This window comes from Vibrio sp. R10-SF1-ISO8 (assembly GCF_059833805.1).
This window is the reverse complement of record NZ_JCBDHL010000008.1, coordinates 230,686-346,028: the sequence shown is the minus strand read 5'-3', so window position 1 is coordinate 346,028 and position 115,343 is coordinate 230,686. Positions and strand designations below refer to the sequence as shown.

The window sequence follows — 115,343 nt, the reverse complement described above, 5'->3', positions numbered from 1 at the left end:
AATCCACAACTTATATAGTGATATTAGAAATAGTTATCTGAAAAGTAATTTCACACCAACAAAATCTCATTCGTCACAGATCACATTTCCTACTACACTCACGCCTTAATTTTATGTGATCAGCCTAACTTTTTGGCCATTTATTGAGAATTCACCATGCTGCTAAGTGTTTTATATATTATCGGTATTACTGCGGAAGCAATGACGGGTGCTTTGAGTGCAGGCAGACGCAAAATGGATTGGTTTGGTGTCATGCTTGTTGCCAGTGCAACGGCAATTGGTGGCGGTACAGTTCGCGACATTCTACTGGGTCACTACCCACTTGGTTGGGTTAAAAATCCAGAGTTTCTTGCCATTACCTGTGTGGCAGGCGTACTGACTACAGGTTTAGCAAAGTGGGTCCTTAAACTAAAAGGCTTATTCATTCGATTAGATGCCTTGGGTCTTATTGTATTTAGTATTATCGGTACCAAAGTTGCGATAGGAATGGGTCACCATGCGCTGATTTGTATGGTCTCAGCATTAGTTACCGGTGTCTTCGGTGGCTTATTGCGAGATTTAATCTGTCGTCAAACACCGTTGGTACTGCATGAAGAACTGTATGCCTCGGTAGCACTTATCGCATCGGGAATGTACCTACTTCAGCTAGAGTTTGGTGTTAATGATGTGACAGCAACGATTTCGACTCTGATAGTCGGTTACTTGCTGCGTATGGCAGCGGTTCGCTTCAAGTGGAGACTGCCGTCATTCCATCTCGAAACCGAAGGTTCACTGCACTAATCTCGCATTCGCCCTGTTTTACAGGGCGTTTTTATATCGACTCATCTCTTTACCCACCGCTTACATAGCCACGAACTTTCAAATTGCCGTACACAAGTGGTTAGTTATCAGTAAGTTAATCCTGTGACCTTTTGCACAATCCTAGCGAGCCATTTATCTTACCCTTATCGCCAACAAGGAAAGTTCAGGCATTGGTCCAACCAAGATCTTTCCTTTTTACTCCTACTACAATTAATAAGCAAAAGGTCTAACAATGAAAAATAGACTAGGTCTTACTCTCTCTGTACTTACACTCTCCCTATCCGGATGTAGCTCTTTGTCCACACCGGACGCGTCTCAACAGTTGTCTGCTTTGCTAGATGAATATGGCTCCGAATATAAGTCACTGGACAGCTCGCAATTTGGCATTGTTAACGATCAAATGGCCAACGCGAAACAAACGCTTGATAGGCTCTACCTGAGTAAACTACTCGAAATTGACCGTAGTGCTTTATCGAATGAAGAGAAGGTTTACTACGACACATTTCGCTTCGATCGAACCACTGCAATCCGTGGCGCTAGCTTTGCCAATGCTCGCTTTGGCAACCTAGATGTACCCGTTACCCACTTCTATAACTACATTCAATGGAACGCCGAAGAAGCAGGCGCTGCGATCGATACCGATGACGATGAATCGAAAACATATCACGATCAACTCGAAACGCTTCAAGAGTACACGTCTTGGGTAAACAACCTACGCAGCCAATACAAGCAAGGCCAGCTAGAAGGCATACAGTTGCCTGCAATTCTTGCTGAAAGGCTTTACCAAAGCAGCGTCGATGCAATTAGCTATGATGATTTCTCTATCCTCAAAGTCGGTTTGAAAGATCTCAAGACTCAATCTCAATACAGCCCTAAATTTGTCCACCAGTACGAAAAAGAAGTGGGTAAAGCGCAGCTCGCGACGCAAAAGCTACTCGCTTACCTTCACGGTCAGTACACCAAAGCCGCGCGGGGCGATGGACAGCTTACTGATACAAACATCGGTTGGGGAGACTTACCCAACGGACAAAGCTGGTATCAGTGGCATTTAGATAGAAACAGTACCACTGGAAAATCCGCTGCAGAATTACATCGATTAGGAGAACAACTGGTAGAAGATGCCAAAGCTGAAATGATTCGGGTTGCGGAGCTTGTCGTTAAGAAACGGGGCACAATCGTCGAAGCTGACTATCGGAACCCAATCACAGGTAAAGTTGAAAAACACACCTTTGAGCTTGCCAATGATTCAGGAAAAATTAGTCTTGATGAGTTTTTTAAATACCTCAATAGCGAACAATTTTTCTATGGGCGAGATGGACATTCGATTGGTAACAAGCAGTACAGTGAAGTATGCAGCCAAGCTTCAACTCCCACGGCGTGTGAAAGCGCATTAACGGATTACTACCTGTTCAAAGTCAACGCCAATGATGTCGTACAAGGTTATTTCAAACCGATTAAAACCGACTACTCGATTGAGCCAACCGCGGCAGAAGACGAGCTATACGCTGGTGTCGCCTCCTATGATGACAATGTCTTCACCCTTAACACGAACCCGGATTACAGTTTGCAGAAATGGAATGTTTCCACGCTATTGCTTCATGAAGCCGCGCCAGGGCACCATTTCCAAAATGCTTATGCGCTTGAATACCCACCAGCAAACAAACCCGCCTATATGGAGGATGTTTGGTACACCGCTTACGGCGAAGGTTGGGCACTTTACACCGAATGGCTAGGATTAGAAATGGGCATCTACGGTGAGTTGGATAACCATGGCAAACCGAGCTTTAGCAACGGGACAGGAATGTGTACCACTAACGCCGATTACAGCCAACTACAAGGAGGTATCTATAAGGATGAACAAGAGTGTAACGCCCTTCAATACTTTGGCAGCTTAAATGAAGCACAGTTGCGTAATATGCGCTTAGCTATTGATACAGGCATTCACAGCCAAGGATGGAGCATTCAACAAGCGCGTGACTATATGAAAGCTAACTCGGCGCTTGGGGACGGAGATATCGAATCGGAAAGCTTCCGCTATGCTGCCTATGTAGGCCAAGCTGTTTCTTACAAATCAGGTTACTTGGTGATCAAAGAAATGCTGGCTAAAGCACAAAGTGAGCTAGGTGATCAATTCAGCTATGCCGAGTTTCATGATCAGCTACTGCGCTATGGGCAGCAACCTATGGAGGTGGTACGCGAAAACATCAACAATTGGATAGCGTCAAAAAAATAGAGATAGAAAATGGGCTTGGTATTACCAAGCCCATGCTATTTAGTTAATCGCTTCTATTATTGCGATGTCTCTCTCAAGAGCCTGTTTTTCATAATCTGAAGCTGAGGCAAATTTGTTTTGACGCATTTTCACCGCTTCTTTCGCTGCTTGGTCATTGGCAAACTTAAGCCCTTTGACATTGATTGAAGCAATGTTGGTGTATCTACCATCTTCACTACTTGGTACAGAGATCTTACCTTTATTAATAAGAGTTTTAACCACTTCTCGTTCTTTGTTGTAACTATCATCCATACCCACTAGCTGCCAACGCTTTTGCGGCTTGCTTTGGTAGTGGCCTTTCTTCTGTTCGGTCAAATAGCGGATGGTTAAGTTGCGAATCGTACCTTGTTCTTCACCATACACCGCTTTCGAATCAGACAACACTTTAAAGTCACGACCTTCAAGCACTCCACCTTGCTTAGTCAAATGGCCCATACGATAGCTATTCATACCTAGGCGAATCGCCGTATCATCTTTAACAAGGGTTCCATCTGCGAACTTAAGATCTGTGATTCGTCGACCTTTCGGTTGGGTTAAATCGATCTTATAGGTGACACCTGCAAAAAAGTCGTTCGTCGAGTATTTTGATGCGCGACGTTCTGGGTCAAAGCTGTAAGTCACATCACCGGGCTTCACCGAATTAAAGTACCCTGCTGACCACTCCATGTAAGTTTTAAGGTCTTTACCCGTCATCTCATAAACGGTAATTTCGCCACCTGCATACTGATAGTTGTAGGCGATGTCTTTAGCCTTAATTGTCCCAACATTAAGCTGCGCTTTATCGTTGTCAATTTGTAGAGCAATCACATTTGCTTTCGGTGAGTAATAGAAGCTCGCTTCTTGGTACAAGGCACTTATCCCCGTATCTTGCACGTGAACCTGCGGAATTCCGCGAATTTCATTTTCAGGGACTAGGTCAACACCTTTTAGCTCAGCGATTGGACGGTTAGCCATCTCTCTTAAGCGCTTGTGGTATGGCTGATACAACTCTTCCATTTTTTCGTCCGAGACAATGCCATCGATCTTATAAGTAAAGCTGTCTTTGTTGACTAAGGTGTATTGTCCATCGCGTTCTTCAAATTGAAGATCGACACGCGAAAGTGCACGTCCATACTTATCTGGCTCTGTAACAATAACGCCATTGACGACAACCTTATCAATGCGTGTATGCATATGGCCTGCGACAATAGCATCTAGCTCTGGGTTGATATTGGCAATATCTGTCACACCCGTATCAGCAATGTCATTTTCATTATCAATCCCCATGTGCGCAACGAGCACTAGCGCATCAACTTGATCATCCAGCTTTTTAATGATCTTTTTCACTTCGAGGCTAGGGTTAGTAAATGTCATACCATCTAAACGGTTAGTACCTTTGGCAAACACTTCCGTCATTGGAGTATCCATGCCAATCACACCAATTTTTATGCCGCCACGCTCGATAATTGTGTAGCCTGGTAGGAATCGGTTACCGTCTGGGCGCTTAATGTTGCCAGCTAAACTTTGACCTTTAAACTGCTTAAGAGAACGATTGAGCACACTGACGCCAAAATCAAATTCATGGTTACCCAAGACCCAAACGTCATAATCCATCTCATTGAAGCCAAGCATCATAGGATCAATCGGTTCATCTTTGAATGTCTCGACAAAGTTACCTTGAATCGTATCGCCTGCATCAACCAAGATGACATTAGACTCTTGCTGACGAATGTCCTTAACTTTTGTCGCAATTTGGCTAAGGCTTCCACGCATGTTGAGTTTATCCGCGGCGTAATCCCATGGCATAAAATGACCATGAATATCAGATGTACCTAAGATGGTAACCTGATGAATGTCTCCATCAGCGGCGAATGTAGGAAAAGAGAGGAAAAAAGGGATTGCACAAGATAACAGCTTCTTGTTCATTTTTTATTCACCTAGTTGTTAATAAACCAGGCGGATACTAGTATAAAGACGGACATATATGTGTGATCTCTGTCATCACAACAGATAACTTGACCTTACTATTACAAATAAAATTGTGACATAAATCACAGTCAGACTTTAGCATTTAGCCAACCAATAGATAGCCCTCACATTTATTGACACACATACTAAACGGCCTCCATAAATGGAGGCCGTTTTCAAATCTTTGGTTGATTAAATCTTTGGTGTTTCTGTCATCACACCTTGATTTTGACCGCGATGACGAAGCAAATGATCCAATACCACAATCGCTAACATGGCTTCAGCAATAGGTACTGCGCGAATACCCACACATGGGTCATGACGACCTTTAGTGATCAGTTGCGTTGGCTCACCCTGTTTAGTGATGGTTTCACCTGGCACAGTAATACTTGAAGTCGGCTTTAGCGCAATATTCGCCACGATATCTTGACCCGTAGAAATACCGCCTAAGATGCCACCAGCGTGGTTGCTGGCAAAACCGTCTGGAGTTAGCTCATCTCTGTGCTCGCTGCCCTTTTGGTTTACAACATCGAATCCGTCACCAATCTCGACACCTTTCACCGCATTGATGCTCATTAGTGCATGGGCAATGTCTGCATCTAAACGGTCAAATACTGGCTCACCAAGACCAACAGGAACATTGGTCGCAACCACTTGAAGCTTGGCACCAATAGAGTCACCTTGCTTTTTCAGATCACGAATAAGTTGATCAAATGCGTCTACCTTGTCAGCATCTGGGCAGAAGAATGCATTGTTTTCAATCTCGTCCCAATCCACTTTCTCAATTGAAACATCACCCATTTGAGAAAGATAAGCACGGATTTCAACGCCAAATTCTTGCTGAAGGTATTTCTTAGCAATTGACCCTGCTGCAACACGCATTGCCGTTTCACGTGCAGAAGAACGACCACCACCTCGGTAATCACGCACTCCATACTTTTGATGGTAGGTGTAATCCGCGTGGCCCGGACGGAATTTGTCTTTAATTTCTGAATAGTCTTTCGAGCGTTGATCGGTATTTTCAATCAACAGACCAATTGAAGTACCCGTTGTTTTACCTTCAAATACGCCAGATAGAATCTTTACTTCATCCGGTTCGCGGCGTTGAGTGGTATAACGAGAAGTGCCTGGGCGACGGCGATCCAAATCAACTTGAATATCCGCTTCAGTGATTTCTAAACCCGGAGGACATCCGTCGACGATACATCCTAGTGCGATACCGTGACTTTCCCCGAACGTGGTGACTCGGAAATGTTGTCCGATACTGTTTCCTGCCATTACTTCCTCAATCTTATGTGCCCGTAAAGTGGGCTTTACACTTCAATTCTTCGTAAATTCATAGTCGCTTTATTACGGTTTGATGTAAACCCCTAAAAAGGATCTATTTTGCTTTTTAACCCGCAATAAAAAACGCCAAGCATAATCTGCTTGGCGTTTTGTTAAAATCATCAAATAGAACAACTAATCTTTGTAGATAGAAAACTCTGCTGCGTGTTCTAACATCTGTTCACGAGTAAGCATAAACACACCGTGACCGCCGTTTTCGAACTCTATCCATGTAAATGGAATATGTGGGTATTGCTCCATCATATGCACCATAGAGTTGCCTACCTCACAGATAAGAATGCCGTTGTCGGTGAGGTAATCTGGCGCGTTCGCTAAAATGCGACGTACAAGCTTCAGACCATCTGTACCCGCCGCCAAGCCTAGCTCTGGCTCATGAGTGAACTCGTCTGGTAGGCTATTCATGTCTTCTTCATCCACATAAGGTGGGTTAGACACAATTAGGTTGTACTTCTCTTTAGGCAGATCACGGAATAGGTCAGAACGGATTGGGAAAACTTGTTGCTCCATACCATGATCTTGAACGTTCTGCTCAGCAACTTGTAAAGCATCGGTTGAAATATCAATCGCATCCACTTCCGCTTCAGGGAAAGCGTGCGCACAAGCAATAGCAATACAACCACTGCCGGTACAAAGATCCATAATGCGTGTTGGTTCTTCAACTAACCAAGGCTGGAACTCAGCTTGAATCATCTCACCAATCGGAGAACGTGGCACTAATACACGCTCATCAACAAAGAATTCTAACCCGCAGAACCAAGCGCGGTTGGTTAGGTAAGCCGTTGGAGTGCGTTCGTTAATGCGCTTTACTACACGCTCAACAATACGCATACGCTCGCTAGTTGTAAGACGAGAATTCAGTACATGCGGAGGCACATCAATTGGCAAGTACAGTGTTGGTAGAATCAGCTGTACCGCTTCATCCCAAGCGTTATCAGTGCCATGACCGTAAAAAAGGTTCGCAGCGTTGAAACGACTGACAGTCCAACGAATCATATCTTGAAGCGTGTGAAGTTCTGAAACCGCTTCTTCTACAAAAATCTTATCCAAAATTGCCTCCGAAAAGCGCTACAATACTGCTAATTGCATTTATATATTTACTAATTAGTCCCATGAGCAAAAAAGACACCGATATGGATGACGACTTCGCCCTTTTTAGGGATGCAGTACAAGGCGTAAAAAAGTTGTCACAGGATACCATAGTCCAGCAGCCAAAAAAAAATACTAAGCAAAAAGAAATTACTCGAACAGCCCGTGAAGCAAGCGATACAGAGTTTTACTTCTCAGATGAGTTTGTTCCGCTTCTCAATGAAGATGGTCCAACACGTTATGCGCGTGATGATGTTTCCCAGTACGAAGTAAAACGCCTGCGCCGTGGTGTGTATGTACCCGATGTGTTTTTGGATATGCACGGCATGACGCAGCAAGAAGCAAAACGCGAACTTGGTGCGATGATCGCCTATTGCATCAAGAATGAAATCTCTTGTGCTTGTGTGCAGCATGGCATCGGTAAACATATCCTTAAGCAAAAAGCCCCACTATGGCTTGCTCAGCACCCTGACGTGATGGCTTTCCACCAAGCACCGTTAGAATTTGGCGGCGATGGCGCACTGTTGGTGTTGCTTTCAATTCCGGAGAAATAACGAGATACGAGATACGAGATACGAGATACGAGATACGAGATACGAGATACGAGATACGAGATACGAGATACGAGATACGAGATAATTGTATCTCTTTGAGAACAACTCACGTCAACGACTTCTGATAGACTACTAGCATACCCATCTCGCAGGGCGAAGCCCGATCTCGATTCTCGTAGCGTAGCATTCTCAAAGGCGTAGCCCGTTCCTATTTCCTATACTCCGGTGGAATCGGCAGCTCTGACGCTTTGAGGTTCGGTCTTTGACCGCCGCGTTTGCGGTATTGTTTCAACTGGAATACGTAGGCAAGGATCTGCGCGACAGCGGTAAATAACCCGTCAGGGATCTCTTGCTCTAATTCTGTTGAATGATACAGCGCACGGGCTAATGGCGGAGCGGGAACAACATAGATATCGTGCTCGCGAGCAATCTCACGAATTTTAAGTGCCATATGGTCAGTTCCTTTCGCCACCACAATTGGAGCACGATCAGTGTCTTGCTTATAGCGCAACGCAACGGAAAAGTGCTCTGGGTTGGTTACGATAACATCGGCTTGTGGCACTTCAGACATCATTCTGCGCTGCGCAGCCTCTCGTTGTAGCTGGCGAATACGGCCCTTGACTTCCGGTTTACCTTCGGTCTCTTTGTATTCGTCTTTGACTTCTTGCTTTGTCATTTTTAGTTGATTGGCGTGTTGCCAAATCTGAAATGGAATATCAATTGCCGCGACAATTAACAAGGTACAGCTAATCAGCAAGATGAAGTCGAGCAATATATCCAGCGAGTGAAAAATGTTCTGCGGATAAACGTCCAAGCTCAATTGAAATAGGTCTTCCTTGGCAGCACTGATCAAATAGAACGCCATGCCAGACACCAAAGCTACTTTGAGGATGGACTTAATCAGCTCAACCCAGCTTTGCAAACCGACCATACGCTTTAAGCCGCTTAACGGATTCATCTTCGACCATTTAGGCATTGCGGCTTCCGCAGAAAAGCTAACTCCGCCAACCCCGGCAGCCCCTATCAAAGCCGCTAGAAATAGAGTGACTAGAATAAGCAACAAAGGTAGGAGCAAACTACCTAATGAGCCCAAAGCAATATCAAACAGCTTAACTTGGTCAAAAATCTCTTCTCGTGAAAGAGTAAACATCCTGCCCATAGAACCAAATAGCGCGCGTGCAAGCCCCTCCCCAAACCACATGAGGGAGATGGCTCCTACGACCAATACAGATACCGACGCTAACTCTTTTGACCTTGCAACCTGCCCTTTTTCACGAGCCTGCTGCAAGCGTCTGGGCGTGGCGTCTTCTGTGCGTTCTTGACCGTCTGACTCTGCCATTCAGCCTCCTAGGGTCTGTTGACCTTTTGCGGTTAAATTTTGTTCGAGATAAAAGCGTTTTAATCGCGGCGAGAGGTTTGCCGCCTAGTCATTCTAAGCAAAACTCCTCTCAACAAAGAGTAAAACGCTTTTAGCCGAACCCTTCGGGCAGCGTTTGTGGCTCCCTTCTGCTGCGTTATCGGCTTATCAGGTAGAGCAACTACAATTCAAAGCCTCTGCCTTGCAGAAAGAACCCACAAACTGCTGCATAAATCAGCTCAAAAGGTCAACAGACCCTAGCAGTTCAGCCTGATGAACGAGCAAACTTGCTGTTCACCCTGTAACCAGATTAGCTCATAGTGGTTGAAGAGCCCGGCAATAATGTACCAACACAGTAACAAACCGACCATAAGCGCAAAAGCAAAGCCTAATGAGAAAATGTTCAACTGCGGCGCAGCACGCGTCATAACACCAAACGACAAGTTGATCGTTAGTAGTGCGATAATGCCTGATAGCGACATACTCAACGCCGCTTTAAACATAATGCCTAACCACAAGGCTAACTCTCTAAAATCGACCGTGGTTAGTGAGCCAGTGCCAATTGGCAGTGACTTGAAGCTCATAACGACCAACATGATCATCTTTAAATGGCCATCGGTTGCTAAGAAGAACATGGTCGCTAGAAACATAAATAGCTGACCAAGTAAGGGGGTGTTCTGGCCGTTGGCAGGGTCAACCATTGACGCAAAACCTAAGCTCGACTGCATACCTAAGATCTGACCGAGGATAACGAAAATCTGGATCATAAATTGGGTCACGGTGCCCATCGCAACACCGATAATAATCTGCTCTAGCAAGGTCATGAAACCGGCAAAAGAGAGCAGTTCAATATTATCCGGCACCGCCGGGATCGCAGGCATAACCGCAAAGGTAATCGCTAACCCCAAATAAAGACGAACACGAGTAGAAACAAAACGAGCGCCCGTTACCGACATCACCATTAGCATGGCTGCAATTCGGGTATAAGGCCAAAAATAGTTGGCTATCCAGTCTAAAACAACGCTCGTTGGGTATTCCATAACGCTACCTAGTAGAGAACCTGAGGCAGTCGCTCAATCATGCTAAAGAAAAACTCCATCAGCATTTGGGTCATCCAGTGAGCAAACAACATCAGCGCGAGTAGCGTAACAATCAAACGGGGTAAGAAACTTAAGGTTTGTTCGTTGATCGAGGTCGCCGCTTGGAAAATAGCAACCACTAAACCAATCAGCAGACTGGGAATAATGATCGCACACACCATGATGAGTACCATCCAAAGTGCTTCACGAAACAGCTCAACGAACATTTCAGGAGTCATACTCTTTCTCCCGTCACAAGGCGAAACTGCCGGCCAAGGTCGACAAAATTAGGTTCCAGCCATCTACTAAGACAAACAACATCAATTTAAATGGAAGTGATACGATCATAGGAGAAAGCATCATCATACCCATCGCCATCAATACCGATGCCACCACCAAGTCGATAATCAAAAAGGGCAAAAACAGCATAAAGCCTATCTGGAAAGCCGTTTTAAGCTCTGAAGTAATAAAGGCAGGGATTAACACCGCCATCGAAACATCTTCCGGATTTGTTGCCGTCGAACCTGAAATATTGACGAAGGTTTCTAAGTCTTTGACACGCGTTTGCTTGAGCATAAAGTCTTTCATTGGCACTTGAGCCACATCAAATGCCTCGCGAGCAGTTATCTGCTCATTGATGTATGGCTGAATCGCGTCATCGTTAATTTTGTTTAGCACTGGCGACATGATGAAAAAGGTGAGGAAGATAGCAATACCAATAATGACTTGGTTGGATGGCGTTTGTTGCAAACCCATCGCCTGGCGGAGGATAGACATAACAACGACAATTCGCGTGAATGATGTCATCAAAATAACCATGGCTGGCAAGAAACCAAGCATGGTCATCAACGCGAGAATTTGTAGGTTGATGGAGTAGTCTTCACCACCGTCAGCATTGGTGGTCATAGTAAAGGCTGGAATGCCCCCCCCTGTCGTCGTGCCTGCGGCTATCGTGCGTGACGCCCCTTGCTCCTTTTCCATCGCAGTGACTGTCACTGAATCAGATGGAGCAACATTAGCAGGCACAGGAGTTTCTAGCTCCTGCTGGGCAAGAGTGAGCGTAGAAAACAGTGTCAGAACAAACGCTAAGACAATCAGTGTTAGGTTATTAGCTTTAATCATTCTTCTTTAATAGCTGAGTCAGTTGATTGGAAAAAGGACTCGTAGCCATCTCCTCCTGAGACAAAGGTTTCTCCAGTTTCGAGATTAACTGTATCGACTGCGCGGTGACACCAACCAAAAACTGCTCCTCTCCAGCTTGAACAATCACGATACGCTCTTTATGACCAACCGCAATTTGTCGCACAACACTTAAGCCTTTATGATTAACGAGTGCAGGAACTCGCATACGCTTGAGTAACCACGCCAAAAATAAAATAAAGACTATAACGAATAAGAGCGACCCAAAGGTGGTCGCCCAATCTAACTGACTACCTGGCGCAGTCGAGGTAGCCATGGCAGAAGGAGAAAGCAGTAGAAACGAGTAAAGTAAGCACTCGTTAACCTTTAAAGACATACTTATCCTTACACTATCGAAGTTTCTTAATACGCTCAGTTTGACTAATAACGTCTGTAAGACGGATACCAAACTTATCGTTAACAACAACCACTTCTCCGTGAGCAATCAAGGTACCGTTAACTAATACATCCAGTGACTCACCCGCTAAACGCTCTAATTCAACAACAGAGCCTTGGTTTAGCTGCAGCAAGTTACGGATACTGATCTGCGAACGGCCAACTTCCATCGAGATAGTGACCGGAATGTCTAAGATAGTATCTAGCTTACGGCGCTCATCTTCTGAGATTGGTGACGAAGTATCTTGTAGTTCGTCGAGCTGAGCGTTCATTACCTCATCGACGTCTACCTCAGGTGCATCTGGATCTTCTCCTAATGCCGCCGCCCATTCGTCCGCCAGTTTTTGGTCGTCACTCGGTTCCATATTTGTTACCTATTCACTCTCTTAATCTTCGATTTCGCCTTCGTCTTCTTCTAATTCAGAAATGACGTCTTTACCTAAGAAGGCGATATCCGTTTTAACCACATCTGGTCGTTTAATTTCTTCTGAAACTTGAATGGCTAGCTTGTCCCCAGAGCGCCCCATCTTGACACGATAGGTTGGTAACTCTTCGACAAACATCACCGCATGCTCAGGCATATCAACTGGGATGATATCTCCAGGTTGAAGCTCCATAAGGTCTCGTAGCGAGATGTCTTGTTCTAGCAAGTCTACGCGGAAGTTAACCGGAACATCCATAATCTCTTCACGCAGAGCTGTGCTCCAACGAACATCAGTTTCCATCTTGTCTGATTGAACACCCGCATCTAACAGTTCGCGAATCGGTTCAACCATGGAATACGGCATCACCACGTGGAAGTCACCGCCTCCGCCATCCACTTCAATATGGAAGGAGCTCACGACAATCACTTCCGTCGGGCTGACGATGTTCGCCATGCTCGGGTTCACTTCAGAATCAAGATACTCAAACTCAACCCCCATTACTGGCGACCAAGCTTCTTTATAGTCTTCGAAGACTATTTTCAGCAGCAATTGAACAATTCGACGCTCGGTTGGCGTAAATTCACGACCTTCGATACGAGCATGGAAACGACCATCGCCACCAAAAAAGTTCTCTACCAAGATAAACACCAAACGTGCTTCCATGGTGATCAGCGCGGTGCCCTTGAGCGGCCTGAAGCGAACCATGTTCAAACTAGTCGGTACATACAACGTATTTTGGTATTCACCAAACTTCATCATCTGTACGCCATTAATAGAGACTTCAGCCGTTTTTCGTAGCATGTTGAACAAGCTGATTCGCATATGGCGGGCGAAACGTTCATTGATCAACTCTAGCGTTGGCATTCGACCACGAACAATGCGGTCTTGTGATGAGAAGTCGAAGTCTACCGCACTGGCATCCGAGGCAACTTCTTCCTCTTCGGCCTCATCAACGTCATCTACACCGTGTAAGAGAGCATCAATCTCATCTTGGCTTAATAGATCAGTCACTCGTCACCTATTGCATTACAAAGTCAGTAAACAGCACACGTTCAATCACAGGCTGCCCTACTGCTCTATTCAAACTGGCTTTAATGTCATCAGTCGCTTTATCGCGTAGTTCAACTCGACCATTCACCGTACGTAACTGGTCTACAGTGGCAGAAGCAAACGTACTTAATAGCGAACTTTCAATCAGTGGAGAATGGTAACGGGCAAGGTTCTCGTTCTCACTACCACGCACCATGAGCTGAACTTTAATCTGAACTAGGCGATCTTTCTTATCACCCGTAACATTAAACAGAAATGGTTGAGGAATATTGACGTAAGCCACTGGGTCTGTTGGCGCAGCAATTTCTTGTTGCATTGCTTCTTGTCCCTCTGTTGGCTCATCTGAGCCCATTAAGAAGAAAGCAGCTCCGCCACCACCTGCAAGCAAAACGACTACTGCAATAATGATGATAAGTAGTTTACTTTTTCCTTTGGGTGCTTCCGTTTCGAGTTCTTCGTCTGCCATAACTTAACGTTCTCTATTCTTTTGTTTTTAACAGTTTAAGCGTAATAACTAATTCCATCACGCTTTGCTGCGACATTCAAATCAAGATTGATGTCTGGTTCAAGGTTTTCTTCTCCTGAGAAGCCCTGATTGCTGTTACCTTGACCATTATTTCCTTGTCCATTGTCGGCGTAGCGTCTTTGCTGCTGACCGGACGCTTGTTGCTGAACAGAACTGTCTCCTAATTGTACACCCTGTTGAGCAAGCATTTCGCGTAATCTCGGCATTGATTGTTCAATCACATCGCGGGCTTGTTGGTTGGCAACCGTAAAGTGCACCGTCGCGGCATCACCATTCATATGCATACGTATCTGCATTCGACCAAGCTCTGGTGGGTCGAGACGAATATCGATGTTTTTCAGGTTCTTCGACATCATCATCTGCACGCGCTCAGCAACTTGCTCTCCAGCAAGCTCTCGATTTAATTGCAATGGCGCTTGAGCGGCTTGTTCAGCTCTAACCTGACCTAAAGCCCCCGGGCCTTGCTGGCCTGAAGCCTGCGCCAATTGCTGAGCGAAACCTGTATTGGATTCAGCGCCTTGCTGGGCCCCATCTTTGCTGGCCGCCATTTGCCCAAGCGTACCCGCCGCTTTTGCCCCCATAACCGCTTTAAGAAAGGCTTGGTCTTGAACCATAGCTGCATTTGGTGACGCTGCCATTTGCTGTATTTGAGCCGCGGCTAAGTCAGTCGGCATGGTTGGGACAACAGTTTGCTGCTGCGCAGAATGTGCAAGCTGTGCTTGAGATTGCTGGTTAACAATGGCTTGATGTACCGACTGAGCGACTGGCGCTTGCTGAGCCTTAGGCATAGCGTCCGTTTTAATGGCGACGTCTTCTTTCGCTTGGCCTTCTGCCGAAGCAGCCCAAGGGATAGCGCCAGCGGCTACTGCCGCGGCTGCGATACTAGGATCAATGTCTTTTTCAGTTTGATTATCGCCTGCCGCTGCTAATGATTGCACTCCGCTCGGAGCCTGCACCGCGACAGTGCTGGCGGCATCAGGCGCTTTTTCGGCACTAGACGCTGCAGCTACCGCTGCTCCCCCCAATACCGTAGCTCCTGCGGCCAAGGCGGCCCCTTCAACAACAGCTGAGTCCGAAGCTTCTGATTGTTCTAAATCGGAATTCGCCTGCACTTTTGTTTCACTACTCGCAACATGTTCAGCGTGTAAGTGTTCACTATCAACTTGGGGTTTAATTGGTTGGTCTGCAGCTTTAACAACGTCATCTTGATTAAGTACCGTTGCCCCTGTCACCGAAGTCGGTACCTTTTCGCTTGGCTGTTGTTGATCTAACTTACCGTTTTTCTGCTCTGAAGGTTGTTGGACAAAGCGCTCTGCAGACGCTGGAACCTCAACCTCTTCACCCTCGGCAGATTTTACGACAACGGTCTCATGCTGCTGCGACGTCATCGCTTTCTTGGTTTCAGGATCAGTATTCTGTGCCTTTGGACTTAAGTTAGTCGGCTGAACTTGATCATCATCGACATTATTGCTCACCGCTTTAGCAGCGCCCAGTGCCGCCTCTTCATTGCCTTGCGCAGCTTTGTCGGTAACAACCTGCTGAGTAGAATCATCTTGTGGCAACGGTTTGCCGTCTTTTGGTTGAAGAGCCTTATTTGAGTGATCAAGTCTCTGCAAGACTTCATCATTGTCTGAAACGATTTTTTCCGCGGATTGGGAACTGGCTTGAGCGACTTCCTTATCGGAAACTACTGACTTTGCAGTCTCGCTGACCTCACCTTCAGCCGAAGACTTCTCTGACTTGATAGACGGGCTCTCTTCCGAATCCAAAAGCTCATCAGCACTTTGGCTCTCGGTTGCTGCGACCTTGACACTTTTAACTTCAGCATCACTCTCTACGCTCGCCTCTTCACCTTCTGCGCTCGTTGTCGCTTGGCTCTTGTCAACTTTGCCCTCTGACTCACCTTCCCCCTTAATGAGTGCAGCAAGTTTGGAGAAAAAACCACCTGACTCTGAAGATTCAGAGGTCGCGTCACCACCTTCTGTTGTGGCGTTAGTCACTTTAGGACTTTCAGATACCGACGATAGATTGATATTCATACCAGGTTCACTCTTAATTGCTCAGCGCCAGTCAGACTCTAGGCGGCAAGGTGCCAATAGGATTGCGTTAATTTAAAGATTTACTGCAAGAAGCACGCCATATAAAGCAGCACATTGACGTTCAGCTAAGCTTATGAGGTTAATTCAAACTTCTGCGGGAAAACTGAAGGGTCGCAAATTCATCCATCTGTTTTTGTTCTCGAATGTTTTGCTGACGTTCTTTTTCCGCCTGTTTCTTCTCTATCATCCATTCGTAGGAGCGTCTTTGTTTACGACTCTCCAACCAGTTCTGCTCACACCCTTCTACTTGGCCTTTAAAGTGCGATTCTGCTTGCTTCTGCTTAGCCAAAGTTTCATCGAGCGTGGTTAAGAAGCGATTAAGGTGGGAATATTGACTGGCTGTGAGACCTTGTTGACCACGATCAACGAGCTGCTGGCAATAATCAAGACGGTATTTTTCGATTTGTTCAAGCTGCTGATAATACCCTTCTAGCTCAGAACGAGCTTGGCCCAACGCCAAAACTGCTTGGTTTTCTCGCTCTTTTGCCTGTTCTAAAAGAAATTCCAGTGCGTTATCCATCGCTTATTACTCGCCTTGTAACAGCCCGCGAAGCATGTTGAGACACATGTCGTATGGCACCGTCTCTTTCATCGTCTGCTGCAAATATCCGTCCAACTTAGGTTTAAGCGTAAACGCACCGTCTATTGCAGGGTCCGTCCCCGGCTTATAAGCTCCAATTGAAACAAGATCTTGATTCTTACGGCACACAGACAGAACCTGACGTACTGCTTTAGACATCAACACATGCTCCTCAGAAGTGATCTGAGGCATAACACGACTGACTGATTTCTCAACATCAATCGCTGGATAATGTCCGGCATCCGCCATTTCACGAGACAGTACTACGTGACCATCAAGAATAGCACGCGACGCATCAGCAATTGGGTCCTGTAAGTCATCACCTTCAGTAAGAACAGTAAAAAACGCAGTGATAGAGCCTTGTTCAGGACTACCATTACCCGCTCGTTCAACCAAAGCAGGTAACTTAGCAAACACTGAAGGCGGATAACCTTTGGTTGCTGGGGGCTCACCGACAGAAAGTGCTATTTCACGCTGAGCTTGGGCAAAGCGGGTCAAAGAATCCATCAAGAGTAGGACATCGAGTCCTTGATCACGGAAATACTCAGCGATGGTTAACGCGGTCTGACACCCTTTTAATCGCATCAGTGGTGAAGAGTCGGCAGGCGCGGCGACCACGACAGAACGCTGACGGCCATCAACACCCAAAATTTCTTCAATAAACTCTTTAACCTCACGGCCACGTTCACCAATCAAGCCGACAACAACAACTTGCGCAGTTGTACCTCGGGTCATCATACCCAAGGTGACCGATTTACCAACACCAGAGCCCGCAAATAGGCCAATACGTTGGCCTTTGCCTACGGTCAACAATCCATTGATGGCTTTAATGCCGACATCAAGTGGTTCAGAGATAGGTTTACGGGCAAGAGGGTTAATTGGGTCCGCGTTAAAGGAAGCGCGTTTTTCGGTATAGATCGGGCCAAGACCATCAAGTGGGTTGCCCACACCATCAATAACTCGTCCAAGTAATTCCATACCCACAGGTAAGCCAGATTCACTGGTTAACGGCGTGACTTTCGCACCAGGTAGGACACCTGTGATTTGTTCACTAGGCATTAGGTATAAGCTTTCACCGGAAAAGCCGACGACTTCCGCTTCCATCTCACCATGCATGGTTTCAACTCTACATAAACTGCCGATGGGCGCTCGACATCCTGTTGCTTCGAGAGTTAACCCGACAACGCGGACTAATTTACCCGCAGCGACAGGTCGGCATGTGAGCCCTTGAGTTTTGTATTGTGAAAGACGATCGGCGAGAGCTAGCACTACTCACCACCCTGGTGGCGATTCACTCCACAAAAGCTTTGAATAACGCTACGGATACGATCTTCCATACGGTAGTTGACACTCGACTCCCCAGCTTCAATCTGAACATCACCACGATTTAGCGCTGGCTCAGCCATCAGTGTCCAGTTGCGGAATTCGAGTTCTTCAGCACCGTATGAAGTGCGAATAATTTCAACATCATCAGGATGAAGTTTCAGAGTGATCGCGTGCCCCGAGATCGGAAGCGACTCTACCGATTGCTTAATGGTATCTAGGATAACTTGAGGATTGGTTTGTACCTCAACATGAACGACTTCCTTGACTAAAGTCAGTACCATGTCGACGAGTTGTTTCTCGACTTGAGCATTCATTAACTCAAGTGGTTGAGCAAATTGGTTAGCCAGATTCACAAACGTCTGAACCTGCTGCTGAATAAACTCTTGTCCAGCAGCAACACCCTCGATCTTACCGGCTTCTAGGCCCTCTTGATGACCCTCTTGTGTACCTTGCTCTTTGCCTTTTTCGTACCCTTGCTTGAAGCCAGCCTCTTGCCCCTGATGAAGCCCTTCCTGATAAGCCTGCTGTTTAATCAGCTCAATTTCTTCTTCAGTGAGCTCTTTCGGCGCTTCTTCTGCTACAGGTTCAGCGATAGGCATCCAGCTCGGATCGTAATTCATCGCCGTTTCTTTGGCCTGCTTATGAGTTTGCGAGGTGTAATCAGGCATACCCCATCGCTCTGGTTTTTCTACCAGCTCATCGTTATCCAGACGTAAAAAACCGCGTTTCCTTTCCAAAGACATAGATACCTTGTTCAGTTAAATTATAGGAACTCGTCCGCACCGCCACCCAGCATGATCTCGCCAGAATCAGCCATGCGTCGTGCAATTGCCAATACTTCTTTCTGCGCTGCTTCCACATCAGATACCTTGATTGGTGGCATTGCCTCAAGGTCATCGCGCATCATCTCAGCGGCACGTTTAGACATATTCTTGAAGATCTTCTCGCGTAGAGGCTCATCGGCACCTTTAAGTGCTCGCTGTAGCGCATCTTGCGGAACATCACGCAGCAATTTCTGGATGCCTTGGTCGTCCACTTCGATAAGGTTCTCGAATACGAACATAAGATCTTGAATCTGTGTTGCCATGTCTTCGTCTTGATCGCGAATTTGCTCCATCAAGATACCTTCGACATTGTTGTCCATGTAGTTCATGATCTCTGCCGCAGCCTTCAGGCCGCCAATTTTGGCTGCTTGAGCACCTGCTTGACCTGCGAACTGTTTCTCCATGATTTCGTTCAGTTCAGCCAGTGCCGAAGGCTGAACTTCTTCTAGGTTGGCAATACGCATCATTAGATCTAAGCGGTCCCGCTCAGCGAACTGATTAAGGATCTCAGCTGACTGATCAGGCTCTAAATATGAGAGTACAATGGTTTGAATCTGCGGGTGTTCGTTGATGATGATGCTCGCTACCTGACGAGGGTCCATCCATTTCAGCGAATCGAGACCTTTCGAACCTGTACCCAATAAGATTTGGTCAACTAGGTTGTTGGCTTTATCTTCACCCAGTGCGGCGACTAGCGCATTGCGCATAAAGTCTTCGCTGCCCATACCAATGTTGGTGTATTTCTGAATATCTTCTAAAAAGGCACGGTGAACAGCACCGACCTTTTCTTGGCTTAAGTCCGCAGCGCGCGCCATCGCGCTACCTACTCGCTGAACTTGTTTCGGTTCTAAATGGCGAATAATACCCGCAGCGTCTTCCTCATTAAGGCTGAGTAAAAGAATCGCCGCGCGCTCTTCGCCCGGGATGGTTGATATATCCACGGTGTTTTCTACTACCTCACCGCCCTCTTCCTGTGGAACTATTTCGTTAGGCATCCTGCATCCAATTCTTCACTACTTGTGCTGCCAGCTCAGGTTCATTAGCAACCAGTGCACGCACTGCTTTCAGCACATCTTCATCTTTGTGTAGGTTAGGCAAGTCAATACTTGAGCCAAACTCAAACAACTCACCACCGTCTAGGTCGCCACCAATTAGGCTGGTTTCACCATCAGCACCAATTGGTAGTCCATCTGGTCCGTAAAGTTGATCTTCATCTTCATCCGACGCAGGGTTGAGGAGTTTTTTCAATGCTGGGCGGACAAGTACCAAGACCACAACAATGATGACCAATGCACTTGCGAACCAACGAATCCAGTCATTGAAGTTAGGGTGTTCCCAAATAGGCACGTCCGCCAAGACTTCAACTTCAGGCTCTGCAAACTGCATACTCAGTACATTAAGTAAGTCACCACGTGCTTCACTAAACCCTACGGTACCAATCAATAGCTGCTTAATAGAGTTTAGTTCAGCGTCAGAAATTGGTTGATAACTGGTCTCTCCGGTATCCGGATTAACAACCGCACGATTCTTAACAGCTACCGCGACAGTTTGACGATTTACCACTCCTGTTTGACGACGTTCGTGGCTGATCGTGGTATCAAGTTCAAAGTTACGCGTCGCCTCTTTATGTACAGAGCCTTGACCTAAGGTCGTGCCATCTTTCATCTGCGCCACATCTTGTGGAATAGACGCGTCTGCAGGAGGCTGGTTGCTTAGCGCACCAGGTACACCTGCAACGACGTTACCGTTGTTGTAATCCTCTAACGTGTATTCGCTTCGTGTTGAAGGTGTATTAGGGTCAAAACGCTTACTGGTTTGTTCAACCGCGCTAAAGTCGAGTTCAATATCCACTTGAGCGGTATAGTTACCAAAACCTAAGATTGGGATGAGCACTGAGTCAATTTTTTCACGCAGCGCTTGTTCTTGCTTACGCTCTAATTCATGCTCTTTGCGACGCGCTGCTGATGCTGGGTCTTGGGAACCTGAGCTAAGCAAGCGACCATGCTGATCAGTGACGGTAATGCGGTTAGGTTTCATTCCTGGTACCGCACTAGCCACCATATCAACGACTGAATCCACTTCTTCTTGTTTGAGGTTAGCGCCCATATTGAGCGTTAGAAATACTGATGCGGATGCTTCTTGGTTATGGCGAACGAATACACTCTGTTTTGGCAACGCAAGCAGGACACGCGCTTTGCGAACTTGCTTCATCTCTTCTATCGCTTTAGACAGTTGACGTTCACGACTTAGCTTGAGACGTTCTTGTTCTAGACGCTGAGATACACCAAAGCCCATATCTTGCAGAAGAATTTCATCGCCAGCTTGTTTCTCTTGATTAAGACCAGCACGAACCATATCAAGCTTAAGCGAATTGAAATTACTTGCAGGAACCAAAATGGTATTGCCTTCAAGTTTGTAATCGAGCTTTTGTTGATCGAGATAATCTAAGACAGGAATCAATTCTTCTGTTTCATAGATGCCCAAAGGACGCATCTCTGGTTCTCTAACCCAGAAGAACAGCATAACAATCAGAGCAACACAGATAGATATAGAAAGAACCAGTACTACCTGACGAAGTAAATCGAGATCACCCACCGCCATATCAAACTTGGAGCTGGATTTTTCGTCCAAATCAGGGTTTTGAACTTGCGTATCAAGATCCGAGGTAGCCACCATTGCGCTTTCGCCAGCACCTTCAGTCACGGTTAGATCGGTTGATGAATTTTGCTCTGACACAGACTTTACCTAACTTTAAACTGGCATATTCATCAATTCTTTGTACGACTCAACAAGCTTGTTTCGTACTTGAATTGTGGCTTCGAAAGCAACGCTAGATTTGTTTCTAGCAATCATTACGTCAGAGAGTGAAACATCAGCATCACCACGATCAAATCGCATTTGAAGGTCGCTAGACGTCTTTGAGAGGCTATTAACGTTGTTGATAGCATTATTGAGCAGTTGACCAAAATCCGCACCTACTGTTTGTCCAGTAGCCGCTGGTTTGGTGCCACTAGCCTCAAACATCATCGCTTGCATTTCGCTTTGAAAACCGTCAACTCTCATCAAAACCTCAGTAGTCAACTCTTTGACTTAAATTAGTGCTTGTGTACTGACACTGCAATCATCGTGCCACGTCAGTACTAGAAGAAAAATAACACCTTAGTTTGGTATTTCAATCCCGGCATCACGCATTTTTGCTAATTTGTAACGCAGAGTACGTGGGCTAATCCCCAGCTTCTCCGCCATTTCTTTACGTCGGCCATTACACTCTTCCAAGGTATCGAGAATAATGGCGTATTCTTGATCGCGCAGTTCGCCACCCAACCCGCTGCCAGATGTCAGGTTGCTACTTTGCTCTGCAACTGGCTTAACGTTAGGAACAATGCAATCACCGCTTTCTACCGCGACTTGCAAACTAGATGCATCTTGCCAATCAAGTCCTTCAAGTAGAATGTGCTCTGAATCAATCTGACCACTTTCACTTAAGATTAACGCTCTCTGTACCACGTTATCCAACTCACGTACGTTACCCGGCCATGTGTAAGAAAGAAGCTTGTTGATGGCATTCGCTGTTATGCTAGGGACTGGCATTCCCAACTTCTGGCAGTGACGCTCCACAAGGTGTTTGGCTAGCGGTTCAATGTCACCGACGCGCTCGCAAAGTGCGGGCCAAGCAATTGGGAAAACATTTAAGCGGTAGTACAAGTCTTCACGGAAATTGCCTTCTTGAACGTATAACTTTAAGTCGCGGTTACTGGTCGCGAGAACACGAACATCAAGCTTGATGCTCTTTCGGCTCCCTAATCGTTCGACTTCACGCTCTTGCAGAACACGCAAAAGCTTCGCTTGCAGGCTCAGATCCATTTCGCTGATTTCATCCAGTAGGATGGTTCCGCCTTGCGCCTGTTCAAACTTACCCGGACACGCTTGAACCGCACCGGTAAACGCTCCTTTTTCATAGCCGAACAGTGTCGCTTCTAGCATGTTGTCAGGTATCGCCGCACAGTTAATCGCAACAAATGGACCATCTTTCCGATTCGAAGCGTTGTGAATGTAGCGTGACATGACTTCTTTACCAGATCCGCTTGGACCTAATACCATTACGCTGGCATCCGTTTTTGCAACTTTGTCGGCAAGCGCTAACAATTTAATGCTTTTTTCGTCAGCGACAACGGCGTCACCATTATCATCAGATTTAACTGGCGCGTAACGACTGACCATATTTAGCAGAACTTCTGGTGCAAAAGGCTTCGCCATATAGTCAATGGCGCCATCTTTCATCGCGGAAACTGCATCTTCAATGTTGGCATAAGCCGTCATTAGAAGTACCGGCAGATTTGGCCAGTGCTGTTTGATGTTTCTAAGCAACGCCAAGCCGCCCATACCAGCCATTTGCACGTCTGACACAACAATATCTACGCTGTTTGTCTTAAGCTTCACTAAGGCGTCTTCCGCGCTGTCCGCCTCAAGCCATTCATAACCAGCCAGAGCCAAAGTGTCGACTAAGGCTTCGCGTAGACCTTCATCATCTTCTACGATCAGTACTTTGCTTTGAGCCATTATTCTTCTCCAGTCATAGCTTGTTGATCAGGGTGAGGGTGACGTTCAAGCGGAATACACACGGTAAAGCATGCGCCGTCACCTTGCTCTGAAATGAGTTCCAACCTTCCATCGTGAGCACGACACACCATCTGCACTACCGCAAGACCGAGTCCAGTCCCTTGCGAGCGAGTGGTGAAGAAAGGTTCCATAATTTTGTTTTGCAGTTCGGCGGGAACGCCAGGACCGCTATCTTGTACGGAGATTTTTAATTCGCCGTTAACAGGTCTAAAAAACACGTCTACTTGGGATTGCTTACCTGCGATTTGAATCGCATTCATTACCAAATTACTTAACGCCGACGCAATAGCATTTGCATTGCCAAGCAACTGGGTTTGCTCTTGCTCAACTTCCAAACAGTAATCGATCTGATTGTTTTTCAGAGCGGTTTCAACCATAGGAGAAAACTCTGCTATCAAATCTGCCACTGTGAACGGCTTAACAACCTTATTGTCACCACCTTTAGCAAACAACAACATGTCATTGACTTGCTTTTCAAGGTCGTGAAGGCGATCCATCAGCTTGGTTTGAAACCTGTCTTTTGTCGCGGGCGGTAAATTGGGTGCACCTAAGTTTGAGGCATATAACATTGCGCTTGAAAGTGGTGTTCGAACTTGGTGCGCCAGTGAAGCCACCATGCGACCAAGAGAAGAGAGACGTTGCAAATCACTAATCCGTGATTGTAAGAGACGTGTCTCAGTCAAATCGGTAATCAGAATCAACTGTCCAGTCTTTGAGGCAGAAATAGCCAAACGAACTTTACGACCATTGCGAAGCGAAATCTCGTGGCCATCGTCCTCCCTTGGTGCGAAAGCTTGCTGAATAACCTCAAACCACTTTTCACCTACTAAGGGGACTTCCAATAAGCGCAAAGCTTCTGGATTGGCTTCCTGCACGACACCTTGAGTATCTAGCAATATAACACCAGCAGGCATGACATCGAGTACCTGCTGATAGCGTTCTACTTGTTGCTCTAGTGTGCCTAGTGGCATCGGATTATCGACCGACGGGGTTAACTGCATGACGTATTTCTGCCTTAAAAACTACAATAGCCTGACATGCAAAAGACACGCCAAGCTATTTGTTTTATATTTCAATTACTTAACCTAAGGTCAGTAAATTGACAGTCAGATTTTACGTCAAACTAGCGCTGTAAATTGTACTTACGCATCTTCTCAACCAAAGTCGTTCGGCGCATACCCAGCATGTCTGCAGCTCTTGCGACAATACCACCTTGCGCCTCTAAAGCTTGGTTAATCATGTTGACCTCAAGATCCGCCAGCATCTCTTTAAGATTGACACCTTCAGGTGGAAGACTTTGCGGAGCATTTTCATGCTCTTGGAAAATATCATTAGACTCTAAGCTGAAATCTTCAGAGAAGATATCTTGCAGCGCATCGCGTTCTTGCTCTTCGACAGATTCAAGGTTGTTGTACTCTGGCTGGAACTCCGGAATATCACTATAGCGATACTTGGTCGGTAGATGATTCACATCAACCAAGCTGTTTGGATACAGGATGATCATTCGCTCTACAAGGTTAGCAAGCTCACGAACGTTACCAGGCCATTCATGCTCCATCAATGAGTTGATTGAACGCGGCGTAAAGCAGATAGGCTGAGCACCTTCTGATTCCATACGAGTCATTAATTCCTGAAGCAACAAAGGTATATCATCTTTGCGATCGCGCAGTGCAGGCATCTCGATTGGGAACACATTGAGACGATAATAGAGATCTTCGCGGAAAGACTCTTCATCAATCATTGTTTCCAGGTTGCGGTGCGTTGCTGCAATAACACGAACATTGACTCGGATAGTGGTATTGCCACCGACACGCTCAAAACAACGCTCTTGAAGCACTCGAAGCAATTTAACCTGCATAGGCATTGGCATATCGCCAATTTCATCTAGAAACAGCGTACCACCTTCAGCAAGTTCAAAGCGGCCTTTACGTGACGTAATCGCTCCTGTAAACGCCCCTTTCTCATGACCAAACAACTCACTTTCAAGGAGGTCAGGAGGGATCGCCCCACAATTAATTGGCACAAATGGACCATTGCGACGAGCTGAATGATAGTGAATGTTGCGAGCGACGACTTCTTTACCTGTGCCAGACTCCCCCAAAATCAACACATTTGCTTCTGTTCCAGAAACCTGCTCAATAAGATGGCGGACTTCTTTTATGCCGTGGCTTTGGCCAACAAGGCTACGGAACAAAGTGTTTTTACGAGAAGAGGAAAGAACATTTACACCTTTACGGCCTAAAAAGTCTTTACAGTGGCGCAGCGCTTCACTTAATTGCGGATAATTTAATGGATACTCCAGCTCACCAACATAGTTTGTTAGCTCTTCAACTGGATAAGAATGCTTTCCGGCAATAAGTAAAGGAATATGATTAGCCTGGGATAATTTATCGCTCAGCTTGGAAGGTAATTTATTATTATTTAGAGAACCAAGAATACAACCGGCCCACACTCGAGACCAATCTAGGTCATCAAGCTGATCAGAAGTGATCGCCTCACACTGTTCTCCAACAAATTCTAAAATATTACTGAGATTGACTCGTGCTTGCGCATCATCTTCAATCACAAGTAGTTTTGCTAAACCTTGCATAGGTGAGAATGTTTGCCTTTATTTTGAAACGTTGTGGCTGGGTTAAAAATCTAAACGTCACTTGTAACTATAGTTCAGAAACCGTGTTAGACAATTTAGAAATTTCAGCAACAAAAAAAAGCCACTAGGCTAGTTAGTGGCTTCTATTCTATTTGATAAAAAAAATAAGGCAACCAAGCAATTACTTGATGTGATGTTAGCCCAAAAGCTCAATAAGCATAATAAGCATAATATTTCAATGCATACTTAATTATGTCTGAAATTTCCTAAAAACTTAGTTCAGTTTATAAACCAACATCTGATGCTGTTAGATTGTGATATTCAGTCGGGATCTGATCCCACGCAGACTTAATTTCACGGATAATCTCAATCACATCATCAATGGGTTGTGGATTATTCTGATGATTAGCTTCTGTAATCTGAGTAATCATAAATTCGTACAACTGATCTAGGTTTTGAGCGATGTCGCCACCGTCATCCATAGACAGGCAGCTACGCAAGCTGATTATGATATCTAGAGCCTTACCCAAACGTTCGCCCTTGGCAGGAATGTTTCCCGCCTGCATTGCCGCCTTACCTTGAATCAAACGTTCAATAGCGCCAGCCATCAGCATTTGAACAATTTTATGCGGGGAGGCCGCACTGAGCTGGCTATCAACCGATACCTTCTTGTAAGCCTGTAGTGAACCACGCATAACAACCCTCTTTCTTCTATAAAAACTTTTGATACTGCTGAACTGAACGTTTGCCATGACGAAACTTTTGCAACGCCTGTCCGAGTTCAGAAGTTTTCTTTTGCATTAATTCTACAACAGTTTGGGTTCTTTTGACCGCATCATGCCACTGCTGTAGTTGTGCAAGTTCTGGATGTGTTTCTATTACATCTAACAAACTTTGCAATAACTGTTCCCTTATATCGACCAACTGAACAATTTCTTCAGCATTTATTTCCTCCGATGCAAGGGTTTCAGAAATTTTTTGATCTAATTCACATAAATCAGCTAGTTGGCCGAGAAATTGACTATCCAAGCGCATTCATCATACCTGCTAACTGAGAGTGCATTTTGCTTGTCGCATCTTGCATTGCCGTAAATTTGGCGTGTGTACGTTTCTCTAGATTATCCATACGGCGATCCAATGCCGCTTGATCATCCTGTAAGCGATAAGTCCGCTCAGTCATGCTCTTCTCTCGATTGCGTATCGAGCCCGTTACACCAGTCAAACCTTGAATTGCGTCTTCCACTTTTTTAGCAAAACCTTGGTTCCCGCCAAAAAAGTCCTCAAGCTTGTTGAAGTTATTGTTCAACTGGCGATCAAGCATGTCATAGTTGATCTCTAATGTGCCTTGACGGGTAGTAGTAATACCAAACTCCGTCAATGTTTTTAGATCCTCTGGCGCAGGCTCTACCCGAGAAGAAAATACCGACTTAAGACGAGAATCCGCACTTCGAACAATACTATCACCGGCCAGTGGGCCTGCGGCACCAGTTCTTGGGTCTACACCACCAAGCTCCTGAGAAGTTTGATAGAACTGGTTGTAAGCTGCGACAAACTGCTCAATGTCATTACGCACACCTTGACGGTCATACTCAATATCAATCTCTGAAGCGGGCTTACCTACTGGTGTACGCCCTTTTAGAGTTAAGTCAACGCCGTCAATGGCATCTTCAATAATATTGTTATTACTTGAAAGCTGAGCAACACCATCGAGTAGAACTTTAGCATCTTGCGCTGACTGTACTTCTGTCATCCCTCGGTAAGTATCAAATGATTGTTGCGCCGCTGCTAAATCAGCTTGAGCTTGGTCGATGCGCTCTAGGTACTCACGTTCTTCTTTTGGAAGCTTAGCCCGCTCCATCTCTTTGGCTTGTTCAGGTGTCAGCTCTCCTGTCGCCACACGTTGAGCAAGCAGCGCTTTTTCATCCGCGACTTTCTGCTCAATTCGCGCTTGCTCTGCATCTAGCTTAGCTTGCGCTTCTTTTGGCGTAACATAAGAATCCGTTAAAGTTCCAGAAGCACTGTTAGACCAACCTGGCACATCTGGCGCTTTTTCACGCGCTTTATCATCGAGCTGAGGCTCAGGTTCCCAGTAAGAACTGAGCAAGGTCCCCGACGCCGTTTCTGTCCATCCGGGAATGCGCTCTTCGGGTTTGATGTACTTGTTTGCTTCTATCCCCGCCTGTGCAGCGGCCGCAGTTGCACTTTTTGACAACTCATTGTCAGCCGTTGCGTCTTTCGCAGCGTTAGGATCAGCTTGAATTGCCGCTTGCTTTGAAGTCGCCGCGATCTCATCATCGACAGCTTTTGCCGCATCGATGTTATTTTGAGCAATTTTATCGGCAATTTTTTGCTCCTCTGGAGTCAAAGGGGCAAGCAAATCTTGAGCGGCAGCACGAGCGCGTTCTAGATCTTTAACTCGTTGCTCAAGAGTTTTGTATTCGAGAAGTTTAAGCGGGTCGCCAGCTTTCGCTTCAGCGCGCATTGAAATGTCATTATCTTGCCCAGAAACGTTGGATGCGACGATAAGACGAGGGCCTTGTGTGTCATTAATGACCGCAGCACGAACCCCTGGATTAGATTTACTTCCATTAATACCGCGTACGATATCAACTAATTTTGAGTTTTCTTGCACATCAATCGAGAACTTTTTGTCCCCCATTGAAATCTGCAGCTTACCCGGGCCAAATTTTGCGTCCTCCGGCAATACATCTGACGCAATTTTGTGGCTTTGGGCAAGCTGCAACACATCGATAGCATATCGACCAGCGATAGCTTCAGTGGTTGCTGTCGCGGATACTACAGCTTCATCCGTTGATTCGACTGTTCTTGCGGCGAAAGCTTTCTCCTGACGAAAGCTCGCCATCAAGTTTTTCATCGTATCCAGCGACTCTCTGAGTCGACCATAGGCACTGATACTAGAATCAATTTGGGTCCGCTCATTGTCGATTCGTTGCTGCTTAGGTACGCGCTCCGAATCTACAATTTTGCTGACCATGGAATTGATATCCATGCCAGAATTCATGCCTATAGGGCCAAAACTCATTTACTCACCTCAAGTACGATTACACCGTCTGGTTCACAATCCCCGATGAATATCGGGCGGTTTGCTCCCTTAGGCGACGTAAGATAACTAGCATTTCCTCATCGGGTATCTGACGAATAATATCACCAGTATCCGCTTCATATATCGTTACAACATCTCGACCAGATTCTTCGTCTACACGAAATGATAAGCCTTTATTGATCGACGAGATGAAATCATTCATCTGTTGAACAATCCTTTCACGCTCTGCCCTATTTAGCTTTTCACGCTCTTTCGAGGCTTCTATCGCTTTTTCAACAGACTGAGTCGCTTTTTCGCTCATCTCCCTAGTAGAGACCTGTTCCTTTTCAGAGGAAACTTGCTGTACATCGTGTTTTGAAGCAAGTTTAGTGCCACTATCTGAGCCATAAGGCTGGATGTTCGATGTGTAGGATGGTATTTCCATAACGATCTCCCTTCCACCTTAGCAGGTTACAACATTCTGTTGCACCAATAAGCTCCTATCGAACCTATCGATTAACCTAATAAGCTAAGAGCTGCCGACGGAGACTGCTTGGCTTGCGCTAGAACAGATGTACTTGCTTGCTGAAGAATCTGCGACTTAGTCATTTGCGTAGTTTCTTTTGCATAGTCAGTATCAACGATCCGGCTTCTAGACGCATTAACGTTCTCGTTAATGTTATCTAGGTTACTGATAGCATGGCCAAAACGGTTTTGGAAAGCACCCAGTTCAGCACGCTGACTGTCTACCGTTTTCAATGCGCCGTCAATAACAGATACCGCTAGCTGAGAACCGGCGACTGTTGAAACGTCGACGTCGGCTACAGTACGATTTTGCCCTGCACCAAAGCCAATTTCACCACCAAGTCCTCCACCAATCGTGACATCTGTTGCGACTTTATTGGAAGCTGCGAAAAGTTGAAGCTTACCTTCCTCACCCACTGAAGCCTTCACATCTTCACTTTGACCATTAATATACGTTGCAAGCTGCTCGATATCGTCGCCAGCTTTTGCATTTATGGTGAGTGTTTTTGCCTCTCCATGTACATCAGTATAGTCTAGAGTAAGGTCAGTTGTACCTGCAGAAACAGTCCAATCTGACGCTTTTCCTGCTTGAGCAATATACGCTTTACCACCCATTCCTACAGTATCAGAACGCATGTTGCCCATAGAAAGCTGAACAGCCTCCCCTGAGCTCGCTCCAATTTGGAATGACTGAGTACCGAACGTGCCGTTAAGCAATTTGTTACCACCAAATGAAGTGGTTTCTGCAATACGGTTAAGCTCGTCATTCAGTGCGGTAACTTCTTCTTGAATCGCAATACGTTCCGAACGTGAGTTCGAGCCGTTAGAGGATTGCAATGATAGATCGCGCATACGCTGCAAGATGTTGGTGGTTTCGTTCATCGCACCTTCAGCGGTTTGAGCAATCGAAATACCATCATTCGCATTTTTTACAGCCATGTCTAAGCCACGGCTTTGCGCATTCAAGCGGTTTGAGATTTGAAGGCCAGCAGCATCATCACGGGCACTGTTGATTTTGTAACCCGAAGATAGACGCTCCATCGATTTCTGCATACCATCAGTCGCACCATTAAGGTAGCGCTGAGCAGTCATCGCAGACACGTTCGTGTTTACGTTAATTGCCATATTTGATCTCCTTAGGCATTAGGGCGATGTGTATCAGCGTCTCTCACCTCGCTTCAACACATCTCATTTCTCTCAATCCTTTAACGGCGAGCTAAAAAATACCTTTAGAAGAAAATTAGCGAACTTTTTTAGTTTTTTCCGTATTCCGTAAGAATTGCTTTAGAGATCAAAAAGTTAACATAAACAAAAAAATCCAGCCGGAGCTGGATTTTTGTGATTAAGATTGGGTTTATCCCAGTAGGCTCAATGCTGAGTTTGGCGCTTGCTTCGCTTGAGCAAGCACTGAACTAGATGCTTGAGAAAGAATTTGCGACTTAGTTAGTGCTGTCGTTTCTTTCGCAAAGTCAGTGTCTTTGATTCGGCTGTTAGATGCATTCACATTTTCGTTAATGTTATCTAAGTTGCTGATAGCATGTGAGAAGCGGTTTTGAAAAGCACCTAGCTCTGCACGGTGGCTATCAACATATTTCAGTGCCGCGTCAACGATAGCGACAGATTCTTGTGCGCCACCCACACTCGTTACGTCAATCGTATCAACCGTTACCGCTGTGCCAGCACCCATGCTCAACTCGCCAGCTAGACCACCACCAAACGATACTGCACCTTGAACTTTATCTGTTCCAGCGAACACTTGTAGACGACCTTCTTCGTCAACAGAAGCTGTCACTTGGTCAGTTTGACCGTTGATGTAAGTTGCAAGCTCCTCAATATCATCGCCTTCTTTGGCATTGATGTTGATTGTTTGCGGCTGCCCCGCGTTATCAGTAAGAGTGATCGTTAGGTCGTTAGCACCTGCTTGAACAGTCCAATCTTTATCTTTAGAGTTTGCAGCTTGGTAAGCAGTACCACCCATACCAACGTTGTCAGAACGCATATCGTTCAGAGTTAGCATTACTGCTTCACCGTTGTCCGCACCAATTTGGAATGATTTTGTCGCGTAAGTTCCGTTTAGTAGCTTGTTACCACCAAACGAAGTCGTTTCCGCAATACGGTTTAGTTCATCGTTTAACGCTGTTACTTCTTCTTGAATCGCAACACGCTCAGATTTAGAGTTTGAGCCGTTTGCAGACTGTAGCGATAGGTCACGCATACGCTGTAGAATGTTAGTGGTTTCGTTCATCGCACCTTCAGCAGTTTGCGCGATAGAGATACCATCGTTCGCGTTACGTACAGCAACATCAAGACCACGGCTTTGTACGTTTAAGCGGTTCGAGATTTGAAGGCCCGCTGCGTCGTCTTTTGCACTGTTGATCTTAAAACCAGATGACAAACGCTCCATTGAAGTTTGTTGAGCATTAGTCGCGCTATTTAGGTAACGCTGAGCTGTCATTGCTGATACGTTAGTGTTTACATTTACTGCCATGGTGATTTCTCCATTTGATTTTCCGATGTAACCGGTTTCCGACGTCTCGGAAAACCAAAGTCGTTTTCTCTTAAAGTTACTTTTATTAACGGCGTGAATCAGAAAACCTTGAGTATTTTTTTGAGTTTTTTTTGAAAAAAGTTCATTTCGAAGGGAAAACGTGACTAATAGGAAAAAACTGCCAATAAAGTTATTTTTTCGCTAAAGCTTTAGAATCGACTGTCGATAACATTCTCTTTTTTGAGAATCATCCCAACAAAGTTAAAGCAAGATTAGGCTGTTGCTTTGCCTGCGCCAAAATAGAGGTGCTCACTTGCTGCAAGATCTGCTGTTTAACCATCTGTGTGGTTTCTTTGGCATAGTCAGTATCTTTAATACGACTGTTCGATGCCGACAAATTCTCATTAACATTAGAGAGATTATTAATCGCATGATTAAAACGATTCTGCATCGCACCTAACTCGGCCCTATGGCTATCGACATACTTCAGTGCCGTATCAATGATAGAAACCGCTCTTTGAGCACCACCGACCTGAGAAATATCTATATTATCAACCGCTTCATAGCCACCGAGGTTCATATTAAGTTGATTTGCTAAACCGCCAGAAAATGAAATCGTTCCTGAGGTTTTATCACCAGCCATAAAGATTTGTAACTGGCCGTCTTCATTAACAGAGGCTGATACTTCATCTGTTTGACCATTGATATAGGTCGCAAGCTCTTCAATATCATCACCAGCTTTCGCTTCGATATTGATCGTTTCTTGCTGACCTAGAGCATTGGTGTATTGCATCACTAACTGATTGTTACCCTGCGCAACTTGCCAATTACTGTCAGCTTGACCAGCTGCAATATAGCTAAAACCACCCATGTCTAAACTGTCGGAGCGCATGTTTTTTAGCGAAACTTGCACCGCTTCACCAGAGCTTGCACCAATCTGAAAAGAAGAAGAGGCAAACGAACCATTGAGCAATTTTCGACCACCAAAAGAGGTGGTTTCAGCAATTCTATTCAATTCATCGTTTAAAGCCGCCATTTCCTCTTGTAATGCAACTCGTTCCGCATGGCTGTTTGAACCATTGGCAGATTGAAGCGAAAGATCTCGCATCCGTTGCAGTAAGTTGGTGGTTTCATTCATCGCCCCTTCTGCCGTCTGCATAATGGAGATGCCGTCATTGGCATTGCGCATAGCGACATCTAAACCACGCATCTGGGATTCAAGGCGATTGGAAATCTGCAGCCCGGCAGCATCATCTTTGGCGCTGTTAATACGATACCCTGAAGAGAGTCTCTCCAGCGATTGATTCAGCATATCTGTCGCATTGGTCAAGTGACGCTGCGCAGTCATTGCTGATACATTGGTATTAACAGTAATGGTCATAAAGTGCTGTAATCCTTCTTCGGGTTACTCACTTTATCGGCAAAAACAAAGTTTCTTTAATGAAAAAATGTAAAAAACCGAACTCTAAGGTTCGGTTTTAAATCTTTGAAGTATCGAGAGTTGTATCGTTTTACTCAAGCGTTAAGCCCGCTAGCATTTCACTAGAAGGAGCAAAGAAATAGGCGCCTGTGACTGCCTTAGTAAAACGAAGCAGTTGGTCTGTCTTACCATCCGTCACGCCATACATGCTTTCGAGCATCGCTTTAAAGTTATGAAGAGTATTACAATAAGCAATGAACAACAGTCCATGCTCACCAGAGACGCTACCATAAGGCAAGCTATGGCGTACAATTTTTAAGCCTTTGCCCTCTTCCTTAATATCAACGCGTCCAACGTGCGACGCTGTGGGTACGTCATCAAGTTCAATCGAATCTGGCTTGGTACGGCCAATCACTTTTTCTTGCGCCGAAACATTCAAGCGGTTCCAAGAAGGTAAGTTGTGGATGAAACGTTGCACCATCACATAACTGCCACCAACAAAATCACCTTGTGGAATGATAGCCACTTCTTCACGTTGAGCGTCTTTCGGGTTTTCTGTCCCATCGACAAAATCCGTCATATCACGAGAATCTAAATAGCGATAGCCGTATGTTTCATCAATGACGGCAACATCTTCAGACACTAGCGCAAAGAACTTACGCAACAGGTAAAAATGCAGGTCATGACGGTTCGAGTGACAGTGAATCAATACATCAACATCAGAACTAGGCGCCACTACATCACCTTCACCGAGCTGCGGGAAGTCGATAAGCTCTGCTGGCATAGCCACATCAAGCTTGCTCCAAAATGCCTTAGTAAACGCGATAGACAGCGTTAACTCTGCACCAGGTTGCTGCTTATTGAGTTCTTCAACTAAAGCCGGTAGAGCTTGAAGCTGCTCCAACACTTTGGTTTCGTTTTGATTGACCTTAAGCAAGGTGTATTGCGCGAAAGGACCTGCTTCAGGAAGAATTGCACTTTGAGGGTATGACATTTTTAATTCCTCACTCGATTTTTTTGCTCAGTGTATTTCGTTATTAATTTTGTATATTGATGGCGATCATCACTGGGGAAGTTTACTGTGTCGGAACTTTCCGAAAGCTATCTCTGACACTACGACTCTTAGCGAAGTAAATAATCAACCATAATAGCAACAACATCACAGCGCCATTTGTCCAGCTAAATGCGCCATGGACTAGATAGACATGATACAGAGTTTGAGATAGCTGAGCGGCTGCGGTCACAAGCGTAATCCCTCTGCCGTATGCCACTATGTGATTTATCCATGCTCGCTCTGGGCTGCGCAGACTCACCATCCACATTAATAGGATACTCGGAATCCCCATCGCTAGCCCGAGATAAAGCATATTGTGATCAGGGTAAACTATCGAAAGAATTTTACTGCCACTCTCGCGGCTAGCACCGGCAACCACAAACACGACCCAAGCTTTGGCTAAGAACAGCCACGCTAACCAAACCAGTTTCGGTGCTCTTAAAAAACCATGTTTATCATATTGCTCTAACGCGTAACGCACTGCTATGTCACTGCTTGAATTCAATTAGACTCCACTCTATACCAATTAGCATATTTTGCTATCAGTTATTGCAAATTAGAGTGATAGATAATAGCGAATAGCCACAACGAGATTATTGCTGATGCTTGGTTCGGACTCGTTTAAAAGAAACGACAAAAAAGAGCAGAAGAAGTAAAGCCGGCGCTAACCAAAGTAGTGCATTGCTAGTGCTAAAGGTAGGCTTATAGAGAACAAATTCACCATATCTAGCCGTCATAAAATCAATCACTTGCTGCTCACTTTGTCCTTGGTTGATTTTACTAAACACAATCAAGCGTAGGTCTTTCGCGATCGGAGAGTTTGACTCAACTAAATTTTGATTCTGGCACTGTGGGCAACGTAACGATTTTGCCAATTCAATCGCTACCTTTTGCTTATGCGGCGAATCAAATTGGAATAGCTCGACTTGAACATTTTGTTCTGTCGTAGCCGCTGCAAAGATATCTTGGTTTGCGCTCGCAAGGCTTAGTGGCGCTAACATCGAAAGCGATAACAACAGGTATTGCACAAAAGCCAACCTTAAGCTCATGAGTTCGCCCCACCAGCAAAGAAGTCAGCAAAATGCTTGTCCCATACTTTTTGATTCAATACGCCAAGATGCTTGTAAACAATGGCCCCACTGTGATCGACGAGATAAGTTTCTGGTGTTCCCACCACTCCAAGATCAAGAGAGAGAACGCCCTTGGGGTCGAACATGACATCACTATAGGGATTGCCAAGCTGTCCAAGGTAATTCACCGCACCAGAGCGTTGATCACGGTAATTTAATCCAATGATAGGAATGCCGAGTTTCGCAAGCTGATTGAGGTACGCATGTTCTTTACGACATATTCCACACCATGACGCCCAGACATTAACCAGCTGATATTCATGCCGAAAAAGTTGTCTGCTCAGCGCCTGTTCCTGCTTCACAAGCAGCTCAATCGATTGTGCTGGAAACTGCCTGACTACAGGTTGAGAGGCTGGCCCAAACTGCTGTGTGTTAAGCCCTGCAACAAGAAAGCCAATAAAGCCCAATAAAACCACAATAAAGAGGGTAATTTTATGCTTGCTTGATAAAGCCATGAGCCACTTCCTTTGGTCGACGAGAGAGAAAAGGTAACACAGCGCCGAGCATAGCGACTAGCGCCCCGCCCCAAATCCAACTGATATACGCCTTATATTGGATCTTGACCGCATAAGAATCGGCATCAACTTTACTACCTAGCGTCACATAGTAGTCACCATGCCAAAATGGTTGGATTGCAGGCTCACTCATATTCATCACCCGAACTGGATAATGACGACGCTCTGGTATCAGAGTAAAGCTTCGCTGTTCTGAGGAGAATCTCAACTCCGCCTGTTCTGCTGTATAGTTAGGGCCGATAACCCAATAAGTATCAAGGTACTCAACTTGCCACTCGCCAAATTCTAAAGAGCTGCCCGCTGCCATTTTATGGTTCACTTCGAAAGAGTGTTCTGCATTCATTACTGCACCAATACTGCTTATCGCCAGACCAATGTGAGCAAGCACCATAAAGGTTAGCTTTTGCTGCTTCACTACCAACAGTAGATGACTGATTATCACCCAGGCCCCTAGCCCCCAAACCACAGAGACAGCTGGCGAGAACCACATATCTTGCAGCCAATACACCACCGCGCCGGTAAGCAAAGAGGTGAGAAACATCAAAATGATCTGCTGTTTAGAATAGTGACTGCCTTTATTCCACTTGAGCAATGGAACTAACCCCATACCTATGAGAGCAAGCAGAACTAAAGGTAAGAACAAGGTATTAAAATAAGGAGCGCCAACCGATACCGAGCCTAACCCTACAAGTTCATACACCATAGGATAGAAAGTCCCGAGAAAAACAGTAAACGCCGCCACTGCCAGCATTCCTACAGATGCGATGGCAAGATAGCTGCGCCCAAAGAGCGATTGAACATGTTTGCTCTTGATAGCCTCGCCTCGCTCAAACAGCAAGGCAAATGAGGCAATCAAGGTCACGGCAAGAATGGCTAGCAGGGCAATTCCTTTGCCAGGGTCAACGGCAAAAGCGTGAACGGATGTCAGTACGCCAGAGCGCACTATAAAGGTTCCTAGGATACTCAGGCTAAAGGTAACCAACGCCAGCACCAGAGCGGTTTTTCGCTGCTGCTGATAGCGACTAGCCGCAAGTAAAGCGTGCAGTAATGCGGTCCCAGTTAACCACGGCAGAAGTGACGCATTTTCAACAGGATCCCAGAACCACCAGCCTCCCCAGCCTAGTTCATTATAGGCCCACCATGAACCCACCAAAATGCCCAGCGTCAAAAATGCCCACGCAGATATTGCCCAAGGTGCCGCGAGCTTTACCCAGTCATCAACGAACGTTCCTTGCATCAGCGCAGCGAGTGCAAATGCCAACACGGTAGAAAAACCGATATACCCCAAATAGAGCAGCGGTGGGTGGAAGATCAATCCGATATCTTGCAGCATTGGATTGAGGTCTCGACCTTGCTCTAACCAAATTTCAGCATAAGAGAATGGATTGGAAGTGATTAGGGTGAACCAGGCAAACGCAGCGATAAACAACTGCATTACCCACAGCACGTCATCGAGGTATTTTTTAGAAGTCTGTTGGATAAAAGAGATACATGCCGACCAGATGGCTAAGGTGAAAACCCAAAATAGCATCGACCCTTCGTGACCTCCCCACACCGCGGCAATTTTGAAGAAATCAGGTAACGCCGTGTTCGAGTGGGAGGCGATATAGTGAAACTGGAACTGATCAGTAACAAATAGGTAGCCAAGAAGGACAAGGCTCAACGACGCCACAACGCCATTAAGCCTTGCTAACAATGATAAAGAGAGAGCGGCACTTCGCTGTTGCCATTTATTCCATGCATAAGCAGCCGAGATAAGCGAACTTGAAACGGCGACCCAGACTAATGCAAAGTGTCCTAGCTCTCCGACCATACTTACACTACCGTCATCTGGCCTGCGTAGAGGATAAAGGTCCGTAGCATAAGCACACCGACTAGGCTGAGTGTGGTCACCATGAAGATATACCCACCATTATGGCGTGTCTCTTTTGGCGCAACCGCATTGAGAGTCAATGGTAAAAGCATGCCGATTAACACCACCCCAAACCAGAACCAGTTCGACCAAAAACCGCCACCGATCGCGTTCCAAGCAGCGACTTCATTCTGACCACCACTAAAAATAAGCCCGGTGAAGAAGGTGACTAGCACAAATAGTTCAAACAACACTACAGGTCGCTCGAAACTATGCACCCAAGAAACACTTGGACTTGTCGCTGACTCTTTGAACACTAAAATGCCAAACATCAAACAAGCAGCCGCTCCAGATGAAAGGCTGGAGAACAAGAACAAAATCGGCAACACTGGATTGTTCAGCATTGGGTATGTTTTCAATGCTGAAAGTAGGAAGCCAGTATAAGCAGCAAGAACAACCGCAAGGAAACCTAAAAACAGTTCAATAGCATTGTTGTATTTACCTGATTTAATCAAGAATCCATCGACAAAATCGAGCAACTTACTAGGCAGTTTACCTTCAGCGAAACCGATGATTTGATGACGGAACAAAATACCAATCCAGATAAACAAGACGATCATGTAGACCTGGAATAGGATAACCCCCATCGACATCACGGAGTTCATATTGAAGTAGATCATGATCTTCCAAAACTCCAAAGGTTTGGTCAGGTGGAAAATCAAGATCGTTAGACCGGAGATGATACCAAATGGCGCTAGCCATGCCATTGCCTTCAAGATACCGTTGTTAGCCGGATCCCCTTCAATCACTTTGCGCCTTAGATAAAGCGCAATCATTACCGCCCCTGCAGACATACCCGCTAAGAACAGGTAAACCGCAATAATCCAATCCCACACCAGAGAGTCAAAGTGGAATGCACTTTCGAAACCAGTCATGATTAAACCTCCCCTTTCTGATGAGGCACTTTGTACAATTTAGGCTTAGTGCCTAAGTGTGCCTTGTCTCGATAAACGACTTCACTGTTTAACACTTGGTTAATTTCGCTATTTGGATCGTTGAGATCACCAAATATCAGTGCCTTAGTTGGGCAAGACTCAACACAAGCAGGTAATTTGCCCTGAGCAAGGTTGGTATCGCGGCAGAAGTTACATTTATCAGCCGAGTGATCTTCAGGGTTAAAGAAACGCACTTGATACGGACAAGCGGCTAAACAATAACCACAACCGACACATTTCTCTTTATGGACATCAACAATACCTGTTTTCTCATCTTTGTACGCCGCACCTGTTGGGCACACATAAACACAAGGAGGGTTTTCACAATGTTGGCAAGATTTGCGAGTAAAACGGTAATCAACATTCGGAAATTCGCCTTGTGGTTCACTGCGTATAATTTCGAGACGTGATACGCCTTCAGGAACCTTGTTCACATCACGACAAGCATCAGTACAAGCGGTACAACCGATACAGGCAGTTTCATCATGAACCATCCCGTAAAGTTTGTTACCATCTTGTTCAACATTAGCGAGTGTTTTTCGACTACTGATAACAGCGGTTCCCGCCACACCCGTAGTGAAGATAACCGCGCCTGCGCCAGTTAAGAAGTTTCGTCTTGAGCAACTCATACTACTTCTCCTCTTCTTTTAGCTGGGTGATATCCGAGTGACAGTCCACGCACATCTTGATTTTGTCCTTACGTTCTAGACTAAGAATTTTTGATTTCTTCTCAGCGTGAACATTGTGGCAATTTGAACAGGTAAGATTTTTGGCATGCACGTCATGCGTCCAGCTTGCTTTATGTAATCGCTCTGAAGTATGACAGTTGGTACACTGGCTATTTGCATCAAGTATTCCCTGATGCGGCATTTGCACCTTATCACTTCCCATCTGCGATTGAGCTGGCGCGTACTTAGTCACTACTGGCGCCCCTTCACGATGGTCAGGCCCGATGTTTCCGTGACAGGTGGTACAGTTCAGCGTTTTGCCAATCTGCTCAAATTTCTCAGTGGTGTGCGTTTGATGGATGGTCTGCTGCGAATCCTTATGACATTGGATACACTTATAATCCTTGTCACGGATAAGCGTGACTTCATGACGTGCGGATTTGTCTTCAGACTGCACTGTTGAAGTATCGGCTACGGCATGAAGAGAATAACCATAGAGGCAAAATGCTAGAAGAGATTTAAGCATTATGACTATGGCCAACTTTATATTGCCCATATTATCCTTTCCTTATTCCGTACTAATTCGTAAAACAATCAACAAATTAAAAATACGGTTAAAAATTAAAATCCTTCAATGCGCACAAAGCACATCAAATGAGATCAATTCTTATTTTGGAAAAGCCACAACGCTAATAAATTATATATTACAACTCCTACACTAAAGGGGTAGGCAAAACTGTTCAAAATTCGATCTTTATCACCATATACCTTTCATGGTTAATGCCCTAAGTCATTGATGATAATAAGTTTCATTTTACTCTTCTCAACACAGCCAGTACCCCTTTAGGGTTATATAAGAGTGAGTTTGAGCTGGATCACTAGCTAAAATTGATCTTGAACAATTAAGTACTATTACTAAGTTATTTATTTTATTTCTATTTATTACAATATATTTCAGCTCTCCAATTCTTAGTTTGGAATATAGCCAGTTCACAACGCTGCTAATAAAAAACAGAATACGGAGATAGCACTGTGAATAAATTGCATTGGATACCAAAATCCGCTGCAGCATTAGCAATTGTGGCCACTTCACTGATGAGTGTCACAAGCTTTGCTGCATCCGAAGAAAAAGGCTTAATTGATCCTCGCAACGATGCGTATGAGCAACAACACCCTGATCAATACCACTCTTGGAAAGCCACCTCAGAAAGCGAACATATCGAAGACGCACTTGCAGAAGATCCAAATATGGTGATTTTGTGGGCTGGCTATGGTTTCGCTAAAGATTACAACAAGGCTCGTGGCCACTTTTACGCGGTGGATGACGTACGCCAAACATTGCGTACCGGTGCGCCGCAAGATGAAACTTCCGGCCCAATGCCAATGGCATGTTGGAGCTGTAAAAGCCCTGACGTTGGTCGCGTGATCGATGAACGTGGTGAAGACGGCTACTTTAAAGGCAAATGGGCTCGTTTAGGTGACCAAATTAACAACCCTATTGGTTGTGCAGACTGTCACGATACACGTAGTGAAGCCTTCAAGAATGGTGAGCCAGCACTTGCGTTGGCAAAACCTTATGTTGAACGCGCATTTCAGGCGATAGACAAACCTTTTGAACAACAATCTCGCCTTGACCAACAAGCCTCTGTATGTGGTCAGTGCCACGTAGAGTACTACTTCACAGGTCCAAACAAGTCGGTCAAATTCCCATGGGATATGGGCACCACCGTCGATGATATGGAAGAGTACTACGATGCACTTGGCTTTAAAGATTGGACTCACAAAGTTTCTAAAGCGCCGATGTTAAAAGCGCAACACCCAGGTTACGAAACATGGCGTGATGGTATTCATGGCAAAAACAAAGTAGCGTGTGTTGATTGTCATATGCCGAAAGTGACCAAAGAAGATGGCACTGTCTATACCGATCATAAAGTTGGTAACCCATTTGATCGCTTCGAAGACACTTGTGCAAATTGTCATACGCAATCAAAAGATCAGCTACGTGACATTGTTTCTACTCGCAAAGCTCAAGTGCTCAACATGAAGCTGACAGCTGAGAAGCAAATTGTTGCCGCTCACTTCGAAGCAGGCGCAGCTTGGAAAGCAGGAGCCACGGAAGAAGAAATGAAAGATATTCTTCAAGATATCCGCCACGCTCAATGGCGTTGGGACTACGCTATCGCTTCACACGGCGTACATATGCACGCTCCAGAAGTTGCGCTTGAAGTATTAGGTACTGCGGTTGACCGCGCTGCAGATGCTCGTACTAAGATTGTTCGCCTACTCGCGAAGAAAGGCATTACAGAGCCAGTTGAACTGCCAGATATTTCAACTAAAGCCGCAGCTCAAAAAGCATTGGGTATGGATATGGACAAGATGAACTCGGATAAAGAGAACTTCTTAAAAACTGTGGTTCCAGAGTGGAAGAAAGCCGCTGAAAAACGCGAAGCCAGTTACGAACAGTAAGTAAGGCACGCTCTCATAGACAAAGCCAGCATTTGCTGGCTTTGTTATTTAGTGGAGAAACGAATTTTAGGTTGATAGAAATCAGCTACACACGATTAAGCGTAATGTCCGACACGTAACCATTCCCAAGTTCAGAAAGCGCACTGTATATCATCGAGGCAGCATCCTCTGCAGACATGAAGCTATCAGTAATCAGTTCTTTGCCGCTTGTTGTCCAAAACTCCGTTGCCATCCCTCCGGGATATACGGCAACAATTTTCATTGGCTGACCTTTTAATTCGATGCGGACTGATTCGATAAGCCCTTTAACGGCCCACTTCACTGCGCAATACGTTGATTCTTGAGCTTTAGGTTGTTGCGCCGCAGTAGACATAATCATAACTAGCGTAACTGGTTGCGCTTTGTAGCGTTTTACTGACTCACGCACAACATTGATGGCTGAGCTGAGATTATTCTTAATTAGCGCATCTATCTGTTCAGGATTCTGCTCTTCTAACAGCCCAAAGTAGCCACTTCCGGCGCAATGAATGATCTTAGTTGGCACTTCATCCAATTGCTCAAACAAAGACTCGACACCATCGTGGTCGGCGAGATCGCAAGCTTGATATCTCGCTCGTTCAGACAATCGACGTTGTACATCTAACAGCTTACTCTCGCTTCGACCCGTCAAATGCACGCGATGATTCTGAGCATCGTAAAGCTCAGCCAGTGCCGCGCCAAGGCCACTACTCGCACCAGTGATTAGTACCATTATTTATCCTTCTAAATTGTCTCAGTCGCAGCTTAGCCCTTATTCAAAGCTTTGGCTTGGTTTAAAGATCGGATCACGCTTTCACGATCCAACTCAGGCTGATTAGAGTCCAGCATACGCGTCCAAGTATCAATCGCTTCTTGGTAGCGGAAACTAATAAAATGATCACTAGCGATCAAGGTTAAGGCGGTGAGGTTATTGGGTTCTATGCGCAATGCCTGTTCAAGTAGAGAAGAGACTTCTGGTGTCATTCTCTGCTTATGCACATAGTAAAGAGCTGTGGCTTTCGCAGATAATTGATTAGCGGACGGCGGTTGGCTTAAACGTACTGCATAGTCAAAACAAGTCAAAGCAGAGGAAAAATCTTGATTGTTGAGATAGCCATGTCCGAGTTGAAACCAAAGCTCAGCTTGATTTGGATCTTGTTTGAGCTGATCTTGCAAAGACAACATCCACTCTTGATGAGTTTGCTGCGGCTCAAGCTCAGCAATGGGTGCAGGTGGTTCACCTTGAAGCCAAATATATACAGGTACAGCAATTACCAAGCTGGCGAGTAAAACTCGTTTCATCAGCACTCCAAAGCTTTTGTTCATCACTGACAAAGTATATCCTGTTAGGATAAATACATCTTTGATCTAGCAAGACCTATCAATATGAAAAACAAAGTGGTTCCTTCTCAAGAAACACAACAAGAAGCGATGAAGATAGCTAAAGCAACTCAAAAGCCTGGTCAAACAAAAGAACAAACTAAGCTGATTGCTCAAGGTATCGAGAAAGGTATCGCCCAATACAAAAAACAGCAGAAAGAGCGCTCACGACAAGCGGATAAAGCGAAGAAAAAGGCGCAAAAAGCTAAGAAAGCCGACGTAGAGGTGAGCACAAACCAAACACAAGTAGACATTGAAAACCAAGTCGACAAAACTAAACCTTCAATTCTGCCTTGGGCATTACTCGTCATCAGTTGGGTAGGGTTTATCGCCTATGTTAGCCAAAACTAAATACATTGTATTCGCAGCCACTCTTGCTTTGCTCGCTGGATGCTCAACACCAACCGCCAAATTGGATCCCGATGCCAGTGAGGTACATCTACGCCTAGATGCTCAATTTAATGCCGACGATTGTCAGTGGCTAGGGGAAGTAACGGGAAGCGAAGGTCACTGGTACAGTTATATCTTCTTCCCTAATGATGTGATGGTACGTGGTGCACTGAATGAAATTAAAAATCAAGCTAATGAACTTGGAGCAAACACGGTTTATTTAGTGCAACCGCAAGACTTTGTGACTTCATTTACGGTGTTAGGCAATGCTTACCGCTGCCCTCGCAAAAAATAACAACCTATAAAAACAAACCTAGCGTTTTCACGTTAGGTTTGTTCATTAAATTCTAATTTCAAAAGCCAAGGCTTGCAGCGATGTCAGTCTCCCTGTCGAGTACCCACTGGCTATCGAAAGGTCCCCAGTCAGACAGCTGATAATAGCCATCATTATGACGTCGTCCATCTTGGACAAACATCAATTCAATGCCAATCCCCGGTAAAGCTTTAATCACGTCTTGGATAGTGCGACGTGGCCAACCTGTTTGCTCAATTAATTTGGGCACATTTGGGCGCTCTAGATTTTCAACAAGCAGTGCAAGATACAAGCGCCTTGCAAAAACAGGACTCAATTCCATTGATACCTCCTTAAAATTTCTAGAGTCATTATTTCTGTTTTGCTCGTAAGTGTGTTGAGTTTGATCAAAAACTCGACGATCGCCTTTGCTTGAAACACATTTTTTTTGCTCAATAAAATATATCTATCACACTTTTGTCTCACTCCTCACTTCCTGCTAGGATGCAAAAACAAACTAAAAAACAACAAGGGCAGATTGCCCAAAGTCACTTTCAAAGGTTCCACTATGACAATCACCATGTATGGCATTCCTAACTGCGACACGATCAAAAAAGCCAAAAAGTGGCTCGAAGCAGAGGGAGTGGAGTACAACTTTCACGATTACCGTAAGCAAGGTATCGATAAGGCTTTGGTAGAAACTTTCTGCCAACAACTTGGCTGGGAAAACGTCCTCAACAAGCGCGGCACAACCTACCGCCAGTTGACTCAAGAGCAAAAAGAGTCGCTAAACGAAGCAAATGCAATTGCGCTTTTGGTTGAGCAGCCAGCGATGATCAAACGCCCAATTCTGGTTTCGGGTTCTGAATACCACCTAGGCTTCAAAGCTGATCAATACGCTTCTATTTTTTCATAATTTCTCGTAAGGATTTCAAGGATGACAGATAGCCCAACTCTGGCTCTCGCAAAAGATTTAATTAGTCGCCAATCGGTAACACCTGAAGATGCAGGTTGCCAAGAGGTAATGATTGAGCGACTCAAAGCACTAGGCTTTGAAATTGAAATCATGGTATTTGAAGATACCACCAACTTCTGGGCTCGCCGTGGCACACAAGCTCCCCTATTCGCTTTTGCTGGCCACACTGATGTCGTGCCAGCGGGCAAGATTGAACTATGGGACACCCCTCCTTTTGAGCCAACCATCAAGGATGGTTTCTTACACGGTCGCGGTGCAGCCGATATGAAAGGTTCTTTGGCAAGTATGATTGTCGCGGTTGAACAGTTCATTGCTGATAACCCTGATCACAAAGGCTCAATTGGTTTCTTAATCACATCAGATGAAGAAGGCCCATTTATTAACGGAACAGTCCGTGTGGTAGAAGCACTGATGGAACGCGGAGAAAACATCGACATGTGTATTGTCGGTGAGCCTTCAAGTACAGAGGTGGTGGGTGATGTCGTGAAGAATGGTCGCCGTGGGTCTATTACTGGCGATCTAACAGTCAAAGGAATTCAAGGTCATGTCGCCTACCCCCATCTGGCGAAAAACCCGGTTCACCAATCTCTGATGGCTATCCATGAATTGGCAACCATTGAGTGGGACAAAGGCAATGCTTACTTCCCGCCAACCAGTTTCCAGATCCCTAATGTCCACGCAGGGACAGGCGCATCAAATGTCATTCCTGGTGAGTTTAACGTTCAGTTCAACTTGCGATTCAGTACCGAGCTCAACAACGATGCCATCGTTTCTCGTGTAACTGAAACATTAAACAAGCATGACTTAGACTATGACCTTAAATGGACGTTCAATGGCGACCCATTCCTAACCGATACCGGTGCACTACTTGATGCAGTGGTTGATGCGGTTGATGCGGTTAACCAAACTAAACCTGCGCTGCTGACGACAGGTGGTACTTCTGACGGTCGATTTATTGCCCGCATGGGTGGTCAAGTAGTTGAGCTAGGCCCAGTAAACGCCACCATTCATAAAGTTAACGAGTGCGTTAAGGTTTCAGATTTAGAGAAGCTGACACAAATGTACCAGAAGACATTAGAAAACCTACTCGCTTAATGATGACACCAGAGCAACTGACAGGGCGAGTGACTAGCCACCTTGTAGAGACAATAGTCGGACAAAAAGCGTTCTTGGTTCACACTGCTGTGAGCCAAGATTTATTGGCACTCAAACAGTCAGCAACGTTGGCTGGATTCAATCTCAATATTGCCAGTGGCTTTCGCGATTTTGAACGTCAAGCGACGATCTGGAATAACAAGATGTCAGGTAAAACGGACATCTTGGATAGCGAGAGCCAAGTCATCCAGGCGGAGTCTCTATCTGAACTCGATAAGGTTATGGCGATTCTCCGCTGGTCTGCCTTACCGGGCGGCAGTCGCCACCACTGGGGAACAGATTTTGATGTGTTTGATCGAGGTAGCTTACCTCAGGGTCAGACACTCAAGCTCGAGCCATGGGAATACCTAACAGGACATCAGAAAGCCTTTTATGATTGGTTGAGGCACAATCTCCATGATTACGGGTTCTTTTTCCCTTATGCCCAAGATCTCGGTGGTGTCGCACCTGAACCATGGCACATCAGTCACCAAGCCATATCAGAGCAATGCTTAAAACAGTTGGATGCGTCGACACTCAAACAACAGCTTGCCTCGACGTCGATTTTGGGTAAGAAGACGGTGTTAGAACAGCTCGAAACGATCTACAATCAGTTTGTTAGCAATATTTCAAAATAGGTGCGGTGATGGATTTACTGACTAACCCATGGGTTATCATTGTTATTGTGTTGAGCGTCGTAATAGGTAACATTGCTGCCCTTAAATACACAGCCAATATGAAGTTTGGTCAGTCTGAAAAGAAACCACACACCGACGGCGAAGAGACGAATCCAGAGTCGCAAGATTCAAAAAAAGACGCTTAAGTTAGCGTCTTTTTTATTTTCAGGTATTACTTGAGGTGATCCCAAGAAATATTGGAGACAATTCGGCAATCATCGCACTTAAAGTAGAAGATATCGTGTAGTGGCTCTTCTAATAACCATTCACCACTGCACTTAGGACATTTCCGTGCTTTTTCATCTGCGAGACTTTGTCCACCGACTCGATACTGATAGTAGTATGTAGGTATCTTAGTGATGTATTCGATGCGACCGCGTAAATCCCAACCACGCTTGAACAACACGCTGTCAGTATCGCAAATCTCATGCAGCGCAGCATGCTCGGCTCGGCAACCACCAGCCATCTGTATTTCGTCACACGCTTGCCACTCGGTTTGCCATTTTACCACCGCTTTGTGATCGCCATTCAATGTCGCTCCATTACGATAGAGCGGGATCGGTAACAGTGTTTCACCACTTCTGAGTGGAGAGCAGGTATGAACATACGTGGTATATAGAACCTGCCAACTTGGTTGTTCCTCTTCCGCAGCCTCTTCAGAATTAAGGTCACGGCCAAGAAGACGCATTTTAGGCGCTAGTAGACTTGCCTCAGACAGGCGGTTTAAACAGACCTTTACAAAGTCTGAATGGTAACTCGGATGTAGACTATCTTGTTCAGGGCAAACCACGCGGACAAAGAACTCCCCATCTCCCATCACAATTGGAAACTCACGCCCCAACACTTGGCCGTTATAACGCAGCGCATCCATCAAACCATTGATCGCTTTGTCTACCGCACTAACCGTGGTGTTGTCAAAGCACTCAAACTGAAGTTCTACAACGTACATGATTACACCACAGGTTCTAGGTTGGCCAAAAACTCGGCGATGTCTTGTGCTAAGACATCGCGCTTATCTGTGCCTAGTCGCTCTAAAATCACGTTCCCTGTTAAGTTACAGATTGAGACAACATCCAATTCCGCATCCGTAGCGCCGATAAACACAGTTGGCTTTAACTTCAAACGGCGCTGAGTCACGAGATGGCCTAGAATGTTCTCTTGTAAACGAACAAAGTCATCATTGCTCCATACTTGCAGCAGCGTTAGCTCGTTCCCCTGCCAAGTCGCATCCATATCTGCACTGTATTGAGAGCCATAAAAGGTTTTGACGTCTTCATGAAGTGTTAGCTCAATACCATTTTCTACATTGGTAAAATCTGCAGCTTGCTCTCTTGTAAAAGCCTGCCACTCAACTGCATCATCCGTTTTGCGCTCGACACATGGTGATACAAGATCGACCAACTCTTCGCTTTGTGGTAGGTGGCCATGTGCATCAAGATAGGCCTGACGGTATTTTTCACTGAATGAGAGTAACGCTTGCAAGGCATGATCAGCCATTAGATTCTCCAACATGAATATTCGCTTTTAGGTGCGGGATTGCGTAAAATTCTCGACATTCTAATAGAAAACGAACAAAAGTATGAGCAAATATTCTGATGCGAAAGAGCTTGCTGGCCTAACGCTTGGTCAAAAGACCGAATATTCAAACCAATATGACGCCAGCCTGTTGCAACCTGTACCTCGTAGCCTCAATCGTGATGACCTTAACTTAGGTGACTCACTGCCTTTTCAAGGCTGCGATATTTGGACACTTTACGAACTCTCTTGGCTCAATGAGAAAGGCCTACCACAAGTGGCGATTGGTGAAGTTTCAATTCCTGCGACTAGCGCCAACCTGATTGAATCTAAGTCATTCAAGCTATATCTAAACAGCTTCAACCAAACTCGTTTTTCTTCTTGGGATCAAGTAGAACAAACACTGGTTAGAGACCTTTCAACCTGCGCGGGTGAAACAGTCTCTGTAACGGTTCGTTCTGTCGTGGATTACACGGACTCCGTTGTGGTCACAATGGATGGCGACTGCATTGACGAGCAAGATATTGAGATCACTAGCTACGACTTTGACCGCACGCTTATTCAAGGAGCTGCAATCGGTGACGTTGTCGAAGAGAGCCTGCACAGCCACTTATTGAAATCAAACTGTCTAATCACAAACCAACCGGATTGGGGCAGTGTCGAAATTCAATACAAGGGTAAGCAAATCGATCGTGAAGCCCTACTTCGCTACCTTGTCTCATTCCGCGAGCACAATGAGTTTCATGAACAATGTGTTGAGCGTATTTTTACTGACATTATGGAATTCTGTCAGCCTGAATCGTTGACGGTTTACGCACGTTATACAAGGCGTGGTGGTTTGGATATCAACCCTTACCGCTCCAACGTAAACAACCAACCTAGTCATAATCAACGCATGGCTCGTCAATAGGAAGTCGACTCTAATGGTAAATGTACGCTGGAAGCGCTTGCTTGGCGCGTTATTGGTTCTGTTCTCTGCGCCACTTTGGGCAAACACTCTGTACTCATCAGCCGTCCTGAGTGAGGCAAACAGTTTGGTCAACATTGTTCCGAAACAGGCCAAGCAACTTGCCACAGATTATCTAACCCAGCGTACTTTGACCGACAAAACTGAAAAAAGCCCTTCTGCCATCTCTCGCGATGAAGCAGACAGCCGAACTCGAACCCCGGGCGGCACAATTGACGCGTTGCGCATTCTCGCCAGAGCGGAGTTTAACTTAGGCAATCAGCTTGAAGCATTGAGTTTTCTGAAAGAAGCAAAATCTTTAGCAATAACTTACAAGCTGCCTTATTTACTGCTGGATCTAAAGTTAGTTGAGATCAGACTAACTTGGCTTATCAATGGTGACGCTGAAGCTGCCAGAGATAAAATGGCGCAGATAGAAGAAGAGTTCAGTCACATTGATAATCCACAGCAGTTAGCTCGCGGTCTAAAGTACCGTATGACAATGCTGAAAGCAGAGATTGCCTCTTCTGAAGGTAACCTAAAGCTCGCTGACCAACTCTATTCAGAAGTAAAGCCGTATGTAGACAGCTCAAAGTCGATTCATACCGTAATTGAATACCACACCACAGTGGGTAAACAACTCCTTGCCAACAAGAAGTACAACCGTGCCTTGTCAGAGTTACTGATCAGTTACTGGACGGCTATAGAAACCGACTCTGCGCGTCAACTTGCTGAAGTTAACCGTATTCTGGGGCAGCTATTTTATGATCGCCGCGTGTTAGATAAAGCCAATGACCACTTTTCGCAAGCGGCTGATTTTTATGATAACTATGAGAACTCGCCTGCATTAGCGCCACTGCTTAAGCGCATGGGCGATATTTACTATTACCAAGGTAAATACAATCTCGCACTGGTTCACTACTTCAACGCAATGGATCATGAACGGCTGCAAAACAACATTGAAAGCGTGATCGATATTCGCATCTCGCTTGCGACAACCTACTTACACCTAGTCAATTATACTTTGGCTGAACAATATCTTGAACGCGCGCAAGAGCTACTCCAATACGCAGATATTCCAAGGTTAAAGGCCTACGCTTTACTACTAGAAGCCGGATTAGCTCGCCATAAACAAGAGCCTAAAAAGGTACTGGAAAGCGCGAATCAAGCGCTTGAGATAGCACAGCAATTGCAAGATATCAGCATGCAGAAGTCTTCTTATCAGATGCTCTATTTAGGCTACGAACTCAATGGCCAGTATCAAAAGGCTTTAGAGTACCTTAAACACTACAACTCTCTAGCAACGATTGAACAGCAAGAGTTAGATCTGATCAGTGAAGATGCTTTCCGACAACAGAAAGAGTTTGTAGAACAAACTCTACATTTAAGCGGCCAGCAACAAGAGTTAGAAGAAACCCATAACGAATATCGAAAATTCCAGAAGATAACCTTCACCTTGTTTGTCTTATCCGCGTTGCTGTTTATCTTCATTTTACGTCGTGGTCACGTGATCAATGTGCAAAAAGAAGAGCTCGATGTTCTTAACGAAGATCTTTATACCCATTCTCGCTCTGGGTTAAAAAACTTACGTATGCTTAATGCTAAACTTCCTGCCTCTTTAGAGGAGAGCAGTCATAAGTTTGAGAAGTGGCATGTTGGTGAGTTGATTCATGAACCACTCAACGACCGTCTGCGCTTTGTAATGATTGACGTGCCATTTTTACGCAACATGTATTTGCAACATGGTTACCAAGAAGGCTTAAAGCTAGAACGTGCTTTTGGTGATTATTTAAAACAGCGCGTAGAACATCCAGCAAGAATTTATCATTTTTCTGATGCCAACCTGCTGTACATTGAACCAAACAGCGAACGTAATACCGACCCTGAACAGTTGTTTGAAAAGATCCAACAATGGATCCTTGAGTTCGAACCCGATCGTTTACTCAACCGCATCATTCGTATTGGTATGGCGGACTACCCTTTCCTACCAAGGGCGTATACTGCGGTTAATGATAAGGAACTAGTTGATGTGCTACTAATGTCAACCAGTACAGCAAGAACGCTGAGCATGAAAGAGCACTCTAGTCAGTGGGTCTACTTGAAAGCGATTGAGAACGCGCCTGCTGCAAGTTTAGCCACCGGTAATATCCGTAAGGCGTGCAAGCATTCCATCAATCAGGGGTTAATAAAAGTTCACTCTTCTTTCAAGAATGAGGACGGTATCAAAAAACTGCTAAAAGATGAATAAAAGCGCATCAATCAAACGTTGTAAGTCGTGACGCCCGTGATTTATTTGATATTATCGACAGATCACTAGATATAAGTAGATTCTATTTTTAAGTTTATTCATGGGCGTAATCGAACAAGATCTTCAGTCACAGCTGCACAACCTGAAATCTCAATTGGAACAAGTTCGATTGACACAAAGGGATACCTCGTTCAAATTTAATAGAGAACAAAAGGTACTTCAGCGTGTCATCTCGTCGTTAAGTAGTGCTTATAAATGTGAAAACCCGCGACTACAAGCGGGACTCATGGAACTGAAACAAGCTATCGAGCAGCAGCAAGACGTCAGCTCACTAATACCAAAACTGGCGGTATTGGAGCGTTTGCTAAAACAACAAGGCTTGGCTATGGAACAACAAACTGAACATTTGGACTCCCAAATTAAGCATAGTGGTGAAACGCTACTGCGCTTGACTGGGCTGCCTCCGAAGATCAAACGCGACCTACGCGATTTACTCAGTTACTCCGATGGCCTTAAGCATCCAAGAGCAGAACAAGCCCTAAGACTGCTTAACCTTTATGAGCGCTCCGTAAAAATCATCACAACCAACCCTGACTACAGCGTTAACCAAATCGCGGCTAGTTCCGATCGTGAGCTGTTGCTTCGCCTTTCCGAAGAATTGCAGCATTTGATTACTGAACTTGATTTTGAAGGCGAGTCTGGGGAGCTGCTAACAGACATTCGCGCTAAGTTACTGATTGGGGTAAACAGCCACGTTTTGTTAGAGTTAACGCTACAAACGCTTAAGTTGGTTATTGATGGCACCCATTATGAGCGTAAAACTTCAGAACAGTTTCTCGAACAAATCAACTCTTCGCTCTCGTCGTCACTGAAAAGCTCACAGCAAAACTCACAGCAATCCCAAAGCTATTTTGCTCATCGCCAAGAGATGAACACTGAGTTGTCTGAACTCGTCACCGATACGCAGTCCAAAGTGTCCAATGCAGAAAGTTTAGATTCGCTGAAAGAACAGGTGAACCCTTTACTGGCTCAACTGAACTCATTGACTGAGCGCTTGAAACACGCCGAACAACGTGAACAAGCCTTGATTGAGCGCATGGATTACGGCAAAAACCAACTAGAAGCATTGTATGAAGTGACTCAGGACTATCGCCGCCGCTTAGAAGATCAAGCACAACGTATGCTGCTTGACCCACTGACCAAGGTATATAACCGAGCCGCATTTGGCGATCGCCTTGAGTTAGAGTACCGCCGCTGGATACGCGCACAACATACTCTTCGTGTCGTTATACTCGATGTCGATGGCTTTAAAGCGATCAACGACAGTTTTGGTTATGCCGCAGGTGACAAGGCACTGAAAATTATTGCTCGCACAATTAAGAAAGAGATCCGCGATACAGATACCGTGGCGCGCTTCTCTGGTGAAGAATTCGTGTTGTTGCTCCCAGAGCTCTCTGACAGCAACGCTTTCAATATGATTCAAGCGATTCAGGGTCAGGTATCTAAGTTGCCATTTAAGTTCCGTGATCGAAACTTAACCATCACCCTTTCCGCCGCAAGTACTGCATTCAAAGATTCGGATACACCCGAAGAGATCTTAGAGCGACTCAACTTGTGCCTTAATGAAGCAAAAACGCTCGGTAAGAACCAACTCGTTTGGCGCTAGACGGCACTTCACAAACCCACCATGATGTTTCATTAGTGTGATTGATCTATAGATATCAATTAGTTAGGTTTATTATCTGTAAAAAGCTGCTAAGCTTATTAGACGTTTGCTTAATTTGTTCGCGGATTGGCAACGTATATGGACAATAACAATAATGATATCTCACTCTCTATGAGTGCTGTTTCGTCAAGGAGGTCACTATGATCACACACATTAGTCCAGCAGGTAGTATGGATCTACTTTCTCAACTTGAAGTTGAGCGCCTTAAGAAAACCGCTGCAAGTGATCTTTACCAACTTTACCGCAACTGTACCCTCGCGGTTCTTAACTCCGGCAGCCACACCGATAACTCTAAAGAACTACTCGACAAATACAAATCTTTTGATGTCAACGTCGTGCGTCGTGAGCGTGGCATTAAGCTCGAACTCACCAATGCACCAGAGCACGCCTTTGTCGATGGTGAGATCATCAAAGGGATTCAAGAACACCTATTCTCAGTTTTGCGTGACATCGTGTACGTCAATATGCACCTTGCTGATAATCAGCGTCTTAACCTGACTAACGCTAGTCATATCACTAACCTTGTTTTCGGCATCTTACGCAATGCAGGCACCCTGACGCCAGGTATCGAACCGAACCTAGTGGTATGTTGGGGTGGGCACTCAATCAATCCCACCGAATATCAATACACTCGAGAAGTCGGTAACGAACTTGGTCTGCGCGAGTTGAACATTTGTACCGGCTGTGGACCGGGCGCGATGGAAGGCCCGATGAAAGGCGCAGCGATTGGTCACGCGAAGCAGCGTTACTATGAACAGCGTTATTTGGGCCTAACCGAACCTTCAATCATTGCCGCAGAGCCACCAAACCCTATCGTCAATGAACTGGTCATCATGCCAGACATCGAAAAGCGTTTAGAAGCCTTTGTACGTATGGCCCACGGGATTGTGATTTTTCCGGGGGGCGCAGGGACAGCAGAAGAGCTGCTCTATATTCTTGGTATTATGATGCACCCTGACAATTCCGACCAGCCACTACCTATCGTACTGACAGGCCCGAAAGAGAGCGAAGAGTACTTCCGCTCTATAGACCGCTTTATTGGTGATACGCTTGGCGAAGAGGCGCAGAAACACTACCAAATCGTTGTTGACGACCCAGCCAAAGTCGCTCAAATCATGAAGCAGAGCATGTCGGATGTGCGTCAGTACCGTAAAGATACCGGCGATGCCTACAGCTTTAACTGGTCATTAAAAATTGAGCCAGAATTCCAGCTACCTTTCGACCCAACCCACGATAATATGGCAAGCTTGGACTTACACCTAAATCAGCGTCCAGAGAACCTTGCAGCAGCGCTACGTCAAGCGTTCTCCGGTATCGTTGCCGGTAATGTCAAAGCAGAAGGTATTCGTGAAATCGAACGTCACGGCCCATTCATCTTAGATGGAGACGCAAGCTTGATGAAGAAAATGGATAAGCTACTTAAAGATTTCGTCGAGCAAGACCGCATGAAGTTACCAGGTGGTACCGCCTACGAACCTTGCTACCAAATTAAGACATCAGGCTAGGTACTGTTTACTGTACTGACTGGTAATCTCAACCTCAATCTATACAATAAGGGCTCTAAGCCCTTATTTTTTTGATTTGTATGTCTATTCATCTTGTTATCATCGATGCTCTCAACCTGATCCGACGCGTTCATTCCGCGCAACCCGATCCCACAGATATAGCAAGAACCATCAATACGACAACCCGCACTCTGAATCGTATTTTATCCGAGTCACAACCAACTCATATCATTGCCGTGTTCGATCATCACCTTCAAGAACGAGGTTGGCGAGCGGAGATCTTGCCAGAGTACAAGCAAAACCGAAAACCTATGCCCGTACCTTTGTTACAAGGCTTAGAGTCAATTCAAGATGCTTGGTGGAAGCTTGGGATAGACTCGCTACTTTCAGATGGAGACGAAGCTGATGACTTAGTCGCTACTCTAGCAACTAAGGTGGCTAATCATGGCGAGAAAGTCACGATTGTGTCGACGGATAAAGGTTACTGTCAGCTCCTTTCTCCGACTCTACAAATCCGAGACTACTTTCAGCATCGCTGGTTGGACGAACCTTTTATCGAGGCTGAATTTGGCGTTAAGCCGAGTCAGCTTGCCGATTATTGGGGGCTAACAGGGATTAGTTCAAGCCAGGTACCTGGTGTACCAGGGGTTGGACCAAAGGCCGCCAAAGAAATCCTTACCCAGTTTAGCGACATCGAACAAGCGTTCGCCAGTGAAGAACTCCCTACTAAGTATCGTAAGAAACTAGATGAGCATATTGAATCAGCGCGAAAATGTAAGACGATTGCAGCACTCAAAACCGATATGGAACTCGGTTTTAACCTGCAAGATATTCGTTTTAATGGTGAGAATGAAGCTACTCAATAATGCCTAGAACATATTAACTAGCTGATTAGAAAAGCAATGTTAATCGAATCTGTTGTGAAATCGGTTACTTTCACAAGCTTAATATTTAACTGCTCAATACCGGACCAAGTATTGATTAACATTTAACCACTATCACAGTAACGCAAAGCCAATCGACTATTTTTCATAGCTCCAATAACAAGGAGCATAATAATGAAAAATACTGTTTTACTAACACTTGCTGTTGTCTTTTCCCTACCAACTTTCGCGCAAACCTGTGGAAAGCACTTAGACGTAGGCTTGCCTTCAGAGCAACCTGATCAATTGCTTTGCCGGGATGGGTATGCCGTTGGCTACAACTATCAAACCAAAAATGCCGACTGGGTGGCTTACCACATTACCGCAGAAAGTGTTAACGCCAGCTATAAACGCAGTAATAGCTTCAAAGAAGACAGTGAGCTCCCCGACTATGCTCGCTCCACGCTAGCCGATTACAGCGGCTCTGGCTATGATCGAGGACACCTAGCGCCATCTGCCACAATGGACTTTAGCCAAGACTCTATGAAGCAGAGCTTTTTGATGAGCAATATGTCTCCTCAGCTTCCGGGTTTTAACCGTGTAGGTTGGCGCATCCTGGAAGAGCACGTACGTGATCTTGCGAACGAGTACAACGAGCTCTACGTGGTCACTGGACCTATCTATCAAGGTAACGAAAGCGCCATAGGTAACAATGTCATCATACCGAGCGCTTTTTACAAAGTAATCTTAGATCCTGCTTTCAATGAAGCCATAGCCTTCATTGTTCCACATAGAGATGTCTCTAGCAGTGAGCTTGCAAGCTTCGTCACTACAATCGATGCGGTTGAGCAGCAAACAGGATTGGACTTCTTTTCTCTTATTGCTAACAGCACTGAAGAGAGCATGGAAGCGCAGCTGTGGGAAATGTGGCCAACGTCCAACTAAAAAAAACGCTCCCTATCTAGGGAGCGTTTTTAATTTAGCGCGGTGAGATATTCGATAAACACTGAACATGTACCGTGATTTCTTCTCTATCATGGTACAAATGCTTAGCTTGAAGCTTAAACTTCACGCCATTTTCAATCAGGAAGAGTTTTAAATTCTCGATATCTTCTAACACTTCGTCGTAACGCCCTTTCATCGGCAGCTTAAGGTTAAAAATCGCTTCTTTCGCCCAACCACTGATAATCCATTCGCCCATCAATTGAGCAACGCGCGATGGCTTTTCGATCATGTCACACACTAGCCAAGTTACGTTCTTACGTGCCGGTTCAAATTTAAAGCCATCTTCTTGGTGGTGTTTAACCTGCCCGGTTTCCATTAGGCTATCAGCCATCATGCCGTTATCGACAGAGTGGACAAACATCGAACGCTTCACTAGTTGGTACGTCCAACCGCCTGGACACGCCCCTAAGTCAACGCCCCACATACCTGCGGCTAAGCGTTCATCCCACTCTTCACGAGGAATAAACACGTGAAACGCTTCTTCTAGCTTCAGAGTTGAACGACTCGGTGCGTCCGCTGGGAACTTAAGACGAGGGATACCCATGAAGAACTGCGAGTTATTGCTAGGTAAAGAATAACCGATGAAGCAATGCGTCGGAGCGACAAAGCAAATATGTAACACAGGCTTTTTAGGGCTGTCTTTCGGGAACAGAATCTCTTTGCCACGTAGAGCTTGGCGCATTGGCACAGTGAACTTACGACAAAACTTAAGTAGCTCTTTCGCTTCGTTGGTATCTGGCGTTTCAACGCGAATATCACCACAACGAGGCATGGTCTCTACGAAGCTTAAATCATGCAAAATCGGCGAGATACGATCTTCACGTGGCAGTTCTTGAATTTCAGCTGCGACAGCAAAGATCTGGCGAGCAAAGATCAGCGATTTAAAATCGAGCTCTTTGACAAGCTTTTCTGCATCACCGTCTTGGTAACACTCAAACAGCACATAACCAGTGTTTTTTTTAAGACGTGGGAAACCAAACACTTCTAACTGAGTAGCACGATCTTGAATCTCTCCGGCACACTCTTTTTCAAAGCCGCTGCGGCAGTAGAGCATTAATTGTTTCACTGGTTCACCTCTTTAACCTGTAGTGCTGCGTATACGAACAAACCCCAACCAAGCATAAACGTTAAACCACCTAATGGTGTGATAGGACCAAACCATTTAATGCCTGTTAATGCCAACGCGTAGAGGCTGCCGCTAAAACAAAGGATGCCGATGATAAAGCAAACCGCGGCAAGGGAGAAATATTTTTGTGACTTAAGCGGCAATTTTAACCCAAGTAACACACCACAAAGCAAAATAGCAATGCCATGAATGAATTGGTACTGCACGCCCGTAGAGAAAACCTCAATCAGATAAGGTGAGAGCATTTTCTTCAAACCATGAGCAGCAAACGCCCCCAAAGCAACACCAAGGCCGCACAATACACCACCCAACGCTAACCAGAACCTACTTCGCATCAGACACCTCTAGGATAAACTTGGCTAAGTGATCGATAGCCAGTTCGATGTTACCGACTTCGGTATGCCCTGAACTCTTACGAGGTTTGAAGCTATGGTCGCCATCGGGAATAAATTCCACCTTGATTGCACAAGAGAGATCAAACTGTTCAAATTCTTCTTTCTTACCAAAGGTATCGCGCTCACCTTGAAGGATGAGACAAGGCTTTTCTATCTCTGCTAAGTGACCACCTTTGTAGTTCTCGGGTTTACCCGGTGGATGGAACGGAAAGCCTAAACAAGCAACACCTGCAACCTTGTCCTCACTAGAGAGAAGACTCGCCATACGCCCACCCATTGACTTACCACCAATAACAACCGCACCAGTTGGACAGTACTGGTCAACAACGGCTTGGTAGGCTTCCAGTAATTTAGGTGCTCTATCTGGCGGACGTTTCTTACCGTCCTCAGCTCGCTTAACCATATAAGGAAAATTAAAGCGCACCACCTGAATACCTTTTTGAGCAAGGCCCTTTGCCACTGCTTCCATAAAGGTGTGATCCATTCCAGCACCAGCTCCGTGAGCAAAAATAAACAACGGATTGCCTTTGTCACCGTCAATGAGGTAATCAGTCATCTAAAAGCTCCTCTTGCTCGCTTTGCGCTTTGGCTAACATCCAATCACGAAAAGTAGCAATACGTCCCATATCGGCCTGTTTGTCATGACAAACAACATAGAAAGCATTTTTAGACACCAAGACCTCATCAAACGGTGCGATCAGACGGCCTGCTTCAAGCTCGGGTTGAGCTAAAACATTGTTACCAAGTGCAACCCCCTGACCGTGAGCAGCGGCTTGAAGTACCATAGTTGAGTGGCTAAAAATGGGCCCGTGATTAACGTTAACTCCTTCAATGCCATTTTGCTTAGCAAACTGTTTCCAATCTTTGCGAGAGGTGTCATGAAGTAAGGTATGTTGCTTCAAGTCACTTAGAGTTTCTAATGGTTTGTTACCTAAAAGTAATGAAGGTGAACAGAGTGGGATCAAAAATTCTTGATACAGTTTGTCCGCTCGCAAACCTGGCCAATTACCGCGACCATAATAAATCGCCACGTCGACGTCATCGGTCAACGAGCCTTCGTCCATATCGACCGCTTTAATTCGAACATCAATATCAGGCTCTTGTTGATTAAAATCCGCTAATCTAGGGACTAACCATTGAATCGCAAAGCTTGGCGGTAAACTGATGGTTAATGCCCCTTTCTCACTGCGCTCGAGTACTTTATCAGTAGCTTCTGCTAACGATGTGAAAATATCTTTTATATCAAGAAAGTAACTTTGACCTTCTTCTGTAAGCAGTAACGAGCGGTTTCTGCGTCTGAATAACTTTAAGCCAAGGAATTCTTCTAGCGCCTTAATCTGATGACTGACGGCAGCTTGAGTCACAAACAACTCTTCGGCTGCGCGAGTAAAACTCAGATGTCGAGCCGCGGCTTCGAACACTTTTAATGAGTTCAAAGGAGGCAATCTTCTGGACATAGTGACCTTCTATAAATTGGATTAGTTTTTTTTATCTGAAACATTATAAAATGTCCGTTGCCTGACGACCAGAGAAATTCTATATTTCACCCCGCAGCAAGAAGTCAGAACGGCTTGATTTATGCTTTAAATCAATTGACCTTTTGTTGCGATGTTGTGTTTGCAAACTCGTATTTCGAGTTCGGTAGGTTTCTACCAGTTTTGTTTCCATAGGAAACGAAACATATACTTCCTGTATTTATTTTGACCTGTCTGTCAAATATTTAGCACCGCCTCGATGGCGGTGTTTTTTTATGCGCCAAATTCCACTCGCTACAAACTAAAAAGCGCAAACCGAATCAACGATTTGCGCTTTTAGTACTATATGGAGTGCTCGCTACGGGCGGTAAACCTTAACGTTGTTAAAGCCTTGCTCTTGAAGATAAAGAGCTTGTAGACGACTCATCACGCCACGGTCACAGTAAAGCAGGTAAGATTTAGATTGGTCTAAATCACCGAACTGAGTGCCTAGCTTGAAGAATGGGATGTGTTTCACTTCAACGCCATCAATCTCAAGTGGATTGTCGTCTTCTTCTTCAGGGCTACGGATATCGAGTACGATCGCGTGCTCTTCCACCGCTTGAACTTGCTCAACTTCTGGCGCAGCTTGCTCGGTTTCTTTGGCAATATCACGAATGTCCATGACACGCGCGTCACGAACAACCTGCTCTAGAATATCAAAGTCGAACTTTTCTTCTTCAGTGTCCAGTTTCGCTTTAACCGCTTTAACCGTTGGCTTCTTAGAAATTACGCCACAATATTCCGGCATGGTCTTAGCGAAATCTTCAGTACCGATGTCACGAGCTAGATTGATGATGTCTTCTTTATCCCAGTTTATAAGAGGACGAAGAATCAATGTATCTGTCACATTGTCGATATGACGCAGGTTCGTTAGGGTTTGGCTTGATACCTGACCTAATGCTTCACCAGTCACTAGCGCTTCAATCTTAAACTTCTCAGCTACCATTCCTGCAGCGCGCATAAACATACGCTTAAGGATAACGCCCATTTGACCGTCATCGACTTTCTCTAGAATTTCGGCCACTACTGGTTCAAAATCGACCGAGATGAAACGCACTTTTGCAGATGAACCGTACTTGTTCCACAGATAGTGAGAAACCTGTTTGACACCAATTTCGTGCGCAGGGCCGCCGAGGTTAAAGAAGCAGTAATGGACTTTTGAACCACGTTTGATGTGCAGATAGCTTGATACGCCAGAGTCAAAACCGCCAGAGATCAGGCTCAAAACATCTTCTTGTGTACCAAGAGGGAAACCACCTAGACCTTTGTAACGTTTGATAACTTGGTTAAGCTTCTCGTTAACTACTTCCACTTTAACCGTCACATCTGGGTTACGCAGTTTTACGCTCGCGCTTTCGATCGCTTGGTTAAGACCACCACCTACGTAACGCTCTAGTTCAATAGAAGTGAAATCATGCTTACCACGACGCTTGGCACGAACAACAAACGTTTTGCCTTCAAGGTTAGGACGGTTAAGTTCCAGTACTTGCTCGAAGATATCGTGTAAGTCTTTAAATTCTGACTGTTGTACTTCAAGTACGTGGTGGATACCCGGCGTATGAGTCAATACTTCGATTGTCTCTTTGTGGAATTCATCCGTTTCCGCCGTTACTTCAATGTGGTCACGACGGTTGAAAACAGCAACAGACTCTGTACGACTCTTGATTACGTTACGAATGTTGCATTCAAGAATCTTTGTGAAGCGCTTACGCACAGACTCACTTTTTACAAAAATTTCTGGATGGGGCTTTACGATAAATTTCATAATTCACTTCACAAGTTAACTGTTTCGCTATTTTCACGCTCTATTGAGCCTAGCAGCGATGTGCTGCCTCTAAGGGCGCAAGATTATACATGAAGCAAAGACCATAAAAAAGACGAGCGTTTGTGCTCGTCTTTTTATCTTTTATTGAATGACTGGGACTTCGTCGCTTAACAGCGCTTCCCCTTGCATAATACTGATCTCAACCCGGCGGTTACGAGAACGCTGCGCTTCAGTATCGTTGGGGCCAAGTGGCTCTGTATCTGCCATGCCTCTGACGCGAAGACGCTGATGATCAAAGCCGCGGACCTTCTCCATCTCCTGAGCGACAGAAACCGCTCGCTGTGCCGATAAATCCCAATTGGAGCGGTAAAGTTCAGAGTCAATGCGTTGATTGTCAGTATGTCCTGATACTCGAATGATTCCCGGTATATCCTTCACTAGATCGGCAATCTGTCGAACCAGTGGGCGGAACTTAGGTTGCAAGAATGCCGACCCTTCAGGAAATGCGCCTTTCTCACGAATACGGATATCAATCTGCTGACCGAGGTTTTCTACTTCAATCGCACCTTGTTCTATCTCTCGTTCTAGGGCCTTCTTGATACTCTCCATTAAGGTTTCAAGCTCTTGTGACATCTCAGCCGATTGCTGCTGTTCATTGTCTGACTCAGAGTTTTGATTGTTTTGCGTCGAGGTATCCGGCGATTGCCCGCCCGTCAATTTGCCCTCATCACGCTGCGTACCACCGGCTCTGTCTGACTCTCCTTCATGGAATTCTAGAGTCTGCTGAGTAATATCTATGGTTTGCTGCATGATAACGTCGATAGGCGTCGGCTCAGGTCGACCCGGCCTAAATTCTTGAGCGATAATGCTGGTTCCTTTTGGAATGTCTTTCACTTCCAATCGGTTTTGCACACCAAAAGCGAACTTCATTGAACCCGCGATCTGTTTAAACTTCAGTACATCCATTTCAGAGAACGAGAGCAGTAGTACGAAGAAACACATCAAGAGCGACATTAAGTCAGCAAAAGTCCCCATCCACAGCGGGAGGCCGGGTGGCGGACATTTTGGTTCTTCTTCTTCCATATCAGCGACCTTACTCGTTATCTACATCAAGGGCACGCTTACCTTCATTGAGGTAATTCTTCAGATAGCTGTCGATAACGCGTGGGTTTTGACCATCTTGAATCGCAAGCACACCATCCATAATAAGGCGACGATTGAGTTTTTCTTGCTCACGACGAAGGGAAAGCTTATCGGCGATCGGGAAGAACACCATGTTGGAAAGAATTGCGCCATAGAGTGTGGTAAGAAGTGCAACAGCCATTGCAGGGCCGATTGCTTTCGGGTCATCCATGTTTGATAGCATGGCAACCAGACCGACGAGAGTACCGATCATGCCCATTGCAGGTGCAACATCACCGAAGGCTCTAAACACGCTAGAACCAAAATCATGTCGCTCATCAGTTAAGGCAATATCTTTTTGCAGTGCTGCGCGAACTACGTCGGCATCGTGACCATCCACCAGCAAGTCGATACCCTTTTGCATGAAGCTATTGGTAATTTCCATCTCTTCGAGAGCAAGAAAACCACCTTTACGTGCCGCATCCGCCATTTCAACCACTTTAGCAATCAAGTCTTCTGGCTCGTCAGCTTTAAACATAAACGCTTTACCAGCGATTTTGGCTGCGCCAAAGAACTGCCCCATAGTGAATTTCATCAACACTACGAAGGTAGAACCACCCACCACGATAAGAATCGACGTTACGTCGACGAACATCATGATGCTTCCGCCCAGTATCATTGCCATGATGACGAAAGCAAAACCGCCAATCAGTCCTACCAGCGTTGCTAAATCCACAGAGCACTCCTCATGCTATCTTTAAGCTTCTAACAAATTATATCGGCAACATCTTAAGATCTTTAGTATTTTATTGGTACTGTACTCACATAAATATAGATGCTGAGTGCCAGGTGCCTAGGGTCTGTTGACCTTTTGAGCTGATTTTTGCAGCAGTTTGCGGGTTCTTTATGCAAGGCAGAGGCTTTGAATTGTAGTTGCCCTACCCGATAAAGCCGATAACGCAGCAGAAAGGAGCCACAAACGCTGCCCGAAGGGTTCGAGCTGGGCGCCCCCGCTAAAACCGTTTTACTCTTTGTTGAGAGGTGTTTTGCTTAGAATGACTAGGCGACAAACCTCTCACCGCGATTAAAACGCTTTTATCTCGAACAAAATTTAACCGCAAAAGGTCAACAGACCCTAATAGACTTTAGCCCTATATTGAGTACCTGCGCAGAATATGACCGTACAAGCTCGATTTTTCTGACAAATTTACTCGGTTAAATTTGACCATCATTATCGGCTAAGGTAACTTTCGTGCATCTTTATCTCGGTAGAATAGTTATGGCGAGCAAGAAACCAGAAAACATGACCTTTGAGGCGACCATTGAAGAGCTTGATGTGATCGTTGAAAACCTCGAAAATGGTGATTTAGCACTAGAAGATGCGTTGAAAAAGTTCGAGCGCGGCATTGCCCTTGCTCGTTCAGGACAATCAAAACTGAGCGATGCAGAACAGCGCGTTAGCATCTTGTTGCAAAATGAAGATGAATCTCCACTATCTGATTTTAACGCTCAGCCAGAACAATAATTTATAGAAGATGTCTGCCATGCATGAGGCATTAACCTCACTCCAACAGCGAAACAATACTCAGCTCGAAAACTGGCTGCAAGCACTGCCGCACCAAAATCTACCTCTTATTGAAGCAATGCGTTATGGCTTATTGCTTGGGGGCAAACGTGCGCGTCCGTTTCTTGTCTACATCACAGGACAAATGTTAGGTTGCAAGCTTGACGACCTAGACACTCCAGCGTCTGCCGTCGAGTGCATCCATGCGTACTCACTTATCCACGATGATCTTCCCGCTATGGATGATGATGAACTACGCCGTGGCAAAGCAACCTGCCATGTTAAGTTCGACGAAGCAACGGCAATTCTCACTGGCGACGCGCTGCAAACCTTAGCGTTTACAATTCTCGCGGAGGGCTCACTGAACCCAAACGCTGAAAGCAACCGTATAAAGATGGTAAAAGTTCTTGCCGATGCTTCAGGTGCCAATGGCATGTGTATGGGACAGGCTCTTGACCTTGCGGCAGAGAACAAACAAGTATCATTGCAAGAACTGGAAGCAATTCACCGCAACAAGACAGGCGCATTAATGAAATCTGCTATTCGTCTTGGCGCGCTCGCCGCTGGCGATAAAGGGTTAGAGGTAATGCCTCAACTTGATACATTCGCCGATGCAATTGGCCTCGCGTTTCAAGTTCAAGACGATATTTTGGATATCATCAGCGATACAGAAACTTTAGGCAAACCGCAAGGTTCTGACCAAGAATTAAACAAAAGCACCTATCCAGCACTGCTTGGATTGGAAGGAGCTATTAACAAAGCTCACACTCTGTTAAATGAAGCTCTTCAAGCTTTGGAAGCAATCCCATACAATACAGAGTTACTCGAAGAGTTCGCCCGATACGTCGTCGAGCGCAAGAACTAACACTATAAGCGCGCATTTTTATATGACTCTTGATATTTCGAAATATCCAACACTGGCTTTAGCAGATACACCTGAAGAGCTACGCAGTCTTCCAAAGGAAGTGCTACCTAAACTGTGTGATGAACTACGCACCTACTTATTGAATTCAGTAAGTCAGTCGAGCGGTCACCTCGCCTCTGGTTTAGGAACAGTAGAGCTTACCGTTGCTCTACATTACGTCTACAACACTCCGTTTGACCAACTTGTTTGGGATGTCGGCCATCAAGCTTACCCACACAAAATTCTTACGGGTCGCCGTGACCAGATGTCTACTATCCGTCAAAAGGATGGACTGCACCCTTTCCCGTGGCGCGAAGAAAGTGAATATGACACCTTATCGGTAGGTCATTCATCGACTTCAATCAGTGCTGCACTCGGTATGGCAATCAGTGCGGGTAAAGAAGAGCAAAACCGTAAAGTGGTTAGCGTAATCGGTGATGGCGCAATTACAGCCGGTATGGCATTTGAAGCAATGAACCATGCTGGTGATGTACATCCGGATATGCTGGTAATTCTCAACGACAACGAAATGTCGATTTCAGAGAACGTTGGTGCACTTAACAACCATCTCGCTCAAGTGCTCTCTGGCAGCTTATACACCTCTATTCGTGAAGGTGGTAAAAAAGTACTGTCAGGTGTTCCGCCGATTAAAGAGTTGGTTCGCCGTACTGAAGAACACCTTAAGGGCATGGTTGTCCCAGGAACTCTGTTTGAAGAACTTGGTTTTAACTACATTGGCCCAGTCGACGGCCACGATGTCAACGAGCTAGTTAAAACGCTCAAGAATATGCGGGAGCTTAAAGGACCACAGTTCTTGCACATCATGACCAAAAAGGGCAAAGGCTACGAGCCAGCTGAAAAAGATCCAATCGGCTATCACGGCGTACCTAAGTTTGACCCTAGCCATAGTTCACTGCCTAAGAGCAGCACTGGAAAGCCGAGTTACTCGAAGATTTTTGGTGACTTCCTATGTGATATGGCCGCACAAGATCCTAAGCTAATGGCTATCACTCCGGCGATGCGCGAAGGCTCTGGCATGGTTCGATTCTCTAAAGAATACCCAAACCAGTATTTTGACGTCGCAATCGCAGAACAACACGCCGTGACTTTAGCAACAGGTATGGCGATCGCAGGTGACCATCCTATTGTGGCTATCTACTCTACCTTCTTGCAGCGTGGATATGATCAGCTCATTCATGATGTTGCAATCATGGACTTACCGGTCATGTTCGCTATTGACCGCGCAGGCCTTGTCGGAGCTGATGGTCAAACGCACCAAGGGGCATTCGATCTTAGCTTTATGCGCTGTATCCCGAACATGGTCATCATGGCGCCGAGTGATGAAAATGAGTGTCGTCAGATGCTGTATACCGGCCATAAGCATATAGGTCCATCTGCGGTTCGTTACCCACGTGGTACTGGAACAGGCGCAGAGATCAAACAGGATTTCACCGCGCTAGAAATAGGGAAAGGCCGCCTTGTTCGCCAGGGTGAAAAAGTGGCTATTCTAAACTTTGGCACCTTCTTAAACAGTGCTCATCAAGCAGCAGAAGCGCTCAATGCAACCGTCGCAGATATGCGTTTTGTCAAACCTCTTGATGAGGCACTTATTAAGCAACTCGCAGACGAACACGACGTGCTGGTTACTCTAGAAGAGAATGCCATTGCTGGCGGCGCAGGCGCGGGCGTGATCGAGTTTATGATGCAGGAAAAAATCATCAAACCAGTGCTAAACCTTGGCTTGCCTGATAAATTTATCGCCCAAGGTACGCAAGAAGAACTCCATCACGAACTAGGGCTTGATGCTTTAGGCATCGAACAGTCGATTCGTGATTATCTCGCCAAATAGATTGGAACTTGAACTGCTATTGATAAAACCCTCTTCGGAGGGTTTTTTTATTATCTGGTTCAATCAGTTATCAGTATCACAAAAATCAATCACATGACAAATAAATACAAACTCAAGACATACACCCCGATAAGAAACTTGTTACACTTCATTCGGCAGGCTAATTGGAACGCTTGCCTATTTGAGTCCAATTCTAATAGTTAAGGAAAGAGTTATGAAAAAGCTTGTCATCGCAGCGGCAATCAGTCTTTTGGCTTCTGGCTGTGCACAACAAACATTTGTTGTATCACCAGCACAAGAAACAAATGAAGCGACAGAACTAAAAACTCATCACTTCTTTGTCAGCGGTATCGGTCAAAGCAAGCAAATCGACGCAGCACAGGTATGTGGTTCAGTAGATAAAGTGGCGAAAGTAGAAACGCAGCAAACTTTCAAAGATATCGTATTCAGCACAATCACATTCGGTATCTACACTCCTCGTGAAGCGCGTGTTTACTGTAAGTAATCTCAGCTTTTCAACCGTCACTTTAGCTCAAAGTGACGGTTTGTTTTCTCTATGACTTCGGAATATCCCAGCCAAACTCTGCGCAGAGTCTCTGCCAAGTTTCATCAACACCCGCTTCAATCAGCAAATCTTGCCCAGTAAACGGATGAACAAACTTTAAGCTCGAGGCATGAAGTAACAATCGGTGCGAGTCATATATCTCGCGAAATAGCTTATTATGCTTACCATCGCCATGAGTGGTATCTCCCACTATCGGATGCCTTAAGTGCGCCATATGACGTCGTAGCTGATGTTTCCGCCCCGTTAATGGTTTCATCTCCATCAGACAGTAACGTGTCGTCGGAAACTTACCAGTAGAATGAGGAATTTCGACTTTCGCAACGGGTTGGTAATCGGTTATCGCCTCCTGCGCTTCTTTCTCTTGGCTAGCATGCTTATCAGCAATTTTATCTAGCTCTACTTTAAGCGGATAATCTAAACGTGCCGCTTCTTCAATCCAGCCACGGACAATAGCGTGATACGTTTTTTCCATTTCATGATTGGCAAACATCGGCATCACCTGAGAAGCAACCTCGCTCGACAGAGCAAAAATCAATACACCAGATGTAGGACGATCGAGTCGATGCAGTGGGAAAACATGCTGCCCGATCTGATCACGTAGTGTCTGCATGACGAATTGAGTTTCGTGTTTATCCAACCAGCTACGGTGAACCAACATACCGGCAGGTTTGTTTACGGCAACAAAATATTCATCTTGAAACACTATCTCTAGCATCATCGGCACTCCTCATCGAGCTGACGTAAGATCGCAATAATAGGGTGCAAGCTAGATTGGTCTTTCCAACACTCTTCAAAATAAGGGGACAACGAAAAGCCACTTGGTAATGGTTGCTTTTGCTCTAGCATCACTCGCATTCTGCGAATAAAGACCCATTGCAACCACGCTTGTGGCTCTAAGGTATCGAGCGCGAATGGCTGCTGGCTCGCCAAAGCTTGTTCACTGGGTTGCTCTGAGCTCCATAGTTCAAGTTGCTTCATGGAAAGCTCCAAACGGTCTATCAGTGCGGCTAATTGTTTCTCTTTTGTCATTTATCTTTATTACTGACCTTGAAAATTGCCCTAAGAGTACCATTTATAGAGGAAAGAAAGTTAGGACAATTCTCCAATGGAAACCATTCATACCCTTACCCAATTGTTGACCAACAGTGACTGTCAGTATCAAGTGTTTGATCTTGGTCGCCGAATCAAGAAGATTGAAAATAAAGTCTTTGCCGATGTTGAAAAAGGCCAGCAACCTTACCCGTACCCAATGCAGCGTAAGGCCCACTTGGCAATTGCTTATTGGAACCAAGAGCAACAACCGTGGATATGGTTTCTAAAGTTTGAATTGGACGAGCGAGGCTTACTCAAACAAGCTGATTTAGGTAACTTCATCAAGTATGTGATTGAAGCAATGGGAACGCGCTTAAATCAAGAAATGAGCGAAGAGCAGCAGCAAAAGCTATCTAATAACCCGTACACCTTCAAACCCGGTGAAGATAAAATGGCCGTTTTCCATAGCCAAATTCGTGCTGAACTGTACCTGCCATGCAGCCAGTATTACGAGCATGCCCAGCATTACTTCTCTGGCGGTTTAGAGTGGGATAAGTGGCATACTGTTGGCTTACAGGGAGTCACAGACATCTGTGCACGCTTGGGGCAGGAACAAAATGGTGTTAAAGTTAGAAAAGCGTTGCAGCACCTGCCTAACGAACCTCTCTATGCCCTGCTCGGCGCCCTAGAACATACCGATTTACCGCAAAAATTAGCGCAGCGCCTAGTTGAAATGGCTCAACAACAAGTTGATAGCAACGAACCGGACCTATTCCTACTGTCTGCATTGCTGCGCGCGTTATCCGGCGCACCGCAATCACTCTCGCTGCCAATTGTTAGCCAAGTACTCGCTTCACCGAGATTAAGCCATCAAGAGGTGTTGATTGGTATTGCAGGGCGCAGCTGGCATTGGCTAAGTGATGCCAAAATAGCTGAGCAATTTCTACTCAGGTTGGCGCAGACGGGTAATCAGGCGCTCTTCAACCAGCTTTTTGCCGATCTTGTCATGCTGCCCGAGTTACGAATGGTTCTGTTGCCGCTGCTTCACTCCAGCCCTTCTGAAGAGCTAGCGAAAGCGTTAATCAACCTTCAACAAGCAGCAAAGGCATAACTATGATTCATGACCTTTTTGCCATACTCGCACTCGCAATTGTCTGTCTTGTGTTTTGGCAACAACGCCGCCAAGCTGAACTCGCTAAAACCATCGCTGCACGTAAATGCAAAGAGCTCGACTTACAGCTACTGAGCGTTGCGCTAAAAGGTCATAAACTAAAAACGCCAGACGGTGTCTGGCGTTGGCATTCTGTTTATCAATTTGAATTTTCTTCGCTTGGCGATGACTGCTATCAAGGCCGAATCTTTATGCAAGGTTTCCGACTAGCAAAGGTTGAGCTTCCACCACATCGGATGTAAACAGATACTCATCAAACGGACCAAAGGTATCTTTCTTGTGTGCATTTAGCTTGAAACCTAGTTTTTGCAGAATTCGTACCGATGGTTCGTGACCTACATTGGCTGTGGCTAGTACCCTATCTAGATTTAAATCTCTGACTGCTTTAGGGAAAAACGCTTGCAGCACTTCACTCGCAATACCTCTGCCCCAATAATCTTTATCAAAAATGTACCCGAGCTCTGGCTGGCTATCGAGGTCTGAGATAAAAACATGACCGATAAAGTCGCGAGTATGACTGTCTAATACTGCCATCGCATAGATATTTCGGTCATTCAGGACTTTTTCAAATAGTTTCTTTGCAGACGACACCGTATGGGCACCGTTCATCTGAGCGCGATTGATGGCACAGCAATTGAGCATCAAAAATTCAGATTGTAATGAGTCGTTATAGGGAACCAATAACGCACGGCGAGTCACTATAGTCATGACACATCCTTGTTAGCAGCCAAAATTGTCTTGTAAAACAAAGCCGAAAAGTTAAACCAACTTTTAAATACCTTTATTGATCTAGGTAGTTTTTTGAACGTTGTTGTTAGAGTTTTTTATAAAGGTGAGATCTAAGAAAAGCCCCGATACGTTAGTATCGGGGCTATAGTCTTACTCGCAGCAATCCGGCTACAAAAGGTGCTCCATGCATCTTCCTTAATAGTTACTGAATCCTTCAGTAAATTCCTGCCTTCGCCTTCCTAGCGGTGTCCTAATCGTCCTGATAGCTAACAATCCTCGTCAGCTCCACATCACTTGTTCCTTGAGCGGTGTCCTTTGTATCATCCTGATACTATCCTAGCCTCGTCCTAGAGGTGTCCATTGTCATCCTTGCCACTAACATCCTGTTAGCGAACGTATCCTTACAATGTCCTTTCGCTCCATGCTTGATCAACGTTCCTCGTCAACCAATCTTCATCCTGAAGATTCCCAATCCTTGGTATTTCCTGTTCCGTGTCAGCATCCTTCCGACACCTTCTAATTTACTCCAATTCGCCTTTAAGACAATGCCATGAAAGAAAACCATTATTGAAACAAGTTAGAAACAAAACAATAAACCGATACAAATCATAAAGTTAAAGTTAAACTAGTGACTATTACTATGTTTCAAACGCACTTTGTCTTACATCACTTGTGAGAAATCTCGCACACACCATTTCTTAATTTTCCATTAGTCAATTATTGCTAAGCTCAGTATTATTGGGGTTCACAGTAAAATGGAGGTTTTATGCTTACTCAAGATGTTAGCCAAGAGCTAAAAGATATCCTTGAACAGTTACACACAGAAGGAAAGGAACCCACTGTAGCCTTGGTCAAAGCGCGCTTGAGTACCTCTGTCCCTATGCCTGCTTTAATCACTACATTAAAAAGCTGGAAGAGCTCAAATCGTGTACCCAAAGTTGAAGTCGCGGCGAAAGCGGAATCAAACGAGCAGGATCGTATAAAGCAATTGGAGCAAGAGGTTGCTGATTTAACCGCAAGACTGGTTGCGATTGAAAAGAAATTAGAGGGATAAAAAGCTGGAGAGCTGGAGAGCTGGAGAGCTGGAGAGCTGGAGAGCTGGAGAGCTGGAGAGCTGGAGAGCTGGAGAGCTGGAGAGCTGGAGAGCACAGAAAAACAAAAGGCTTGGCGAATGCCAAGCCTTCTTTATCACATTTGGCTAAATTACCAACCTGTGATTTCGCGTAGACCTTTACCGATGTCTGCAAGAGACTTAACCGTCTTAACGCCTGCTGCTTCTAGTGCAGCAAACTTGTCTTCCGCAGTACCTTTACCACCTGAGATGATTGCGCCAGCGTGACCCATACGCTTACCAGGAGGAGCTGTTACACCAGCGATGTAAGAAACCACTGGCTTAGTCACATTCTCTTTAATGTACGCTGCTGCTTCTTCTTCAGCTGTACCACCGATCTCACCAATCATTACGATTGCTTCAGTTTCTGGATCTTCTTGGAACAGTTTTAAGATATCAATGAAGTTTGAACCAGGGATTGGGTCACCACCGATACCAACACAAGTAGACTGACCAAAGCCTTCATCTGTAGTCTGCTTAACCGCTTCGTACGTCAGCGTACCAGAGCGAGAAACGATACCAACTTTACCCTTCTTGTGGATATGACCAGGCATGATACCAATCTTACACTCATCTGGAGTGATTAGACCTGGACAGTTAGGACCGATCATACGAACGCCAGTTTCTTCTAGCTTCACTTTAACGTCGATCATATCCGTTGTAGGGATACCTTCAGTGATTGTTACGATCAGCTCAATGCCCGCATCAATCGCTTCTAGAATTGCATCTTTACAGAAAGGAGCTGGAACATAGATTACTGTTGCTGTCGCACCAGTTGCTTCAACTGCTTCGCGTACCGTGTTAAATACAGGTAGACCTAAGTGAGTTTGACCACCTTTACCTGGAGAAACACCACCAACCATCTGCGTACCGTAAGCGATAGCTTGCTCAGAGTGGAAAGTACCTTGACCGCCAGTGAAACCCTGACAGATTACTTTCGTGTCTTTATTAATTAGTACAGACATTATTTGCCCTCCGCAGCAGCAACAACTTTCTGAGCTGCGTCAGTTAGCGACTCAGCTGCAATGATATCAACATCAGAATTAGCAAGAACTTCGCGACCTAGGTCTGCGTTAGTACCTTCTAGACGAACAACAACTGGTACGCTTACGCCTACCTCTTTAACTGCACCGATAATACCTTCAGCGATCATGTCACAGCGAACGATACCACCGAAGATGTTGACGAGTACTGCTTTAACATTGTCATCAGATAGGATGATCTTGAATGCTTCTGCTACACGCTCTTTCGTTGCGCCGCCACCTACGTCTAGGAAGTTAGCTGGCTTGCCACCGTGTAGGTTTACGATATCCATCGTACCCATTGCTAGACCAGCACCGTTAACCATACAGCCAACGTTACCGTCTAGTGCTACGTAGTTCAGTTCCCACTGAGCTGCATGTGCTTCACGCTCGTCTTCTTGTGAAGGATCGTGCATTTCACGCAGCTTAGGCTGACGGTACATAGCGTTAGAATCGATGTTGATCTTACCGTCTAGACATAGCAGGTTGCCTTCGCCAGTAATAACAAGAGGGTTAATCTCTAGTAGAGCTAAATCGTACTGAGAGAACATGTTGCCAAGACCCATAAAGATCTTAACAAACTGTTTGATTTGATCACCTTCAAGACCTAGCTTGAATGCTAGCTCACGGCCTTGATAAGCTTGAGGACCAACAAGTGGATCGATCGCTGCTTTGTGAATCAACTCTGGAGTCTCTTCAGCAACTTTCTCGATTTCAACACCACCTTCAGTCGATGCCATGAATACAACTTTACGCGTTGCACGGTCCACAACCGCACCTAGGTAAAGCTCGTTAGCAATGTTAGATGCTTCTTCAACTAGGATTTTAGTTACAGGCTGACCATTTGCATCTGTTTGGTAAGTCACTAGGTTTTTACCTAGCCACTTTTGTGCAAACTCTTTAACGCCATCTTTAGTATCGTGCAGCTCAACGCCACCCGCTTTACCACGTCCACCTGCGTGAACCTGACATTTAACGACTTTTTTCTCTGTTGAGATACGACCTGCAGCTTCAAAAGCTTCTTGTGGTGTATCACACGCGTAACCTTCCGGTACAGGCAAACCGAATTCTGCAAACAGCTGTTTGGCTTGGTATTCATGCAAATTCATTTTGATATTCCGTTTATTTTCCCTTGTAGGGATTATTATTTCCATAACGCCGCCATGTCAGCGGACGTCTGTAGGGTCTTCTCAAATCAATCTTATCTCACTGTGCAGGTAGATAAGATTCAAGTGAAGGCCAGACAGTTGAGCCAGTCTAGCCTTGAAAACTATCGAACGTCTAGCAACCAGCGGCTGCTAGACGTTTTAGCGATATTAAACGTCTAATAGCAGACGCGCTGGATCTTCTAGTAGCTCTTTGATCGTTACTAGGAAGCCCACTGATTCACGACCATCGATTAGACGGTGATCGTAAGATAGCGCTAGGTACATCATCGGCAAGATTTCAACCTTGCCATCCACCGCCATTGGACGCTCTTGGATCTTGTGCATACCAAGAATTGCCGATTGAGGTGGGTTGATGATAGGCGTAGACATTAGAGAACCGAATACACCACCGTTCGTGATAGTGAAGTTACCACCCATCAGTTCATCAACAGTCAGCTTGCCGTCACGACCTTTGATTGCTAGCCCTTTGATGCCTTTTTCAACATCAGCGAAACCTAATGTGTCACAGTCTTTTAGTACTGGAGTCACTAGACCACGTGGCGTCGATACTGCCATGCTGATGTCAAAGTAGTTGTGATAAACGATGTCATCACCGTCGATAGACGCGTTGACTTCAGGGTAACGTTTCAGCGCTTCTGTTACCGCTTTCACGTAGAAAGACATAAAGCCTAGACGAATACCGTGACGCTCTTCGAACTGGTCTTTGTACTGCTTACGAAGGTCCATGATTGGTTTCATGTTCACTTCGTTAAACGTTGTCAACATCGCCGTGTTGTTCTTCGCTTCTAGAAGACGGTTTGCGACTGTTTTACGTAGACGTGTCATTGGAACACGCTTCTGGCTACGCGCAGCAGCAGGTGCTTCGACAGCTGCCGCAGCTTCTGCTTTAGGCGCTTCTTTCGCGTTTGCTAAATGTGCTTCAATATCTTCACGCGTAATACGACCGCCAACACCAGTGCCTTTCACTTGGCTTGCTTCCAGACCGTGCTCACCAAGCAGGCGGCGAACTGCTGGGCTAAGTGCATCGTTGCTTTCTTCCGTCAATGACGCTTTATGACGCTTATCTGGAGACGCTTCAGACTCTTCAGTGGTGTCTTTCGTCGGCTCACCTGCAACTGCACCCGGCTTAAGCTTAGCGATTAGCTGCTTTGAAAGTACTGTTGCACCTTCTTCTTCGATGATTGCTTCTAGAACACCCGCTTCTGGAGCAGGTACTTCAAGAACCACTTTATCCGTTTCGATATCTACTAGAACCTCGTCACGCTCTACTGCGTCACCAGGTTGTTTGTGCCATGTTGCGACTGTTGCGTCAGCAACCGATTCAGGTAAATCTGGAACCAGAATTTCAATTGTCATATCTGTTTCTTCCTTTCACTTCTAGTTCTTAGTCCGAAGTTTTTGTATTCACGTTAAGCGCATCATCAACCAGCGCTTTTTGTTGTTTCAAATGTACTGACATGTAGCCTACTGCAGGTGATGCTGAAGCTGGGCGACCAGCGTATTTCAGATCAGCGCCGGCTGGAATTGCAGCACGGAAGTTGTGTTGGCTAGAGTACCAAGCGCCTTGGTTTTGAGGCTCTTCTTGACACCAAACGTAATCTTCAACGTTGGTGTATTGCTCGATAGCTGCTTTCACGTCTTCAAGAGGGAATGGGTAAAGCTGCTCAATACGAACAATTGCCACATCTTCTTGCTCATTGTTACGGCGCTGCTCTAACAGATCGAAGTAAACTTTACCTGAACAGAAGACCACTCGTTTCACTTTCGCAGCTTCTAGGTTGTCAATTTCACCAATTGCAGCTTGGAATGTGCCTTCCGCTAGTTCTTCGATAGTAGAAGTACATAGTGGGTGACGTAGCAATGATTTAGGAGACATCACCACAAGTGGACGACGCATAGGTCTTACAACCTGACGACGAATCATGTGGTAAACCTGAGCGGGAGTAGAAGGTACTACAACCTGCATGTTTTGCTCGGCACAAAGTTGCAGATAACGCTCTAGGCGAGCTGATGAGTGCTCTGGACCTTGACCTTCATAACCATGAGGAAGAAGCATAGTCAGACCACATAGACGCGCCCATTTTTGCTCGCCTGATGAGATAAACTGGTCGATTACAACTTGAGCACCATTGGCAAAATCACCAAACTGCGCTTCCCATAGAGTTAAGCCGCTTGGTTCTGCTGTTGCATAGCCGTACTCGAATGCCAATACCGCCTCTTCAGATAGCACTGAATCGAAAACTTCAAATGGCCCTTGCTTATCATGAATGTTCGCTAGTGGAACAAAAGTGCTCGCATCGTTTTGGTTATGCAGAACCGAGTGACGGTGGAAGAAAGTACCACGACCTGAGTCCTGACCAGAAATTCGAATGCGTTTGCCATCGTCAACCAGAGTTGCGTAAGCCAAAGTTTCAGCCATACCCCAGTCAATCGATTTTTCACCATTTAGCATCGCTTTACGATCGTTATAAAGCTTATTCACTCGGCTTTGCAGCTTGTGGCTATCTGGGTAAGTACATAGTCGCTGGCCAAGCTCCAACAGGCGCTTGGTATCAAACTTACTGTTCCATTCTGTATCCCAGTCGTGCCCAAGGTATGGAGACCAGTCTACTGAATGCAGCGCCATCGGACGCCATTCTTTCACCACGACTTCACCGCGATCTAATGCATCACGGTATTCATTGACATACTGGGTCGCAGTATCAATACCAAAATCACCACGTTCAATCAGCACGTCAGCGTAAAGCTTACGCGGAGTTGGGTGTTTCTTGATTTTTTGGTACATCAACGGCTGAGTCGCGTTTGGCTCATCCGCTTCGTTGTGTCCATGACGACGGTAACAAACCAGGTCAATCACAACATCACGTTTAAATTCATTACGGTAGTCCAGTGCAATACGAGTCACAAAAGCAACGGCTTCTGGATCATCAGCATTGACGTGGAAAATTGGCGCCTGAACCATCTTAGCGATATCGGTACAGTACATAGTCGAACGCGTGTCGGTCGGGTTAGATGTTGTAAAGCCAACTTGGTTGTTTACAACGATACGAACCGTACCACCAACGCGGAAACCACGCGCTTGTGACATGTTGAATGTTTCAGCAACAACGCCCTGACCAGCAATCGCCGAGTCACCGTGGATAGTGATAGGAAGAACTGTATTACCTTCTGTATCACCTAAACGATCTTGACGCGCGCGCACCGAACCGATAACTACAGGGTTAACGATCTCAAGGTGAGACGGGTTAAACGCAAGCGCTAAGTGAACATCACCGCCTGGCGTCGCAAAATCCGCCGAGAAGCCTTGGTGGTACTTAACGTCACCTGTACCCCAGGTATCATCATGTTTACCAGCAAACTCATCAAAAAGATCTTGTGGCTTCTTACCAAGTACGTTCACAAGCATGTTCAGACGGCCACGGTGTGCCATACCAATCACAACTTCGCGCATACCGCTCTTACCCGCATGACGAATCAACTCTTTCGTCATAGGGATTAGGGCATCACCACCTTCTAGAGAGAAACGCTTCGCACCTGGGAATTTCGCACCAAGATAGCGCTCTAGACCTTCTGCTGCTGTTAGCTCTTCGAGGAATTCTTGTTTTTCTTCTTTGCTGAATGACGGCTGACCCACCACTGACTCTAAACGCTGCTGGATCCAACGTTTTTGCTCAGTGTCTGTCATGTGCATATATTCAGCACCGATAGAACCACAGTAAATTTTGTTGAGTGACGAGTGGATGTCTTTCAATTGCATAGTGTCTTTGCCAATAGCAAAAGAACCCACGTTGAAAGTTTCTTCTAGATCGTCTTCGGTAAGATTGTGGAATGCAGGATCTAGCTCCGCCACTGGTGGGCGTTGCCATAAACCTAGAGGGTCAAGCTGAGCCGCTTCATGACCACGAAAGCGGTAAGCATTGATTAATTGAAGTACTTTTACCTGTTTAGCGTCGACATCAGGATCACTAACTTGGACATTGTAATGCTTTGTTTCTTGAGCGAGTCGTCGGAAGTAGTCACGGACACGTGAATGGGGTTGTTCAACCACCTCTTCTGAAGGCTTAGGCAAGCCGTCAAAAACACGAGTCCACTCCTCACTTACCAGATCGGGATCACTTAGATACAGTTCGTAGAGGTCCTCTACATACGTTGCATTGGCGCCAGCCAAGTGTGAAGACTCGAGCCACGCCTTCATCACGCCGTTGTGCATATTTTCCCTTAACCAGTAGTTTTCACGTTTGCTTCGGTCTTACGCCGAGCTATTAAGAGCCGACTCAGAATGAGTCGGCAATTTTTTTGTTAATTAAATCGAACGGTTTACAAGCATCGTCTTAATATGACCGATTGCCTTCGTAGGATTTAGTCCCTTAGGACAAACACTTACACAATTCATGATGCCATGGCAACGGAAAACGCTAAATGCATCATCAAGATTTGACAAACGTTCATCTGTGGCTGTATCACGGCTATCAATTAGCCAGCGATACGCTGCAAGAAGACCTGCAGGACCGATAAATTTATCTGGATTCCACCAGAATGATGGGCATGACGTCGTACAACATGCACACATGATACATTCGTATAAACCATCTAAGTGCGCGCGCTCATCAGGCGTTTGCAGGTTCTCGCGTGATGGTGGCAGTGCGCCGTCATCAATCAAGAATGGCTTAACTTTCGCATAGTTATCGTAGAACTGAGTCATGTCAACGATAAGATCTCGCACAACAGGCAAACCTGGTAGTGGACGGATGACTATCTTGTCACCACTTAATGCAGAAAGTGGTGTAATACAAGCTAGGCCATTCTTACCGTTCATGTTTAGACCATCTGAGCCACACACACCCTCACGACAAGAACGACGGAAAGAGATCGTTGGATCTTGCTCTTTTAGCAGAATCAACGCATCTAGAAGCATCATGTCTGATCCTTCTTCTACTTCCAGCGTGTAGTCCTTCATGTATGGCTTTTGATCAACATCCGGGTTGTAGCGGTACAAAGAGAAATTCAGTTTCATAATATTATCCTCCTCTCCCTAGTACGTACGTGCTTTCGGCGGGAATGCTTCACGATGGATTGGCTCCATGTTTACACCACGCTTTGTCATAGCTTCATTATCCGGATTATAGATTGAGTGGCATAGCCACTGCTCATCATCACGGTCAGGGAAATCAAAGCGAGCGTGAGCTCCGCGACTTTCAGTTCGGTAGTTAGCCGCAACAGCCGTCGCATAAGCCGTTTCCATCAAGTTCTCTAGTTCTAAACACTCGATACGTTGCGTGTTGAACTCGGTCGACTTATCAGAAAGATGTGCATTCTTCAGACGCTCACGGATAACTTTCAGTTCTTCTAGACCTTTTGCCATTGCGTCACCTTCACGGAATACCGAGAAGTTATTCTGCATACATTGTTGCAGGTCTTTGCGGATTTGCGCAGGATCTTCACCATCAGTACTGTTTTCCCAACGGTTATAACGCTCTAGTGAACGCTCAATATCAGCTTCCGTTGCAGGCTTAGCTTCAGCTTGCTTAGCCAGTGTTTCACCAAGGTGTAGGCCAGTTGCACGACCAAATACAACTAAGTCTAGTAGAGAATTACCACCTAGGCGGTTTGCACCGTGAACAGATACTGATGCGATCTCACCACAAGCGAATAGACCTTGAACTTCAACGTCAGCGCCCGCTTCATCTTGCTTAATAGCCTGACCAGAGACTTGAGTTGGAATACCACCCATCATGTAGTGACAAGTAGGAATTACCGGAATTGGCTCTTTCACTGGATCTACGTGAGCAAACGTACGAGACAGCTCACAAACACCTGGAAGGCGAGACTCAAGGGTGTCTTTACCTAGGTGATCCAATTTCAGTTTAATGTGAGGACCCCAAGGGCCATCGCAACCGCGGCCTTCACGGATCTCGATCATCATTGAACGAGCAACAACGTCACGACCAGCAAGGTCTTTTGCGTTAGGTGCATAACGCTCCATGAAGCGTTCACCGTCTTTGTTCAGTAGATAACCACCTTCACCACGACAGCCTTCCGTTACAAGAACCCCGGCTCCAGCGATACCTGTTGGGTGGAACTGCCACATTTCCATGTCTTGCATTGGAACGCCAGCGCGTAATGCCATACCAACGCCATCACCCGTGTTGATGTGAGCGTTAGTTGTTGAGGCATAAATACGGCCAGCACCGCCTGTCGCTAATATTGTCGCTTTCGACTTGAAGTAGCACACTTCGCCAGTTTCCATGCAAAGGGCTGTACAGCCAAGAACAGCACCATCTTCATTCTTAACTAGGTCGAGTGCATACCACTCTGAGAAGATGGTTGTTTTGTGCTTAACGTTTTGTTGGTATAGCGTATGCAGTAGAGCGTGACCCGTACGGTCAGCCGCTGCGGCTGTACGTGCGGCTTGCTCACCACCAAAGTTCTTCGACTGTCCGCCAAACGGGCGTTGGTAGATTCTACCATTGTCAAAACGAGAAAATGGTAGACCCATTTTCTCTAATTCAATCACTGACTCTGGTCCGTTTTTACACATATACTCGATAGCGTCTTGGTCACCGATATAGTCAGAACCTTTCACTGTATCGTACATGTGCTGTTCCCAGTGATCTTCGTGCGCATTACCTAGCGCAACCGTGATACCACCTTGTGCAGAAACAGTGTGTGAACGAGTTGGAAATACTTTAGAAAGCAACGCACAAGATAGGCCTTGCTCAGAGATTTGCAGTGCAGCGCGCATGCCTGCACCACCAGCGCCGATTACTACGGCATCAAATTCGCGAACTGGAATAGACACTTACGCACCCCACAGAATAAATAGACCAGAGAAGAAGTAACCAAACAAAACAGCAATGATTGCTAGTTGTAGGCCACCACGGAGCTTGGCGCACTTGATATAATCAGTCAGTACCTGCCATAAACCAATCCACGCGTGAATTAGAACAGATACAAGCGCCAGCATTGTGAACACTTTAGTGAATGTACCACCAAAGAACTGGGTCCAAGATACGTAAGAAATATCTGTGAAAGCACAGAAGCTAACCAGATAGATAGTGTAAAGCGTCATAATGATTGCAGTCGCACGAATCAATAAGAAATCGTGCACACCATTACGACCAAAAGATGAAATGTGTTTTACCATACCATTACCCCCGCCAATAGAGACAGAACGGCTGTTGCTGCGAATGCAACCTTAGCGCTCATCGCGCCAGATTCCAGCTCTTCAAAATGACCAAGATCCATTAGTAAGTGACGAATGCCACCTGCAATGTGATAGGCCAAAGCCGTTAGGATGCCCCACAAGATAAACTTCACAAAGAAACCATCGACTAAGTCAACAGCTTGTGCGTAACCGACTGGGGAGGATAGAGAAATGGATAGTAACCAAAGCAGAATTCCGACTGCGACAAACGTAATTACACCGGACACACGGTGTAAAATTGATGCGATTGCAGTGATCGGAAAGCTTACGGTCTGTAAATCTAAATTAACAGGTCTTGACTTTCTTTCTTTCACGGGCTTGCTCACTCAGCTCCATTGAGCATTTATAGTTATGAACGAATTTTGATTGCAAACCTACAAAAGTTAACATTTATTTAACACAAGACTGCAACAATTGCCGAAGTATTTTGTAAAATATTTGTTAACAACAAGGATTAAAACTTCACCTCACATTTGTTTCAAGCCTTGAATTTATAAGGTTTCCACCAAAAATTACTGCGCCACTATACGGCTGGCAACATTCTAATACAATTGATGTAACAATTTTTGCTACACAGACCAGATTTTTCACCTTATACGTTCAAAAAATCATAACAAGTGCACACATCAGATGAGAAAAATTGACTTTGATAACGATCACACGTACAAAAATGGCACACAAACATCCTGGACGGATTAAATAATAAACAAAGGAGATTGTTATGGCAGATAAGAAAGCTACCCTTCATGTTGAAGGTCAAGCACCTATCGAGCTGCCAATTATGGAAGGTGCCCTGGGCACGCCTGTGATTGATGTTCGTACACTTGGAGCAAACGGATTTTTTACTTTTGACCCAGGTTTTCTTGCCACTGCATCTTGTGAATCTCAAATCACCTACATTGACGGCGGTAAAGGCATTCTTTTACACCGCGGTTACCCTATTGATCAGCTAGCGAATAACGCTGATTACTTAGAAGTATGTTACATCCTTCTTTACGGTGAAGCCCCAACACGTGAACAATACGAGCAATTCAAAACTACTGTTACTCGTCACACTATGGTCCATGAGCAAATTGCTAGTTTCTTCCACGGTTTCCGCCGTGACGCTCACCCTATGGCTGTAATGTGTGGTGTAGTAGGTGCACTTGCTGCGTTCTACCACGATTCATTAGATATCCACAACGACGAGCACCGCGAGATCGCGGCATACCGACTACTGTCGAAAATGCCAACGCTTGCGGCTATGTGTTACAAGTACTCTATTGGCCAACCATTCATCTATCCACGTAATGATTTGAGCTACGCGGAGAACTACCTGCACATGATGTTCGCTAATCCATGTGAAGAGTACGAAGTAAACCCTGTCGTTGCTCGCGCAATGGATAAGATCTTTACTCTACACGCAGACCACGAGCAAAACGCGTCAACTTCAACAGTACGTCTATCTGGTTCTTCAGGTGCTAACCCGTTTGCATGTATTGCAGCAGGTATCGCATCTCTTTGGGGCCCTGCTCACGGCGGTGCTAATGAAGCATGTCTGAAGATGCTTGAAGAGATTGGTAGCGTAGAAAACATTCCTGAATATGTTGAGCGCGCGAAAGACAAAGATGACCCATTCCGCCTAATGGGCTTTGGTCACCGCGTTTACAAGAACTACGACCCTCGTGCAACGGTTATGCGCGAAACATGTCACGAAGTTCTTAAAGAGCTTAACATCAAAGATCCACTGCTTGATGTGGCAATGGAACTTGAGCGTATCGCGCTTTCTGACGAATACTTTGTCTCTAAGAAACTATACCCGAACGTAGACTTCTACTCTGGTATCATTCTTAAAGCTATTGGTATTCCAGTATCAATGTTCACCGTTATCTTCGCGATTTCGCGTACTATCGGTTGGATTGCGCACTGGAACGAAATGCACAGCGACCCGCTAAACCGTATCGGTCGTCCGCGTCAGCTTTACACTGGTGAAACGCAGCGCGAATTCTCGCCTCTGCATGAACGTGAGTAAGCGTTAGAGAATCGAGAATCGAGAATCGAGAATCGAGAATCGAGAATCGGATAATATTGAGGGTTGGCGTGAGAGCGTCAACCCTTTTTATTTGGGAGAAGGTAGATGCGAGATTTCGGAACGGACTTCGTCCTACGGATAACTGGAGAGCTGGAGAGCGGGAGAGCTGGAGAGCTGGAGAGCTGGAGAGCTGGAGAGCTGGAGAGCTGGAGAAATGTTTGAGGGTTGGCACTTAGTGTCAACCCTCTGTTTTTATTATTGTTACCTTCAAGAACGAGGAACAAGTTGGTTGGAAACTCTTATGGCAAATCTTTCTCTCACAGGGCGAAGCCCGATCTCGAAGCGAAGCGTTCCATAGGGCGTAGCCCGTTCCCGCTCTACCTAAACCGGATTATCAATATCAATAAACTCAACCTCTAAACCATGTTCAGTGGCTAGCCATTCGCCTAATGCTTTGATTCCGTAGCGCTCTGTTGCATGGTGCCCAGCTGCAAAGTAGTGAATGTCCTGCTCACGAGCAGAATAAGTAGTGCGCTCTGAGATCTCACCCGAAATAAACGCATCTAAACCGTGTCTAGCTGCCAATTCAATAAAGTCCTGACCTCCACCAGTACACCACCCGACCGTTTCAATCAATTTATCTGCATTTTCAGGAGCAATATGAAGAGGCTGGCGTTTAAGTACTTGATCGATCTTGGCGGCAAACTCAGCCCCTGTCATTGGAGATTTCAATCGCCCAAACATAGCTACGGATTGAGGATGCCCTTCTAGGCCGCCTTCCACTTCAATATCCAGCAAACGAGCTAGTTCAGCGTTGTTGCCTAGCTCAGGGTGGATATCAAGAGGCAAGTGGTAACCCATTAAATTAATGTCGTTTTTTATCAAGGTACGAATGCGTTTGCCTTTCATACCACGAATAGGTTCCGGCTCGCCTTTCCAGAAATAGCCATGATGAACCAGTAATGCGTCTGCTTTTAACTCAACCGCTTTATCAATCAATGCTTGAGAAGCAGTCACGCCAGTCACGATCTTTTTAATCTGCTCTTTACCTTCAACCTGCAATCCGTTAGGTGCATAGTCTTTGATTAACTGTGGAGAGAGCTTCTCGTTGAGGATTTTTTCTAATTGTAAGTTGTTCATGACAGCTTCCATCTAATTGCTAACATTACGCTTTATCTTAGTGAGCAAAGTGTATTCGAACCATAGCAACCTTACCAGCACCTAGCTACAATAGTGGCGTTCAAGCAGATATAGGTTTAAGGATGAACGCTTTACAACGTTTTTATCACTGGGTACATGAAACGCCATCGCTATTTAACCTGACACCTCCATTTGTCGATGTCAAAGCGCTGAATATCACTCCTCTAAAACAAGATGACTATCAAGGCAACCCTCGATTAGGATTCATCTACCAGCACCTATGCACTGAGCTCATCAGCAATAGTTCAAAATATTCGCTTCTCGAAGAAGAGATTCAAATCAACAAAGCGTCAGGCCAGACCATAGGCGCAATTGATCTCATTCTGGACAACCTTGAGTCACATCAGAAAGAACACTGGGAAGTCGCGATTAAGTTCTATCTTTTACATAAAGGCGTTTGGTACGGACCGAATGCCCACGATCAGCTAGACAAGAAACTCGCTAGAATGCTCTCTCATCAACTAAAAATGAGTGTATCTCCGGAATTCCTTGAACAATACCCTCACTACTCTGATCTCACTGAGCATCTGTTAATCCAAGGGCGTCTTTATATCAATCCTTTTTCACCAGAGACCATTCCGGAAGAGTGTCTAGGGCTCACGATAAACCCTAGCCAAATCACCGGATATTGGTGCTACCAAAGTCAGTGGGACCAGATTGGCGAACCGCTGTATGAACTCGAAAAACCACTTTGGGCCATCGGACTAGAAGAGTTCACCACCCCTATCGATAAGCCCAATGGAAGGTTTGTCCACGCTCAGACGAAAGGCAGTCAATTTTGGTTTGTTGTGCCTGACACTTGGCCGGGCTAATTAGTACTTAATCAGAAGGTTTCGTAACTCTTTTTATCGTCATCCTCAAGAGTGAGGTACGAGCGAGTTGGGGATCTCTTATAACAGAGGCAATACCAAAGAGATTCCTTACTCCCTCATTCTTCGGTCTAAGGAATGACAAATCTTTCTCTCGCAGGGCGAAGCCCGATCCCGTTTTCCATAGCGCAGCGTTCCCGCTCTCCATAGGACGAAGCCCGTTCCTTGTTTCACGAAAAAGGGCTGACAAATAGTCAGCCCTTGATACAACACTTAGTGGTCGGAATTAAAGACCTGCGTCAGCAAATACTTGATTCACGATATCTTGTGCTTCTGCTTCAATTTGCTTCAAATGCTCAGCGCCTTTAAAACTTTCACAGTAGATCTTGTAGATGTCTTCTGTGCCAGATGGGCGAGCCGCAAACCAACCATTTTCAGTCGTCACTTTCAGACCGCCGATTGCCGCACCATTGCCAGGAACATGCGTCAAACGTGCAGTGATCGCTTCACCCGCTAGCGTTTCTGCTGTCACCATCTCAGCAGACAGTTTCTTCAGCACATCTTTTTGCGGACCATTTGCCACAGCTTGAATACGGTTGTATTCAGAAGCACCATGCTTCGCCGCAAGTTCTTCATAGTACTCTTGAGGGTTCTTACCAGTGACGGCTGTAATCTCAGCAGCTAGAAGACATAAAATAATGCCATCTTTATCGGTTGACCAAGGTGTGCCATCTTTACGTAGGAAAGATGCCCCTGCTGACTCTTCGCCACCAAAACCAAATTTACCTTCATACAGGCCATCAACAAACCACTTAAAGCCAACAGGTACTTCACATAGCTCGCGACCAAGATCAGCAACAACACGGTCAATCAACGCACTTGAAACCAGTGTTTTACCAACAGCAACGTCTTTACCCCACCCTTCGCGATGACGGTATAAGTAGTCGATACACACTGCTAAGAAGTGGTTCGGGTTCATCAGACCTTTTGGCGTAACAATGCCATGGCGGTCGTAGTCAGGGTCATTACCAAACGCCAGGTCATATTCATCTTTTAGCGCTAATAAACCCGCCATTGCGTAAGGCGATGAACAGTCCATACGAACCACGCCGTCTTTATCTAACGACATAAACTGGAATGATGGGTCAATCGCTTCGCTAACCAAGGTAAGGTCTAGATTGTAAGCAGAGCCGATTTGACGCCAGTAGTCGATACCGCTGCCACCAAGTGGGTCAACTCCAATTTTTAGGTTTGCTTTTTGAATCGCTTCCATATCAATGACATTAACTAAATCATCAATGTACGGCTTAACAAGATCTTGCTCGATGAACAGTTGTGAAGCTTTGGCTTCGCCCAGAGGCATACGTTTAACGCCTTGCAAACCTTCAGCGATAAGTACATTTGCACGGTCTTGAATCGCTTGTGTCAATTCACCTTCCGCAGGACCGCCATGAGTTGGGTTGTACTTAATACCACCATCTTGCGGTGGGTTATGAGACGGCGTGATCACAATGCCGTCTGCTTTGTCTTGATGTTTCAGGTTGTAAGTCAGAATAGCGTGAGAAACACCCGGCGTTGGCGTATAACCGTTGTCTTGCTGAACAATCACTTGCACACCGTTAGCGACAAGCACCTCTACAACTGTTGAAAATGCTGGCTCAGATAACGCATGAGTATCTTTACCAACAAACAGTGGACCTGTTGTGCCTTTTTCTGCGCGAACTTCCGCAACGGCTTGAGCAATAGCTAAAATATGATGTTCATTGAACGTAGACTTGTCTGAACTACCACGGTGACCAGAAGTGCCAAATTCTACTTTGTGGTCAGGGTTCGAAGAGTCAGGTTGGAGAAGAAAATAATTTGCAACGAGGGCTGGAATATTATGCAGGTCTTGCTGTTGAGCTTTTTGTCCCGCTCGTGGGTGCATAGCCATTTGACATCCTTTCTTAAAAATATGTAGAAATAAAAAAACCTCATAATACGTTAACTGAGTTGTGCATTATGAGGTTTCTATCAGAATTCTCTAGATTGAGTTTGTCACTTTCTCAATCAGGTCTGATGGGAAATTCATTCTCGCCATCAGCTGGTCAACCATCTGCCTCTTGCGGCTAGTGTTATTATTAGTGATTACCCAAAATGGTGAACCTGGGATTGATTTCGGCTTAGTCGTGTTACCGTTAGCAAGTAGTGTTTGCTCATTATCAGCAAAGTAAACACGCTTACGACCTTTAACCTGGGTTGCTTCAGAAAAGTCACTCGGGTTAATGCGATGCAGCGTTGATAGAACCAGCATAAAGCGGTCAATCGCTTTCTTAAGACCAGCAAACTCGTCAGAGATAAGCAATGATCGCATCTCTTTAACGCTATCTACTGTTTCTTCTTTTATTGCATCTTTGCTAACCACTACACCCTTTGGTTGCGCCACAACCTGCGGCTTGGCAACAGGAGCTTGACCTTCAGTCATCAAAAGACGACGTAAAATGTCCGAAGCACTCTCACCAATATGCTGGGTTTGACTTGCGATGTAACGGTATAGATCCTCATCAACCTCAATTGTTTTCATTCGCTTTTCACAATCTCTATGTTTAAACTCTGGGGGATTATAGCGAGATCTTTAAAGAGACTCTACGGTTTACCTGTCACGAATAGAATAAAATGTCACATCTGCTCAACTACAAACTCGAAGGTGAGGGTCACACCATTGTATTGATCCATGGGTTGTTTGGTAATTTAGACAACTTAGGTTTACTTGCTCGCGATCTAAAAGAGGATCATCAAGTACTGAGTATTGACCTGCGCAACCATGGCCTCTCCTTTCAGAGTGATGAACATAGCTATCCATTAATGGCGCAAGATGTCTATGCATTGCTGCAACACCTTAACCTTTCTAACTACACTGTGGTCGGCCACTCCATGGGTGGCAAAGTAGCAATGAAATTGGCAGAAATTGCCCAAGATCAGATGCATAAACTGCTTGTTTTGGATATGGCCCCTGTTCGCTACACAGAAAGTCGACATGACAATGTATTCAATGGACTCAAAGCCGTCATCGAGCAAAAGCCAACTCAGCGTAAGCAAGCGCTAAACATTTTGGCCGAGCATATCGAACTAGAAGGTGTTCGCCAGTTTCTCGGTAAATCTTTGTATAACACAGGTGAACATTTGGCTTGGCGCTTTAATGTCGAAAGCTTGTGGGACAACTACTGGGAGATTCTTGGTTGGCAAACTATTGAAACAATTTCGACGCCTACCTTGTTTATCAAAGGGGGCGATTCAGATTACTTAACCGCAGAGCACCAAGGTCAAGTTCAACAGCAGTTCAGTAATGCCAAAGCGCATGTTATCGCCAATACCGGGCATTGGTTGCATGCCGAAAAGCCAGCTGAAGTGATACGTGCTATTCGCAAGTTCATCGCTTAAAACAGAATGAGAGATCAGTTGTACTATGCCCGTTAACTTTATTCAGTAACAGTGGTATAGTGCGGCGCAAGTAATTTGGCATAAAGGGATTCCATGCTCTACGACTACATGAACATGCTCGAGTCAATTGGTCTCGATCTGCTTTTCGCGTCTATCTTTTTCTTTATCGGTATGGCGATAAAAGATGTCTTAAAAGCGGGTAATGTTCCCCCTTTCGGTCGTCGCATTGTATGGTTAGTCCTATTCCTTGGCTGTGCTGGGTTTATCGCCAAAGGCATTATTCAGCTTAGCTGGGAAGGTGGTGGTATCGGCTGATATCAACCGAGCCCACAACAGAAATTAGTAAAGGTAACGAATCTATGGCAAGTGTAGGCATCTTCTTTGGTAGCGACACAGGTAACACTGAAGCTGTTGCAAAGATGATTCAAAAGCAACTAGGTAAACAACTGGTTCACGTTCAAGATATCGCTAAAAGCAGCAAAGAAGATATTGATAACTTCGATCTTCTGCTTCTTGGTATCCCAACTTGGTACTACGGCGAAGCACAATGTGACTGGGACGATTTCTTCCCTGAACTAGAGCAAATCGATTTTTCGACTAAGCTAGTCGCAATCTTTGGCTGTGGTGATCAAGAAGACTACGCAGAATACTTCTGTGACGCTATGGGCACAGTGCGTGATATCGTTGAAGCTAAAGGTGGTACTATCCTTGGCTACACTTCAACTGAAGGCTATGAGTTCGAAGCATCTAAAGGCCTAGTTGAAGGCGATGACAGCCAATTCGTTGGTCTATGTATCGATGAAGACCGCCAGCCAGAGCTAACTGATGAGCGCGTGAACAGCTGGTGTAAGCAGATTCACGAAGAGATGTGCCTAGCTGAGCTAGAAGACTAATCTGCTCGCCGAATTAAGAAACCTCCGTTACGGAGGTTTTTTTATGCCGTTTGTTCCTCTGCATCCTCTTCTCGAAATTGCGGTTTTTTACGCACATAGAGTTTGCGCTGCACCTCTGACACCACGTTGCCTCGTTTGTCTTTGACATAAATGATGAACTCTGGGAAACATTTATCTCCATCAGCCGTCTGCCTTAAAATGTCTTCAAGCTGATCTTGAGTAACACAAAACTCTGCGAACAGATCACTTTGGCCCGGCTTGATAAAGTTGATGCTCGCTTCCTTGTCCCAGACGTAGTAGCGTTCACCTAAAATTCCCATCAACATCAAAGAATAGACCGGGTCAGTTAGTGAGAAGATGCTGCCACCATATTGGGTACGATTAGCATTTTTATTCCACCACCGTAGCTTAAGTTTCATTTTGACTTCGCGAAAGTCGTCACTTATTGAGAGTATCTTGATCCCTGCCCCCCAAAACGGCGGCCAAGAGTTAAGAGCAAACTTAACCACTCCAGGTTTATAAATTTTAGCCAATGACTTATTCATTCCTTGTCCTTAACTGATTACCTTCCTCACTTGTTAAGCAATTGTAACTGGTCTGACATGTTTTATCAGTGACTTCTCACTTGTTTATAAAAAAATACTAGTAACCCTTTGAAGTTCGTGGTTTATTGTTTATCAGTACTACCCTATAATGATAGGAATATTGAATTCTGTTAATAACTGCAGATCATCAACAGGAAAGTATATGTCAGACAATAACCAAGCGCTCAAGGATGCTGGTCTTAAAGTTACCCTTCCAAGACTAAAGATTTTAGAAGTATTACAGCAACCTGAATGCCAACATATCAGTGCTGAAGAACTGTACAAAAAGCTGATTGATCTAGGTGAAGAGATTGGTCTAGCGACTGTATACCGCGTGTTAAACCAATTTGATGATGCAGGTATCGTAACTCGCCACCACTTTGAAGGCGGCAAATCTGTATTTGAACTGTCAACTCAGCACCATCATGACCATCTAGTGTGTCTAGATTGTGGTGAAGTGATTGAGTTTTCTGATGACATCATTGAAGAACGTCAGAAAGAAATCGCGGCCCAGTACAATGTTATTTTGACTAACCACAGCCTATACCTTTACGGTAAATGTGCTGACGGTAGCTGCAAAGACAACCCAGACGCGCATAAGTCGAAGAAATAATTTCGTCTTAACAACCAACTTTAAAACGTCAGCCAAAAGCTGGCGTTTTTTATTGCCTGCTATCTAATACCAATCGCCATCAATAAAAAAGCCAGTCACGAGGACTGGCTTTCAAACTAGAATGTAAGACGATTACTTAGCTTCGATTTTCGCCCAAGTGTCGCGAAGACCTACAGTGCGGTTAAACACTAAAGCTTCTGGCTTAGAGTCTTTAATATCTGCACAGAAGTAACCCATACGCTCAAACTGGAAACCCTTCTCAGCTTGCGCTTGAGCTAAGCTTGGCTCAACAAAACCATTCAGCTTAACCAGTGACTCAGAGTTGATTGTCTCAGCAAAGTTATCGGCTGCTGCTGGGTTTGGCACAGTGAACAAGCGATCGTATAGACGAATCTCAGCAGGCAAGCCTTTATCAGCAGACACCCAATGAATAACACCTTTCACTTTACGGCCATCAGCAGGGTTCTTACCTAGCGTGTCTGCATCGTAGCTACAGAAGATAGTGGTAATGTTACCCTCTGCATCTTTTTCGATACGCTCAGCTTTGATCACGTAAGCACCACGTAGGCGCACTTCTTTGCCCAGAACCAGACGCTTGTACTTCTTGTTCGCTTCTTCGCGGAAGTCTTCGCGCTCAATCCAAACTTCGCGAGTGAACGGTACTTCGCGCTCGCCCATCTCAGGTTTGTTTGGATGATTTGCTACAGTCAAAGACTCTACTTTGCCTTCTTCGAAGTTCTCGATAACGATCTTAACCGGATCGAGCACTGCCATTGCGCGAGGTGCGTTTTCGTTCAGATCATCACGAATACAAGACTCAAGAGAACTCATCTCAATCATGTTGTCTTGCTTAGTAACACCAATTCGTTTACAGAACTCTCGAATAGAAGCTGGCGTGAAGCCACGACGACGTAGACCAGAAATTGTCGGCATACGTGGGTCGTCCCAACCGTTCACTAGGTTCTCAGTGACAAGTTGATTTAGCTTACGCTTAGACATCACCGTGTACTCTAGGTTTAGGCGACTAAACTCGTACTGGTGAGGCTGGCAATCAATCGTGATGTTCTCTAGTACCCAGTCATACAGACGACGGTTATCTTGGAACTCAAGCGTACACAGTGAGTGTGTAATGCCTTCTAGTGCATCCGAAATACAGTGTGTAAAGTCGTACATTGGGTAGATGCACCACTTATCACCCGTTTGGTGGTGCTCAGCAAAGCGCACACGGTAAAGAACAGGATCGCGTAGCACAATGAAAGAAGATGCCAGATCAATCTTTGCACGTAGACACGCTTTACCTTCTTCGAATCCACCGTCACGCATCTTCTCAAATAGCGCTAAGTTTTCTTCAGGTGTACGATCACGGTACGGGCTTGGCTTACCAGGTTGGGTAAGTGTGCCACGATACTCACGGATCTGCTCAGGACTTAGCTCTTCAACGTACGCTAAGCCTTTGTTAATTAATTCCACTGCGTAGCCGTATAGCTTATCGAAGTAGTTTGATGAGTAACATACGTCCCCATCCCACTCGAAGCCTAACCAGCTCACATCATTCTTAATTGACTCAACGTATTCAACGTCTTCTTTTTCTGGGTTAGTGTCATCAAAACGTAGGTTACACTTTCCCTGGTAGTCCTGAGCAATACCAAAGTTTAAGCAAATTGACTTAGCGTGACCGATATGCAGATAGCCGTTTGGCTCTGGCGGGAAACGAGTATGCACGCTAGTGTGTTTACCATCCGCTAAATCTTTATCAATGATTTGGCGAATGAAATTCGATGGACGAGCCTCAGCTTCACTCATCTATAGCACCTCAATTGTTTTAGTATTGTTCAGATAATTCTTACTTAGACGATTCAAATGACCGTCAAGTACATAGCGTCTAATGATCCACAATTATGGTGGATTACACAACAATATCTCGAAGCAAAACGTCTTTTTTTTCTCTGTATGGTTAATAAGCTAGCAAGGATCAGTTTCGAAACCCTCTAAACGCAAGAAAGCCTCCCGAAGGAGGCTTTCATCACTTTCTTAGTTTACGTGTCGTAATTAAGGAAGTTTTACATCAGATAGGTCTTCGTTAGCACCGATTGCTTTCATTTCGCCAGCAACGATTTCAGCTAGAGGACCAAGGATAACTTGAAGGTTGTTCTCACCTAACTTAACAACACCTTTCGCACCAAGCTTCTTAAGTACAACTTCGTCAGCTACTGAGCGGTCTTTTAGAGTAAGACGTAGACGAGTGATACAAGCATCGATTGAAGTTAGGTTGTCGTGACCACCTAGAGCTTTCAGGTATTGACGCGCTAGGTCGCCGTTTTTCGCTTCACCAGCAGGAGCGCCTGCTGTTTCTTCATCATCGTCTTCACGACCTGGCGACTTCAGGTTGAATGCGCGGATTGCGAAGCTGAATGTGAAGAAGTATAGAGCACCAAAACCTAGACCGATTAGAAGTAGAGTTACCGGCTTAGTTGCTAGACCCCAGTTTAGGATGAAGTCGATGAGACCTGCAGAGAAGCCGAAGCCGTGCAGAGTACCAAACATGTTAGCAACAACTAGAGATAGACCTGTAAATACTGCGTGCATTGCGTATAGCGCAGGTGCAAGGAATACGAACATGAACTCTAGAGGCTCTGTGATACCTGTTAGGAAAGAACAGAAACCTACTGAGAATAGTGCACCACCAACTTGGCTACGTTTTTCAGCAGGAGCTGCTAGGTACATAGCTAGAGCTGCACCAGGTAGACCGAACATCATTACTGGGAAGAAACCGTTCATGAATACACCAGCAGACTTATCGCCGCCGAAGTAACGGTGTAGGTCACCAGATTTAACAGTTTCAGTAACTTCTTTAACTGTTGCAGTGATTTCTGGAGTTACAGAGTTAGCAAACTCAAACGTGTGAGATTGACCAGCAACAAGAGTCTTAGCTAGAGCAGGGTCTACACAAAGTTGCTGTAGAGCAGGAAGTGCTTGACCAGCAGCTTGAGCGCCAGTAACTAGAACTTCTTGACACGTACCCATACCGAACCAGAAGTAAGAGTTAAGAACGTGGTGAAGACCTACAGGGATAAGAGCACGGTTAAGAGTACCGTATACGAACTGACCGATAGCACCAGAAGTAGAAACTGCGTGTGCTAGTGCGTCTAGACCGCCTTGGATAGTTGGCCATACAACACCAGAGATAGCACCTGCAACTAGCGCGAATAGACCAGCCATGATTGGTACTAGACGTTTGCCAGAGAAGAATGCCAACCACTCAGGAAGACGTGTAGCATGGAAAGCGTTGTAAGAGTGACCAGCAATGATACCAGCGATGATACCACCGAAGAATGACATGTTAACGTCTGCGTTGATTGTAGTTGCTGTCGCCGTAAGAACGAAGTAAGCAACTGCACCCGCTAGACCTGCAGCACCTTGACCGTCTTTAGAAAGACCAATCGCGATACCTAGACCGAATAGTAGTGGAAGTTGACCAAAGATAGCGCCACCAGCTTGCGCCATAAATGGAATATCTAATAGGTCACCTTGACCCAAACGTAGTAAGAGCGCCGCAACTGGAAGCGTTGCGATAGGAAGCATAAGTGCTTTACCTAACTTTTGCGCATATCCAAGAATATTCACCTTAAGTTCCCCCTATAGGATTTTGTATTTTGGCTGAGCCACTTTTTTTAGCCGCTCAATTTAGTCCTGCTCAGTTTATGACATTAATTTTGCTCCGCAAATTAAAACCTCATCATTTGTGATCATAATCACCAGAAACAGGTGATCCGGAAGGTTTTTGCTAGCGAGATCATAAAACTTATTTTACAATACAAAAAAATAGCATTCATTGAGTCAGTTTCGCGGTACTCTTACTGTACTAACAAGGCCAAAGTGATTGTCCGGCTTAGCAATAATACCTGATGCCAATGCGACGTGAATCACTTACCATTGAAGCATTCACCACGATGCTTACATAATATTGAGAACTCATTTTTTCGTTTGCTAAAGATATTTTGCGATCTAATTGAAGCTTACAAATAAAGTACAACTATGTAGTGAAACACTGCTTCGATAGATAACCGAAGGCATTAAGATTCTAAACTTATAAGGATTAGCTAACCATGTATGCGCTAACTAACTGTAAAATTTATACCGGCAGCGACGTCCTCGTTGAACATGCGGTAATCATTAACAACAACCTGATCGAATCAGTTTGCCCTATCTCAGAGCTTCCTTCAGACATTGAAACAAGAGATCTAAACGGCGCAAATCTAAGTCCAGGCTTTATTGACCTGCAGTTAAATGGTTGTGGTGGCGTGATGCTAAACGACGAGATTACCGCTGAAACAATGCAAATCATGCATGAAGCCAATCTTAAGTCTGGTTGTACAAGCTTCCTTCCAACGCTCATTACTTCTTCTGACGAAGACATGCGCCAAGCAGTGGCTGCTGCACGCGACTATCATGCTCAGTATCAGAACCAATCTTTGGGCCTTCACCTTGAAGGTCCATACTTAAATGTGATGAAAAAAGGCATTCACAGTGTGGATCATATCCGCCCTTCTGAAGACAGCATGATCGATTTCATGTGCGAGAACACAGACGTCATCGCCAAAGTGACACTGGCTCCAGAACACAACGATCCTGAACATATCGAGCGCCTAAAGGCCGCTGGCATTGTGGTGTCAATTGGTCATACGAATGCCACTTATGCTGAAGCACGTAAAGGCTTTGAAGCGGGGATCTCATTTGCCACTCATTTGTTCAACGCAATGACACCTATGGTTGGCCGTGAACCTGGTGTGGTCGGCGCGATCTACGATACCCCTGAGGTTTATGCGGGCATCATTGCTGACGGTTTCCATGTAGACTATGCAAACATTCGTATCGCTCACAAAATTAAGGGCGAAAAATTAGTATTAGTGACCGATGCCACAGCTCCTGCAGGCGCTGACATGGATTACTTTATTTTTGTTGGTAAGAAAGTATATTACCGAGATGGTAAGTGTGTTGATGAAAACGGCACACTTGGCGGCTCAGCACTTACAATGATTGAAGCAGTTCAAAACACGGTTGAGCACGTCGGTATCGCACTGGACGAAGCACTTCGTATGGCTACTCTGTATCCTGCGAAAGCAATGGGTTTGGAAGAGAAACTAGGCCGAGTTAAAAAAGGCATGGTGGCTAACCTTACTGTATTTGATCGTGACTTCAATGTTCAGGCGACGGTTGTTAACGGACAATACGAGCAAAATTAAGAATGAATGGCGGACAAATAGGTAACGTAGATTTAGTAAAACAACTAAATAGTGCAGCTGTTTACAGGCTGATCGATCAGCAAGGTCCTATTTCTAGGATCCAAGTCGCTGATGTTAGCCAACTGGCACCTGCCAGTGTTACAAAAATTACCCGCCAACTTCTCGAGCGCGGCCTGATTAAAGAGGTCGCGCAACAAGCTTCCACAGGGGGACGCCGAGCGATCTCTTTAACGACAGAAGTTGAGCCTTTCCATTCGGTGGCAATTCGACTCGGTCGCGACTACCTTCAGTTCAGTTTGTACGATTTGGGCGGTAAAGAACTTGCCTCAGATTACAACGAGTTCTTCTATACGACCCAAGAAGAATTGGTCGAAGGTTTACTTTCCCAGTTAAAAACATTTATTCAAGATAACCAGACCAATATCAATCAACTCATTGCGATTGGTGTTGCCTTGCCCGGTCTCGTCAATCCAGAAACTGGCGTGGTTGAATACATGCCAAATATCTCAATTGACAACCTTGCGCTATCTGAGCTGATTCATAATACCTTCCATGTACAATGTTTTGTTGGCAACGACGTTCGTGGTATGGCGCTTGCTGAACACTATTTTGGTGCGAGCCAAGATTGCCAAGATTCCATTCTTGTCAGTGTTCACCGAGGGACTGGTGCAGGTATTATCGTTAACGGTCAAGTATTCCTTGGCTTTAACCGCAACGTGGGTGAGATCGGCCATATTCAAATTGATCCCCTTGGCGAGCAATGCCAGTGTGGCAACTTTGGCTGTCTAGAAACGGTTGCCGCTAACCCAGCTATCGTTGAGCGAGTCAACAAACTGATCAAACAAGGTTATGAATCGAGCTTAACTGAGCTTGAAACCATCAACATCTCTGACGTCTGTGAGCATGCCAATATGGGTGACGAGCTGGCTAAGCAAAGCTTAGTTCGCGTTGGTAACCAATTGGGTAAAGCGATTGCGATTACGATTAACTTGTTTAACCCACAAAAGATTGTCATTGCGGGTGATATTACTCAATGTGAAGAGATTCTTTTCCCAGCAATTCGCCGCAACGTTGAGAACCAATCACTGACCACTTTCCACACAGATTTGCCGATTGTTGCCTCTAAAATTGACAGACAGCCTACATTAGGTGCATTCGCAATGATCAAACGTGCAATGTTAAACGGAGTTTTGCTACAAAAATTGTTAGAAGATTAATCTTCTCCACCCTGTAAGCAACTAATTGAGTTAGAATAACGGGCTACGATATGTAGCCCGTTTTTTTAGGACGAAACAAAACGAATATGGAACTGATCTTGATTTCAGCGGCGTTTCTCGCCGGATTTATTGCACTGAAATGCAACCTCCCCCCTTTGGTTGGCTTTTTATTGGCAGGCTTCGGACTGCACGCTTTCGGCTTTCAGTCTAACGACACCATCATCACACTCGCTGATCTAGGTGTAACACTGCTTCTTTTTACCATTGGTCTGAAGCTCGATATCAAGACCCTACTCTCTAAAGAGATCTGGGCAGGTGCAACCTTACACAATCTATTGTCCACTGCACTCTTTAGTGTTGCGCTGTTCTGTTTCAAATTCTTAGGGGTCAGTTCGCTAGCGGCGATGTCTGTCGATCAAATCGTTTTACTCGGATTTGCTCTATCCTTCTCCAGTACCGTCTTTGCTGTAAAATCACTGCAAGAGAAAGGGGAGATGAATGCTACCTACGGCACCATTGCGATTGGTATTCTGGTCATGCAGGACATCTTCGCAGTTGTGTTCCTAACCGCATCAACGGGCAAGCTTCCTGAATGGTACGCTATTGCGCTATTTGGCTTACCATTACTCAGACCTCTATTCTTCAAAATGCTTGATTGGGTCGGCCACGGAGAAATGCTGGTACTTCTAGGGATTTTCTTTGCCCTAGTTGCAGGTGCTGGTCTATTCGAATTAGTCGGCATGAAGCCAGATCTCGGCGCTCTTATCCTTGGCATGTTACTCGCTGGACATAAGAAAGCCTCGGAGTTATCTAAATCTCTATTCAACCTAAAAGAGCTATTCCTAGTCTGCTTCTTCCTAAATATCGGCTTATCCGCTCAGCCAACGCTTTCTGGCTTTGCACTCGCTATTTTGTTCATGTTGCTACTGCCACTAAAAGGGATTCTCTACTTCTTAGTGCTTAATGCATTTAAGTTTCGCGTGCGCACCTCTCTACTTGCGTCATTAAGCCTATTTAACTTCAGTGAGTTTGGTCTTATCGTTGGTGGATTAGCCTTTAAAATGGGCTGGATGAGCGGTGATATTCTGGTTGCCCTAGCCATTGCAGTTTCAATTTCATTTGTATTAGCCGCACCACTGAGTCGCCACGGTCACTCGCTTTATCAACGCTCTGGTCGTTGGTTACGCGAACATGCAGCAGAAAACCTCAATATTCGCGATCAACTGATCAGCCCAGGGCATGCTCAGGTTCTTATCCTTGGTATGGGTCGAATTGGCACTGGTGCTTACGACGAACTGAGAAATCGCTATGGTAAAATCAGCTTAGGTATCGAAGTTCGCGAAGATGCCGCGCATCAGCACAAAGCTCACGGTAGAAACGTGATTGAAGGTGACGCGACCGACCCTGATTTTTGGGAACGCATATTAGACGTAGCCAACGTAAAACTCGTACTGCTCGCGATGCCACACCACCAAGGTAACCAAATCGCTTTAGAGCAACTACAGCGTAAAAACTTCCAAGGTCAGATCGCCGCTATTGCAGAATACCCAGATCAGCTAGATGCGTTGGTTGAAGGTGGTGTAGACGCTGCATTTAACATCTATAGTGAGGCAGGTAGCGGTTTTGCGAGGCATGTCTGCGATCAACTCAAGCCCAACTTCTCTAAATAATCTCAGTCAAAAGGCAGCAAATCGCTGCCTTTTTTGTCCCCGCCGAACAAAAACAAAGCAACACCTAGACTTCATTCACCAAAAACAAAATTTTATTAAATAAAATTTAATAACAACCGAGTTCATTAAACTTTTTCATCAAACACGGTTGATTTTTTTAATCAGAATGGCAAATTGAACTCAACAAGTTAATTTTATTTTAAAGGGAAGTTGTATGTGTTCGATTTTCGGTATTCTTGACATAAAGAGTGATGCAGAAGCGCTACGCCCTGTTGCTTTAGAAATGTCGAAGAAGCTTCGCCATCGTGGCCCTGACTGGTCTGGTATTTATTCTTCAGAGAAAGCAATTCTAGCTCATGAGCGTTTGGCGATTGTTGGTCTAAATAGTGGTGCGCAACCTCTATATAGCTCTGATAAAAAGCACATCCTTGCGGTCAATGGCGAGATCTACAACCACAAAGAAATTCGTGCGCGCTACGAAGGCAAATACGACTTCCAAACCGATTCTGACTGTGAAGTGATCCTAGCTTTGTATCAAGATCTCGGTGCAGATCTTCTAGAAGAGCTTAACGGTATTTTCGCTTTTGTTCTATACGATGAAGAGAAAGATACCTACCTCGTTGGTCGTGACCATATCGGTATTATTCCTCTATACCAAGGTTACGATGAGCACGGCAACTATTACGTAGCATCAGAAATGAAAGCGCTCGTACCAGTATGTAAAACAGTAAGCGAATTCCCTCCAGGTTGCTACTACAGTAGTGGGGATGCAGAGCCACAGCGTTACTACATTCGTGACTGGAACGAGTATGCTGCAGTTCAAGGTAACAGCACCAGCAAAGAAGAACTGACTGAAGCGCTAGAAGCTGCGGTTAAGCGTCAACTAATGACAGACGTTCCTTATGGTGTACTTCTATCTGGTGGTCTAGATTCTTCAATCACTTCTGCCGTTGCTAAGCGTTTTGCTGCTATGCGTATCGAAGATGATGAAAAGTCAGAAGCATGGTGGCCACAGCTACACTCATTTGCGGTTGGCTTAGAAGGTGCACCAGATCTGAAAGCAGCCCGTGAAGTCGCAGACAAGATAGGTACTGTTCACCATGAGATGACTTACACGATTCAAGAAGGCTTAGATGCCATCCGTGACGTTATCTACCACATTGAAACCTACGACGTAACCACCATCCGCGCTTCGACACCTATGTTCCTTATGGGCCGTAAGATCAAAGCAATGGGCATTAAGATGGTTCTTTCTGGTGAAGGTGCCGATGAGATCTTCGGTGGCTACCTCTACTTCCATAAAGCGCCAAACGCAAAAGAGTTCCATGAGGAAACAGTACGTAAGCTACTAGCACTCAACATGTTTGACTGTGCTCGTGCTAACAAATCGCTGGCTGCGTGGGGTGTTGAAGGTCGAGTACCATTCCTAGATAAAGAGTTTATCGACGTGGCAATGCGTCTAAACCCTGAAGACAAGATGTGTGGCAACGGTAAGATGGAAAAACACATCCTGCGTGAGTGCTTCGAGCATTACCTACCAGACTCCATTGCATGGCGTCAGAAAGAGCAGTTCTCTGATGGTGTAGGTTACAGCTGGATCGATACGCTAAAAGAAGTGGCTGAAGCGAAAGTCTCTGATCAACAAATGGAAACAGCAGCCTACCGCTTCCCATACAACACGCCAACAACAAAAGAAGGCTATGTATACCGAGAGATCTTTGAAGAGCTATTCCCGCTTCCATCAGCAGCAGAATGTGTCCCAGGAGGCCCATCGGTAGCTTGTTCGTCAGCTAAGGCTATTGAATGGGATGAGTCATTCAAGAACATGGCCGATCCATCAGGTCGAGCAGTTCAAAGCGTTCATAACGACTCTTACTAATCAAAAACAAACTTAAAAGAGGCTCATAGAGCCTCTTTTTTTTTCACCGTAAGCTTCTTCAATTGATGAAAATTAACCCATTTGGTTACTTACCAGCCAACCCTTGTCAATATTGCCTACTTCTCTTTACTCTTTGATATGACAGCGTATTGTAAAAACAACAATCTCGATTTTGAAAACTAAGTTTGTAGCACGTCATTTTTTGAGCAATTAATGAAAATACCTCTATTAATTCAACACCTTAAATGAAAACCATAAATACCACTTATAGTTTGGAGCGTTGCAGATAGATCCACTAAGGAGTATACGTAACAACAAATAAAAATCTTTAATAAATCACATTAGTAAAATTTATGACAAACCAACATCAACAAATCCTTGGCCACCCTCGTGGTCTATTCCTTTTGTTTGGTACTGAGCTGTGGGAGCGTTTTTCCTACTACGCAATGCGTGCCATTCTTGTTCTTTATCTGACAGATACAACCCTTAACGGCGGCTTGGGCTGGTCGACTAAAGATGCTCTTGATCTGTATGGCATCTATACTGGACTCGTTTACATTACGCCAATGATCGGTGGCTGGTTAGCGGATAACTACCTAGGTCAACGCCGCTCAATTCTAATGGGTGGTGCTCTAATGGCTATTGGCCAGTTCACGCTAGCACTGCCAGCTGAAATGGTCGGCATGAGCGCTGTTCACAGCTTCTACCTTGGTTTGGCACTGCTGATTGCTGGTAATGGTCTCTTTAAACCAAACATCTCGACTATGGTTGGTGACCTGTATGAAGAGGGTGACAACCGTCGTGACGGCGCATTCACTATCTTCTACATGGGTATCAACTTGGGTGCCCTTATTGCAGGTGTTGTTTCAGGCTCTGTCACCAATGAATTTGGCTGGAAGGCGGGCTTTGTTGTCGCGGGTATCGGTATGGTCATTAGCCTTATCATGCAAATGACGATGGCAAAATCTTGGTTGGGCGAAATTGGTACTGTACCTGCCGCTGCTCGTGACTTAGAAAATAAAAAATCGGCACAAAAACAGCCTTTAACTAAGCAAGAAGTTGATCGTTTGAAGGTTATTCTAGTTATGGGGCTATTTGTCATCGTATTCTGGGCTGGCTTTGAGCAAGCTGGCGGCCTGATGAATATCTATACTCAGCAGTACACAGATCGCATGATCGGTAGCTTTGAAGTGCCTGCTGCTTGGTTCCAGTCACTTAACCCATTCTTTATCATTACTTTAGCGCCTTTACTTGCCGCTTTCTGGGTTAAGCTAGGTAAAAAAGAGCCGAATTCACCGGTCAAATTTGCCTTGGCTCTGTTCTTCTTGGCACTAGGCTTCCTATGTATGGTGGGTGCGGTTATGGAGCAAGGTGGCGATACAGCCGTTAAGACCTCTATGCTTTGGCTAGTCGGTGCATTCTTCTTCCATACTCTGGGTGAGCTTTGCCTATCACCAATCGGTCTATCACTGGTAACAAAACTAGCACCACTTCGCCTAGCATCACTGATGATGGGGGCATGGTTTGGTTTCAACGCCATTGCTAACTATGTCGCTGGTTTAATTGGTTCTCATGTAGGTGAGCTAGGTGCAATGTCTATCTTTGGTGGCATCGCCATTGCAGCAACCGTTTCTGGTGTCATCCTATTAATGTTCTCAAATACATTAGTTCGTTGGATGCACGGTGCTGAGTCTCCAATCAGCAATGCAGAACAAGTTGAAGAGCAACAAGCTCAAGTTGCTTAATAGTAAAAATAAAAAATACCCGACCAAATCAATGGTCGGGCATTTTTGTTTTTATGGGAAATTAATCCGCTATTTCACGCTAGTCACACGACTGACCTTGTCACCCATCGCTGACACCGAGCGGATGAAGACTTCACCAGTTACATTTGGACGAGCATTGTCTGCATAGATCAACCAGTTCTCACCATCCAGAGAATATTGAAGCGTTACACCTGGGAACTGAACGTTCATTGCAAGTTTGCCATCTTCAACTTTTGCGCCAGGTACAGGTAAGCGGTAGTCAATACCTGATTTTTCTAGCTTAGCCAGTTCACGTTGACCAAGTACGTTCGCAAAGCGGTTGTAGTCTTGGTTTAGCGCTGCTTTATCTACTAGGTTTGTCTCTAGAGAATACTCTACACCCACTTTGTAGTCGTTTTCCCAATCAGCACGGTGCCACGCACGCTCAGCCGCCGCTAGTACGCGAGGGAATACCATGTACTCGTATTGCTCATCGTTACGTACTGTCTCAGACCAAAGCTGTGCTGATAGACCGTAGAAAGGTTTCGCTTCGATTTCACCTTTACCAGTGAAGCCGTTACCATCGCGGTCTACAGAGGTTTCAGCGTTCTGAGGCATGTTCTCTGGTGCAAAGCCAAACATCTTACGAGTATCTGTTGCACGCGTTGCCCAGTAGTAACCACGCTCTTTCGGGTCAACTTCGTATGGCATGTCCATGTACACGTAGTCTGGGTTAGAAACGATCACGTCGTAACCTTTCTTAGACCATTCGTACACTGATGATGTGCCACCCCAGTAAAGAACGTCCCAGAAGTTAACACGTGTGTTTTCTGTTGCGAACGCTTTCTCACCTTCACTGTATTTAAGGCCATCTTGCCAAGCTTGGAAGTTTGGAATGCCCTTCTCTGCCACAATCTTAGACACTTCTTCTGCAAAGTGGCTTGGTAGATGAGCAAAGTCGCTTACCGTACCGTCTGCAATTAGCGTCTGACATTGTGGAGATTGTGCGAATGGCTTATCTTGTTTAGACAGGTCAATCGTACCTTTCCAGCTTACTTTCTCTTCAGCGTTCACATCTTGGAAACCAGCGCCTAGCTTGATGTTCTTCGCTTCGTCACCACCAAAGTGCCATGTTGTTAGCGGCGTACCCGCTTCTTGGTGCATTGCTGCTACTTCTGAAATCACTTTATCAACAAAGCGAGTTGAAGATTCCATACATGGGTTGATGAAGCTTTGCTTGTTGTAGAACTGAACCGTGGTTACGTTCGATGTATCTTGTGGATCCATCAATCGATATTCGTTCGCTTCTATTTCTTTACCTTCTTCCATTAGGCGGTCGTAACGTGCTTCCATTGATACCACGGCGGCACGAGCGTGTGCTGGCATATCGATTTCTGGAATCACTTCGATGTTGCGTGCTTTCGCATACGTTAGGATTTCGACGTAGTCTGCTTTGCTGAAGTAGCCAGAACCAAAGTTATCTGATGTTGGACCAGAGCCAAGCTGAGGCAGTAAACAGCTTTTCTCTTGTGTATCGAAACAACGGTTAGCACCCACTTCTGTCAGCTCAGGTAGACCCGGGATTTCTATACGCCAGCCTTCATCGTCCGTTAGGTGAAGGTGTAGCTTGTTCATCTTGTACGCTGCCATTTGGTCTAGCGTTGCAAGAATTGCGTCTTTAGAGTGGAAGTTACGAGCCACATCCACCATCACACCACGGTAATCAAAACGAGGCGCGTCTTTAATAGACAGTTGTGGTAGAGAATCAGCATTTTGGCTATCTACCAGGCCAAAGATAGATTGTACTGCGTAGAAAGCACCTGCTTGGTCAAACGCTTTAATCGCAATACCGTCGCCTTTGATGCTCATCTCGTAAGCACCAGACTTTGCTAATTCACCGGTGAAGTCTGCAGGAACAACAGTGATGCTTACAGGAAGATCACCACGAACATCCACACCTACCACTTCTGCACGATCTTGAATTGCCGCGTATTGAGTCGCATCGAATGCGTCTTTAGGCAGAGCGATACCCGCCGCGATATCTACCGTACCTTTACCTGCTTCAACAGACAGTGGCGTTGGTAGTAACGTGGTTGATACATCTTGTTTTGCTAGGTCTTCGTTCTTCTCGAAACGAGACACAGCGTTTGCAAATACGTTGTTGTCATCTGGCGTACGTTTTAGGTTGTTACCCTCAAGGCCAGTTACGAAAGATGCAACATCTTCTGTGTTAAGAGAAGCGATCATCTTAGGCTCTGCATTCGGTGCAGCAACGAAAGCGCCTGGCATGAAGTCAGTTTCAAATAGCTGCCAGTATTCAGCAACAAGAGGAAGCACAACCTCTTCATCCGCCGCAAAACCATCAAACTTGTCGGTCGGTTCTAGTTTGTGTAGATCACCCGTTACGCGAGAAATTTTGAATTGCTCGTTGTCTACATCCAGAATCAGACGAATGCTGTGGAAGTAAATAGCCCAATCTTTAGAGTCAACCGCTTGACCTTGGTTAACTAGCGTCATGTTTACTTTGTTACAAGAAGCCCATTCTGCGCCCATCTCTTGGCATGCAAGGCCTTCGTTAGCACCGTGGTTTGTTAGTACTTCATATTGAACATCGAGGTTGTTCGCGAGTGAGTTAACAACACTTTGCTCATTAGATTGAAGCGTAGAACAACCAACTAGTGTGGCGACAACCGATGCCGCAATCAGACTTTGTTTAAACATCTTACTTACCCCAAAACGTAAATTAAGCCGGAAAAAGTTGGCTCTAAAACTAAGATACAAACAACATATCGCGAGTTATTTTTCATCGTAAAATTAATCAGTGGCGAAAGTGATCTGATTCAAACTTTAGATTTTCAAATTAAATTTAAGCGATTAAAAACAGATAGTTATCTGACTCGTCAATTTCGACGTAGTTAATTTAACGAGATTACTGAGAACCTAATCACACCTTTAAGTTCAAAACACGATTTAAAGTGAAGAAAGATCACAACACGGCATTTGTTATCGTAATATCTAAAGATGACCGAGATACGAAATCGTGATTTTGTACTCACTTTTGCCTCGTCAAACTCCGTTGAAATAACGGATTTCAACAATTTTTCCGCATCGGTAAGGATCCATTAATGCGTAAATTACTTCTCTTACTATTGGTGTTATCAGCGAGCATCCAAGCCGAACCTCTCATCTGGAACATTGAAAAAGGTGAGCTGAAATACACAGTCATAGGCTCTGTTCATGTTGGCGATAAGAGTATGTATCCCTTACCTGAAATGGTCTTCAACCGACTAAAGACAAGCCAAGGCTTGATCGTTGAAACCGACGTTCGCCAAAACGGGGGGATTAAGTACCCGCCAACAACGCTACTATCTAAAGATGTGCTTTCAACAGCTCAACAAAACGAACTCATCGGTATATCTAATTTGTTAGAGATGAATGGCAATGAACTGTTGCACACTCCGCCTTGGGCTGCTGCTCTCGCCATTCAGATGAGACAAATTGAATACCTTGGCTACTCCGCCGCAGATGGCGTCGATGTTAGGCTCGCTTACAAAGCAAGCTTATGGGAAAAGCCTGTCATAAGTCTTGAGTCCCTTCAGTTTCAAATTGACTTACTAACTGGGCAGAAAGAGTCAGGCAAAGAACTCTTGGTTAGCGCTATAGAAGAGTTTGATCATTCTGAAGACGCAACTCATTGTCTAATCGAAAGCTGGAAAGCGGGTGACATGAGTAAACTTGAAGAATTTGCCTCACTGACACAAATGTCTCCTGAATTTGAAAAGTCATTTCTGATTGATCGTAATCTTGATTGGGCTGAAAAACTTTCCAACCCCAAATGGTTACCTAAATCTAAAGGGTCATATGTCATTGTCGTTGGAACCCTACATTTATTAGGTGAACAAAGCGTGTTGCAGCTACTGGAAGATGAAGGCTTTAAAGTAACACAGCTATCAAAGAGCAAAACGTCAAACTGTGAGTTTAAATACTAAAGCTGTTTTTTTAACTTTGGCCAATCGATAGATGAATTTTGCAGTGTTTTAACATACTTAGGACGTGGCAAGATGGTACGCTTAAATCAAACTTACCAAATAAACTGAATCATCAATGTCGAAAGAATCAAAAGCTTTAGGCTACTTTCTTGCTTCCTTAAGCTTGTTTTCCGCGCATGCCTTTGCCAAAGCCACATGTACCATAGAATATTACCAACCTATTGATATAGCTTCAGAGACGAAAGGTGGTGTTCTGGATAGAGAAAGTGGTCAAATTCTTATTAAAGAAAAGCCGCCTATGCGCTGTGCAAATGTGACTTTTACTACATCTCATACTCGTGATCGCGTTGCTAATCAAATGCAAGGCAGCTTTGAAGCCATCTACTTTGACAATCAGAAAGGCCAGTCACACTCCATCTCTTTTAACCAAAATGAGGTGCAAGCTGGCTATATTCGCATCGGGCCAAATAATCCCATTGAGGCTTACATCTGCTTTACGACGTCAGAAACACCAATCAAAGAGATTAGTTGTGATGTGAAGTAGCGAGAAGCGAGAAGCGAGAAGCGAGAAGCGAGAAGCGAGAAGCGAGAAGCGAGAAGCGAGAAGCGAGAAGCGAGAAGCGAGAAGCGAGAAGCGAGAAGCGAGAAATATTTTTTAGGGTTGGCGTACTGCGTCAACCCTTTTGTTTTCAACAAATTACGCCATCATTCTTTGTAGTGAAAGAAGTAGCGATAATTAAAGGGTAATTCATGTACTTCGCAGATTGCCTGCTCATTTTTTCTCGGAGGGCGAAGCCCATTCTCGACTCTAGAGCGAAGCGTTCTCGATTCAGAAAGCCTAAAACGACGAAAGCCTGCTTATAAAAGCAGGCTTTCTAAAAGTGGTCGGTGAAGAGGGATTCGAACCCCCGACCCTCTGGTCCCAAACCAGATGCGCTACCAAGCTGCGCTATTCACCGAGATGTTTATTCGAGCTCATTGCCCGTCAACGAAGGCGTATATTACGGATTCTGATTTCTAACGCAAGCCATTTTAAGTAACTTTTTCAATTTTATTGTCCGTTTGTATAAAACATCATCTAACACGTATAAAGTGTGAGCAAAAACACATCAACAAGAACAAATCCGCAACCTAATAACAACAATTGATCCAGATCAGTGTTGCATATTTAACCGTGTTTTACCTTAACCCTTGTCATCTCACTTTGTACTCTTTGGAGGAACTATGGACTTTTGGCTTGATCTCCTATTTGGTAATGCGGTAGGTCTATCTTCAATGATTGTCATCTTTGGCGCCTTCGGTCTAATGCTGTTCTACGGCGGTTACTTCATCTACAAAGTGATGAACGACAAATCTCCTCACTAGAATCGCTTAGCCCTATTCATAGAATAGACATTCGCTATGCACCGAAGTAGATACCTTGTCTGCTTCGGTTTTTTATTTCTCATCTAGCAAACTCTTGATCCCCCCCATACCCTCACAGGTATAATGTTGGTATTGATTTCCTACTCTGAGATGTAGCTATGTCTCATGATGATGACCTAAGCCTATTCCAACAAATGATGGGCGATGTAAAACCTCTTCAGCAAGATACGACCGAACATAAAAAGCAACATCAGGTAACCGATGCACAACTTGCTAAGCGTGAGGCCGCCATCTGGTTAACAGAAGATGACCCTGAATATCTGTCCATCGATCATGCTGAGATGATAAAGCCTGACGATATTATCGAGTTCAAACGTGATGGCGTCCAAGACGGAGTGTACAAAAAGTTACGTCTTGCTAAATACCCAATACAAGCAAGACTAGATTTACACAAGCGCACGCTCGAACAAGCGCGTGATGAAGTGGTTAAGTTCTTGAAGCAATGTATGCGGATGGATATTCGTACCGTGGTCATTGTTCATGGCAAAGGTGAACGTTCTAACCCACCAGCACTGATGAAGAGTTTTGTCGCTCAATGGCTAATGCAAATTAAAGAAGTGCAATGTGTTCACAGTGCCCAGCGCTTCCATGGTGGCACCGGTGCCGTGTACGTCTTACTGCGAAAAAGCGCCGAGAAAAAAATCGAAACTCGTGAACGCCACCAAAAACGACTGGGTTAACGTGTAACACAGTGCTAGAATGCGCGCCCTCTATGTGCTGATTTATTGGTCAGCACACCTTTAAACCGCCGTTGTGAAACGTTAGGAGAACAACATGTCACAAGATAACGCTAAACGCCTCAATAAGTTTATCAGCGAAACAGGTTTTTGCTCACGCCGTGAAGCTGACCGCCTCATCGAGCAAGGCCGTGTCACCATTAATGGTAAAGTACCTGAAATGGGCACCAAAGTTCAGCTAGGTGATGACGTCCGAGTTGATGATAAGCCAATCGCGGCTGCCACTGACAAACCTGTTTACATCGCACTCAATAAGCCAACGGGTATTACCTGTACCACAGAGCGTGATATTCCGGGTAATATCGTTGACTTCATCGGCCACAAGAAACGTATTTTCCCGATTGGTCGCTTAGACAAACCTTCGGACGGTTTGATCTTCTTAACCAACGATGGCGATATCGTAAACAAGATTCTTCGCGCCGGTAATAACCACGAAAAAGAGTATGTGGTTCGCGTAGATAAGCCGATCACAGAAGAGTTTATCAAGCAGATGTCTTCGGGGGTAAATATCCTCGACACTGTCACTCTTCCATGTACCGTGACTAAAGAGACTAAATTCTCGTTCCGCATTGTGCTTACTCAAGGTCTCAACCGCCAAATCCGTCGTATGTGTGAAGCATTAGGCTATGAAGTATTCAAGCTGCGCCGTGTGCGCATTATGAACATCTCGCTTGACGGGATTCCTAATGGACAATGGCGTTACCTAACAGATGCGGAAGTAGCTGAGATTCTGGCTATGTGTGAAGATTCTAGCGGCACTGAAGAGGCATCTAAAGTAGATAGCAAGGGTAAACGCATTCGCAAAGCAACCGATGCTAAGCTGTTTGATAGCCGCGAAGAAAACCAAGACTCTAAAGCACGTCGCAATCAGAAGAGTCGTACTTTTAAAGGCCGTAACGCCGATGAGTTCCGCCATGCGCCAAACTCTAAAAAAGGTCGCAATAGTGGCAACCAAAGCGACTCAAAAGCCAAGCTAAATAAAGGTAAGACTTTCTATAAGCCTGCCAGTGACAAATCACAACGCCCTGCAAAACCACGCTCTGGCGGCACTTTGAGTTTGAAGAAATAGCGAGAAGCGAGAAGCGAGAAGCGAGAAGCGAGAAGCGAGAAGCGAGAAGCGAGAAGCGGGAGATATTGAAGGGTTGGCACACTGTGCCAACCCTTTTCTTTTATATCCAGACAATTAGATCCTAAGAAAAATATCACTGTCTGCAATTTTCAAACCACTTACCAAGAACACATCTCGAAGGGTGAAGCCCGATCTCGCAGCTAAGCGCTCTCAAGGACGAAGTCTGCTCTTAAACAAAAAGAGGAGCCGATAGGCTCCTCTTTTAATTCACTTAGCTTCTTCAGATTATACTGTACCGAAGATCTTATCACCTGCGTCGCCAAGACCAGGAACGATGTAGCCTTTATCGTTTAGTTTCTCATCGATAGCAGCAGTGAATAGCTCAACATCTGGGTGAGCTTTCTCAAGCGCTTCAATACCTTCTGGAGCGGCAACAAGTACTAGCACCTTGATTGATTTACAGCCCTTCTCTTTCAGCAGATCAATAGTAGCGATCATTGAGCCGCCAGTCGCTAGCATTGGGTCAACAACAAGCGCAATACGCTCGTCCATGTTAGACGCTAACTTGTTGAAGTATGGTACTGGCTCAAGCGTCTCTTCGTCACGGTAGATACCAACAACACTGATACGTGCACTTGGCATATGCTCAAGAACGCCATCCATCATACCAAGACCTGCACGCAGGATTGGCACAACCGTTACCTTCTTACCTTTAATTTGGTCAACTTCAACTGGACCATTCCAACCTTCAATGGTTACTTTTTCTGTTTCAAAGTCTGCAGTCGCTTCGTAAGTAAGCAGGCTACCAACTTCTGTAGCTAGCTCGCGAAAGCGCTTAGTGCTGATGTCACCTTCTCTCATTAGACCAAGTTTGTGCTTAACAAGAGGGTGTTTTACTTCAACAACTTTCATTTCCATCTCCGGCTTATGTGGTGATTTTTAAACAAACCTTCAGATTATAAACGATTTCGTTCTCAATTTCTTGTTCTAAGACAAAAGAAAAAACTTGCGCAAACGTTTGCTATCTATGTTTATCCACTGGTAGAATAGCGCCGTTTTCATATCCAACTTTAAACCAGAGGACTTCCCTGTGAGTGCTGATAACACTTCTCTTAGCTACAAAGACGCTGGCGTTGACATCGATGCAGGCAATGCGCTTGTTGACCGTATTAAAGGTGCAGTAAAACGCACACGTCGCCCAGAGGTAATGGGTGGTATTGGTGGTTTTGGCGCACTATGCGAACTGCCAACTAAATACAAACAGCCAGTTCTCGTTTCAGGTACAGACGGCGTTGGTACTAAACTGCGCTTAGCTCTGGATATGAAAAAGCACGACACTATAGGTGTTGATCTTGTTGCTATGTGTGTCAACGATCTAATCGTACAAGGTGCTGAGCCATTGTTCTTCTTAGATTACTATGCAACAGGCAAACTCGATGTTGATACTGCTGCTGACGTCGTATCTGGTATCGCAGACGGCTGTGTACAAGCAGGTTGTGCGCTAATCGGTGGTGAAACGGCTGAAATGCCAGGCATGTACGAAGGCGAAGACTACGACGTTGCTGGCTTCTGTGTCGGTGTTGTTGAAAAAGAAGACGTAATCGACGGCACTAAAGTTGCCGCTGGTGATGCACTTATCGCTGTAGGTTCAAGCGGTCCACACTCAAACGGTTACTCGTTGATCCGTAAGATTCTTGAAGTATCTGGCGCAGACAAAAACGAAGAGCTAGCAGGCCGCACTATTGGTGAGCACCTACTAGAACCAACAAAAATTTACATCAAATCAGCACTTAAGATGATTGAGAAGCACGATATCCATGCCATCTCTCATATCACAGGTGGTGGTTTCTGGGAAAACATCCCACGCGTTCTTCCACAAGGCACTAAAGCCGTTGTTGATGGAAACAGCTGGGAATGGCCTGTTATCTTCAAATGGCTACAAGAAAAAGGCAACGTAACCACTCACGAAATGTACCGCACATTTAACTGTGGTGTTGGCCTTGTTATTGCTCTACCAAAAGATCAAGCAGATGCTGCTGTTAAGCTTCTTCAGGACGAAGGTGAGAATGCATGGGTAATTGGCGAAATCGCAAACGCTGAAGCAGGCGAAGAACAAGTAGAGATCAAATAAGCATGAAGAGTATTGTTGTTTTAGTTTCAGGAAATGGCTCCAATTTACAGGCGATTATTGACGCATGTAACACCCAAATTACAGGTGGCCGAGTCACTGCCGTATTCTCTAACAAGGCAGGCGTCTATGCTTTAGAACGAGCAGAAAAAGCGGGCTCAGCAGCACATTTCCTTGATCCTAAAGCATTCGATACTCGTGATGCCTTTGACCATGAGTTGATGAAGCAGATCGATGAGTATCAACCTGATGTCATCGTGCTTGCGGGTTACATGCGTATCTTAAGTGGCGAATTCGTTCGTCACTATATGGGACGCATGATTAACATCCACCCTTCTCTATTACCTAAATACCCTGGATTGAACACTTACCAACGTGCTATCCATGCTGGTGATGAAGAACACGGTACTAGCGTTCACTTTGTGACAGAGCAACTTGATGGTGGTCCTGTGATTCTACAAGCGAAAGTGCCGATTTTTGATGAAGATACGGTCGAGACTCTGACGGAGCGTGTTCAAACTCAAGAGCACCGTATTTACCCTATGGTGGTAAAATGGTTAGTGGAAGAGCGCTTGGTAATGAAAGATGAAAAAGAAGCCTACCTCGATGGTAAGCTGCTTGGAATCCACGGTCACGCAGAAGACTAATACGCTACTAAACCCGATCAAATACAAAGACGAGCTCATGCTCGTCTTTTTTCTTTACCATTGTTAATCCTCTATTCATCTTCGCTACCTTATCCTGACAAAAATGACGGAGGTAACGTATGGATCTTAAAAGCCTACTCAATCAAGCCCTTAGCTCAGACATTGTCCAAAAAGGGCAACAGCAGCTTAAGCAGCAATCCAATTCAAACACTCTAAAGTCTTTAGGCGCAGGAGCCGTGGGTGGTGGCTTAGTGAGCCTATTAATGGGTTCGAAGAAGAGCAAAAAGATGGGTAAAAAAGTCGGCAAAAACGCGCTAAAGATTGGTGGCGTCGCTGCGCTTGGCGCATTGGCTTACAAAGTCTACAACGACTATCAAGCTAAGCAGCCTACAGCATCTCCACAAGAAACCTTTAATTCAAATGACAATATCCATGACGAGTTAATAATCAAAGCGATGATTGCCGCTGCTAAAGCTGACGGCCACGTCGATAATGAAGAGATGGAGCGTATTGAATCCACCCTGACACAAGCAGGGGCCAATACCCAACTTCAGCAATTGATTCACAGTGAGCTCAACAAACCACTCGACCCAAGCGAAATAGCAAGGCTAGCTCACTCACCACAGCAGGCCTCTGAGATTTATCTTGCCTCTTTGATTGTGGTTGATGAACAAAACTTTATGGAAAAGGCTTATCTTCAAGAGCTAGCAAAGCAACTCCAGCTCGCCCCAGAAGTCACCTTCCAGCTAGAGCAACAACTGCAAACTGATTAATTTTGCTTAGGTTTTGAACACGTCGTCATACGCTTTGCGTTAGGACAAGCTTACACTTTGAGTTTCCGAATTTGAGTGTGTATATTTGAGAGCAGTTATCATTTATCGGAGTATAAGCCATGCAAGTATACGGCTGTTGTGAATTAGTGCGCGAACTGTACGCACAGATTGGAAGCGGCGATCAAGCCTATGTCCCACAAGCTATTTCATGCGCAGTAAGAGCGTTAAACGACATCGCTGCGGATGAGTCTTTGCCTAAAGAGGCTCGTGAAAAAGCAGCATTTGCAGCGGCAAACTTGCTGATCTCAGATTTTGAGGACAAGTAATGAACTTAGCCAACTTTGAATCAATGGATCCTGTCATGTTGATGAGTATCGTCAACATGAAGTTACGTGATGATTTCGGCGGTGATTTAGACAAGCTTGTCGCTTTCTTTGACATTGATAAATCAGCGCTAGAAACCAAGTTAGCCTCTGCTGGATTTGATTTCTTACCTGAAGCTGGCCAATTCCGTTAATCTACCGTTGATTAGATACAAAAAAACCGCCTCTCTGGCGGTTTTTTATTGAATGACGACTTATTACTCTTCTTCGAAGAAATCATCTTCATCGTCAAGCTCAGCTTGCGCTGCTGCTGCGCGTTTCGCTTCTTCGTAACGTGCTTTCTTCTCAGCGGCTTCTTGAGCCAGTCGCTCTTCACGTTCGATGCGAACTTTACGTGCTTCGCCTTTACGCTCATTACGTTGAGCTTGGTTTTGAATAAAACCTGCTAGTTCTTTTTCAGCCCACTCTTGTGCTGCTGATTCAGTTTCAAAGCCGGTTTCACGTTTTGATACTGACGTTTTACGTGAAGTCACTTGGCGAGTGATCTCTGCACACCAACCGTTACGCTTTTCAGTAACACGAATGGCAAATTTTTTGTTGTTCGACATTTTCATTTCCTAAGGGATTCTAATGGAATATTGAGGGATTTAGCCATCCCTTGGCAAGCGCGGTATTAGAGCGCAAAAAGTGGCTGTTGGCTATTAGTTTTTCAAAAATAGAGCCGGATAACTGGATAACTGGATAACTGGATAACTGGATAACTGGATAACTGGATAACTGGATAACTGGATAACTGGATAACTGGATAACTGGATAACTGGATAACTGGATAACTGGATAACTGGATAACTAACGTTGCTCTTTGGTGATTATGGAGTCAACTCTCTTTTCCACAAGGCCGCAGCCCGATCCCGTTTTCTAGCAGCGAAGCGATCCATAGGACGAAGTCCGTTCCCGTAGCAAAGCGTTCCATAGGGCGCAGCCCGTTCCCGCTTCCCGATTCTAAACAAAGAAAGCGCTGGCCTTTCAACCAGCGCTTTACTATTTACAGAGTAGAGAACGAATCTCGGCTTAATTAGCCAATGTTTTTACGTGCGTTTTGGAACATACGCATCCAAGCACCGTTCTCACCCCAACCTTCAGGAGACCAAGAGTTCGCAACTGTACGGAATACGCGCTCAGGATGCGGCATCATGATAGTCACGCGGCCATCTTGCGTCGTTAGACCTGTGATTGCGTTTGGTGAACCGTTCGGGTTGTTCGGGTATTGCTGAGTCGCATTGCCGTGGTTATCCACGTAACGCACTGCTACCGTACCTGATGATTCAATCGCGGCTAAGTGGTCAGCATCACGCACTTCTACGCGGCCTTCACCGTGAGAAACTGCGATTGGCATACGAGAGCCTGCCATACCGTCGAAGAATACGGAATCAGACTTCTGAACTTCCACTAGGCTGAAGCGTGCTTCAAAACGCTCAGATTCGTTACGTACGAAGCGTGGCCACAGGTCTGCACCTGGAATTAACTCTTTCAGGTTAGACAGCATCTGACAGCCATTACACACACCTAGAGAGAAAGTATCTTCACGTTGGAAGAAGCCTTGGAACTGGTTACGAGCTTGCTCGTTGAACAGGATAGACTTCGCCCAACCTTCACCCGCACCTAGTACGTCACCGTAAGAGAAGCCTCCACAAGCGACTAGACCTTGGTACTCTTCTAGAACCGCTTGACCAGTTAGGATGTCGCTCATGTGAATATCTGTTGCTTCAAAACCTGCACGGTCAAATGCAGCTGCCATCTCAACGTGAGAGTTCACGCCCTGCTCACGTAGGAT

113 protein-coding genes and 1 tRNA gene (1 of these 114 running past the window's edge) are annotated in these 115,343 nt (G+C 45.3%); 44 read left to right on the top strand and 70 right to left on the bottom strand.

The features are described 5' to 3' along the window. Positions 1–156: 156 nt before the first annotated feature. The gene (locus AC6R00_RS05285) at positions 157–780 is read left to right on the top strand and encodes a trimeric intracellular cation channel family protein (protein ID WP_500639566.1); all 624 of its coding nucleotides are present in this window, start codon (positions 157–159) and stop codon (positions 778–780) included. Positions 781–1,033: 253 nt separating this feature from the next. Next, entirely contained in the window at positions 1,034–3,034 is a 2,001-nt protein-coding gene (locus AC6R00_RS05280) for a DUF885 domain-containing protein (protein WP_500639565.1), read from the top strand. Positions 3,035–3,073: 39 nt separating this feature from the next. Here the strand turns inward: AC6R00_RS05280 and AC6R00_RS05275 are convergent, their stop codons facing one another. The 3 genes from AC6R00_RS05275 to prmB form a co-directional block, all read right to left on the bottom strand. Continuing rightward, positions 3,074–4,978: a bifunctional metallophosphatase/5'-nucleotidase gene (locus AC6R00_RS05275; RefSeq protein WP_500639564.1), complete on the bottom strand. Its 1,905-nt coding sequence runs from the start codon at positions 4,976–4,978 to the stop codon at positions 3,074–3,076. Positions 4,979–5,212: 234 nt separating this feature from the next. Then, positions 5,213–6,298, bottom strand: a complete 1,086-nt coding sequence (aroC, locus tag AC6R00_RS05270) for a chorismate synthase (RefSeq protein ID WP_500639563.1) — start codon at positions 6,296–6,298, stop codon at positions 5,213–5,215. Positions 6,299–6,481: 183 nt separating this feature from the next. After that, the gene (gene prmB / locus AC6R00_RS05265) at positions 6,482–7,414 is read right to left on the bottom strand and encodes a 50S ribosomal protein L3 N(5)-glutamine methyltransferase (protein WP_054961311.1); all 933 of its coding nucleotides are present in this window, start codon (positions 7,412–7,414) and stop codon (positions 6,482–6,484) included. Between the two features lie 62 nt (positions 7,415–7,476). On the opposite strand from prmB, the gene smrB reads away from it, so the two are divergent. Further along, positions 7,477–8,007 carry an endonuclease SmrB gene (gene smrB / locus AC6R00_RS05260; RefSeq protein ID WP_038197586.1) on the top strand — a complete coding sequence of 177 codons (531 nt, stop codon included), beginning with the start codon at positions 7,477–7,479 and terminating at the stop codon, positions 8,005–8,007. Between the two features lie 208 nt (positions 8,008–8,215). On the opposite strand, the gene flhB is transcribed toward smrB, so the two are convergent. The 33 genes from flhB to nrfB form a co-directional block, all read right to left on the bottom strand. Next, positions 8,216–9,346 carry a flagellar biosynthesis protein FlhB gene (flhB, locus tag AC6R00_RS05255; RefSeq protein ID WP_500639562.1) on the bottom strand — a complete coding sequence of 377 codons (1,131 nt, stop codon included), beginning with the start codon at positions 9,344–9,346 and terminating at the stop codon, positions 8,216–8,218. A gap of 275 nt (positions 9,347–9,621) precedes the next feature. Next, entirely contained in the window at positions 9,622–10,404 is a 783-nt protein-coding gene (gene fliR, locus AC6R00_RS05250; RefSeq protein ID WP_500639561.1) for a flagellar biosynthetic protein FliR, read from the bottom strand. Between the two features lie 8 nt (positions 10,405–10,412). Further along, entirely contained in the window at positions 10,413–10,682 is a 270-nt protein-coding gene (gene fliQ / locus AC6R00_RS05245) for a flagellar biosynthesis protein FliQ (RefSeq protein WP_004744470.1), read from the bottom strand. 13 nt (positions 10,683–10,695) lie between these two features. Further along, on the bottom strand, positions 10,696–11,565 hold the full coding sequence (fliP, locus tag AC6R00_RS05240) for a flagellar type III secretion system pore protein FliP (protein WP_500639560.1): 870 nt from the start codon (positions 11,563–11,565) through the stop codon (positions 10,696–10,698). Further along, positions 11,558–11,959 carry a flagellar biosynthetic protein FliO gene (gene fliO / locus AC6R00_RS05235; protein WP_500639559.1) on the bottom strand — a complete coding sequence of 134 codons (402 nt, stop codon included), beginning with the start codon at positions 11,957–11,959 and terminating at the stop codon, positions 11,558–11,560. Before fliO ends, fliP begins: the two co-directional genes overlap by 8 nt. Positions 11,960–11,972: 13 nt before the next feature. Next, positions 11,973–12,383 carry a flagellar motor switch protein FliN gene (gene fliN / locus AC6R00_RS05230; RefSeq protein ID WP_049846666.1) on the bottom strand — a complete coding sequence of 137 codons (411 nt, stop codon included), beginning with the start codon at positions 12,381–12,383 and terminating at the stop codon, positions 11,973–11,975. 21 nt (positions 12,384–12,404) lie between these two features. After that, positions 12,405–13,454, bottom strand: a complete 1,050-nt coding sequence (fliM, locus tag AC6R00_RS05225; protein WP_500639558.1) for a flagellar motor switch protein FliM — start codon at positions 13,452–13,454, stop codon at positions 12,405–12,407. A gap of 7 nt (positions 13,455–13,461) precedes the next feature. Continuing rightward, positions 13,462–13,959 carry a flagellar basal body-associated protein FliL gene (gene fliL / locus AC6R00_RS05220; protein WP_500639557.1) on the bottom strand — a complete coding sequence of 166 codons (498 nt, stop codon included), beginning with the start codon at positions 13,957–13,959 and terminating at the stop codon, positions 13,462–13,464. A 35-nt stretch (positions 13,960–13,994) separates the two neighbouring features. After that, on the bottom strand, positions 13,995–16,058 hold the full coding sequence (locus tag AC6R00_RS05215; protein WP_500639556.1) for a flagellar hook-length control protein FliK: 2,064 nt from the start codon (positions 16,056–16,058) through the stop codon (positions 13,995–13,997). Positions 16,059–16,197: 139 nt separating this feature from the next. After that, positions 16,198–16,638 carry a flagellar export protein FliJ gene (gene fliJ, locus AC6R00_RS05210; RefSeq protein WP_500639555.1) on the bottom strand — a complete coding sequence of 147 codons (441 nt, stop codon included), beginning with the start codon at positions 16,636–16,638 and terminating at the stop codon, positions 16,198–16,200. Positions 16,639–16,644: 6 nt separating this feature from the next. Beyond that, positions 16,645–17,967, bottom strand: a complete 1,323-nt coding sequence (gene fliI, locus AC6R00_RS05205) for a flagellar protein export ATPase FliI (protein ID WP_500639554.1) — start codon at positions 17,965–17,967, stop codon at positions 16,645–16,647. Further along, the gene (gene fliH / locus AC6R00_RS05200; protein ID WP_500639553.1) at positions 17,967–18,767 is read right to left on the bottom strand and encodes a flagellar assembly protein FliH; all 801 of its coding nucleotides are present in this window, start codon (positions 18,765–18,767) and stop codon (positions 17,967–17,969) included. The genes fliI and fliH overlap by 1 nt, the downstream gene beginning before the upstream one ends. A 20-nt stretch (positions 18,768–18,787) precedes the next feature. Then, positions 18,788–19,843: a flagellar motor switch protein FliG gene (fliG, locus tag AC6R00_RS05195; RefSeq protein WP_500639552.1), complete on the bottom strand. Its 1,056-nt coding sequence runs from the start codon at positions 19,841–19,843 to the stop codon at positions 18,788–18,790. Next, positions 19,836–21,584, bottom strand: coding sequence for a flagellar basal-body MS-ring/collar protein FliF (gene fliF, locus AC6R00_RS05190; protein WP_500639551.1), 1,749 nt, complete (start codon positions 21,582–21,584; stop codon positions 19,836–19,838). Before fliF ends, fliG begins: the two co-directional genes overlap by 8 nt. A gap of 15 nt (positions 21,585–21,599) precedes the next feature. Then, complete coding sequence (gene fliE, locus AC6R00_RS05185) at positions 21,600–21,911, bottom strand: flagellar hook-basal body complex protein FliE (RefSeq protein WP_500639550.1); 312 nt, start codon at positions 21,909–21,911, stop codon at positions 21,600–21,602. 96 nt (positions 21,912–22,007) lie between these two features. Beyond that, positions 22,008–23,408 (bottom strand): sigma-54-dependent transcriptional regulator, encoded by a 1,401-nt coding sequence (locus tag AC6R00_RS05180; protein ID WP_500639549.1) that lies wholly within the window; start codon positions 23,406–23,408, stop codon positions 22,008–22,010. Then, a complete protein-coding gene (locus tag AC6R00_RS05175; protein WP_500639548.1) occupies positions 23,408–24,469 on the bottom strand; it encodes a sensor histidine kinase in 1,062 nt (353 codons plus the stop codon). Before AC6R00_RS05175 ends, AC6R00_RS05180 begins: the two co-directional genes overlap by 1 nt. 122 nt (positions 24,470–24,591) lie before the next feature. Further along, positions 24,592–26,058 (bottom strand): sigma-54 dependent transcriptional regulator, encoded by a 1,467-nt coding sequence (locus AC6R00_RS05170; RefSeq protein ID WP_500639547.1) that lies wholly within the window; start codon positions 26,056–26,058, stop codon positions 24,592–24,594. Between the two features lie 284 nt (positions 26,059–26,342). After that, on the bottom strand, positions 26,343–26,753 hold the full coding sequence (gene fliS / locus AC6R00_RS05165) for a flagellar export chaperone FliS (RefSeq protein WP_500639546.1): 411 nt from the start codon (positions 26,751–26,753) through the stop codon (positions 26,343–26,345). Positions 26,754–26,769: 16 nt separating this feature from the next. Next, positions 26,770–27,093, bottom strand: a complete 324-nt coding sequence (gene fliT / locus AC6R00_RS05160; protein ID WP_500639545.1) for a flagellar protein FliT — start codon at positions 27,091–27,093, stop codon at positions 26,770–26,772. Next, entirely contained in the window at positions 27,080–29,101 is a 2,022-nt protein-coding gene (fliD, locus tag AC6R00_RS05155; protein WP_500639544.1) for a flagellar filament capping protein FliD, read from the bottom strand. Before fliD ends, fliT begins: the two co-directional genes overlap by 14 nt. A gap of 19 nt (positions 29,102–29,120) precedes the next feature. Then, the gene (gene flaG, locus AC6R00_RS05150) at positions 29,121–29,546 is read right to left on the bottom strand and encodes a flagellar protein FlaG (protein WP_500639543.1); all 426 of its coding nucleotides are present in this window, start codon (positions 29,544–29,546) and stop codon (positions 29,121–29,123) included. Positions 29,547–29,617: 71 nt separating this feature from the next. Then, positions 29,618–30,751, bottom strand: a complete 1,134-nt coding sequence (locus AC6R00_RS05145; protein WP_500639542.1) for a flagellin — start codon at positions 30,749–30,751, stop codon at positions 29,618–29,620. 229 nt (positions 30,752–30,980) lie between these two features. Continuing rightward, entirely contained in the window at positions 30,981–32,114 is a 1,134-nt protein-coding gene (locus tag AC6R00_RS05140; protein ID WP_500639541.1) for a flagellin, read from the bottom strand. Positions 32,115–32,361: 247 nt separating this feature from the next. Further along, positions 32,362–33,495, bottom strand: a complete 1,134-nt coding sequence (locus tag AC6R00_RS05135; protein ID WP_500639540.1) for a flagellin — start codon at positions 33,493–33,495, stop codon at positions 32,362–32,364. A 130-nt stretch (positions 33,496–33,625) separates the two neighbouring features. Further along, positions 33,626–34,528, bottom strand: coding sequence for a Dyp-type peroxidase (locus AC6R00_RS05130; RefSeq protein ID WP_500639539.1), 903 nt, complete (start codon positions 34,526–34,528; stop codon positions 33,626–33,628). A gap of 82 nt (positions 34,529–34,610) precedes the next feature. Beyond that, positions 34,611–35,069: a DUF2919 domain-containing protein gene (locus AC6R00_RS05125; RefSeq protein WP_500639579.1), complete on the bottom strand. Its 459-nt coding sequence runs from the start codon at positions 35,067–35,069 to the stop codon at positions 34,611–34,613. A 112-nt stretch (positions 35,070–35,181) separates the two neighbouring features. Next, positions 35,182–35,637, bottom strand: a complete 456-nt coding sequence (gene nrfF / locus AC6R00_RS05120) for a heme lyase NrfEFG subunit NrfF (RefSeq protein WP_500639538.1) — start codon at positions 35,635–35,637, stop codon at positions 35,182–35,184. Continuing rightward, a complete protein-coding gene (locus tag AC6R00_RS05115) occupies positions 35,634–36,173 on the bottom strand; it encodes a DsbE family thiol:disulfide interchange protein (RefSeq protein ID WP_500639537.1) in 540 nt (179 codons plus the stop codon). Before AC6R00_RS05115 ends, nrfF begins: the two co-directional genes overlap by 4 nt. Further along, entirely contained in the window at positions 36,151–38,046 is a 1,896-nt protein-coding gene (locus AC6R00_RS05110) for a heme lyase CcmF/NrfE family subunit (protein WP_500639536.1), read from the bottom strand. The genes AC6R00_RS05115 and AC6R00_RS05110 overlap by 23 nt, the downstream gene beginning before the upstream one ends. Positions 38,047–38,048: 2 nt before the next feature. Continuing rightward, positions 38,049–39,020, bottom strand: coding sequence for a cytochrome c nitrite reductase subunit NrfD (nrfD, locus tag AC6R00_RS05105; RefSeq protein WP_049846643.1), 972 nt, complete (start codon positions 39,018–39,020; stop codon positions 38,049–38,051). A 2-nt stretch (positions 39,021–39,022) separates the two neighbouring features. Next, a complete protein-coding gene (gene nrfC / locus AC6R00_RS05100) occupies positions 39,023–39,709 on the bottom strand; it encodes a cytochrome c nitrite reductase Fe-S protein (RefSeq protein ID WP_069665771.1) in 687 nt (228 codons plus the stop codon). 1 nt (position 39,710) lies between these two features. Further along, a complete protein-coding gene (gene nrfB / locus AC6R00_RS05095; RefSeq protein ID WP_054961293.1) occupies positions 39,711–40,304 on the bottom strand; it encodes a cytochrome c nitrite reductase pentaheme subunit in 594 nt (197 codons plus the stop codon). Positions 40,305–40,780: 476 nt separating this feature from the next. Between nrfB and nrfA the strand changes: the two genes are divergently transcribed. Then, complete coding sequence (nrfA, locus tag AC6R00_RS05090) at positions 40,781–42,214, top strand: ammonia-forming nitrite reductase cytochrome c552 subunit (RefSeq protein WP_500639535.1); 1,434 nt, start codon at positions 40,781–40,783, stop codon at positions 42,212–42,214. 85 nt (positions 42,215–42,299) lie between these two features. On the opposite strand, the gene AC6R00_RS05085 is transcribed toward nrfA, so the two are convergent. Together AC6R00_RS05085 and AC6R00_RS05080 are read right to left on the bottom strand one after the other, a co-directional pair. Next, entirely contained in the window at positions 42,300–42,965 is a 666-nt protein-coding gene (locus tag AC6R00_RS05085; RefSeq protein ID WP_500639534.1) for an SDR family NAD(P)-dependent oxidoreductase, read from the bottom strand. Positions 42,966–42,997: 32 nt separating this feature from the next. Continuing rightward, positions 42,998–43,534: a TPR domain-containing protein gene (locus AC6R00_RS05080; RefSeq protein ID WP_500639533.1), complete on the bottom strand. Its 537-nt coding sequence runs from the start codon at positions 43,532–43,534 to the stop codon at positions 42,998–43,000. Positions 43,535–43,618: 84 nt separating this feature from the next. Here AC6R00_RS05080 and AC6R00_RS05075 point away from each other — a divergent pair, with 84 nt between their 5' ends. Next, positions 43,619–43,963, top strand: coding sequence for a DUF2956 domain-containing protein (locus AC6R00_RS05075; protein ID WP_500639532.1), 345 nt, complete (start codon positions 43,619–43,621; stop codon positions 43,961–43,963). After that, positions 43,947–44,297, top strand: coding sequence for a DUF4156 domain-containing protein (locus AC6R00_RS05070; RefSeq protein ID WP_500639531.1), 351 nt, complete (start codon positions 43,947–43,949; stop codon positions 44,295–44,297). Before AC6R00_RS05075 ends, AC6R00_RS05070 begins: the two co-directional genes overlap by 17 nt. Before the next feature lie 58 nt (positions 44,298–44,355). On the opposite strand, the gene AC6R00_RS05065 is transcribed toward AC6R00_RS05070, so the two are convergent. Then, the gene (locus AC6R00_RS05065; RefSeq protein WP_004744549.1) at positions 44,356–44,637 is read right to left on the bottom strand and encodes a winged helix-turn-helix domain-containing protein; all 282 of its coding nucleotides are present in this window, start codon (positions 44,635–44,637) and stop codon (positions 44,356–44,358) included. Between the two features lie 225 nt (positions 44,638–44,862). Between AC6R00_RS05065 and AC6R00_RS05060 the strand changes: the two genes are divergently transcribed. The 4 genes from AC6R00_RS05060 to AC6R00_RS05045 are packed head-to-tail and all read left to right on the top strand — an operon-like array spanning position 44,863 to position 47,227. Then, positions 44,863–45,210, top strand: coding sequence for an ArsC family reductase (locus tag AC6R00_RS05060; RefSeq protein WP_500639530.1), 348 nt, complete (start codon positions 44,863–44,865; stop codon positions 45,208–45,210). A gap of 21 nt (positions 45,211–45,231) precedes the next feature. Beyond that, positions 45,232–46,365, top strand: coding sequence for a succinyl-diaminopimelate desuccinylase (dapE, locus tag AC6R00_RS05055; protein ID WP_500639529.1), 1,134 nt, complete (start codon positions 45,232–45,234; stop codon positions 46,363–46,365). Then, a complete protein-coding gene (locus tag AC6R00_RS05050) occupies positions 46,365–47,042 on the top strand; it encodes a M15 family metallopeptidase (protein WP_500639528.1) in 678 nt (225 codons plus the stop codon). The genes dapE and AC6R00_RS05050 overlap by 1 nt, the downstream gene beginning before the upstream one ends. A gap of 8 nt (positions 47,043–47,050) precedes the next feature. Next, entirely contained in the window at positions 47,051–47,227 is a 177-nt protein-coding gene (locus tag AC6R00_RS05045; RefSeq protein WP_500639527.1) for a DUF2897 family protein, read from the top strand. A 26-nt stretch (positions 47,228–47,253) separates the two neighbouring features. On the opposite strand, the gene AC6R00_RS05040 is transcribed toward AC6R00_RS05045, so the two are convergent. Beyond that, positions 47,254–48,030, bottom strand: coding sequence for a Zn-ribbon-containing protein (locus AC6R00_RS05040; RefSeq protein WP_500639526.1), 777 nt, complete (start codon positions 48,028–48,030; stop codon positions 47,254–47,256). A gap of 2 nt (positions 48,031–48,032) precedes the next feature. Continuing rightward, a complete protein-coding gene (syd, locus tag AC6R00_RS05035; protein WP_500639525.1) occupies positions 48,033–48,578 on the bottom strand; it encodes a SecY-interacting protein in 546 nt (181 codons plus the stop codon). 82 nt (positions 48,579–48,660) lie between these two features. Here syd and queF point away from each other — a divergent pair, with 82 nt between their 5' ends. From queF to AC6R00_RS05005, 6 genes are all read left to right on the top strand, one after another. Then, positions 48,661–49,506, top strand: coding sequence for an NADPH-dependent 7-cyano-7-deazaguanine reductase QueF (queF, locus tag AC6R00_RS05030; RefSeq protein WP_500639524.1), 846 nt, complete (start codon positions 48,661–48,663; stop codon positions 49,504–49,506). Positions 49,507–49,519: 13 nt separating this feature from the next. After that, entirely contained in the window at positions 49,520–51,790 is a 2,271-nt protein-coding gene (locus AC6R00_RS05025; protein ID WP_494505844.1) for a tetratricopeptide repeat protein, read from the top strand. Positions 51,791–51,890: 100 nt separating this feature from the next. Next, positions 51,891–53,456, top strand: coding sequence for a diguanylate cyclase domain-containing protein (locus AC6R00_RS05020; protein WP_494505845.1), 1,566 nt, complete (start codon positions 51,891–51,893; stop codon positions 53,454–53,456). Between the two features lie 200 nt (positions 53,457–53,656). Beyond that, on the top strand, positions 53,657–55,021 hold the full coding sequence (gene ppnN / locus AC6R00_RS05015; RefSeq protein ID WP_500639523.1) for a nucleotide 5'-monophosphate nucleosidase PpnN: 1,365 nt from the start codon (positions 53,657–53,659) through the stop codon (positions 55,019–55,021). 80 nt (positions 55,022–55,101) lie between these two features. Next, the gene (xni, locus tag AC6R00_RS05010) at positions 55,102–55,887 is read left to right on the top strand and encodes a flap endonuclease Xni (protein ID WP_500639522.1); all 786 of its coding nucleotides are present in this window, start codon (positions 55,102–55,104) and stop codon (positions 55,885–55,887) included. A gap of 192 nt (positions 55,888–56,079) precedes the next feature. After that, a complete protein-coding gene (locus tag AC6R00_RS05005; RefSeq protein ID WP_494505848.1) occupies positions 56,080–56,829 on the top strand; it encodes a DNA/RNA non-specific endonuclease in 750 nt (249 codons plus the stop codon). Between the two features lie 34 nt (positions 56,830–56,863). On the opposite strand, the gene rlmM is transcribed toward AC6R00_RS05005, so the two are convergent. From rlmM to pomA, 7 genes are all read right to left on the bottom strand, one after another. Then, positions 56,864–57,955 carry a 23S rRNA (cytidine(2498)-2'-O)-methyltransferase RlmM gene (gene rlmM / locus AC6R00_RS05000; RefSeq protein ID WP_494505849.1) on the bottom strand — a complete coding sequence of 364 codons (1,092 nt, stop codon included), beginning with the start codon at positions 57,953–57,955 and terminating at the stop codon, positions 56,864–56,866. Then, positions 57,952–58,350: a DUF423 domain-containing protein gene (locus AC6R00_RS04995; protein ID WP_494505850.1), complete on the bottom strand. Its 399-nt coding sequence runs from the start codon at positions 58,348–58,350 to the stop codon at positions 57,952–57,954. Before AC6R00_RS04995 ends, rlmM begins: the two co-directional genes overlap by 4 nt. After that, positions 58,340–58,966 carry an alpha/beta family hydrolase gene (locus AC6R00_RS04990; protein WP_500639521.1) on the bottom strand — a complete coding sequence of 209 codons (627 nt, stop codon included), beginning with the start codon at positions 58,964–58,966 and terminating at the stop codon, positions 58,340–58,342. The genes AC6R00_RS04995 and AC6R00_RS04990 overlap by 11 nt, the downstream gene beginning before the upstream one ends. Then, positions 58,959–59,867, bottom strand: coding sequence for a transcriptional regulator GcvA (locus tag AC6R00_RS04985; protein WP_494505852.1), 909 nt, complete (start codon positions 59,865–59,867; stop codon positions 58,959–58,961). The genes AC6R00_RS04990 and AC6R00_RS04985 overlap by 8 nt, the downstream gene beginning before the upstream one ends. 376 nt (positions 59,868–60,243) lie before the next feature. Beyond that, positions 60,244–61,692, bottom strand: a complete 1,449-nt coding sequence (gene thiI, locus AC6R00_RS04980; RefSeq protein ID WP_004744532.1) for a tRNA uracil 4-sulfurtransferase ThiI — start codon at positions 61,690–61,692, stop codon at positions 60,244–60,246. A 141-nt stretch (positions 61,693–61,833) separates the two neighbouring features. Next, positions 61,834–62,775, bottom strand: a complete 942-nt coding sequence (locus tag AC6R00_RS04975) for a MotB family protein (protein ID WP_494505853.1) — start codon at positions 62,773–62,775, stop codon at positions 61,834–61,836. Positions 62,776–62,785: 10 nt separating this feature from the next. Further along, positions 62,786–63,550: a flagellar motor protein PomA gene (gene pomA / locus AC6R00_RS04970; RefSeq protein WP_494505854.1), complete on the bottom strand. Its 765-nt coding sequence runs from the start codon at positions 63,548–63,550 to the stop codon at positions 62,786–62,788. 543 nt (positions 63,551–64,093) lie between these two features. Here pomA and xseB point away from each other — a divergent pair. From xseB to AC6R00_RS04950, 4 genes are all read left to right on the top strand, one after another. Next, the gene (xseB, locus tag AC6R00_RS04965; protein ID WP_500639520.1) at positions 64,094–64,339 is read left to right on the top strand and encodes an exodeoxyribonuclease VII small subunit; all 246 of its coding nucleotides are present in this window, start codon (positions 64,094–64,096) and stop codon (positions 64,337–64,339) included. A 19-nt stretch (positions 64,340–64,358) separates the two neighbouring features. Beyond that, on the top strand, positions 64,359–65,243 hold the full coding sequence (gene ispA / locus AC6R00_RS04960) for a (2E,6E)-farnesyl diphosphate synthase (RefSeq protein WP_500639519.1): 885 nt from the start codon (positions 64,359–64,361) through the stop codon (positions 65,241–65,243). A gap of 22 nt (positions 65,244–65,265) precedes the next feature. Beyond that, positions 65,266–67,131, top strand: coding sequence for a 1-deoxy-D-xylulose-5-phosphate synthase (dxs, locus tag AC6R00_RS04955; protein ID WP_500639518.1), 1,866 nt, complete (start codon positions 65,266–65,268; stop codon positions 67,129–67,131). Positions 67,132–67,345: 214 nt separating this feature from the next. After that, entirely contained in the window at positions 67,346–67,636 is a 291-nt protein-coding gene (locus AC6R00_RS04950; RefSeq protein WP_500639517.1) for a Bor family protein, read from the top strand. Between the two features lie 49 nt (positions 67,637–67,685). On the opposite strand, the gene truC is transcribed toward AC6R00_RS04950, so the two are convergent. Together truC and AC6R00_RS04940 are read right to left on the bottom strand one after the other, a co-directional pair. Continuing rightward, entirely contained in the window at positions 67,686–68,411 is a 726-nt protein-coding gene (truC, locus tag AC6R00_RS04945) for a tRNA pseudouridine(65) synthase TruC (RefSeq protein WP_500639578.1), read from the bottom strand. Beyond that, positions 68,411–68,725 (bottom strand): YqcC family protein, encoded by a 315-nt coding sequence (locus AC6R00_RS04940; protein WP_500639516.1) that lies wholly within the window; start codon positions 68,723–68,725, stop codon positions 68,411–68,413. Before AC6R00_RS04940 ends, truC begins: the two co-directional genes overlap by 1 nt. A gap of 76 nt (positions 68,726–68,801) precedes the next feature. On the opposite strand from AC6R00_RS04940, the gene AC6R00_RS04935 reads away from it, so the two are divergent. Continuing rightward, positions 68,802–69,839, top strand: coding sequence for a DUF3549 family protein (locus AC6R00_RS04935; protein ID WP_500639515.1), 1,038 nt, complete (start codon positions 68,802–68,804; stop codon positions 69,837–69,839). Positions 69,840–69,841: 2 nt separating this feature from the next. Then, positions 69,842–70,141 (top strand): DUF3301 domain-containing protein, encoded by a 300-nt coding sequence (locus AC6R00_RS04930; protein ID WP_500639514.1) that lies wholly within the window; start codon positions 69,842–69,844, stop codon positions 70,139–70,141. Here AC6R00_RS04930 and AC6R00_RS04925 read toward each other — a convergent pair. Then, entirely contained in the window at positions 70,089–70,607 is a 519-nt protein-coding gene (locus tag AC6R00_RS04925) for a GNAT family N-acetyltransferase (RefSeq protein WP_367938910.1), read from the bottom strand. The genes AC6R00_RS04930 and AC6R00_RS04925 overlap by 53 nt on opposite strands. Positions 70,608–71,394: 787 nt before the next feature. Here AC6R00_RS04925 and AC6R00_RS04920 point away from each other — a divergent pair. Beyond that, positions 71,395–71,682, top strand: coding sequence for a hypothetical protein (locus AC6R00_RS04920; RefSeq protein ID WP_500639513.1), 288 nt, complete (start codon positions 71,395–71,397; stop codon positions 71,680–71,682). Between the two features lie 149 nt (positions 71,683–71,831). Here the strand turns inward: AC6R00_RS04920 and sucD are convergent, their stop codons facing one another. From sucD to sdhC, 8 genes are all read right to left on the bottom strand, one after another. Beyond that, a complete protein-coding gene (gene sucD / locus AC6R00_RS04915; RefSeq protein WP_500639512.1) occupies positions 71,832–72,704 on the bottom strand; it encodes a succinate--CoA ligase subunit alpha in 873 nt (290 codons plus the stop codon). Beyond that, positions 72,704–73,870 carry an ADP-forming succinate--CoA ligase subunit beta gene (gene sucC / locus AC6R00_RS04910; protein WP_004744517.1) on the bottom strand — a complete coding sequence of 389 codons (1,167 nt, stop codon included), beginning with the start codon at positions 73,868–73,870 and terminating at the stop codon, positions 72,704–72,706. The genes sucD and sucC overlap by 1 nt, the downstream gene beginning before the upstream one ends. 207 nt (positions 73,871–74,077) lie before the next feature. Next, on the bottom strand, positions 74,078–75,286 hold the full coding sequence (gene odhB / locus AC6R00_RS04905) for a 2-oxoglutarate dehydrogenase complex dihydrolipoyllysine-residue succinyltransferase (protein WP_500639511.1): 1,209 nt from the start codon (positions 75,284–75,286) through the stop codon (positions 74,078–74,080). 28 nt (positions 75,287–75,314) lie between these two features. Continuing rightward, entirely contained in the window at positions 75,315–78,140 is a 2,826-nt protein-coding gene (gene sucA / locus AC6R00_RS04900; RefSeq protein WP_500639510.1) for a 2-oxoglutarate dehydrogenase E1 component, read from the bottom strand. 93 nt (positions 78,141–78,233) lie between these two features. Beyond that, the gene (locus tag AC6R00_RS04895; protein ID WP_004744514.1) at positions 78,234–78,944 is read right to left on the bottom strand and encodes a succinate dehydrogenase iron-sulfur subunit; all 711 of its coding nucleotides are present in this window, start codon (positions 78,942–78,944) and stop codon (positions 78,234–78,236) included. Between the two features lie 18 nt (positions 78,945–78,962). Then, positions 78,963–80,729 (bottom strand): succinate dehydrogenase flavoprotein subunit, encoded by a 1,767-nt coding sequence (gene sdhA / locus AC6R00_RS04890; protein ID WP_500639509.1) that lies wholly within the window; start codon positions 80,727–80,729, stop codon positions 78,963–78,965. Continuing rightward, complete coding sequence (gene sdhD, locus AC6R00_RS04885) at positions 80,730–81,074, bottom strand: succinate dehydrogenase, hydrophobic membrane anchor protein (RefSeq protein WP_004744512.1); 345 nt, start codon at positions 81,072–81,074, stop codon at positions 80,730–80,732. After that, on the bottom strand, positions 81,068–81,460 hold the full coding sequence (sdhC, locus tag AC6R00_RS04880) for a succinate dehydrogenase cytochrome b556 subunit (RefSeq protein ID WP_239852018.1): 393 nt from the start codon (positions 81,458–81,460) through the stop codon (positions 81,068–81,070). Before sdhC ends, sdhD begins: the two co-directional genes overlap by 7 nt. A gap of 395 nt (positions 81,461–81,855) precedes the next feature. Here sdhC and AC6R00_RS04875 point away from each other — a divergent pair, with 395 nt between their 5' ends. Continuing rightward, positions 81,856–83,145, top strand: a complete 1,290-nt coding sequence (locus AC6R00_RS04875; protein ID WP_500639508.1) for a citrate synthase — start codon at positions 81,856–81,858, stop codon at positions 83,143–83,145. Positions 83,146–83,526: 381 nt separating this feature from the next. On the opposite strand, the gene AC6R00_RS04870 is transcribed toward AC6R00_RS04875, so the two are convergent. After that, a complete protein-coding gene (locus AC6R00_RS04870; RefSeq protein WP_500639507.1) occupies positions 83,527–84,285 on the bottom strand; it encodes a Nif3-like dinuclear metal center hexameric protein in 759 nt (252 codons plus the stop codon). 122 nt (positions 84,286–84,407) lie between these two features. On the opposite strand from AC6R00_RS04870, the gene AC6R00_RS04865 reads away from it, so the two are divergent. After that, positions 84,408–85,157, top strand: a complete 750-nt coding sequence (locus AC6R00_RS04865) for a DUF1853 family protein (protein WP_500639506.1) — start codon at positions 84,408–84,410, stop codon at positions 85,155–85,157. Between the two features lie 283 nt (positions 85,158–85,440). On the opposite strand, the gene pgm is transcribed toward AC6R00_RS04865, so the two are convergent. Both pgm and seqA read right to left on the bottom strand, forming a co-directional pair. Beyond that, a complete protein-coding gene (pgm, locus tag AC6R00_RS04860; protein WP_500639505.1) occupies positions 85,441–87,087 on the bottom strand; it encodes a phosphoglucomutase (alpha-D-glucose-1,6-bisphosphate-dependent) in 1,647 nt (548 codons plus the stop codon). Positions 87,088–87,177: 90 nt separating this feature from the next. After that, entirely contained in the window at positions 87,178–87,717 is a 540-nt protein-coding gene (seqA, locus tag AC6R00_RS04855) for a replication initiation negative regulator SeqA (RefSeq protein ID WP_500639504.1), read from the bottom strand. A gap of 92 nt (positions 87,718–87,809) precedes the next feature. Between seqA and AC6R00_RS04850 the strand changes: the two genes are divergently transcribed. From AC6R00_RS04850 to fldA, 3 genes are all read left to right on the top strand, one after another. Further along, positions 87,810–88,574: an alpha/beta fold hydrolase gene (locus tag AC6R00_RS04850; RefSeq protein WP_500639503.1), complete on the top strand. Its 765-nt coding sequence runs from the start codon at positions 87,810–87,812 to the stop codon at positions 88,572–88,574. A 93-nt stretch (positions 88,575–88,667) separates the two neighbouring features. Next, a complete protein-coding gene (locus tag AC6R00_RS04845; protein ID WP_004744504.1) occupies positions 88,668–88,889 on the top strand; it encodes a DUF2788 domain-containing protein in 222 nt (73 codons plus the stop codon). A gap of 44 nt (positions 88,890–88,933) precedes the next feature. Beyond that, complete coding sequence (gene fldA / locus AC6R00_RS04840) at positions 88,934–89,467, top strand: flavodoxin FldA (protein WP_004744503.1); 534 nt, start codon at positions 88,934–88,936, stop codon at positions 89,465–89,467. 41 nt (positions 89,468–89,508) lie between these two features. Here fldA and AC6R00_RS04835 read toward each other — a convergent pair whose 3' ends face one another. After that, entirely contained in the window at positions 89,509–90,012 is a 504-nt protein-coding gene (locus AC6R00_RS04835) for a DUF4442 domain-containing protein (protein ID WP_069665726.1), read from the bottom strand. A 202-nt stretch (positions 90,013–90,214) separates the two neighbouring features. Here AC6R00_RS04835 and fcrX point away from each other — a divergent pair, with 202 nt between their 5' ends. After that, entirely contained in the window at positions 90,215–90,664 is a 450-nt protein-coding gene (gene fcrX, locus AC6R00_RS04830) for a ferric iron uptake transcriptional regulator FcrX (protein ID WP_004744501.1), read from the top strand. A gap of 132 nt (positions 90,665–90,796) precedes the next feature. Here the strand turns inward: fcrX and glnS are convergent, their stop codons facing one another. Beyond that, the gene (glnS, locus tag AC6R00_RS04825) at positions 90,797–92,467 is read right to left on the bottom strand and encodes a glutamine--tRNA ligase (RefSeq protein ID WP_500639502.1); all 1,671 of its coding nucleotides are present in this window, start codon (positions 92,465–92,467) and stop codon (positions 90,797–90,799) included. A gap of 246 nt (positions 92,468–92,713) precedes the next feature. Further along, complete coding sequence (gene nagE / locus AC6R00_RS04820; RefSeq protein WP_239826336.1) at positions 92,714–94,288, bottom strand: N-acetylglucosamine-specific PTS transporter subunit IIBC; 1,575 nt, start codon at positions 94,286–94,288, stop codon at positions 92,714–92,716. 482 nt (positions 94,289–94,770) lie between these two features. On the opposite strand from nagE, the gene nagA reads away from it, so the two are divergent. From nagA to AC6R00_RS04795, 5 genes are all read left to right on the top strand, one after another. Beyond that, positions 94,771–95,907 carry an N-acetylglucosamine-6-phosphate deacetylase gene (gene nagA, locus AC6R00_RS04815; protein WP_500639501.1) on the top strand — a complete coding sequence of 379 codons (1,137 nt, stop codon included), beginning with the start codon at positions 94,771–94,773 and terminating at the stop codon, positions 95,905–95,907. 2 nt (positions 95,908–95,909) lie between these two features. After that, positions 95,910–97,124, top strand: a complete 1,215-nt coding sequence (nagC, locus tag AC6R00_RS04810; RefSeq protein ID WP_500639500.1) for a DNA-binding transcriptional regulator NagC — start codon at positions 95,910–95,912, stop codon at positions 97,122–97,124. An 86-nt stretch (positions 97,125–97,210) separates the two neighbouring features. After that, positions 97,211–98,794, top strand: a complete 1,584-nt coding sequence (locus tag AC6R00_RS04805) for a cation:proton antiporter domain-containing protein (protein ID WP_500639499.1) — start codon at positions 97,211–97,213, stop codon at positions 98,792–98,794. Between the two features lie 214 nt (positions 98,795–99,008). Beyond that, on the top strand, positions 99,009–100,673 hold the full coding sequence (gene asnB, locus AC6R00_RS04800) for an asparagine synthase B (protein ID WP_239852032.1): 1,665 nt from the start codon (positions 99,009–99,011) through the stop codon (positions 100,671–100,673). 353 nt (positions 100,674–101,026) lie between these two features. After that, on the top strand, positions 101,027–102,418 hold the full coding sequence (locus AC6R00_RS04795) for a peptide MFS transporter (protein ID WP_004744493.1): 1,392 nt from the start codon (positions 101,027–101,029) through the stop codon (positions 102,416–102,418). 69 nt (positions 102,419–102,487) lie between these two features. Here AC6R00_RS04795 and AC6R00_RS04790 read toward each other — a convergent pair whose 3' ends face one another. After that, positions 102,488–105,139 carry a beta-N-acetylhexosaminidase gene (locus tag AC6R00_RS04790; RefSeq protein ID WP_500639498.1) on the bottom strand — a complete coding sequence of 884 codons (2,652 nt, stop codon included), beginning with the start codon at positions 105,137–105,139 and terminating at the stop codon, positions 102,488–102,490. 404 nt (positions 105,140–105,543) lie between these two features. Between AC6R00_RS04790 and AC6R00_RS04785 the strand changes: the two genes are divergently transcribed. Together AC6R00_RS04785 and AC6R00_RS04780 are read left to right on the top strand one after the other, a co-directional pair. Further along, complete coding sequence (locus AC6R00_RS04785; RefSeq protein ID WP_500639497.1) at positions 105,544–106,407, top strand: TraB/GumN family protein; 864 nt, start codon at positions 105,544–105,546, stop codon at positions 106,405–106,407. Between the two features lie 115 nt (positions 106,408–106,522). Continuing rightward, complete coding sequence (locus tag AC6R00_RS04780) at positions 106,523–106,951, top strand: hypothetical protein (RefSeq protein ID WP_500639496.1); 429 nt, start codon at positions 106,523–106,525, stop codon at positions 106,949–106,951. A gap of 338 nt (positions 106,952–107,289) precedes the next feature. Here the strand turns inward: AC6R00_RS04780 and AC6R00_RS04775 are convergent. Next, positions 107,290–107,366: transfer RNA gene (locus AC6R00_RS04775), tRNA-Pro, on the bottom strand. A gap of 265 nt (positions 107,367–107,631) precedes the next feature. Between AC6R00_RS04775 and AC6R00_RS04770 the strand changes: the two genes are divergently transcribed. The 3 genes from AC6R00_RS04770 to rluF all read left to right on the top strand — a co-directional run bounded on the left by AC6R00_RS04770 (position 107,632) and on the right by rluF (position 109,638). Next, positions 107,632–107,772, top strand: a complete 141-nt coding sequence (locus AC6R00_RS04770; RefSeq protein ID WP_004742983.1) for a DUF3149 domain-containing protein — start codon at positions 107,632–107,634, stop codon at positions 107,770–107,772. A 158-nt stretch (positions 107,773–107,930) separates the two neighbouring features. Further along, the gene (smrA, locus tag AC6R00_RS04765) at positions 107,931–108,512 is read left to right on the top strand and encodes a DNA endonuclease SmrA (RefSeq protein WP_171322361.1); all 582 of its coding nucleotides are present in this window, start codon (positions 107,931–107,933) and stop codon (positions 108,510–108,512) included. A gap of 94 nt (positions 108,513–108,606) precedes the next feature. Next, on the top strand, positions 108,607–109,638 hold the full coding sequence (gene rluF, locus AC6R00_RS04760) for a 23S rRNA pseudouridine(2604) synthase RluF (protein WP_500639495.1): 1,032 nt from the start codon (positions 108,607–108,609) through the stop codon (positions 109,636–109,638). A 285-nt stretch (positions 109,639–109,923) separates the two neighbouring features. Here rluF and upp read toward each other — a convergent pair whose 3' ends face one another. Next, complete coding sequence (gene upp / locus AC6R00_RS04755; protein WP_004742987.1) at positions 109,924–110,550, bottom strand: uracil phosphoribosyltransferase; 627 nt, start codon at positions 110,548–110,550, stop codon at positions 109,924–109,926. A gap of 178 nt (positions 110,551–110,728) precedes the next feature. Between upp and purM the strand changes: the two genes are divergently transcribed. The 5 genes from purM to AC6R00_RS04730 all read left to right on the top strand — a co-directional run bounded on the left by purM (position 110,729) and on the right by AC6R00_RS04730 (position 113,703). After that, the gene (purM, locus tag AC6R00_RS04750; RefSeq protein ID WP_004742988.1) at positions 110,729–111,769 is read left to right on the top strand and encodes a phosphoribosylformylglycinamidine cyclo-ligase; all 1,041 of its coding nucleotides are present in this window, start codon (positions 110,729–110,731) and stop codon (positions 111,767–111,769) included. Between the two features lie 2 nt (positions 111,770–111,771). Next, the gene (purN, locus tag AC6R00_RS04745) at positions 111,772–112,413 is read left to right on the top strand and encodes a phosphoribosylglycinamide formyltransferase (RefSeq protein ID WP_004742989.1); all 642 of its coding nucleotides are present in this window, start codon (positions 111,772–111,774) and stop codon (positions 112,411–112,413) included. Positions 112,414–112,532: 119 nt separating this feature from the next. Continuing rightward, positions 112,533–113,186, top strand: a complete 654-nt coding sequence (locus AC6R00_RS04740) for a tellurite resistance TerB family protein (protein WP_239826347.1) — start codon at positions 112,533–112,535, stop codon at positions 113,184–113,186. A 119-nt stretch (positions 113,187–113,305) separates the two neighbouring features. Further along, positions 113,306–113,512 (top strand): YaeP family protein, encoded by a 207-nt coding sequence (locus tag AC6R00_RS04735; protein ID WP_039478024.1) that lies wholly within the window; start codon positions 113,306–113,308, stop codon positions 113,510–113,512. Continuing rightward, positions 113,512–113,703, top strand: a complete 192-nt coding sequence (locus tag AC6R00_RS04730; RefSeq protein WP_004742992.1) for a DUF4250 domain-containing protein — start codon at positions 113,512–113,514, stop codon at positions 113,701–113,703. The genes AC6R00_RS04735 and AC6R00_RS04730 overlap by 1 nt, the downstream gene beginning before the upstream one ends. 63 nt (positions 113,704–113,766) lie before the next feature. Here AC6R00_RS04730 and AC6R00_RS04725 read toward each other — a convergent pair whose 3' ends face one another. After that, positions 113,767–114,117: a DUF3622 domain-containing protein gene (locus tag AC6R00_RS04725; RefSeq protein WP_239826348.1), complete on the bottom strand. Its 351-nt coding sequence runs from the start codon at positions 114,115–114,117 to the stop codon at positions 113,767–113,769. A gap of 467 nt (positions 114,118–114,584) precedes the next feature. Further along, positions 114,585–115,343, bottom strand: partial view of a phosphoribosylformylglycinamidine synthase gene (gene purL / locus AC6R00_RS04720; protein ID WP_500639494.1) — the final stretch only. The gene runs 3,138 nt beyond the window's last position; 759 of the gene's 3,897 nt are visible here — the last part of the coding sequence; the start codon falls outside the window, past its right edge; its stop codon occupies positions 114,585–114,587.

Bases quoted from the DNA above. Each gene is read 5' to 3' on its own strand.
- AC6R00_RS05285 (WP_500639566.1), top strand. From the start codon at position 157: ATGCTGCTAAGTGTTTTATATATTATCGGTATTACTGCGGAAGCAATG.
- AC6R00_RS05280 (WP_500639565.1), top strand. From the start codon at position 1,034: ATGAAAAATAGACTAGGTCTTACTCTCTCTGTACTTACACTCTCCCTA.
- AC6R00_RS05275 (WP_500639564.1), bottom strand. From the start codon at position 4,978: ATGAACAAGAAGCTGTTATCTTGTGCAATCCCTTTTTTCCTCTCTTTT.
- aroC (WP_500639563.1), bottom strand. From the start codon at position 6,298: ATGGCAGGAAACAGTATCGGACAACATTTCCGAGTCACCACGTTCGGG.
- smrB (WP_038197586.1), top strand. From the start codon at position 7,477: ATGAGCAAAAAAGACACCGATATGGATGACGACTTCGCCCTTTTTAGG.
- flhB (WP_500639562.1), bottom strand. From the start codon at position 9,346: ATGGCAGAGTCAGACGGTCAAGAACGCACAGAAGACGCCACGCCCAGA.
- fliR (WP_500639561.1), bottom strand. From the start codon at position 10,404: ATGGAATACCCAACGAGCGTTGTTTTAGACTGGATAGCCAACTATTTT.
- fliQ (WP_004744470.1), bottom strand. From the start codon at position 10,682: ATGACTCCTGAAATGTTCGTTGAGCTGTTTCGTGAAGCACTTTGGATG.
- fliP (WP_500639560.1), bottom strand. From the start codon at position 11,565: ATGATTAAAGCTAATAACCTAACACTGATTGTCTTAGCGTTTGTTCTG.
- fliO (WP_500639559.1), bottom strand. From the start codon at position 11,959: ATGTCTTTAAAGGTTAACGAGTGCTTACTTTACTCGTTTCTACTGCTT.
- fliN (WP_049846666.1), bottom strand. From the start codon at position 12,383: ATGGAACCGAGTGACGACCAAAAACTGGCGGACGAATGGGCGGCGGCA.
- fliL (WP_500639557.1), bottom strand. From the start codon at position 13,959: ATGGCAGACGAAGAACTCGAAACGGAAGCACCCAAAGGAAAAAGTAAA.
- AC6R00_RS05215 (WP_500639556.1), bottom strand. From the start codon at position 16,058: ATGAATATCAATCTATCGTCGGTATCTGAAAGTCCTAAAGTGACTAAC.
- fliJ (WP_500639555.1), bottom strand. From the start codon at position 16,638: ATGGATAACGCACTGGAATTTCTTTTAGAACAGGCAAAAGAGCGAGAA.
- fliH (WP_500639553.1), bottom strand. From the start codon at position 18,767: ATGTCTTTGGAAAGGAAACGCGGTTTTTTACGTCTGGATAACGATGAG.
- fliG (WP_500639552.1), bottom strand. From the start codon at position 19,843: ATGCCTAACGAAATAGTTCCACAGGAAGAGGGCGGTGAGGTAGTAGAA.
- fliE (WP_500639550.1), bottom strand. From the start codon at position 21,911: ATGAGAGTTGACGGTTTTCAAAGCGAAATGCAAGCGATGATGTTTGAG.
- AC6R00_RS05180 (WP_500639549.1), bottom strand. From the start codon at position 23,408: ATGGCTCAAAGCAAAGTACTGATCGTAGAAGATGATGAAGGTCTACGC.
- AC6R00_RS05175 (WP_500639548.1), bottom strand. From the start codon at position 24,469: ATGCAGTTAACCCCGTCGGTCGATAATCCGATGCCACTAGGCACACTA.
- AC6R00_RS05170 (WP_500639547.1), bottom strand. From the start codon at position 26,058: ATGCAAGGTTTAGCAAAACTACTTGTGATTGAAGATGATGCGCAAGCA.
- fliS (WP_500639546.1), bottom strand. From the start codon at position 26,753: ATGCGTGGTTCACTACAGGCTTACAAGAAGGTATCGGTTGATAGCCAG.
- fliT (WP_500639545.1), bottom strand. From the start codon at position 27,093: ATGCGCTTGGATAGTCAATTTCTCGGCCAACTAGCTGATTTATGTGAA.
- fliD (WP_500639544.1), bottom strand. From the start codon at position 29,101: ATGAGTTTTGGCCCTATAGGCATGAATTCTGGCATGGATATCAATTCC.
- flaG (WP_500639543.1), bottom strand. From the start codon at position 29,546: ATGGAAATACCATCCTACACATCGAACATCCAGCCTTATGGCTCAGAT.
- AC6R00_RS05145 (WP_500639542.1), bottom strand. From the start codon at position 30,751: ATGGCAATTAACGTAAACACGAACGTGTCTGCGATGACTGCTCAGCGC.
- AC6R00_RS05140 (WP_500639541.1), bottom strand. From the start codon at position 32,114: ATGGCAGTAAATGTAAACACTAACGTATCAGCAATGACAGCTCAGCGT.
- AC6R00_RS05135 (WP_500639540.1), bottom strand. From the start codon at position 33,495: ATGACCATTACTGTTAATACCAATGTATCAGCAATGACTGCGCAGCGT.
- AC6R00_RS05130 (WP_500639539.1), bottom strand. From the start codon at position 34,528: ATGTCATACCCTCAAAGTGCAATTCTTCCTGAAGCAGGTCCTTTCGCG.
- nrfF (WP_500639538.1), bottom strand. From the start codon at position 35,637: ATGAGCTTAAGGTTGGCTTTTGTGCAATACCTGTTGTTATCGCTTTCG.
- AC6R00_RS05115 (WP_500639537.1), bottom strand. From the start codon at position 36,173: ATGGCTTTATCAAGCAAGCATAAAATTACCCTCTTTATTGTGGTTTTA.
- AC6R00_RS05110 (WP_500639536.1), bottom strand. From the start codon at position 38,046: ATGGTCGGAGAGCTAGGACACTTTGCATTAGTCTGGGTCGCCGTTTCA.
- nrfD (WP_049846643.1), bottom strand. From the start codon at position 39,020: ATGACTGGTTTCGAAAGTGCATTCCACTTTGACTCTCTGGTGTGGGAT.
- nrfC (WP_069665771.1), bottom strand. From the start codon at position 39,709: ATGAGTTGCTCAAGACGAAACTTCTTAACTGGCGCAGGCGCGGTTATC.
- nrfB (WP_054961293.1), bottom strand. From the start codon at position 40,304: ATGGGCAATATAAAGTTGGCCATAGTCATAATGCTTAAATCTCTTCTA.
- AC6R00_RS05085 (WP_500639534.1), bottom strand. From the start codon at position 42,965: ATGGTACTAATCACTGGTGCGAGTAGTGGCCTTGGCGCGGCACTGGCT.
- AC6R00_RS05080 (WP_500639533.1), bottom strand. From the start codon at position 43,534: ATGAAACGAGTTTTACTCGCCAGCTTGGTAATTGCTGTACCTGTATAT.
- AC6R00_RS05075 (WP_500639532.1), top strand. From the start codon at position 43,619: ATGAAAAACAAAGTGGTTCCTTCTCAAGAAACACAACAAGAAGCGATG.
- AC6R00_RS05070 (WP_500639531.1), top strand. From the start codon at position 43,947: ATGTTAGCCAAAACTAAATACATTGTATTCGCAGCCACTCTTGCTTTG.
- AC6R00_RS05065 (WP_004744549.1), bottom strand. From the start codon at position 44,637: ATGGAATTGAGTCCTGTTTTTGCAAGGCGCTTGTATCTTGCACTGCTT.
- AC6R00_RS05060 (WP_500639530.1), top strand. From the start codon at position 44,863: ATGACAATCACCATGTATGGCATTCCTAACTGCGACACGATCAAAAAA.
- dapE (WP_500639529.1), top strand. From the start codon at position 45,232: ATGACAGATAGCCCAACTCTGGCTCTCGCAAAAGATTTAATTAGTCGC.
- AC6R00_RS05050 (WP_500639528.1), top strand. From the start codon at position 46,365: ATGATGACACCAGAGCAACTGACAGGGCGAGTGACTAGCCACCTTGTA.
- AC6R00_RS05045 (WP_500639527.1), top strand. From the start codon at position 47,051: ATGGATTTACTGACTAACCCATGGGTTATCATTGTTATTGTGTTGAGC.
- AC6R00_RS05040 (WP_500639526.1), bottom strand. From the start codon at position 48,030: ATGTACGTTGTAGAACTTCAGTTTGAGTGCTTTGACAACACCACGGTT.
- syd (WP_500639525.1), bottom strand. From the start codon at position 48,578: ATGGCTGATCATGCCTTGCAAGCGTTACTCTCATTCAGTGAAAAATAC.
- queF (WP_500639524.1), top strand. From the start codon at position 48,661: ATGAGCAAATATTCTGATGCGAAAGAGCTTGCTGGCCTAACGCTTGGT.
- AC6R00_RS05025 (WP_494505844.1), top strand. From the start codon at position 49,520: ATGGTAAATGTACGCTGGAAGCGCTTGCTTGGCGCGTTATTGGTTCTG.
- AC6R00_RS05020 (WP_494505845.1), top strand. From the start codon at position 51,891: ATGGGCGTAATCGAACAAGATCTTCAGTCACAGCTGCACAACCTGAAA.
- ppnN (WP_500639523.1), top strand. From the start codon at position 53,657: ATGATCACACACATTAGTCCAGCAGGTAGTATGGATCTACTTTCTCAA.
- xni (WP_500639522.1), top strand. From the start codon at position 55,102: ATGTCTATTCATCTTGTTATCATCGATGCTCTCAACCTGATCCGACGC.
- AC6R00_RS05005 (WP_494505848.1), top strand. From the start codon at position 56,080: ATGAAAAATACTGTTTTACTAACACTTGCTGTTGTCTTTTCCCTACCA.
- AC6R00_RS04995 (WP_494505850.1), bottom strand. From the start codon at position 58,350: ATGCGAAGTAGGTTCTGGTTAGCGTTGGGTGGTGTATTGTGCGGCCTT.
- AC6R00_RS04990 (WP_500639521.1), bottom strand. From the start codon at position 58,966: ATGACTGATTACCTCATTGACGGTGACAAAGGCAATCCGTTGTTTATT.
- AC6R00_RS04985 (WP_494505852.1), bottom strand. From the start codon at position 59,867: ATGTCCAGAAGATTGCCTCCTTTGAACTCATTAAAAGTGTTCGAAGCC.
- thiI (WP_004744532.1), bottom strand. From the start codon at position 61,692: ATGAAATTTATCGTAAAGCCCCATCCAGAAATTTTTGTAAAAAGTGAG.
- AC6R00_RS04975 (WP_494505853.1), bottom strand. From the start codon at position 62,775: ATGGAAGAAGAAGAACCAAAATGTCCGCCACCCGGCCTCCCGCTGTGG.
- xseB (WP_500639520.1), top strand. From the start codon at position 64,094: ATGGCGAGCAAGAAACCAGAAAACATGACCTTTGAGGCGACCATTGAA.
- ispA (WP_500639519.1), top strand. From the start codon at position 64,359: ATGCATGAGGCATTAACCTCACTCCAACAGCGAAACAATACTCAGCTC.
- dxs (WP_500639518.1), top strand. From the start codon at position 65,266: ATGACTCTTGATATTTCGAAATATCCAACACTGGCTTTAGCAGATACA.
- AC6R00_RS04950 (WP_500639517.1), top strand. From the start codon at position 67,346: ATGAAAAAGCTTGTCATCGCAGCGGCAATCAGTCTTTTGGCTTCTGGC.
- truC (WP_500639578.1), bottom strand. From the start codon at position 68,411: ATGCTAGAGATAGTGTTTCAAGATGAATATTTTGTTGCCGTAAACAAA.
- AC6R00_RS04940 (WP_500639516.1), bottom strand. From the start codon at position 68,725: ATGACAAAAGAGAAACAATTAGCCGCACTGATAGACCGTTTGGAGCTT.
- AC6R00_RS04935 (WP_500639515.1), top strand. From the start codon at position 68,802: ATGGAAACCATTCATACCCTTACCCAATTGTTGACCAACAGTGACTGT.
- AC6R00_RS04930 (WP_500639514.1), top strand. From the start codon at position 69,842: ATGATTCATGACCTTTTTGCCATACTCGCACTCGCAATTGTCTGTCTT.
- AC6R00_RS04925 (WP_367938910.1), bottom strand. From the start codon at position 70,607: ATGACTATAGTGACTCGCCGTGCGTTATTGGTTCCCTATAACGACTCA.
- AC6R00_RS04920 (WP_500639513.1), top strand. From the start codon at position 71,395: ATGCTTACTCAAGATGTTAGCCAAGAGCTAAAAGATATCCTTGAACAG.
- sucD (WP_500639512.1), bottom strand. From the start codon at position 72,704: ATGTCTGTACTAATTAATAAAGACACGAAAGTAATCTGTCAGGGTTTC.
- sucC (WP_004744517.1), bottom strand. From the start codon at position 73,870: ATGAATTTGCATGAATACCAAGCCAAACAGCTGTTTGCAGAATTCGGT.
- odhB (WP_500639511.1), bottom strand. From the start codon at position 75,286: ATGACAATTGAAATTCTGGTTCCAGATTTACCTGAATCGGTTGCTGAC.
- sucA (WP_500639510.1), bottom strand. From the start codon at position 78,140: ATGCACAACGGCGTGATGAAGGCGTGGCTCGAGTCTTCACACTTGGCT.
- AC6R00_RS04895 (WP_004744514.1), bottom strand. From the start codon at position 78,944: ATGAAACTGAATTTCTCTTTGTACCGCTACAACCCGGATGTTGATCAA.
- sdhD (WP_004744512.1), bottom strand. From the start codon at position 81,074: ATGGTAAAACACATTTCATCTTTTGGTCGTAATGGTGTGCACGATTTC.
- AC6R00_RS04875 (WP_500639508.1), top strand. From the start codon at position 81,856: ATGGCAGATAAGAAAGCTACCCTTCATGTTGAAGGTCAAGCACCTATC.
- AC6R00_RS04870 (WP_500639507.1), bottom strand. From the start codon at position 84,285: ATGAACAACTTACAATTAGAAAAAATCCTCAACGAGAAGCTCTCTCCA.
- AC6R00_RS04865 (WP_500639506.1), top strand. From the start codon at position 84,408: ATGAACGCTTTACAACGTTTTTATCACTGGGTACATGAAACGCCATCG.
- pgm (WP_500639505.1), bottom strand. From the start codon at position 87,087: ATGGCTATGCACCCACGAGCGGGACAAAAAGCTCAACAGCAAGACCTG.
- seqA (WP_500639504.1), bottom strand. From the start codon at position 87,717: ATGAAAACAATTGAGGTTGATGAGGATCTATACCGTTACATCGCAAGT.
- AC6R00_RS04850 (WP_500639503.1), top strand. From the start codon at position 87,810: ATGTCACATCTGCTCAACTACAAACTCGAAGGTGAGGGTCACACCATT.
- AC6R00_RS04845 (WP_004744504.1), top strand. From the start codon at position 88,668: ATGCTCTACGACTACATGAACATGCTCGAGTCAATTGGTCTCGATCTG.
- fldA (WP_004744503.1), top strand. From the start codon at position 88,934: ATGGCAAGTGTAGGCATCTTCTTTGGTAGCGACACAGGTAACACTGAA.
- AC6R00_RS04835 (WP_069665726.1), bottom strand. From the start codon at position 90,012: ATGAATAAGTCATTGGCTAAAATTTATAAACCTGGAGTGGTTAAGTTT.
- fcrX (WP_004744501.1), top strand. From the start codon at position 90,215: ATGTCAGACAATAACCAAGCGCTCAAGGATGCTGGTCTTAAAGTTACC.
- glnS (WP_500639502.1), bottom strand. From the start codon at position 92,467: ATGAGTGAAGCTGAGGCTCGTCCATCGAATTTCATTCGCCAAATCATT.
- nagA (WP_500639501.1), top strand. From the start codon at position 94,771: ATGTATGCGCTAACTAACTGTAAAATTTATACCGGCAGCGACGTCCTC.
- nagC (WP_500639500.1), top strand. From the start codon at position 95,910: ATGAATGGCGGACAAATAGGTAACGTAGATTTAGTAAAACAACTAAAT.
- AC6R00_RS04805 (WP_500639499.1), top strand. From the start codon at position 97,211: ATGGAACTGATCTTGATTTCAGCGGCGTTTCTCGCCGGATTTATTGCA.
- asnB (WP_239852032.1), top strand. From the start codon at position 99,009: ATGTGTTCGATTTTCGGTATTCTTGACATAAAGAGTGATGCAGAAGCG.
- AC6R00_RS04795 (WP_004744493.1), top strand. From the start codon at position 101,027: ATGACAAACCAACATCAACAAATCCTTGGCCACCCTCGTGGTCTATTC.
- AC6R00_RS04790 (WP_500639498.1), bottom strand. From the start codon at position 105,139: ATGTTTAAACAAAGTCTGATTGCGGCATCGGTTGTCGCCACACTAGTT.
- AC6R00_RS04785 (WP_500639497.1), top strand. From the start codon at position 105,544: ATGCGTAAATTACTTCTCTTACTATTGGTGTTATCAGCGAGCATCCAA.
- AC6R00_RS04780 (WP_500639496.1), top strand. From the start codon at position 106,523: ATGTCGAAAGAATCAAAAGCTTTAGGCTACTTTCTTGCTTCCTTAAGC.
- AC6R00_RS04770 (WP_004742983.1), top strand. From the start codon at position 107,632: ATGGACTTTTGGCTTGATCTCCTATTTGGTAATGCGGTAGGTCTATCT.
- smrA (WP_171322361.1), top strand. From the start codon at position 107,931: ATGTCTCATGATGATGACCTAAGCCTATTCCAACAAATGATGGGCGAT.
- rluF (WP_500639495.1), top strand. From the start codon at position 108,607: ATGTCACAAGATAACGCTAAACGCCTCAATAAGTTTATCAGCGAAACA.
- upp (WP_004742987.1), bottom strand. From the start codon at position 110,550: ATGAAAGTTGTTGAAGTAAAACACCCTCTTGTTAAGCACAAACTTGGT.
- purN (WP_004742989.1), top strand. From the start codon at position 111,772: ATGAAGAGTATTGTTGTTTTAGTTTCAGGAAATGGCTCCAATTTACAG.
- AC6R00_RS04740 (WP_239826347.1), top strand. From the start codon at position 112,533: ATGGATCTTAAAAGCCTACTCAATCAAGCCCTTAGCTCAGACATTGTC.
- AC6R00_RS04735 (WP_039478024.1), top strand. From the start codon at position 113,306: ATGCAAGTATACGGCTGTTGTGAATTAGTGCGCGAACTGTACGCACAG.
- AC6R00_RS04730 (WP_004742992.1), top strand. From the start codon at position 113,512: ATGAACTTAGCCAACTTTGAATCAATGGATCCTGTCATGTTGATGAGT.
- AC6R00_RS04725 (WP_239826348.1), bottom strand. From the start codon at position 114,117: ATGTCGAACAACAAAAAATTTGCCATTCGTGTTACTGAAAAGCGTAAC.